This window comes from Hydrogenivirga okinawensis (assembly GCF_055385515.1).
The window spans coordinates 383,016-489,949 of the sequence record NZ_AP042386.1 but is presented as its reverse complement, the minus strand read 5'-3'; the positions used below and the strand labels follow the sequence as shown (position 1 = coordinate 489,949).

Genomic DNA, 106,934 nt, shown 5'->3' with positions numbered 1-106,934 from the left:
GCTAAGGGTATTGATGCGAAGGTCGAGAAGGTCCTTGACGTAAAAGAGGTGGTAAAGTTCGGTGTTATGACCACGCCCCTGCTCGTCGTGGACGGAGAGCTCAAGCACGCCGGGACTCCCCTGCCTTCTCCTCAGGAGATTGAGGAAATGATAGGTGGATAAGAGATGTTCTGGATTTACGAAAGGCTCGCCGACCTTATTGTCCACGATCTCCTGAACCTTCGGCAGGGTGAAAGGCTTGCAAAGGCTCTTCACTTCTTCATATACGACACCCTGAAGATATTTACCCTTCTCTTTCTCGTGATATTCTTTATGTCCCTTGTAAGGAGCTACTTCCCTTTAGAAAGGACGAGGAGGATAATCTCCCGGCATAAGAAGCTCGCCCTTCCCCTTTCGGCTTTCCTCGGTGTCCTGACGCCCTTCTGTTCATGCTCAGCCGTCCCAATGTTCATAGGCTTCGTGGAGGCGGGCATCCCCTTAGAGGCGACCTTCACCTTTCTCGTAGCCTCCCCGACGGTGAACGAGATGGCTTTGGGACTCCTGCTCTCCCTCTTCGGTTTTAAGGTGGCTCTCCTCTACGTGGGTCTGGGTATAACGGTCGCTATGGTCTCCGGATACCTCATAGGGAAGGCAAATCCGAGGAGCCTTATAGAGGACTATGTCTTTCAGGTTCAGATGGGTGAGAGCGAGGTAAAGGAGATAAGCTTTAAGGATAGACTCAGACTCTCCCTTGAGAGCGTTAGGGAGATAGTGGGTAAGGTCTGGATATACATACTCATAGCTATAGGGATAGGTGGGTTTATCCACGGATACGTTCCCCAGGACCTGATTGAGAAGGTGGCTAAGGCTTCGGGTATATTCGGAGTCCCCCTCGCGGTGGTTATGGGAATTCCTCTTTACTCCAACGCTGCAGGCGTCCTTCCGGTAGTCCAGCCCCTCATAGATAAAGGAGTTCCCATAGGGACAGCCTTAGCTTTCATGATGTCGGTTACCGCCCTCTCCCTGCCTGAGTTCCTGATATTGAAGCAGATAATGAAGGTAAAGCTTATAGCTATATTCGCAGGTGTCGTCGGAACGTCCATAATCGTAGCCGGCTACATATTCAATCTCGTTCTCTAATATACTCTTCTCTATGAAGGTTAAGTTTCTGAGGTCCACCGTAAGGGACTTCCCCCCTGCGGACAAGCCGGAGGTCGTCTTCGTGGGTCGCTCCAACGTGGGGAAGTCCTCCCTTATAAATATGATCACGGGAAAGAATATAGCCCGCGTGAGCAAAGAGCCGGGAAGGACGAGGATGATCAACTACTTCCTCCTTGAGGACAAAGTCTATCTCGTGGACGTTCCCGGCTACGGCTTTGCGAGGGTTCCCAAGGAGGAGCAGGAAAAGTGGAAGAGGATGATGGAAAACTACTTCCAGGAGAGGAAGGATAACATAAAGATGGTCTTCGTTCTGATAGATGCGGTTGTCGGAGTCCAGAGGCTTGACGAGCAGATGTTAGAGTGGCTCCAGTATTTAGGAATACCCTTTACCGTCGTTCTCACAAAGACAGACAAGGCTAAGCAGAGGGAGCTATCAAGGACTCTAAAGGAGGTAAGAAGATTCGTGGGAGAGGGAGCCATAGTTTTGAGCTCGGCGAAGGAGGGGAAGGGTAGGAAGGAGATCCTTTCCCGTATTCTCTGAGGGTTTATAATAAAATACTTACGTTTCTCTGGAGGAAGAGGAATTGGCAAAGGTCAGAGGTCTCAAGTGTAGAGAGTGCGGAAGGGATTATCCCGTTGAACCTATACACGTCTGTGAGTTCTGCTTCGGTCCCTTAGAGGTGGTTTACGACTACGATGAGATAAAGAAGAATATATCAAGGGAGAAGATAGAGAAGGGTCCTAAAAGTCTGTGGAGGTACGTTGACCTCCTCCCGGTTGAAAATCCCACCGTAGGACTCACCGCGGGCTTCACACCCCTGAAGAAGGCGGAGAAGTTGGGAGAAGTCTTGGGACTCAGGAACCTCTACATAAAGGACGACTCGGTGAACCATCCCACCCTCTCCTTTAAAGACAGAGTTGTGTCCGTTGCCATCTCAAAAGCTAAGGAGTTCGGCTTTGACACCGCAGCCTGTGCCTCAACGGGAAACTTGGCAAACTCGGTGGCGGCGCACTGTGCTCAAGCTGGACTTAACTGCTACGTCTTCATACCGGCGAACTTGGAGACCCAGAAGATCTTCGGCAGTCTCGTCTTCAACCCCACCGTCGTTGCGGTGGAGGGAACCTACGACGATGTGAACAGGCTCTGTTCGGAGATAGCCAACGATCAGGGATGGGCTTTTGTAAACATAAACATAAGACCCTACTACGCGGAAGGTTCAAAGACCCTCGCCTTTGAGGTGGTGGAACAGCTCGGTTGGAGGGCTCCCGATGCGGTCGTGGCTCCCGCAGCCTCCGGATCCCTTTACACGAAGATATGGAAGGGACTTAAGGAGATGAAGGAGGTGGGGCTCATAGACTCGGTAAACACGAGGATGTACGGAGCGCAGGCGGAAGGGTGCTCTCCCATAGCTCAGGCCTGGAAGGAAGGGAGGGACTTTATAAAACCTGTCAGACCCAACACCATAGCCAAATCCATAGCTATCGGAAACCCCGCGGACGGGATCTACGCCCTCCAGACCACCAGGGAGAGCGGAGGAGACTGGGAGACCGCTACCGACGAGGAGATAGTAGAGGGTATGAAGCTCCTCGCCGAGACGGAAGGTATATTCACCGAAACGGCGGGCGGGACGACCGTAGTGGTTCTCAAAAAGCTCGCCCAGAGGGGCGCCTTCGATCCCGACGAGGTGGTGGTAGCCTACATAACGGGCAACGGATACAAGACCCTTGAGGTTCTCGACGGGCATCTTTCCGAGCCTGTGAGGATACAGGCGACGTTGAAGGACTTCAAGGAGAAGGTTCTCGCAAGAGTTTAGGAGGTAGGAAGATGGCTATAATAGTCAGAGTTCCCACTCCCCTCAGGAGGCTCACCGACGGACAGGGAGAGGTGGAGGTAGAGGCAAGGACTATTAAGGAGGCTATCGAGAAGCTTGAGGAGCAGTATCCCGGCTTTAGGGAGCGTCTCCTTGACGAAAACGGAGAACTGAGGAGGTTCGTGAACCTATACCTGAACGACGAGGACATAAGGTTTTTGAAGGGTGTAGATACGGAGCTCAAGGACGGGGACGTTCTCTCCATAGTTCCGGCGATTGCGGGAGGAAGATAGAGCTTACTTCTTAGGGTGCTCCGGCTACTTCTACTGGGGCTGGAAGGGAAAGTTTTACCCGAAAGATCTCCAGCCCGAGGGTTGGCTCTCATACTACTCCAAGTTCTTCAACACGGTCGAAATAAACTCCACCTTCTACAACTTCCCTAAGGTGTCCAATCTGAGGAGGTTTTACAGGGAGACACCTGAGAACTTCCTTATCTCTGTCAAGGTGAACAGATCCATAACCCACATGAAGAAATTCAGGGATACGGAAGGTATGGTAAAGGACTTCTACGAAGTGGTGAAGGAAGGACTGAGGGAAAAGCTCGGATGTATCCTCTTTCAGCTTCCCCCCTCCTTCAGATACTCGGAGGAGAACCTTGAGAGGGTTTTATCCCATATGGATAAGGGTTTTAAGAACGTTATTGAGTTCAGGCATAAAAGCTGGTGGAGAAAAGAGGTTTACGAAAGGCTGAAAGAGGAAGGGGTGATTTTCTGCTCCGTCAGTTCTCCCAACCTACCAGAGGATCTTGTAGAGACCTCAGATGTGGTTTACATTCGCTTCCACGGAAAGGAGGGCTGGTACAGGTACAACTACTCGGAAGGAGAGCTGAGGGAATGGGCAGAGAGAATAAAAGGCTCTTCGGCTAAGGAGGTCTTCGCTTACTTCAACAACGACTATAACGCTTACGCCCCTTACAACTGCCTTAAATTGATGGAACTCTTGAACGTTAAACCATACCGGGAGGTATCTTGAAGGGAACGTTCATGAGGGGGTTTTCCTCTTCCTCCTGAGGAAAGACCGCGTAAACTCCGAAGCAGTACTTACCGATTTCCACGACCCTTCCCACCCGAACGCCTGAGTCGTCAAGGATAAGTCCCACTTCCCACTCGGATAGGACCTCCTCCGGAGGAGGTCCCTTGTCCCTCTCCTCCTTCTTCCAGTCTATTACCGCGAGGTAGGCGAAGGGCTTTGCAACTCTCTTCAGCTCTTCTACAAAGGCTTTCGGATCCTCAAGCTCGTGGAAGGTGAACGCCATAAATACGAAGTCCACCGAGTTATCTGGTAGAGGTATCCTGTTCTCCTCCGACTTCAGAACCTCAACGTTCTTGAGACCTTCCCTTTCGACCTTCTCCTTAGCTCTCCTTACCATCTCCTCCTGAACGTCTATCGCGTAAACTTTCCCCTTCTCACCGACAAGTTTGGAGAGGTAGGGAAGATAAAAGCCCGGTCCAGTGCCCACATCAAGAACCACCATCCCCTCCCTTATACCGAACTCTCTCAGGGTCTTCTCCGGATCGAAGAGCTCAAGTCTTGAAGGGTCTTCGAGCTTGTGGACATCTTCGGGATTGAACTTGTGAGCCATCTTTACCTCCTACGGGAGGAGATAATACACCAATTATCCCTTCGCTTCTCTGACCTCGACCAGTATATCTCCGTAGGGCTCCTCCTGATGGAGATCAACCTTCCCCTCGTAGTACAGGTACATCAGAGCCATAAATTGGGGGACGAAGTTCACCCTGTCGAGGAAGGTAAAGAACTCTATCCTCTTCCCTACGTCCATGTTTTTGAAGAACTCCCACATCTCCTTAAGGACGTCCTCGAACCTCGATATGTGAAGGGGGATAACCTTGCCCCTTTTCCTTCTCCTTCCTCTTCCATTCCCGTTCCTCTTAAAAACCTTCCTGACCTTCTCGAGGTTGTCGGCGAGATTTTCCTCTACCTCCTTGCTCTCCTCTTCAAACATCTCCACGATCTCTTCGAGGGTGTAGTCCCTCCTCTCCCTTGGCTTTCTCTCCGGCTTAGGAAAGATCACCTCTACCTTCTTCCTCAGTAGAAATGAGGCGGCGACGACCGCTCTTGCAGGAACCCTGAGATCGAGGGTTTCCCTCCTCCTGAGCTCTTCGATGTACAGGTTTGCGAGCTCGACGATGTCCACCTTCCAGGGGTCGAGCTTTCCCTCCTCTATGAGAGGAACAACGAGGGCGAAGGGATGGTCTTCTTCGAAAACGAAGCTCTTCATCATCACCTCCCCTTAATTTCTTCGGCTCTTTTTGAGTACTTTAAAGTTCTCAGCTCCATGGCAGCCTCCTCGGGGGCTACGCTGACTATCACGTTCTCGGTCTCGAGCTCAAAACCTCCGAAGACGGACACCCTCGGGAGGATCCTTATGTAGTAGTGGTAGTCCATATCCCAGGGCGGAGCGGACTGTAGGGTGATGTTGTAGGGCATGTGATCTCCAAGGTAAGATTTCAACGTCTCCACCGACCTCCTCAGAACCTCCGCGAGTTCCTCGAAGCGGGTCTCGAATATAAAGGAACTGATCTTCTCCTTCGGAACTATCCAGAGCTCGTAGGGAACGATCGGGGCGAAGGCGAGAATTACGACGAAGTTCTTTGAAACCTCAAGAACCCTCTCCTGTAAGTTCAGCTCCTGTTCCAGGAAGTCCCCGAGGACATCCCTGTTCTCCTTCTCGTACCTCTCCTTTTCTTTGAGGAACCTTCGGGGATAGAAGGGGAGGGCGAGAACCTGTGAGTGAGGGTGGGGTATGGAGGCTCCTGCGGAACTCCCCCTGTTGCGAAAAACGGCAACGTACTTTATCCCATCCTGGTTGTAGTAGTGGACGAGCCTCTCCTTGTAGGTCCAGAGGACTTTGTCTAAATGGGGTATCCGTTCGAGATCGTCCCCGTGGTTGGGCGAGTCTACTATAACGTCGTGCATGTGGGGTATGGCGGGGAACTTGTTTGGAATCACCCTGACTATCCATCCGGAATCTCCCTCCACCCTAAGGTCCTCTCTCGGAGTGAGAGCCTCGTTCCCGGGACAGAAGGGACACTGAAAGGGCTCCTCCTCCACCACCTCCTTTATAAAATGGGGTCTCCTGCTTCTGACCGACGCTATTATGCATCTCTCACCTGTTAGGGGATCCTCGCGGATAAAGAAACCCATGGCTATATTTTATATTCGGAGAGAAGCCAGTAGAGTACAGGTGAGGCAAAGAGTAGGGCGTCGAATCTGTCCACAAACCCCCCGTGCTCCCCTAAGATGTTGGAGAAATCCTTAATCCCCAGTTGTCTTTTTATAAAGCTCTTGAAGTAGTCCCCGAAGACGCCAGCCAATAGGAAGAAGAGGGCTACCAGAAAGGAGGGAGCAAGGGGAAGGGGTGAGAGGAGAGAAAAGACCATAACCCCGGCAAACATACCGCCGAGAAACCCCTCAACCGTCTTCTTGGGCGAGAGCTTAGGAAATAAGGGAGTCCTCCCGAAGTTTTTCCCTACGTAGTAGGCAAAGATGTCGTTGGCCCAGACGGAGAGGAGGAGTATCAGGAGAACATAGGTGCTCTTTTCCTTCAGGTATATAAGGAAAGAGGTAAAGAATCCTGTGTAGAAGAGGATGAAGAGGGACCTCAAAAAGGAGTCGAGATCCCACTTCCTGTAGCCGTAAGCTAAAGAGATCAGAGATACGTATATTCCGCCAAGGGGAGGACTTAAGTAGAAGAGGAGCGGGGAGAAAAGGGCTGCGGGGAACACATCTTTAACTCCAAGGTGCTCGGATAGTTCCCATGCCATCAGTAGAGAGAGAAGAGCTATAACGAGAACAAAGAGAGGGAGCGGAAGCAATAGGGAAAGGAGGGATACCCCTCCTATCAGTATTCCGTAGAGCTCTCTACTCATCGAGGACTCTTCCGAACTTCCTCTTCCTCCTCGAGAAGTCCTCTATCGCCTTTATAAGCTCCTCCTTAGTGAACTCCGGCCAGCAGAGATCGGTGAAGTATAGCTCTGTATACGCCAGGTGCCATAGGAGGAAGTTCGATATCCTCTTCTCTCCGGCAGTTCTTATCAGGAGATCGGGGTCGGGAACGTCTCTTAAATCGAGGAAGTAGGAGAAGGTGTCCTCATCAACGTTGTCCACCTCTAACTTGATGAGCTTGTTCACAGCCCTCAGGATGTCGTCCCTTCCGCCGTAGTCGATAGCTAAGATAACGGTTATACTTTCGTTGCCTTCCGTATACCTCTCGAGCTCGTCCATCAGGCGTCTTAGATCCTTGCCAACCCTATCTCTTCTTCCTATAAACCTGAGCCTGACACCGAGATCCATAAGATCCTGCTTCTTGTTCGAGAGGTAGTCTCTCACCAGGTCGAAGAGCATACTTACCTCTTCCCGTGGTCTATTCCAGTTCTCTGTAGAGAAGGCGAATAGGGTGAGGTACTTAACCCCGAGTTCCGTGCAGGCTTTAACGATCTCCTCCGCCACCTCCGCACCCCTGTAATGCCCCATTATCCTCGGCATACCCTGGCGACGCGCCCAGCGCCCGTTCCCGTCCATTATTATCGCTATATGCTTCGGTATCTTAAGGTCTTCCATCACTCTCCCATCAGAAGCTTCTGCTCGCGAGCTCTCACCGCGGCGTCGGAAGTTGGAAACTTCTCCAATAGTATGGAGTAGTATTTATTAGCCTCCTCTAGGTTTCCCCTGTCCATGTAGATCTTCATCAGCTGTAGGTAAGCGTCGGGAAGCTTATTGCAGTCCGGGAGCCTGCCGCTCTCACACTTATCCACGAGGCTCTTGTAAACCGATTCTGCCCTCTGACTGTCTCCAAGCTCCTGATATATCCTCCCTATCCAGAAGAAGGCGTTGTCGGTGTACTTGTTCTCCGGAAAACGTTTTATGAAATCGAGGAAGGCGTCCCTTGCCTCGTAGAGCTTCTTGAGACTGTACAGCTCTATCGCCTTCTTGTAGGCGGTTTCGGCGTCCTCTTCGGGCTTGGGCTCCTCAATCGGTTTTTCCTCAGGCTTCAGCTCTGCCCCCGGAACGGGGATCCTTTCGGGAGTGTAGATTCTTGCTTCTTTCTTACTCCCTTTAACGGGAGTCTCGGCGGAAGGAGTAGCTCTACCCATCCCAAGCTTTAACTTCTCAAGCTCGAGCCTAAGCTCCGATATTAGCTCTGTGAGCCTGTCTATCCTTTGGTTTGTCTTCTCTATATCCTTCTCAAGATCGTTCTGCTTCTGCTCGAGTCTCGTTAGCTTTATCTCGACCTCGGAAACCCTTTCAGACACCCTCTCCTGGGCTACAGGGGCGCAGGCTAAGAGAGGGAGTGCGAAAATAAGCGGGAGAAGAACTCTCATTCCTCCTCTTCCTCCTTATAAAAATAATACTCTCTGTAAGGTATCCTATGCTTGAAGTAATAGAAGTAGTAGAGTCTTCCGGTCTCCTTATCTCTCGCTACCCTAACCAGTATCCCGTAGTTATCTGTGACCTGCTGGAGGTAGGTAAACTCTTGATCGGTCTTCTTAAAGTGTTCCTTTACCTTGTCCTTTATCTCCTCCTTTATATCTTTGACGAGCCTGTAGAGGTTCACGTCTTTCCTTAACTCCTCCTCGGTAAAGAACTTTCCCTTTATCTTCTCTATCTGATGCTCATGTATCATGCTTCCCTCCCTGTCAATACGAACTACTATTATATACATGATGAAGGACTTTACGATAATAGCCGGTCCCTGCGCAATCGAGAGTGAGGACCTCCTTCTAAGGGTAGGGGAGAAGATAAAAGAACTCTCAGAGAGGTTTCCTAACGTGGACTTCATCTTCAAATCTTCCTTCGATAAGGCTAACAGATCCTCCATAAACTCCTTCCGCGGGCACGGGATAGATTACGGTCTGAGAGCGCTCAGCAGGGTTAAGGAGGAGTTCGGTCTTAAGATTACTACCGATATACACGAGAGCTGGCAGGCGGAACCCGTCGGAGAAGTTGTGGATCTCATTCAGATACCCGCATTCCTGTGCAGACAGACAGATCTCTTAATCGCAGCTGCAAAAACTGGAAAGCCGGTGAACGTGAAAAAAGGGCAGTTCCTCGCCCCATGGGATACGAAGAACATAGTGGAGAAGCTCAAAGCGGGAGGAGCCGAGGATATATACCTGACCGAGAGGGGTGTTTCCTTCGGATACAACAACCTCGTGGTGGATTTCAGAAGTCTTCCCATAATGTCCCAGTATGCAAAGGTTATATTCGACGCTACCCACAGCGTTCAGCTCCCGGGAGGTATGGGAAACAGGTCAGGGGGACAGAGGGAGTTCGCCTTTCCCCTTATGAGAGCTGCCGTTGCCGTTGGGTGCGACGGTGTATTCATGGAGACCCATCCTGATCCCGACAGGGCACTCTCCGACGGACCAAACCAGATACCCCTGAAGTATCTGGACTTCATAGTCAAGGCGATCTTAGAGATAAGAGAGGTTGCGGAGAAGTATAGAAGGGTGCCTGTAGTATGACTCGATATATATTCAATCCTTGAGATGAATAGCTTTCACCTGTCGGTAAACTTCGTGGATGTGGTCGATCCGATTCAGATAAGCAGGGAAGGGTGGGAGAGGCTCCTTTCGAGTCCGAGGGAGTTCAAGATATACCTCGACAAGTACCTGTGGCTCGCCGGTCAAACGAGGAGGGAGAGACTCATCCTTTCAGGTATAAGGCTTATGCCCTTCGGTCTCGGCAGGGAGCCCATCCTGATATCCCTGTGGAAAAGCGAGTATATAGGCTTCTACGAGATAGAAGATCTTCTAAGGAAAGAAGGACCCAGAGCACTCCTTAAGGTCGTGGGTAATATACCCGAAAGAGTCGAGTTTGGTCAGAGGGAGTTCAGATATCTTTTGGTTCCTCCAGCGGAGGAGTTTACGAGGCTAACTTCGTGGGTTTTCAAACTGGGTAGGAAAGCTCCGGAGATCTTTGGGTGGCCCCAGATAGAACACCCTCCTCCAGAACAGGTGGAGAGGATAGTAAAGAAGATGGAGCTCGAAGGGATACGTCAACCCGAGAAGTACAAGCCCCACCCCAGCTACAGACCCACCAAACTCTCCTTCTTTCTGAAACTCTTTATCGTTGTATGGAGAAACGCCCTTCTGAAGGCTTACGGACTTAGCATAAAGAGGGAAGGAGAGAGACTCGTTTACTATGCAAGTCCGGAGACTGCGGAGGATCTTCCTCTTCCTGAACCCCAGAAGGTCATAGAGGGTATAGAGTTCGGGAGCATAGGTAGCGGGGGGGTGGACAGGACCTTGGAGGAAGAGTGCGTCGAGCTCCTCTTTAATCTCGGGGTATGGTGACTATATTTTATGGGAAGGAGGGTTTTATCATGGAAGAGAAGCCCAAGATAGAGCCTGCAGTTCCCGTTGAGCCTGTTGATCCCGATGTTCACCCCGAGTGGGAGCCGAGACGTCTCTGCCCCGATCAGAAGATAGATCATACAGTTCCCGACGAACCCACTGAGCCCTGATGGATTAAAATAGAACACATGTACTCCCTGCGGATGGCTGAGTCCGTTACCGAGGGTCACCCCGACAAGGTGGCGGACCAGATAGCCGATGCCCTCTTAGACGAGTTCCTCAGGAAAGACAGGTTCAGCAAGGTCTCCCTGGAGATCCTCGTCACCACCGGTCTCGTTATGGTAGGGGGAGAGCTATCTACCGAGAGCTACGTGGATATTCCCAAAGTTGTTAGAGGTGTGGTTAAGGACATAGGATACACCAAGCCGGAGCTTGGCTTCGACGCAGATACCTGCGCCGTGGTAACCTCCATAGACGAGCAGAGTCCTGAGATAGCCCTCGGAGTTTCCTCCGAAGGTGCGGGAGACACGGCGATAGTGGTCGGCTACGCGGTAAAGGAAGCTCCCAATCTCATGCCCTGGCCGATAACCATAGCTCACAGGATAACGAGAAGGATAGCGGATCTTAGAAAGACCGGTAGGTTCCCCTTTCTGAGACCCGATGGAAAGGTTCTCGTCAGCATGATATACGAGGACGGAAAACCCCAGTTCGTAAAGGATATAGTGGCTTACGTCCACCACGATCCGGATATATCCCTTCAGAACCTTAGGGAGCTCGTCGTTGAGGAGGTGATAAGGAAGGAAGTTCCCCAAGAGCTCCTGAAAGAAGAGACCAACATAAAGGTGAACCCGACGGGTAGGTTCGTCATAGGGGGTCCCGTGGCGGATACCGGACTCACGGGAAGGAAGATAGTCTCCGACGCTTACGGAGATATAGGTTTTTCCGGGGGGAGCGCCTTTTCAGGGAAGGATCCCACAAAGACCGACAGGTCGGGATCCTATATGGCGAGGATGATAGCAAAGCACATAGTCGCCGCAGGGCTTGCCGAGAGATGTGTCGTTCAGATAGGCTACGCCTTCGGTCTGACGGAGCCCGTTGCCTTCGATATAGAAACCTTCGGCACAGAGAAGATAGAGAAGGAAAGGATAGAGGAAATAGTCCTAAAGGTATTCCCCATAAGACCCTCGGACATAATAGAATTTTTGGATCTTAGGAGACCCATATACAGGGATACCGCCTGTTACGGGCACTTCGGAAGGGAGAGGTTTCCCTGGGAGAGGCTCGATTACTTAGAGAAGCTCCAGGAACTCCTTTAGGGTCGTCAGGTTGTAGTCTGTGGCAGTTGTAAAAACCCTGACGTCCTCCTCATCAAAAATGACCACCACCTTTTTGTAGCCCTCGGAAAAGGCGTAGTCTATCGAGTGCTTGTAGGCTCTCCTGACTATGTCCCTCCCGACCTTGTAGCCTTTAGACCTCAGTAGGGAAGCTATCTTGAAGCCATACTTCTTCCCCTCAGTCAGATCGACTACGAAGTAGTCCTTTTTCTCTTTTTCGGATTTGAGGAATCCGAGGAGTTGATCTACGTATATACCACCTCCCGTTGCGGGGAAACTTTCCCCGTAGAGTTCCGAAAGGGAATCGTACCTTCCACCTCCCGCTATCGGAAATCCGAGGTCGGGATGGAATACCTCAAAGACAACGCCGGTGTAGTAGGGAAACTCCCTAACCTCTGAAAGATCGTAAGTGTAGCACACACCCGCTTCCTCGAGTAGTTCTCCAAGCCTGAGGAGTTCCTCCTTCTCCCTTTTCAAACCTAAATCTTCGAGCGCGTTCAGAACCTCCCTACCCCCCTGAAGGAGAGGGAGCTCGGAAAATTTATCCCTTCCCAAGAGCTCTCCGATTACCGTTAGGTTCTTCTCCCTGAAGGCTTCCCTCAGAACTTCTCTCTGTTCTTCCGCGACCTTTGAAAGGAGATGCTTGACTATCCCTACGTGCCCTATACTGACGGTTGTATTTTTGATACCTAAGGATCTCAGGTATTCATGGATCGCCGATATAACCTCCGCATCACCCTCTATCTCCCTGACCCCTATGAGCTCCACACCTACCTGAAACCTCTCGTAGGTGTCCCCCTCGGTCGAGAAGAGGGTTCCAAAGTAGTAAACCCTCAAAGGGTAGTGCCATACCTTGAAGAAGCTCACGCTCCTTACCACCTGAGCGGTGAAGTCTGCCCTCAGAGCTATTAGGTTCTCACCCTCCTTAAAGGTGATGACCTCCCTGACCCTCTCTCCGAGAGCCTCCCTGTGAACCTCGTAGTGATCGAAGGCGGGAAGCTTCAGGTAGTTGTATCCCCACCTCTCGAAGATCTCGACAGCTTTATTAATGAAGCTCTTTAGGAGATTAGACTCTTCGAAGGTGAGTATCCTCTCGAAGGGGAGTATGGACTTTTTCATTCCTTGTCACCCACGACGTACCAGACCCGAACGCCGATAGAAACGTGAGCGTTTCTCTGCCAGAGAGTCTCAACGTTTATGACCTTTACTTTATTTAATTTTATCCACTGGTTTACCTGCTCCTCTAAGAGCTGTTCCATGCTCTCGTCTCTGAAAGGGGCGAGCTTCCTGTGAAAGTCCTTGAACCTTATCTCCATCAGGTTATCTCCTCTTCGGAAACAGAGACCACTACACGAGCGGGTCTTATCACCTTATCGTGGAGTCTGTATCCCTTCTGAACTACTCTAACCACGGTATTGGGTGGATGCTCCGAGCTGGGTATGGTCTCCACAGCCTCGGCGAGGTAGGGATCGAACTCCTTCCCCTCTATCTCTATCTCCCTTATCTCGTACTTCTCTAAGATCCTTCTCAGCTCGGAGGCTATCATCTCAACTCCCTTTAGGAGTGAGTCGAAGTCCCTTGTAGCGGTTGCAGCCTCCAGAGCCCTCTCAAAGTTGTCAAGAACGTTCAGAAGATCCAGAGCCAACTTCTCGTAGCCGTACTTTCTCTGTTCCTCGAGATCCCTCCTGTAGCGCTCCTTCATGTACTCGAGCTCTCTCTGGAGGTCGGCAGCTCTGACGTTGGCGCTCTTGGCGACGTTTTCAAGCTTTCTGACCTTCTCCTCGAGCTCTTTCACTCTGTTCTGAAGCTCCTCTACTTCCTTCTCCTCCTTCTGGAGTTCTTCCTTGACCTCCTCGAGCTCTTCCTTTATCTCCTCTTTCTTCTCCATCTTCAACCTCCAGTATTTAAAATTATAAGATCTATGGAGTACCTCGGGCTCTGTACCGATCTTTACGAACTCACGATGGCCCAGAGTTATCTCGAGCACGGGAAGACGGGCGATGCCGTCTTTAGCTTGTTCGTGAGAAAACTGCCCGAAGAGAGGAACTTCCTCATCTCCTGCGGACTGGAGACTCTCGTAGAGTACATAGAGAGGTTCAGATTTTCCGACGAAGAGCTCAGGTATCTTAAGAGCCTCGGAAGGTTCTCCGACAGCTTCCTCGATTATCTCAGGGAGTACGAGTTCAGGGGTAAGATCTACGCCATACCCGAAGGTAGGGTGGTCTTCCAGAACGAGCCGATAGTTCAGGTTGAGGGATCCCTCCCTGAGGTTCAGATATTGGAGACGCTCGTGATAAACGTTATCCACTTCCAGACGGTCATAGCCTCGAAGGCTATAAGGAGCCATCTCGTCTCGAAGGGTGCGAGCCTTGTGGATTTTGGCTTCAGGAGAGCCCACGGCCTTGAGGCAGGTATATACGCGGCGAGAGCCTCTTACATAGCCGGCTTTGCGGGAACTTCCAACCTCGAAGCGGGAAGGAGGTTCGACATACCTGCCTTCGGAACGGTAGCCCACTCTTACATCATGGTCTTCGACAGAGAGGAAGACGCCTTCAGAGCCTTTGCCGAGAGCTTTCCCAAGAACGCCGTCTTACTGCTGGACACCTATGACACCATAGAGGCGGCTAAGAAGACCGTCCAGCTCGCAAAGGAAGGCGTTCCCGTTATTGGGGTGAGGCTCGACAGCGGAGACATAGAGAAGCTATCCAAAGAGGTAAGGAAAATCCTTGACGAGGGAGGACTCAAGAACGTGAGGATAATAGTGAGCGGGGGTGTGGACGAGTACAGGATAGAGGAGTGGATGTCCAAGGGGTGTCCGATAGACGCCTTCGGCGTGGGAACGAAGTTTATAACCTCCGCCGACGCTCCTTACTTAGACATGGCTTACAAGCTCGTTGAGTACGAAGGGAAGCCAAAACACAAGACGAGCCCTGGAAAGGTAACCTTTCCTTACAAGAGACAGGTCTACAGATTTTACAAGGACAGGAAGATGGATCACGACAGGGTGGTCAGATACGGAGAGGAGAGGGAAGGGGAAAATCTCGTTAGACTGGTCGTAGAGAGAGGAAGCCTCAAGGAGAAGCTACCCCCTCTCAAGGAGATAAGGGACAGGTTGATGGAGGACATTGAAAGACTACCCGACAGGCTCAAGTCTTTAGAAAAGGGGGAGTATGAGGTTATCATAGAATAGTAGTGCCCGTAGCTCAGATGGATAGAGCACGGGGCTCCGGACCCCGGGGTCGCGGGTTCAAGTCCCGCCGGGCACGCGAAAGAGAGATGTTACTGCTTGAGGAGATCGAGAGAAGGCTTCTTGAGGAATTAAACCCGAAAGTCCGCCTCGTCTTAGAGGCAGGAAGGTATCTGATAGAGGGGGGAGGCAAGAGGCTCAGACCCCTACTCACGATGCTCTCCTGCGGGATGTGCGGTGAGGATCCGGAGAGAGCGCTACCCTTGGGGGTTGGTCTCGAATATATCCACGCCGCTTCCCTCCTCCACGACGACGTTGTGGACGGAGCCGGTAAGAGGAGGGGAAGGGAAACTGCCAACCTTGTCTTCGGGAACGAGGTAGCCGTCCTTACGGGAGACTACATGTACGCCAAAGCCCTACACCTGTTTTCGACTTACGGAAACATGGAAATGATAAGGCTCGTAAGCGGTGTGGTTATGGATATGGCTGAAGCTCAGGTTCTTGAGCTCAGTAAGGTGGGGGAACTTATCTCCGAGGAGGAGTATTTCCAGATAATAGATGGGAAGACGGGTGTTCTGTTCGGTGCCTGCACTGCCGTAGGCGGTATGGCAGGGGGCTGTTTAGATAAGGAAAAGCTCTACGAGGCGGGTCTAAGGCTCGGTAGAGCCTTTCAGCTGATAGACGATCTCCTGGACTATGCGGGAGATCCCCAAAAGACAGGAAAGCCCGTGGGGAACGATCTGAGGGAAGGTAAGGCTACCTACCCCCTTCTGTCCGTACTTTCTACGCTCGAAAGGAGAGAGGTGGAGGAGATTCTCAGAAAACCAGATCCCGATCTTGAGGAGATAGAGAGTTTGAGGAGAAAGGTCCTTGAGCTCGGAGGAGGGGAAAGAACAAAAGAGAGAGCCTTAGAGGAGTTAAAGAGAGCTAAGGAAATCATCTCAGAATTTCCCGAGAACGACTACAGGGAAGAGATACTCAGGATAATGGATTTCGTCATAGAGAGAGAACTCTGATAAGGATAAAGCTCACGTTGTCATTTCCGCCCCTGAGGGCTTTGGAGAGAAGGCATCTTCCCACCTCATCGACCTCGAGACGTAGGCAATCTTCTATTTCCAAAGAGGAGAGCTCGTCCCACAGTCCGTCGGAGCAGAGAAGGTAGGTATCCCCTTCGGAGAGCTCCTCTGTTCGAATGAAAATATCGAAGTCCTCAGAGATGCCGCCGAGTATTGCTGAGGTCAGGACATTCCTCATAGGGTGGAACCTTATCTCCTCCTCGTCTATGTACCCGCTCTCGTAGAGTTCGTAGGCTTCGGTGTGATCCCTCGTTAGCCTCTCGAGGCTCTCTCTGAATCTGTAAACCCTGCAGTCTCCGACGTTGAATATAAGCGCATTTCCTTCAAAAAGGGAGATACCGGCGATTGCGGTTCCCATGCTGTAGCATCTTCCTTTCTCGAGCACGTACCTGTCGAGATGTTTCTTGGCTCCTTGGAGTAGTTCTCTCAACTCACCTTCCGAGCGGGGACACTTATTCCTCAAATACTCTAAGGCCAAACGGCTCGCCACCTCTCCGCAGGGCATCCCTCCCATTCCGTCGGCTACGGCGAAGAGGAAACAAACCTTCTCTACTGATAGGGTCTGGGGAATATTCATGGATACTTCTGAGGTCACGCTGTCATCAACAAGAAGGGCGTCCTCGTTCTTATCCCTTACCCTCCCTATGTTGGTGGCGTAGCTTACTTCTAACCTCACCTCTGTAGCTCAAAGAGTCTGACTACGATTATGTTTTTAAGTTTCTCAAACTGCTCGGGTGTAAGAGTGTTCTTCAGAAAGCTCACCGTTTTCGCGTTGATCATGGACATCTCCATCTTCACCAAGGCTATGTCGGAGAGTACCTCTTTTATCTCCTTCTCCTCAGCTCCCTCTAACATCATCATCTTCGCCTTTCTCATGAGGTAATCGAGTATCTTTTTATTCCTTTCTATCTCCCTTTCGTTCTCCTTCACGAACTCCTTTATGCTCTCCATCTGTTTGTCATCTATACCTAAGTCGTCGGCGTACTTGAATACGAAGGGCAGTAGGAAGACCCTCTCCACGAGGAAGTACCTGTTGTAGGAGATATCTTCGGCAAGTAAAGGTAAGCTCAGGAGAAGCAAAAGAAGAAATCTTCTTATCATGCTCGTAGAATATTATAGGTCATGAATATCACCGAGTTCTTAATTCCCGCGATAGATATAAAAGAGGGAAAGGTCGTGAGACTCTACAGGGGCGAGTTCGAGAGTGTCAAGATCTATCCCTTTACACCGGAGGAAATAGCTGAAAAGTTAGGTGAGAAGGGTTTTAAAAGGATCCACATCGTAGATCTGGATGGAGCGGAGGTAGGCAAGCCGAAGAACCTTGAACATATCAGGAGGATCAGGAAGTCCTTCGAAGGGGAGATAGAGGTCGGAGGCGGTGTAAGGAGCTACGAGGTGGCCAAGACCCTCTTGGAGGAAGGTATAGACTACATCGTGGTTGGAACTCTTGCCATAAAGAGACCCGAAGAGCTTGAAAGGATACTCAAGGACTACCCTGGCAGGGTGATACTATCCATAGATTCCAAGAGGGGCAGGGTGGCGATAGGAGGATGGAAGGAGGACAGCAGTTTAACACCAGAGACGCTCGCCAGGATATACGATGAGAAACCAATATGGGGATACCTCTACACGATAATAGAGAGGGATGGAAGCCTCGAGGGTGTGGATCCCAGACCCTACAAGAGGATAGTTGAGGTTACGAAGAAGCCCGTTTTGGCTTCGGGAGGTGTCTCCTCCTTGGAAGACCTTAAAAAACTCTATGGGATAGTTAGTGGTGTAGTTGTGGGGAAAGCTATCTACGAAGGGAAGATACCCATCCTTGACTTTCAAACCTCTTAATCATAAATTAGAAATTATGAATATTCTAAAACTCTTATCCGCTTTCGTTGTCCTGTTCGCCTTTACCTTTGGAGACGAGATAGATCCAAAGGTTCTAAAGAAAGGATACGAGGTTTATAAGAACAACTGCTCTATCTGCCACATGGAGAACGCTTCCCTTTTGGAGTTCCTAAAGGCGAGATTGAACGTCCTTTCGGGGAAGAGGCCGGAGAACATAGACGCCCCCCCGATGAACCTCGTATCGGCGAGGATAAAGGAGTTCTACCCTTCGGAGATCGAGTTCGTAGAGTTCGTCAAGGAGTACATCACCCATCCCTCTAAGGATAAGGGTGTTTGCAAGCCGGCAGCTTACATATTCTTTGGAACCATGCCTCCGATAGGTCAGGGGCTGAGCGAGGATGAGAAGGAGGCCGTGGCAGTGTGGCTCTATTACAGATACAGCGATGACTGGCAGGAGCTTTTCAAAAAGGTAAAGGATCTCGAAAAGAAGAAAAAGGCAGAACTAAAAGAGGGAGGCCATTCCTGAGCTCCCGTAGAGCCTTATCCTCCTCTTTACTATCTCTTTGACCTCTTCCATAGCGGGTTTAAGGAACTTCCTCGGATCGATGTTTCCTCTCTCCTCTGCAATCAACCTTCTGAGAGTGGCGGTGAAGGCTAACCTGAGATCTGTGTCGGTGTTTATCTTGTTTATTCCGAAGCTCACGGCTTTCCTTATATCCTCGTCGGGAACTCCCTTCGCACCTTTTATCTCTCCGCCGTACCTGTTTATCTCCGCTACGTACTCGTAGTAAACACCAGAAGCCCCGTGGAGGACTAAAGGAAGGTTCGTCAGCTCCTTTACCTCCTTCAACCTCTCGAAATCGAGCTTAGCCTCTCCCTTGAACTTGAAGGCTCCGTGAGCGGTTCCTATCGCCGGAGCGAGGGCATCTATACCAGTTCGAAGGGAAAACTCCTTTGCCTGATCAGGATCTACGAGAACCTCTTCCACACTTTCGATCCCGTCCTCGACGCCGACGAGCTTTCCCAACTCCGCTTCAACTGAAATGCCTAAAGGCGCACACAGGGAGACGACTCTTTTCGTTACTTCAAGGTTCTCCTCGTAAGGTCTGTCCGAGTAATCGATCATCACGGAGGTGTAGCCGTGCCTTATAGCCTTCAGGATAGTTTCTACGTGTTTTCCGTGGTCGAGGTGAAGGGCGAAGGGTATCCTGTAGGAGTCTTTGACGGCGTAAACCATACCGGCTAAATACTCTATCCCCGCATACCTGATGGCGCTCTCCGTTGTCTGGACGAAGACGGGAGCCTCCTCTTCCTCCGCAGCCTCGAGTATGGCTTTGAGAAACTCCATGTTGTTGAAGTTGAAGGCTCCTATGGCGAAGGAGTGCTCGTTCGCCTTTTCGAAGAGGAGCTTTCCCGATACGAGGGGCATGTTCTTATTTTAACTTCGTTTATCCTAAGAACTATGAAGAGGGCCGTTGTCATCTTCGGTCTCTCAGGATCGGGGAAGTCGTTCCTCGCAAGAATACTGAATGAAGAGTTTGGCTATGCATGGGTCAGGAGCGATGTGGTGAGAAAGGAGCTCGCAGGGCTGAGACCGGAGCAGGTGGCTAAGTCTGAGTTCGGGAAGGGAATCTACACGGAGGAGATGACGAGGAGGGTTTACGAGGAGATGGTTAAGAGAGCCGAGGAACTTGTGAGAAAAGGTAAGAGGGTCGTTTTGGACGCTACCTTCTTAAAAAGGTGGCAGAGGGAACTCGTCAAGAGCAGGCTAAGGGAAGCCCTCTTTATACTTGCAACCGCATCGGAAGAGGAGATAAGGAGAAGGTTGTCGAAGAGGAAGGACGTGTCCGATGCAGACTTCGCCATATACCTGAAGCAGAGGGAAGTCTTTGAACCCCCAAAAGAGGTCGATTATGTTGAGGTAAACACCGAAAGGAGCGAAGAGGAGCTGAGGTCAATCCTGAAGGATCTCGTCGATAATTAGATCCGCCGCCTTCGGGCTGGCAAACTTTCCTATCCCCACTGCCATGCTATCTGTGCTTTGGAGAGCTTTATCTATCAGGGCAAGAACCTTTTGAGGACTCGTATCCTCCTGTCGGAGGACAAAGGCTCCCCCGAGATCCTCTATCTCCTTGGCGTTGTAGTACTGGTGATCACCCGCCGCGTAGGGGTAGGGTATGAATATAGCAGGTATACGGAATATAGAGAGCTCGGAGATGGTACCAGCCCCAGAACGGCATACGGCAACGTCGGAAGCTGAGTATATGAGCCCCATGTCCGTTCTGAAGGGAAAGACTTTAAGGTTCTCGATACCTCTGGACATTTCCAGAACTCTCTCGTGATCCCTTTCGCCAGAGAGAAGAAGTATCTGAAGTTCGGAAGCCTTAGCTACCTCAACGGCGAGGCTGTTCAAGAACTTAGCTCCCTGACTACCTCCCATGAAGAGTACAAGGGGCTTATCGGGATCTGCCCCGATGGCCTCCTTTGCGTTTCCCCTTTCCATCCTAAAGTTCAGGAGATCCCTCCTTACGGGAAGTCCTGTCTTTACAACCTTTTTTCCTTTAAAGAACCTTCTCGTGTACTCAAAGGTTATGAAGGCCTTTTTTGAAAAGGCGAAGAGAGTCCTGTTGGTCATGCTCGGAACGGAGTTCTGTTCGTGAATATATAGAGGTTCCCTCCTTATCAGAGTGAAGACTCCGACCGGAACGCTCACGTAGCCACCGAAGATCAGAGACCTGAAATCCCCCTCAACACTTCTCCTCAACTCCGATATGCCCCCGAAGAAGCTTCTTAAAGCCCTCAATCTTTCCTTCAAAGTTACCCCTCTGAGAGGGTAGGTCTCTAAGAAAAGCTTTTCCCCGGGGATCTCCCCCTCGAGCTTTCTCTCTATACCTCTGGTGGCTCCAACGTAGAGGGTCTCAACCTTCCTCTCCTTCGCCTTCTTCAATATCTCGAGGGCGGGGAAGAAGTGTCCGCCCGTCCCGCCCCCCGACACGATGAGTCTCATCGCATAAATTCTAATGGAGGAGGTAAGGAAGATGATGAGGCTGTTTTACGCCCTTCTCATACACATTTCTCTCTCCTTAGCTACTCCGGAGGGTAAGATCCTTTTCGAGAACAACTGCCTCAGATGTCATAGGGAAGGAAGCCTGAAACCTGTGAGCTTCCTCAAGAAAAAATTTAAGGGTAATCCCGAAGGTATAGTCGAGATGGCGAAGAGATGTCCCTGGGGTAAAGGGTTGTCGAACATGGAGATAAAACTCATAGCGGAATGGCTCTCGAAGTAGATCAAGCTTCTCTGCGGGGAAAGAGGATCTTCCTCTCACCCAGGCGATATAAGTTCCTGTGAGCAGGCTCAATTTTCTCGGGAATTCCCTCCACACCGAGCATCGAGAAAGCTTCCTTCATCTTGTTGGGCATGAAGGGATAGAGGAGGTAGGTCAGAACGAAGAGCCCGTCCACCAGAGTGTAGAGGACATCATTAAGGCTCTCGTCTCCCTTCTTATGGAGCTCCCATGGTGCCTTCTCATCAACGAACTTGTTCAGGAAGGAGCTTAGCCTGAGAACCTCCTCTAAAGCCCTGTAGAAGTTCACCTCCTTCATGAAGCTCTCGTAATTCCTTATCACGTCCGATGCTAAGTTTACGTAAGCCCCTTCCGCCTTTCCGCTCACCTCTCCTTTGAGATACTTCTGGCTCATGGAGATAACTCTGCTGTAAAGGTTTCCTATCTCGTTGGCAAGCTCTCCGTTTATCCTGTTGAGTACGGCTTCCTTTGAGAAGTCCCCGTCCTGACCGAAGGGAACCTCCCTCAGGAGGAAGTATCTGACCTCGTCGAGTCCATACTCCTCTACCACCTGATAGGGATCTATCACGTTTCCGAGGGACTTGGACATCTTCTTCCCCTCAACTGTCCACCATCCGTGAGCGAAGATACTCTCCGGAATGTCGTAGCCGACGGACATCAGGAATGCGGGCCAATAGACCGCGTGGAATCTAAGGATGTCCTTACCCACTATATGAAGGTCAGCGGGCCAGTAGTAGTCCCTCTTCCTGCCTAAGGCGGAGAGGTAGTTGAAAAGGGCGTCGAACCAGACGTATATGGTGTGTTCGGGATCGAAGGGAACCTCTATCCCCCACCTTACCCTGCTCCTCGGTCTCGTAACCGAGAGGTCCTTAAGGCCCTGCTTCACGAAGGAGAGGATCTCGTTCCTCCTGTAGTCGGGCTTTATAAAGCTGGAATAGCTCTCGTAAAGCTTTAAGAGCTTATCCTGATAGGCGCTCAGTCTGAAGAAGTAGGAGGGTTCCCTTATGTACTCGCAGGGCTTCAGATGGATGGGGCATGCATTTCCCTCCGCGAGCTCCGCCTCCGTTTTAAACTCCTCACAACCCACACAGTACCATCCTTCATACTCGCCGAGGTATATGTCCCCGTTCTCGTAGCTCTTCTGAAAGACCTCCTTAACGAACTCTACGTGCTCTGGATCCGTGGTCCTTATGAACTTGGTGTACTCTATTCCGAGGAACTCCCATAGCCTCTTGAAGTTCTCGGAGTTTCTGTCGGCAAGCTCCTTAGGGGATACACCCTTCTCCTCCGCCGACTTCTGGATCTTGAGTCCGTGCTCGTCCGTCCCGGTGAGGAAGAAGACGTCGTAATCCCTGATCCTGTAGAACCTCGCTATTGTATCCGCCGCTACGGTTGTGTAGGCATGACCTATGTGGGGAACGTCGTTCACGTAGTATATGGGAGTCGTTACGTAGAACTTGCTCATGGGTATAGATTATATAGGATGGCGGATCTGATAATGATGTGGGGGGAGCTTGGCGGTGAGTCCTTCCTCCCCGAAAAGGTCTTCTGGCTCCTCAGCAAACCCCACCCCCACTGGGTAGAGACCACGAGGGACAATCTCAAGCTCGACTTCAAGGAGAGCGGCTTCCGGCAGTTCGTGGACACCTCTTCGAGGTACATAGTCACCGATGCCATGCTCATGTTCGGACTTCAGTTCTCGAGGAACACGGAGAAGCTAATCGAGACCCTCAACCCAGTACGCCTTATGGTGAGGATGAAGCCGGGGAGTTACCTTGGGATGAGCCACCACTTCTTAGGAGCACCCTTCGAAATAGAGCAGGACGACGTTCTGAGGGAATTCCTCAACTCGGCGAGGAGCATCTTAGAGGAGGAAGGCTTCGGGAGGGACGTTGTTGTAATATCCTTTAACCCCTTCCTTGAAGACGTTATAGTGGATAACCTTTCGAGGATAAAGGATCTCAACTACAAGTTCATGAGCTCCCTCTAAAAGGTGTCCGCTATGTCGAGTATTATCCTGTCATAGAACCTGACCACCGACTCCGGAGCAAGGCATTTGAGGGGTATAACCTGAACCATGGCTATCCCATCGAGCATCATACCGAGTCTGTAAGCGGCCGCCTGGGATAGGTCTATTATCCTCCCGTCCACGTAAGGTCCTCTGTCGTTTATCCTGACAATAACCACCCTTCCGTTCTCCTCGTTCCTGACGAGGACGTAGGTTCCGAGGGGAAGGGTCCTCGAGGCTGCGGTCAACTTAAATAGATCGTATATCTCGCCGTTGGCGGTCTTCCTTCCGTGGAACCTTCCACCGTACCAGGAGGCTACACCCCTCTCTACCCTGCACCTTTTCTTTACCTTTATACCGGGCGCCACCTCCCTGTACTCCTCATTAAGAAGCTCGGAGAGCATCCTCCTAAACTCCTTGAACTCGATGGGAGTTCTCCCCTCACCCTTTATCCTGAATTCGAACCTGAAATTTTCGCTCGAGAGAGCCAAACCTGCCACAAGAAGCATTAATAGTATTGTTCTACTCATGCCTCCAAGGGATAGTGGTAGGGTCTTATCTCCACCTCGCCCTGAGGTAGCTTAACAGGTCCCTTAACGAGCCTGTCCATAAGCTCTAACTTTCCCTCCAAGGTAGAGGTGTCTACACCGTATATCTTCCCAAGATCCTCTAAGTCGGGCGCTTCTCCTATCTTCTTGGCTATCTCCCTCGAGATCACGTAAGCCCTGCTGTCCACCTCGGGGAAGAGATCCTTTATGTAGGTGAGAACCTCGCTCGAGTAGACGACCACCCTCCTGTACCTCATCATCCTCTGGATCATCTCCTCCAAGTGGAGTTGATCGTGCTTGGAGATCCCTTCCTCCGTCTTTATCCCCGCTATGAGCTTCCCATCCTCGAACTGTGCGTGGTAAATTACGTAGGACTCTGGAACTGGCTCCCAACCCGTCTCCATCGCCGCCGTCAGGAAGGCTCCTACAGCTTCCTCTTTGGAAGGGAATATCGAGGTGAGCTTTTCGAACTCCTCATCGGGAACCTCTAAGAAAATTATGTACTCACCCTCATTCACCTTTTCCGAGCTGAGCTTTACGGGTAGCTCTCCCCAGTTCTCTATGAGGGAGTACTTCTCCGGGTAAGCCTCCTTCAAGAATTTATTTAAGTCCTTAATAGGTTTCTCCGAATGAACGAGCGTTTGAAGTTTCATCCTTTCCTCCAGATTTAAAATATATCCGAATATGATACAGAAATTCTTAGGGGAAACCCTCACCTCCTTGAGGCTCTTCCTCGTGGACGTTGGGGAGAACCTTAGGGAGGAGATCCTTTACCTCTCGATATTCAGCCTATCCTACCTGGCCATTGTAGCCCTCCTGAAGATGCTGCTTCACGGTAGGGACAAACGCATCCTGCTAATAACTAAGCTGGGAATCCTCCTGTTAGGCTACGCTCTAATCCATTTCATGTCCTTAAGGAAAACCGACGTAGACCTGCTACAGGTTTTCTTAGTAATCATCTACATGGACGTACTGCTCACTCTCTTTAAAGCCCTCGGTATGTTCTTAAGGTTGGGCAGATTCTCCTCAGCCTTGGGAAGGTTGTTGATCGTTTTGAGCGGTGTATTCCTTTTTTTTCAGAACCTATCACCTCCCCGGACGCTACCAGTGTATATCGTCGGTTTTAAACTGACCGTTGCCCTGCTTCTAACTGTTATTCTGATGAAGCTCTATTCGGCCTTAATCGACAGGACAGAGAAGCCCATAGTAAAGCGATTCCTTAGACGTGCCAGACCTTTCCTTCTGGTGCTTTACCTCGCTTTGACCCTTGCCTGGGTCTTCGGAGCGGTGAAGCTCTCCCAGACCTTCCTTATAAAGCTCTCCGCCCTGATAGGTACTCTCATAGCCTTCATAATGGTGCAGGTTTACACTCTTTCTAAACTCGAGGCTCTGCTGGGTGAAGACTTTAAACCTCTCAGAGAAGATCTGAGAAGGTTCCTGAGCCTGATACTCCTCTTCGTCCTCTACAGGGGTCTCGACATCCTCTTTAACCTTGATCCTATCCTGAACCTATTGAGGGAAATCCATCTGATAAATACGGAGCTCGTTAAGATCTCCGCCCTATCCATATTAGAGAGCCTATACGTCTTCTTCTTACTTTGGTATCTGACCGCCATCGTGAAGGATGGAGTGTATACCTACTACATAAAGGGGAATAGGGAAATAGAGGCGGGTTCCTTCAGGGCTCTGGTCTCCAACCTCGGTATCCTCCTCGCGGTGATCGTTGCGCTGATGAACTTGGGGCTCACTTGGAAGGTCATGGTTCCCGTTGCAGGAGCTCTGGGTATAGGTCTCGGCTTCGGTCTTCAGACTATATTCAACAACTATATCAGCGGATTTATTCTCTTGCTTAGCAAGAACATAAAGGTGGGAGATCTCGTGGAGATAGAGGGGAGCGTCGGGGAGACCCTCGGGAGGACGGCGGGGACCATATTCGGGAAGGTGGTGAACATAAACGTCCTGACGACCGTGATAAGAACCAACGACAACTTCGAGATAGCGATCCCCAACTCCGAGTTTATATCGGGGAGGATAGTGAACTACTCCCTGTCCGATCCCTACATAAGGGTGAGGATCCCCTTCGGAGTCTCCTATTCCTCCGATCCCAAGAAGGTGAAGGAGGTTCTCCTGAGGGTCGCTAAGGAGTCCGATCTCGTTCTTAAAGAGCCCCCTCCGAACGTCTGGTTCTACGAGATGGGGGACAGTGCTCTTATTTTCTACCTTCTCGTGTGGGTAGATATAAGGAAGTTCTGGAGGATGAAGGCTCTCAGGAGTGAGCTTTACTTTAGAGCTTGGGAGGAACTGAAGAAGGAGGGTATAGAGGTACCATTCCCTCAAAGAGACGTCTGGTTCAAGAACAAGCTTAGGATAGAGATCGATGAGAGAGGATTTCCTGAAAGAAGCCCTGGAGGAGGCAAGGAGAGCCCTTGAGCTTGGTGAAGTTCCCGTTGGGTGCGTTGTGGTTAAAGGAGATAGAATAATCTCGAGAGCCCACAACCTCGTTGAGACCTTGAAGGATCCTACTGCTCACGCCGAGATACTGGCCATCAGGGGGGCTTCCAAGGAACTGGGAGACTGGAGATTGAGAGACTGCTCCGTTTACGTAACCTTAGAGCCCTGTGTGATGTGCTCTTACGCCCTCGTCCTTGCGAGGGTTAAGGAGGTCGTCTTCGGTGCCCTCGATGAAAAACACGGCGGGGTCATGAGCCTTTACAACCTCCTTGACGATCCAAGGTTCAACCACAGGGTGAGGTGGATCTATCACCCCTTGGAGGAGTGCGGTAAATTATTAAGGGACTTCTTCAGAGAGAGAAGATGGTAGTGGGCGTCCTTCTTGTAGAGCTCTACTTTCCAGGTGCCAACTCCCTGAAGAGCAAGAGAAGGGAGCTGAGATCCATAAGGGACAGGATAAGGAGCAACTTCAACGTCTCCGTTTCAGAGGTGGACAATCAGGATCTCTGGCAGAGAGGGAGCTTAGGTATAGCGGTTGCCGGGAGTGACGTGGTTCCGGTTCAGGAACTCCTGGACAAGATAGGAGACTTCCTACAGAGAAACTGGGCTCATCTGCTCTTAGACCTCAGAAGTGAGATAATCAAGGTCTTATAATTTCTCTATGGGAATGGTGCTTGAGGTTCTGCCCGTCGGTCCCCTCTCGGTGAATTGCTCCGTGGTTGCGGATGAAAGAACAGGAAAGGCGATAATCGTCGATCCGGGAGCGGAGGCGGAGAAGATAATAGAGGTAGCAGAAAACTTCGAGGTGATCGCCATCGTAAACACCCACGGGCACATAGATCACGTGGGACAGGTGAGGAGGGTGAAGGAGCACTTTGGAGTCCCCTTTTACCTTCATCCCGAGGATGTTTATCTGATAGAGGACGAGATATGGGAAGGGTTTGCGAGCTACATAAAGGCTGAGCCCTGCCCACCTCCCGATAAGTACCTCGAGGACAATATGGAGATCTCAGTCGGAGACCTGAAGGTCAAGGTTATCCACACGCCGGGGCACACTCCAGGACTCTGCTGTCTTTACATAGAGGAGGAGAGAGTTCTCATAGCTGGGGATCTTCTGTTCAAGGGAAGCGTGGGGAGATGGGATCTGCCCGGCGGAGATCCCCAGAAGCTGAAGGAGTCCCTCAGGAAGGTGTTTACCGGGCTTCCCGATGATACCATAGTTGTCTGCGGGCACTACGAGGAGACTACAATAGGTCACGAGAGGCAGTTCAACCCCTACCTCCACGGGGGACTGCTATGAAGGAGGTGGTGAGGGTAGAGAACCTGTCCAAAGAGATAGAGGGAAGGAAGATCCTGAAGAACGTTTCCTTCGACGTGAGGGAGAAGGAGATCTTTTCCATAATAGGCGGGAGCGGGAGCGGGAAGACCTCCATCACGAAACATATAGTGGGTCTGTGGAAGCCTACATCGGGCAGGGTTAGGGTATTCGGTAAGGACGTGGCGAGCCTATCCCAAGCGGAACTTGACGAACTTAGAAAGGACATAGGCTACGTATTTCAGGAGGGGGCTCTCTTCGACAGCTTGAGGGTCTGGGAGAACGTGGGGTTTTACTTCTTAGAACACACCAACATGAGCAGGCGAGAAATAAGGGAGATAGCCCTGGAGAAGCTCAGACTTGTGGATCTCGACGAGGACGTTCTCGACCTTATGCCTTCGGAGCTTTCGGGAGGTATGAGGAAGAGGGTTTCCATAGCGAGGGCGATAGCCACAAATCCGAAGCTCATAATCTACGATGAGCCCACCTCGGGACTGGACCCTATCACGAGTAGGGTTATAGATAGGCTTATTCTACAGCTCAGGGAGAGAACGGGAACCACGGCGATAGTCGTAACCCACGATATGGTCTCGGCCTTTACGATCTCCGATAGGCTCCTTGTGCTCAAAAAAGGTGAGGTGGTTGCTATCGGCGGACCCGAGGAGGTCATAAACTCACCCGATCCCTTCATTCAGGAGTTCATAGGTAGCATGAAGGAGTGTTTAGTCCACCAGAACCCTAAATTTGCTGAGAGCTAATAGACCTGACTATACCGCAATTACTCCTCCAGCCTGTAAACAACAGGAATAACGACCACCACATCCTTAGAGGGCCTGGGGAAGTCCTTCGAGGCAAGCTTTATAACTTCCAGAGCGTTTTTATCCAGTACTTCAAATCCTGAACTCTTCTCTACGTCCGCCTCCCTTACCTCGCCCTCATGAGTCAGAACGAACCTCACCACAACGGTTCCCTCCCATCCCATCCTCCTCGCGATTACGGGATACGACAGATAGCTCTGAACTATCTCCCTTATCTTGTCGAGATTTTCCTCTTTATACTCCTCTCCGTAGCTCTCTTCCTCTTCAACATCTTCGTCTCCAATTCTTACAGGGAAGCCCTCTGGAAGGGAGTGAGATGGCAATGACTCTGATTTCTTGGCAACGGGCTCCGCCGGCTTTTCCAAAGTTCCCTTAGTCTCTGAGGATGTATCCCGGATATTTTCTTTTTCAATCTTTCTCTCCTCCTTCTTTGCTATATACTCAGCTTTTCCCTTCTGAGCAACAACCTTCTTCACAGGATCCTTTCTACTCACAGGCTTTTTGGACTTCTTTATAAGCTTTCTCTTAGCTCTTTTGAGCTTTCGAACGTTCTTTGCCTTAGTTGTTTTCTTAACCTTTTGTCTAACCTCCTTTTTCTTTATCTTTACAAAAGATATATCTATCCTGATATGCTCGCCCTTATAACTCCTCACCACCGGTTGAAACTCCACAAAGGCAAATATTAACAACGAGTGAAGCAAAATAGAGAGAATGAAAGCACGCACAAAACTCATTCCTTCCTCACCAGCATGCTCACGTTTTTAAAACCAAGTCCGTTCAGAACATCCATAACCTGAACGAAGCTCTCTATGCGAGCTCCTTTATCCGCTCTGAGATTAACAGGTGTGTTTCTGCCAACGGATCTGAGTTCCTCCCTGAGCTGTGCCAAGTGGACCTCCCTGCTTTCCAAGAAAATTCTTCCGTTCTCTTTTATGGTTATATCGATCGCGTGGTAAGTCTTCCTCTCCTCACCGCTCTTAGCGGAGGGAAGGTTCACGGGAATCTCTCCTTGAACAATGAAGGTCGCGGTCGTTAGAACTATCGTCAGCAGGACGAGCATTATGTCTACAAGTGGTATGACGTTGATATAATCAAACTCTCTCTCTTCCATTCTCCGCCTCCCAAAGAGCTAAGAGAACCTTCACCTTTCTCAGGAGCAGATTGTAAAAGACCACCGAGGGGATGGCGACTAAGAGACCCACAGCGGTAGCCTTAAGAGCGAGAGCAAGACCGACCATTATCTCCTTCGTATTTACGAAACCCTGAGAGCCTATCGTGTAAAAGGTGAGCATAATTCCCAGAACGGTTCCGAGGAGTCCGACGTAGGGAGCATTGGAGCCTATCGTGGCTATTACGTGGAGTCCTCTCGTGAGCTGAACTTCAAGCTCCTGCTTTGTCGCAAACTCCTGTAGCTTGACGCTTCTGAAGAACCACCATCTCTCGATAGCGATAGCCACCGAGACAACGCTCATGAGCAAAAGCATGCCTATAACACCGTAATCAACGAGCTCCTTTATACCCTCCATATTGTTAATTTTATGATAAATTTCACGTTAATTTCATGTTATAATTAACACAAATTTAACAGGGAGGTAGAGATATGAGAAAGACCCTCGTGCTGCTGACAGCTCCCCTGTCAATTTCCTTTGCTCAGGAACTCGTCCTTGAAAAGGTAGAGGTGAAGGCAAAGAAGGAGGTTCTAACCCAGCAGGAGGTTCGTGAAAGCTTTGCCAAGGACCCGGGAGAGGCTCTGTCCAAGATGGAAGGCGTATGGAAGCTCAGGAAGGGAGGTATAGCCAACGACGTGATAATAAGGGGATTTTCGGGAAGGAATCTGAACGTTCTCTTTGACGGAGCAAGGATCTACAACGCCTGCCCTAACAGGATGGATCCGCCCATATTCCACATAGACTTCGCCGAGGTGGAGAGCATAGAGGTCATAAAGGGAGCCTTTGATGTTAGGAACTACGGAAGCCTTGGAGGAACGGTAAACGTTAGGACTATGAAGCCCAAGAGGGGATTCCACGGAAAGTTCAACGTGGGTGTAGGTTCCTTCTCTTACTTCAATCCCTCCTTTAACCTATCCTACGCCACGGATAAGGTTTACGGGCTTGCAGGATACTCATACAGATACTCAAAACCCTACAAGACAGGAGAGGGGAAGAGGTTTACGGAGTATCCTACGGGGATGAACGCTTACAAGGACTCCGAGAAGAATTCGACCGCCTTCAGCATAAACACCGCCTGGGCAAAGTTTGGCTTTAAGCTCTCCAAGGATTCAGCGATAGAACTCTCCTACACAGCTCAGAGGGCAAGAGACGTTCTATATCCATATCTGATGATGGACTCGCCTAAGGACGACGCAGACAGACTCAACCTAAAACTTAAGTGGGCTTCACTCAAGGTTACGGCCTATTACTCCAACGTTGACCATCTCATGAACAACTCGAAGAGAGTCAATTCCACCTTTATGGAGACCGACGCCAAGTCTAAAATTTATGGAACGAGGGTGGAGTATGAGCTTAAGAACTTTACGGTCGGGCTGGAAGCATTCGTATGGAACTGGAAAGCTAAGACGAAGATGGGTATGATGGCACCCCAGAACACCATACCAGATGTGGATACCACAGACCTTGGAGTGTTCGGAGAGTATAGAAAGAAGGTAGGTGAGAATCTAAAGTTCGTTGCGGGACTAAGGATAGACACGACTGAAACCAAAGCAGATAAAAGTAAAGCAAACACCGATCTTTACTACGCTTACCACGACACACGCGACACCTCCGAAAGGGATACCTACCCCTCTGGAAACGCCCAGCTCTTTTACTCTTTGAACAAAGAAGTGGAACTATTCGCTGGTGTCGGCTACTCCGTCAGGGTTCCCGACGCTCAGGAGAGATACTTTGCCCTTGACAGAATGATGAGTCAGCCCGACTGGGTTGGAAATCCAAAGCTCAAACCCTCAAAGAACACGGAGATAGACGTAGGAGTTAAAGTAAAGAGTCCGAAACTGAACCTTCGCGTCACGCTCTTTTACAGCTTCGTTAAAGACTACATAACTGTTTACGACCAAAGAGAGATACACGATATAGTCTCCGGGGACAGAGCCCGTTCCTACACTAACGTTGACGCCCAGCTTTACGGCGGTGAAGCGAAGGCCACCCTCGCTATTACGGAAACCCTCTTCCTCGACGGAGGATTATCTTATGTGAGAGGCAAAAAGGATACCGATCCGGCTAAGGGAATAACCGACGAAGACATAGCCGAGATACCTCCTCTCAAAGGAAGGCTCGCCCTTAGATACGACACGGGAGTTTACTTTGGCGAGATTGAAACCGTGGCTCAGGCTACTCAGGATAAGGTTGACAGCGACCTCGGAGAAACCAAAACCTCGGGATGGGCTATCGTGAATCTGAAAGCAGGAGGCGAGTACAAGAACCTCCGCTTAACCGCAGGAGTGGAAAATCTATTCGATAAGTTCTACTACGAGCACCTCTCCTACCTGAGGGATCCTTTCTCTACAGGAACCAAAGTTCCCGAGCCGGGAAGGAGCTTCTATCTGAACGTGAGCTATCGGTTTTAGATCGATGTTAAAAATACCGCCCCTTGGGCGGTCCCCTTCTATATTAGAACTGTAAGATTTACCCTTAGCTAACTTACCGAATATAGGGAAGCCCGGTGAGTGTAAAATTTCCCTTCAAGATCGGGAAGAATGGGAAAGGTAGCTCTGATAACGGGAACAAGGAGGATAGGTCAGAGGATAGCCCTTGAGCTTCTTGAAAACGGCTACGACCTGTCCGTTGTTTATAGAAGCTCAGAGAGTTCTGTTAAGGTGATCTCAGAGGAAGGAAAGAAGAGAGGAAGAAAGGTTCTGCTTATAAGGGAGGATCTGAGCGATCCGGAGAGCTACAAAAGGATAATAGAGGAAACGGTGGAAGTTCTGGAAAGGATAGACGCCTTCCTCCATCTCGCCTCTCCCTACAACAGAACTCCAATAGAGGGATTGAATAGAGAAGAGCTCTACGAACACTTTATTCCGATCGCAGAAGCCTTCCTGTTTCTTTCCAAGCTCTCTTACAGGGAGATGATGAAAAACAAAGGAGAGGTCAAGGGCAGGATAGTAGCCTTCGGAGACTGGGCGGTCGAGCACACACCCTACAGGGGGTACTCCGCCTACTTCATAGCCAAGGGAGCTCTGCACACCGCCGTGAAGGTTCTCGCAAAGGAGTTCGCTCCTCATGTCCTCGTGAACTGCGTAGCACCGGGACCTGTTATTAGACCGGAGGACATGGATCCAGACTCCTGGAGGAGAATACTTAGCAGAACTCCCCTGAAGAGGGAGGTTTCTTTAGAGGACATAGCCTCTCTTACTCTCTTCTTCTTGAAAACTGAGAGCGTAACGGGAGAGATAGTTAAGGTAGATTCGGGAAGACACATAGCGGGATCCGGGCTCGGGAGCGTGGAAGGGTGAGAAGGATAGCCGTTCTATACAGCTCCGGCGTGGAGAGCGCCTCTCTGACGGTTTACTACTTGGAGAGGGGTTTTCTCATCTATCCTCTCTACGTCCGCTCAGGGCTTCCGTGGGAAAAGGTGGAAAGAAAGTGGGCTATGAGGCTCTGGTCCTATCTGAGGAGGAAGTACAGGAGGATAGCTCCTTTTAAAACTCTCTTCGTCAGAGGACTCAGACCGGGGGGAGGTATAGAGATACCCCTGCGCAACCTCGTCCTCGGAACCGTAACCGCCTTAGAGTCTTTCAGGAAGGATATAAGAGCCTTGGCGGTAGGGAGTCTCGGCATATACCCTTTCCCCGACAACAACAGGGAGTACTTCGACAAACTTGAAGAGCTCATAAGGAAGGGGGCGAAGGGAGAGTTCAGGATAGAAACTCCCTTCATGGGTTTGGAGAAGTGGGAGGTGATAAAAAAGTTTTACGGAAGGCTTAGGTACGATCTTACCTTCTCCTGCGTAAGACCTGTAGGGGAACTCCACTGCGGGAGGTGCGAGAAGTGTCTCGAAAGAAAGGAAGGTTTTAAACTCGCCGGTGTAGAAGATCCTACTGCTTACTACTTTTGAGAGCCTCCTGTATCTTCCTCTCCATTAGATCCTTGTAGTAAAGCTTTTCCTTCTTCAACTTCTCTATCTCAAGCTCGAGGTCGTGGGTCATCGGATGGTGCCTCTCTAACTTTGCTATATCCTTATCGAGCTCATCGTGCTTGTCCTTCCACTCCCTGAACTGAGGATCTTCCTCGTAGAGCCTCTTTATAACCTCTTCTCTGTTCATATCACGTCTCCCTTCCTCGGTCTGAATAATATTAAACCACATAAGGATATTAGGTAGCCGAGGGTGAGAACGGAGAGGTTGCCGGCGAAGATGTAGAAGAGAAAGCCTATCCCGAAGGGTATGCAGATAAGAACGTAGCTCCAGAAGTACCGCCTGACGGCGGTGTAACTCCAGTACTCCTCCGACATCCTGACGGGAAGCATCTTCTTTCTCACCAAGAAAGATACGAGGTAGGCGATCGCTCCGGTGGTTATCTGGATCGTGTAGGTGTAAAGAACGAGCTTGGGTGAGACCGGAAGGGAAAAGAACTTATAAAGCAGAAGACTGACCAGGAAAAGGACGGTAATGGATATTACGAAGGCTAAGTTAAACTGCTTCGCTCTCTTTATAAAGAGCTCACCTTTATCCTGTGGGGTTCTCTGAGCCATACAAACTCTTCCCTTCTGGGACCGGTGGAGAGCATTATAACAGGCACTCCGACGAACTCCTCAACGAACCTGATGTAAGCTATCGCGTTGGGAGGAAGATCCTTTATATCCTTCGCTCCCTTGGTGTCCTTGAGCCATCCCTTCAGAGTTCTGTATATAGGCCTGCAGTTTTCTAAAACTTTCAGGGAGGCGGGGAAGTGCTCTATCTTCTCTCCCTCGTACTCGTAGGCCACACAGACCTTTATCTCCTCAAAGCTATCGAGGACGTCCAACTTGGTCAGTATAAGTCCGTCGAATCCGTTCACGTCCACCGCGTACTTCAGAGCCACAAGATCGAGCCATCCGCACCTTCTCGGTCTTCCTGTTGTGGAGCCGTACTCTCCGCCTAAATCCCTCAGACGATCGCCCTCCTCGCCCCTAAGCTCCGTCGGGAAGGGACCTCCCCCCACACGTGTAGTGTAAGCCTTAGCCACTCCCAAGAGGTAAGCGTCGGAGAAGAACTTAGGCGATAGCCCCGTCCCGTTGGAGAGTCCGAGCGCGGAGGAGTTGGATGAGGTAACGTAGGGGTAGGTTCCCATATCGACGTCAAGCATAGTTCCCTGAGCACCTTCGAAAAGCATGCTCTTATCGAACCTCAAAAGTAGCTGGGAAACGTCGGTAATATGTTCTTTATACTTCTCGTAGAGTCTCAACGTTTCCTCAAAGATCTGATCCACGTCGAGGTCGTGGTTTTCACAGAAGACCTTCTCACAGATATCCTTAACGAAGGCTACGTTCTCCTCTATCAGAGAGTAGAGTCTCCTCTCGTCGTCGAGGTCAGCGAGCCTGACCCCTTTTCTTCCGAACTTGAACATATAAGCGGGTCCTATCCCCCTCAGTGTCGTCCCTATTCCCCTCTGTCTTTCAAAGAGCCTGTCAAGGAGCTTGTGGTAAGGCATGACAAGATGGGCTCTGTCGCTTATGAAGAGCCGCCCCTCGTAGGGTATTCCCCTATCCCTTAGATTTTCGAGTTCTTCGTCGAGAACCTCGAGATCTACTACCATACCTTGGGCTATCACACCTATGACGTGGGTGTGGAGTATCCCCGTAGGGAGGAGGTGAAGGATGAACTTCTCGCCGTTCACTATAACCGTGTGTCCTGCGTTACTGCCTCCCTGATACCTTACGGTGACCTCGTAGTTTTCTGACAGGAGATCTACTATCTTACCCTTTCCTTCGTCACCCCACTGGGCACCGAGGATAACCAGCTTTCTGTCCATAGAAGTGCTCCGAACTTCTAATTGTATAATATGGAGCGGAAAGATGCACAGGGATAAGAGCTTCTATCTAATCCAAAGCGTTGACTACGCCCTAAAGATCCTCTTCATGGTTGAGAAGGAGCCAAGGAGTGTTCAGGAGATAGTAAAGGAGACGGGTCTAAAACCCGAGAGGGTGGAAAGGATCCTGGAAATATTCGTCGATAGAGAATGGCTCAGCTACCACGAGGAGTCGGGAAAGTACATGCTCGGCGTAAAGTGTTTCGAGCTCGAGAGAGCTTACTTCCACCACCTCGATATAAGAAACCTCGCCAGACCTATCCTTAGAGACGTGGTGGAGAGGATAAGGGAAAACGCCTACCTGACTACGAGGATAGGCTACGAGGTCCTTTACATAGAGAAGCAGGAGGTAGAGAAGGAGGTAGGTATACTCTCGAGGTTCGGCAGGGTTCTCCCTATGTACGCCTCAGCCTCAGGAAAGATATTTTTGGCTTACTTCGACGAGAGGGAGGTTGAGGATTACTTCAAGAAGGTGAGGTGGATAAGGTACACGGAGAGGACGAAAACCCCCGAGGAGGTTAAGGAGGAGCTACCGCTCATAAAGGAGAGGGGGTTTTCCGTGAACCTTGGAGAGTACGAGGAGGATGTGGTGAGTATTGCCGCTCCTGTGTTCGACTACGCTGGAAAGGTAAACTACACGATAAGCGTGGTCGCTCCGGCTTACAGAGTTCCCAAAGAGCTTCTGGTGAGCAAGTTTAAGGATACGATAGTGGAGGCGGCTAAAGAGCTTTCCAAAAGGCTTGGCAAGATCTAATCCCAGTATCCGAGTTTCAGAGATATATCTAAGGCTGCATCTTCGAGGATCGGTTTTACTTCCTTGTCTATAACACCTACGGGCATCCTGTAGAGAGGTGCGAGGACTTCCACGGCACCTATCGGTCTTCCCTTGTAATCCCTTATTACGCAGGCACCTCCAGATATCCCTATCTTCTCATCGTGCTCATGGTCGAAGACGAATCCTGCCTCTCCCCTGAGGGCTCTCTTAATAGCCTTGGCAGAGGAGACGGAACTGTTTATGCCATATCTCCTCCCAAGTCTCGTCTTCACCTTAACTGGCTTTATGGTTTCCTCCGAAGCGACGTATATAACGAACTGCTGCTTCTCATCGAGCATGGCGAGATTAACGGTCTCCCCCAACCTGAACCTTATGTTCTTGAGAACCGGTGTCGATAGCTTTGTGAGCGGATGCTTGTGAATAAAGCCGTATCCGAGGATAACACAACCGGTCGAGAGCTTGTACTTATCCGTTTCATCCTCCTTCTCCACAAGCCTATGCTCCTCAAGGGCGACGAGTATTCTGAAGACGTTGTTCTTGTTAAGGTTGAGATCATTGCTTATTTCCGTAACTCCCGCAGCTCCCTTTTCCATCATGTAGTCGAGAACGTCGAGGGTCTTATGGAGTGCCTTCATGGAACCTCTATTTTACCACTCTAACAGACCTAAAACATCGTTTTAAAAAATCTTGACATAGGAAAGGAAGCCACATAAAATTTTTACACCTTTTCAGGAGGAAAGCATGCAGGTGATAAGAGAGGAGAACGTCTACCCATGGGAAGGAAAGGCGAGGATTCCCGAGGACGGAGAGTTCATAAAGCTCAATCCTGATAAGACCATAAGCGTTCCCGACAAACCCATAATCCCGTATATCGAAGGAGACGGAATAGGACCTGAGATAACGCCCGCCATGATACGTGTGGTGAACGCCGCCGTTGAGAAAACTTACGGCGGAAGCAGAAAAATAATGTGGGTAGAGGCTCTTGCCGGGGATAAAGCGGAGGAGAAAACGGGTGAGAGACTTCCTAAAGAAACCCTCGACGTTTTAAAGGAAGCTGTTGTAAGCATAAAGGGACCCCTCGGAACTCCCGTGGGTAAAGGAGTCAGATCTATAAACTCCGCTCTGAGGCGTGCCTTTGACTTCTACTCCGCGGTACGTCCCGTTTACTGGATGGGACAGCCCACTCCTATACCCGAACCTGAAAGGGTTGACGTGGTCGTCTTCAGAGAGAACACCGACGACGTTTACGCAGGCATTGAGTTCTTTTCGGGAACCGAAGAGGCTAAGAAAGCAAGAGAGTTCCTTATAAAAGAGATGGGAGCGAAGGAGGAAGGCTTTCCCGAAGATGTGGGTATAACGGTAAAGCCCATGAGCGAGTTCAAGACCAAGAGACACGTGAGGAAGGCTCTCAGATACGCTCTCGAGAACGGAAGGAAGAACGTCGCCGTGATAGGAAAGGGGAACATAATGAAGGCTACCGAAGGAGCTTTTATAAACTGGGCGTTCGAGGTTGCTGAAGAACCGGAGTTTAAGGACAGGGTGGTAACGGATCAGGAAGCAGAGCCGGGAGAGGGACAGGTCAAGCTCACAAAGGTCATAACCGACCAGATGCTCATGCAACTCGTCCTTAGACCAGATGCCTGGGACGTGGTAATAGCTCAGAACCTGAATGGAGACTATGTTTCCGATCTTGCTGCAGCGCTGATAGGAGGTCCTGGCTTTGTTCCCTCCGGAAACATAGGGGACGGATACGCGCTCTTCGAGAGCACCCATGGGACCGCCTGGGACATCGCCGGTAAGGGAATAGCCAACCCTCTCTCCATAACCCTCTCCGGTGCCATGATGTTAGAGTACCTCGGCTGGAAGGAAGCTGCCCAGAAGATCTATGATGCGGTGAGGAGAACCTTCGAGGACAGAGTGGGAACCCCCGATATAGCGGCAGGTTTCAGAAAGAGGGGGGAGGAGGCAAAAGAGGTTTCCACCACAGAGTACGCCGAGGAGATAATTAAGAGGATGTAAATTATGGTTATGGGTGTGGCTACTCCTAAGAAGCTATCTCCGGAGGAGAGGAAGAGGCTTTTGAAAGTCTTAGTCTATGAGAGGACTAAGTCGGGGAAGGTTATCTATTACAGAGACTATAAAAAAGTCCTTAAGGGGGAGAAGTCACCGGAGGAGGTTATGGGAAGCGGTGAACTGCAGTCTATACTCCTTGCGCTGTTGATTTCTTTCCTGAAGCTTAACCTCGGAAAGGACTTCATAATTTCTGGTGGAGAACTCGGTTTCTTCATCGGTCCTAAGAGATACAGAAGCTTGGATATAGCTATATTTAAAAAGAGCGACCTGACTCAACCTTCGGATAAGTACACACGGATACCACCTTTAGTGGTTATAGAGATAGACACTAAGGCGGATCTATCAAAATATGGAAGCTTTGAAGAGTATATGCTTGAAAAAACGCAGGAACTTCTGGACGCAGGAGTGGAGAAGGTCATCTGGTTCATAACGAGGGTTAAAAAGGTAATGGTCGCTGAAAAGGGTAAAGACTGGATAACTAAGGACTGGGACTCTGATATAGAGGTTCTAAAAGGTGTGAAGTTGAACCTTTATAAACTCCTCAAAGAGGAAGGAATAAAAATCTGAAGGAGGTCTTGGATGAAAATTAAGGTCAAGCAGAAGGAAGACTTTCACTTCGTAGGTGTAGGTCCTGCAGGGAGAGAGGTTCCCATCGATGCAGCCGATTACGTCGGCGGGAAAGGAAGAGGTATAAGACCGCCGGAACTCCTCTTCCACTCAATAGCGGGGTGTGTGGGAATTCATCTCTACGAGGCTCTACACAAGGAAGGAAAGCACGTTGAAGATATTGAGATAGAGACTGACGCCGACAGGAAGACGGAAGGCTATCCGAAGGTCTTCCTTAAGATATATCTGAACGTGAAGGTAAAGGGAAACGTAAGCGAGGAGGACGTTAAGAAGGCTTTAGATAAAACTATCTACGATCCGGGAACTTGTTCCATAGCTTACATGATCAATAAGGTTGCGCCTATTGAATATAAGATAGAGCTTGTTTAAGGTGGAGCTATGGTAAAGACGGCGGAGAAGAGGAAGCTTTCTAAGGAGGAGAGAAGGAACCTCCTGAAGATACTAACCTACGAAAAGGTAAACGGAAAACCTATCTACTACAGAGGCTACGAAAAGGTTCTAAAAGGTGAACTCCCGCCTAAGGCTGTCATGGGAAGTAGTGATCTACGGGCTTACATAGTTGCGGTTTTGGTAGCCTATCTCTTCTCAAAGCTTGATGAGAGCAAGTACATAGTTACAACCAACGAGATAGGCTTTTTCACATCGGAAGATAGCTTCAGGCTTTTAGATATTGCGGTATTTGAAAGGAAAAACTTTAAGTCCAGTGGAAGTTACACGAAAATACCTCCGAAGGTAGTTATAGAGATTGACACAAAGGCGGACTTAGGAAACTACGCCTCCGCAGAAGATTACGCCCTTGAAAAGACGCAGGATCTACTAAATGCAGGGGTTGAGAAGGTTGTATGGATCTTTACCAAACCTAAGAAAGTAATGGTTGCGGAAAAGGGGAAGAGGCAGTGGATAGTTCAGAACTGGGACGATGAGGTTGAAATTATGAAGGGAATAAAGTTGAATATTGAAGAACTTCTGAGCAAACACTCTACGGAGGTATCTGATGTTTAAAAAGCTCCTTGTAGCCAACAGAGGAGAGATAGCCTGCAGGATAATCAGAGCTGCCAAAGAGCTTGGAATACAGACGGTAGCCATATACAACGAGATAGAGTCAACGGCACGCCACGTGAAGATGGCGGACGAAGCCTACATGATAGGGGTGGATCCGCTGGACACTTACCTCAACAAGCAGAGGATAATAGACCTCGCTTTGGAGGTTGGTGCCGACGCCATACACCCCGGATACGGGTTCTTAGCTGAAAACGCCGAGTTTGCAAGGATGTGTGAGGAAGCGGGGATAACCTTTGTGGGTCCTCCGTGGCAGGTCATAGAGCTGATGGGTGATAAGGCGCGTTCCAAGGAGGTTATGAAGAAGGCGGGAGTCCCGGTAGTCCCCGGTTCGGACGGAGTCCTTAAAGACGTGGAAGAGGCTAAGGCTCTTGCGAAGGAGATAGGTTATCCTGTTCTTTTAAAGGCTACCGCAGGCGGTGGGGGAAGGGGAATAAGGATATGTAGGAACGAGGAGGAGCTGGTAAAGAACTACGAGAGCGCTCAGAGCGAAGCTCAGAAAGCCTTCGGATGCGGAGACCTTCTCTTAGAGAAATTTATAGAGAACCCTAAGCACATAGAGTTTCAGGTTCTCGGGGACAAGTACGGAAACGTCATACACCTCGGAGAGAGGGACTGCTCCATCCAGAGGAGGAACCAGAAGCTGGTTGAGATAGCTCCCTCTCTACTTCTGACTCCCGAAAAGAGGGAGTACTACGGGAACATCGTGGCGAAGGCTGCCAAAGAGATAGGCTACTACAACGCCGGAACGATGGAGTTTATAGCCGACCAGGAAGGTAACCTTTACTTCATAGAGATGAATACCCGTATCCAGGTAGAGCACCCCGTTACCGAGATGGTTACGGGAATTGACATCGTAAAGTGGCAACTAAGGATTGCCGCCGGAGAAAAGCTGAAGTACAAGCAGGAGGACGTTGAGTTCAAGGGGTACTCCATAGAATGCAGGATAAACGCCGAAGATCCCAAAAACAACTTCGCTCCTTCTGTGGGTATGATAGAGAGGTACTACGTCCCCGGCGGGTTCGGCATAAGGGTGGAGCACGCTGCATCGCGAGGATTTGAGGTAACGCCCTACTACGACTCCATGATAGCCAAGCTTATAGTCTGGGCGCCCGAATGGGAGATAGCGGTGGACAGGATGAAGGCGGCCTTAGAGACATACGAAATAACGGGTGTAAAAACAACCATACCTCTCCTAATAGAGATAATGAAGGAGCCTGACTTCAGAGCTGGAAAGTTCACCACGAAGTATTTAGAGGAGCATCCTCAGGTCTTCGATTACAAGGAGCACAGGGATAAGGAGGACTTCGTTGCCTTCCTCTCGGCTGTAATAGCCTCTTACCATGGACTTTAAAAATTTAAGGAGGTGGTTTGATGATTGAGGTTGTAGAGGAAATCAGAGAGAAGATGAAGGAATTCGAGAAGAAGGGGGTTAAGAAGAAAATACATATATCCGACCTAACACCGAGGGACGGACAGCAGTGTAAGCTTGCAACGAGAGTGAGAACGGACGACCTGCTGCCCCTCTGTGAGAAACTCGACAAATGCGGTTTCTACGCCGTTGAGGTCTGGGGAGGAGCAACCTACGACGTCTGCCTCAGATACCTGAAGGAAGATCCGTGGGAGAGGCTCAGAAGGATAAAGGAGGTGATGCCCAACACCAAGCTCCAGATGCTCTTCAGGGGACAGAATATAGTGGGATACAGACCCCGTTCCGACAAGACCGTTAAGAAGTTCGTTGAGAAGGCTATAAAGAACGGGATAACCGTATTTAGGGTCTTCGACTCCCTGAACGACAACAGGAACATAGAGGTGGCGGTCAAAGCCATTAAGGAGTTCGGCGGTGAGGTTCACGCAGAGATAAGCTATACCCGTTCCCCTGTCCACACCTACGAGAGGTGGATGGAGTATGCGAGGGAGCTCGCCGAGATGGAACCCGACTGGATATCCTTCAAGGACGCTACGGGAATAATGCCTCCCTTCGAGTGCTACCAGATCATAAAGGGAATAAAGGAGGCCACCGAAGGTAAGATACCTGTTCTCCTCCACAACCATGACATGAGCGGTATGGCTACCATCAACCACATGATGGCGGTTCTTGCGGGTGTGGATATGCTCGACACCGTTCTCTCCCCCTTAGCCTTCGGATCCTCCCACCCCGCTACAGAGACCATAGTTGCCGCCCTTCAGGATACACCCTTTGACACGGGGCTCGACCTTGCCAAGATAGCGGAAGCGGCAGAAGAAGCCAAGAAGATAAAGAAGAAGTACAAGAAGTACGAGACCGAGTACGCGGGCGTGAACGCTCAGGTTCTTATCCACAAGATACCCGGCGGAATGATATCCAACATGGTCGCCCAGCTCATGGAGGCGAACGCTCTGGACAAAATAGAGGAGGCTCTCGCCGAGGTTCCCAACGTCGAAAAGGATCTCGGCTATCCTCCGCTCCTCACACCTTCCTCTCAGATCGTCGGAGTTCAGGCGGTTCTCAACGTCATAACGGGAGAGAGGTATAAGACCATAACCAAAGAGGTCAGGGACTACGTAGAAGGAAAGTACGGAAAGCCACCGGGACCCCTCTCCAAGGAGCTCGTAGAGAAGATCTTAGGACCCGGAAAGGAGCCCGACTTCTCCATAAGACCGGGAGACCTCGCCGACCAGCAGGAGTGGGATAAGGCGGAGGAAGAGCTCAGGAAACTCCTCGGCAGAGATCCGACGGACGAGGAGATACTCCTCTACATCCTCTTCCCCATGCAGGCTAAGGAGTTTCTCACCCTAAGGGAGAAGGGAGAGCTTCACCCCGAACCCGTGGAGGAGCTTCCTGAAATCGCGGAAACGGAAGCAGGAAAGGTCGTCGGTGCCGCACCGGTGGAGTTCGAAGTTGTTTATCACGGTGATAAGTTTAAGGTAAAGGTTGAAGGAGTATCCCTCGAGGAAGAGCCCGGAAAGCCGAGGAAGTACTACGTCAGAGTTGATGGAAGACTCGAAGAGATTCAGCTCTTCCCTCAAAAGGAAGCTATCCCAGCTCAGGGTGGAACCGCAACCACAACCGCCGCCGTAGCTGAAGGTGGTATCCCGAAAGCAACGGAACCCGGGGACGTTACACCTCCCATGCCCGGAAAGGTGGCGAAGATCCTCGTTGAGGAGGGTCAACCCGTTGAGCAGGGTCAGACTGTGGCAATAGTGGAAGCTATGAAGATGGAGAACGAGATCCACGCACCAATAGACGGGATAGTTAAGCAGATCTTCGCCAAGGTGGGCGATCAGGTAAACCCCGACGAAGCTATACTAAGAATAGTTCCCCACAAAGAAGACAACAGCTATCAGTAATTTGGAGGAGTACATAGTTAGAAGCCCCGAGGAGATGGAAGACCTCGGGGTGTCCCTTGCAAAAAGGCTCAGAGGTAAGGAGGTTATCTGCCTCAAAGGTGAGCTGGGAGCTGGCAAAACAACCTTTGTAAAGGGACTCGCAAGAGGTTTGGGTATAAAGGAAGGATTTCAAGTAAGGAGTCCAACCTTCACTATAGTGAATGAATATCCCACTGAAAAGGGGAGGTTGATACATATTGACCTTTACCGAGCGAGAGACTTTGACTGGAGTGAGTTTGTAGGTGAAGGCGTGGTGGTGGTGGAATGGGGTAATGGAGAGAATTGTGATCTCTTGGTAAACATAGAGATAACAGGAGAATACGAAAGGGTGGTAAAGATATTCAAGAGGACATCCAGCCCCTGAAGCGCTCTATCATACCCTCCTTCCTTTCGACTCCTTCCTCTCCCAGCTCTCTGGCGAGTTTTTCTATCAACTTCCTTTGCTTTCCGCTCAGGTTTTTAGGAACTTCTATCCTGAAGTTTATTATTAGGTTACCCCTACTCCCGTTATGAGGGAAGCCTTTTCCCGGAATAGTCTTGGTTGAACCACACTCTGTTCCTGGTTGGACAAAGATCTCCATCTCCTCACCTTCCAAGGTTGGCACCTTTGTCGTTCCTCCGAGAACGGCGAGAGGGTAGCTTATGAGTTTCTCCATTATGAGATCGTTGTTCACCTTTTTAAATATCGGGTGTTCTTTGAGAAAGACTCTGAGGTAGAGATCTCCGGGTTTTCCGCCATTTATCCCGAAGTGTCCCTTTTCGGGAACTTTTAGGACATCTCCCTCATCGGTCTCAGGGGGAACGTTAACCTTTATCTTCGCGTGGGTCGTTACCCTTCCTCTTCCGAAACAGGTAGGACACGGATTCTTAATTATGAATCCTTTTCCTCTGCACACGGAACAGGGTCTTGGAAAGCTAAATATACCGCTTACCCTCCTTCCCTTTCCCTCACAGGCGTGGCACACCACTGTCTCCGCCTTCCCCCTTACACCCTTCCCTTCGCAGTCCGGACAATCTATCCACCTTTCGTATTCAATCTCTTTCTCTGTTCCGAAGGCAGCTTCTTCTAAGGATAAGTAAAGCTTGAGCCTTATGTCCTGTCCCTTCTTAGGTCTTTTGGCTTTCTCCCTCTCTCCCTTGATTATGCTCTCTATAAACTCCTGAATGTACTCCATAAAGTCTCTGAACTTGCTCTCATCCCCGCTCCTGAGTATCCTGTCGTACTCTTCCCTCTTCTCATCGTCCGAGAGAACATGGTAAGCCTCGTTTATTTCCTTGAATTTATCTTCAGCCTCTGGGTCTGGATTTCTGTCCGGGTGGTAAAGACGGGCAAGCCTTCGGTATGCCTTCTTTATCTCCTCCTTGGAGGCATTCTTTTCAACGCCGAGGATCTTGTAGTAATCCTTTATAGCCGATCTCATTTTCTATATCTTAAGACAAAAGATACCTGCTGTCAGTTGGGAAAGGCGGACTTCTCTCTTTCCTTAGGGCATTGCAAGAGGTCCGATTGAAATCCTTGATTTTCAAGGGGGACAAAGTGAGAATTGTTCTCAATTAAACTTGACGTCGGGATTTTGCAGAAATATCAATGAGTTTCTGATTTAGACTGTCCCCAAGGGTTTGAGCTAATTTTTTTTGCCTATTCCCTTGCCAAGGAGCCGTGAGGGCTATCTCGACCCCACCCTTACTTACACAAGAATTTAAGCAGATATACCGAAAATTCAAATATGATCTTCGTCAGTCTGAAAAATTTTGAAGAAGTATCAAAGATTTACATGCTTACAACTTTTAGCATGGCTCTGTGGAGGATGAGGGGATCATAAACTCCAAAGTCATTGAAGAACTTACCCTCTCCGCCGGTGATGTAAACAGGAAGTTCTTTCTTAAACTCCTCAGACCATCTCTTTGTGGTTTGCTCTATAAAGGTTCTGCTCTCCAAGTAGGGTCCAGCTAAAAGGCATTCTTTTGTGCTCCTGCCGATAAGCCTGTCTATGGGTTCAGGCTCTAAACTTGGAAGCCCCTCTGCTCTTTCCGAAAGGACCCTTAACTTCAGTCCGAGTCCGGCGGTTATGAACCCTCCTTTAAAAACTCCACTTATAAGGAGATCTACCACGAGAGCGGTTCCAGCCATCACAAGCACAGCATTTCGGGAGTGAAATTCTTTCACTCCGTAAGCGAAGAGAACCCTGTCCACACCGAGACTTTCCGGAGTATCGTAATCTACCTCTATCGGTATGTCTTTGATTTCCAAAAATCTGATTTTATTTCTAAAAAGACTCCTTAATTTGTCATTCAGACTCTTTCTTACGGAGGACACGAGAACGAGGTCATAGTCTCCAGGGAGCTTTTCTATCTCCGAGTGAGGGAATCTTCCTAAATGTCTTATTTCCTTTCCTTCAAAGAGGCATGCATCAACAGTTGTGTTCCCAACGTCGAGAGTAAGAACTCTCATACCCAGTGCACACCCTTATCTTCCGCTCTCAAGAGAAGAACTTTAGCCTCGACTCCTTCCCGCGCAAAGGCATTTTTCATAGCCTCTCCCACTTTTTCCTTTCCATCCACTGAGGATACCGCACATACCGTTGGTCCCGCACCGCTCAGGAAAACGGCGTAAGCTCCGGAGGAGTAACCTGCCTCAAGGGCTTTATCGAAACCCCTTATCAACTTCGCTCTGTGAGGCTGATGAAGCCTATCCTCTACTGCAACCTTAAGGAGTTCGTATCTTCCCGTGAGAAGGGCGGAAACTAAAAGACTCGCTCTCTGAATGTTGAAGACCGCATCCTTCAAAGAAATTTCTCTCTTTATCACCCTTCTCGCTTTCTCGGTAGATAGCTCAAAGTCGGGAACCGCGAAAACGAGGGAGAGACCTTCCGGGAACACCATCTTGTTGTAAACGAGACCCCCGTTCTGGACGCAGATCACGAACCCGCCCACAAAGGCAGGAAGGAGGTTATCGGGATGGGGCTCAAACTCAAAGGCTACCCTGAGCTTATCCTCAAGGCTCACCTTAAGGCTGTGAATTCTTACGCACGCCTCTATCCCACCCACTATTGCTGTGGCGGAGGAGCCGAGACCCCTCGCCGTCGGAACCCTGTTGATCTGCCTGAGTTTAAAGGGCTTTACGGGAACCCCGAAAACCTCACAGGCTCTTTTATAGACTCTTATCACGAGGTTGTTTTCGTCCTTTGGTAGATCCTTTCCTTCTCCTTCTATCTCCACGCCGAAGGCGTCGCCCTCCTGAAACTCAAAGGTGTTGTATAAGTTGAGGGCTAAGCCGAAGGTGTCAAAACCCGATCCGAAGTTGGTGGTGGTAGCGGGAACGAGGAGCTTCATGGGAATATTATGACCTAATCCATAGAGGGCTTGCATATCCGCCGATATCTTATAGATTGAATAACCTGAAGGAGGTTAAGGAATGGGAATGCCTACGAGGGAAGAGATTGAAAAGGTTCTGGACGAGATAAGACCCGCTCTGAGGTTTGACGGCGGGGACGTTGAGCTGGTGGACGTTCAGGAGGACGGAACGGTTCTGGTCAGACTGGTGGGAGCCTGCTCCGGATGTGGTATGTCCGTCCTCACACTCAAAGCCGGGATTGAGAGGGCTCTGAAGCAAAAGTTCCCCGAGATAAAGGAAGTGAAGGACGTCAATATGGACGTCCCGATGTCCTTCGGGCTCTGAAGCTCTTTTCGTAAACTACACGGACTCCGAGATCCTTCAGGAAGTCTATAAACTCCCTGTATCTCCAGATCCTGTTATCGCATATAACTATCGTTCCGGAGTCCGTCTTCTGCCTCATAAGCCTTCCAACCCCCTGACGGAACTTTATAAAAGCTTTCCTTCTCTGATACTCAAAGGGATCCTCCCCGATGCTTTTTAAATACCTTATCCTGTGATAGGTTACGGGATCCTCGGGACTATCGAAGGGTAGCTTTGACATGAGTATTCCCTTCTCTCCCCTCACGTCTATCCCCGTCCAGAGGCTATCAAGACCGATGAGAACCCTTATCCTCCCATCTCTGAGAGACTCTACAAGTCTGTTCAGGCTGTCCTCCCCTTGTTTTGCCACCTCCCCGTTGGAGCTAAAGAGCTTCAGATGAGACCTGTTGGTCAGGAGGACGAGAACCTTGTCGTGGACGCTCCTTATGTCCTCGAAGCTCTCCTTTAACCTCTCCTCCCAATTCTCCCTCTTGGGGTTGGTGTTTTGGATCAGGAAGGTTACCCTGCTGTAGTCAAAGTTCTTACTGAGCCTGTGGAAGTCCCCCTCTATACCCGTTGTGAACCTCAGATCTTCCGGATCTACGGTGGCGGAGGTGAGTATGACACCCCTGTAAGCTTCCGTATCCACGACTCCCTTCGGGAACACGGGAAAGATCTCAAGTCTGTAGTTGAAGGTCTGGAGCTTCTTGCTCCACTTCCTCGACACCTTGTATCCGAACTCCGAGTCCTCACTCTGAGCTACCCTGAGGAAGGTGCTTAGCTTCTGGAGTTTTCTCTCCAAGTATTCAACCTTCTTCACCCTCTCGATCAGCCTCTTCTCTTCCTCTTCCGGCTCATCGTATCCAGCCTTGAACCTCTCAAGATCCTCTGGAGGTAAAAGAAAAGTCCTCTCAAGGTAAGCCTTCAGGCGGAAGCTGATCATCAACCTGTTCTCTAAGAAATCAAGAACCTCCTCTCTTAGCTTCTCCCTTATCTCTTTGTAAGAGTTCCTCAGAGGTTCGGCGATACTCTCCTTTAACTCTTCCGCATAGGGTGCCAAACTTTCAAGGGGGATCTCTTCGGACTCTTCCTTGAAGAGCTTTTCAAAGTTCCTCCTGAAGAACTCTTCGGGTTCAATCCTTATCTCCTTTTCCAAGAGCTTCTCCATAGATCCCACGACTTCCCTTACCCAGTAGAGAGATAAACCTCCGGTGGTGGCTAAGGTGAGGTAGCGGTCAAGCTCGTGAGCTTCGTCTATGACGAGAATCCTGCCCTCCGTCTCCTCAAACTCTTTGAGTGCCAGAAGAGCATGGTTCACAACGAGGATGTCGGCGCTCCTTTCCCTCCTCTTTACCTTTTCCCAGTAGTAGCACTCCGATCTGTAGGGGCAGACCTCCCTGTAGGCAGAGGTGCAGTAGTCCTCGTCCACGTTGATCTTTCCGAGAACCTCTGGACTCACGGAAGTGAGTGTTAAATCTCCCTCCCACTCCGTTTCCATAAGCTCGGGGATATCTCCCTTCTCCTCCTCGGAGAGATTTTCTTTTCTGAATCTATCGAGGCAGAGGTAGTTGGCTTTTCCTTTCAGGACTGCGTAGTTCACGTCTTTGCCCGTGAGAGTCTTGCAATGTCCCGTAAGGAACTCTATATCTCTCTTGAGCTGATCCTGAAGTATCTTTGTCCCTGTAGAGATTATTGCTCTCCGACCGGAGGTTATAAGAGGTATAAGGTAGGCGAAGGTCTTACCCGTTCCCGTAGGTGCTTCTATAAGTCTAACGCCCCCCTCCTCCACCACCTCCTGAACAAGCCTTATCATCTCCTCCTGAGACTCTCTCCTCTCGAAACCCCTGTTGAGGAGATAGCTATAAAATGAAAAGGCGTCCATCAGAGAACTTTAATGTAACCGAAGCCTTTCTGTTGGAGTCTCCCTATTGAAGCGACACCCGAAGGTACTATCTTAACGAAATCAAAGAAATTCTCGTATTTCAACTTCAATCCTTTAATCGTGAAGTCACATATGTAGTATTCAACCTCGAACTGGGCAAGGTAAGCAAGTCGCTCTTCCGCACGTTTCAGATCTACCTTCTCCTTTTCCCACTTCGTTCCCTTGTGAGTCTTCATGAAGAACTTTACCCCCACCCCGTTTGCTACGAGGATTATCTTCACTCTGAAGGGATCAAAGTCGTTCGCCGCGAGGTGATTTCTTATGTTGGTGAGCATCGCGTGGAATCTGCTCTCCTGTGGAAAGTCACAGTGATAAATAACCGCATCTTCCGTTTCCTTCTCAGGAAGGTCATCGAGATTTAGCCTTGGCAACTGGATCTTCTTCTCTTGAGCAAAGACCTGCCTCCCCAACAGAGGCACAGATACAGCAAAGGTGGCTCCCAGTTTGAAAAAGTCCCTTCTGTCCATGACACACCCCCTTCTTACCTAATAATTTATAGTTTTGATGATACCTAAAAAAGTTCTTTAATCATAATTCTTATTTATAGGGTTTTCGCAGTAGAGCGGAGGTTCCAGGGCTCCGGAGTCGTGGTTTACAACTTGCCAACACCTTCGATAATAAAGCGGTCAGGAGAGGAAGATATAAGACTGACCGCTCGTTAGCTCTTAAAAGAAAAAAAGAGGGAGGGCGAGCCGGAGAGGGGAGCTTCAGCAGCTTTCGCAGCCGGCGAACTTCTTCTTAGCCTCTATAGCTTTCTTTGCAGTTTCTGGATCGTAGGCTTTACCCTGCCAGAGCATCGTGTAGGCTATCTCCTCGTTCCCGTTTTCGCAGAGCTCTAAGACCCTCTCAAAGAGCCTCTGGAACTCAGGGCTCTGGTGGGACTTCTCGTGCTGCTCGAAGGATGTCCAGAAGGTAACTATGAGAGCCTCCTTGTCTTTGAGAGGGGATACCTCCTTGTCCTCTACCGTGGAACCCTCTTTGGAAATCATCCCTGCGTTCATGAGGACAAAGCCACCTATGAAGCCGTCTATGGAGTGGAAGGTCTTAACGTGCTCACAGAGCTCGGCGACTCGCTCTTCCAAATCCTCAACGGTATACTCGGGCTTTAAGATCACCCTGTTTATGGTAACCACCCCGTCGGGTGGAAATTCCCTTATCAGCGCCATGACTACTCACCTCCTCGGTTCATAAGGGTATTCTAATATTCTTATATTTCTATGACCTCTGTCAGCAGGCGGGAACTGATATAATTAAACCTATGAGCTTCCTCGTCTTTGTTAGTATGACGCCTTTAGGAAAGGGCGAGAGTGTTAGCAAGTACGTTGCTAAGGTAGTTGACATTATAGATCGTTCTGGTCTTCCCTACGTACTCACCCCCATGGGAACGATAGTTGAAGGGGAGGACTGGGATGAGGTTATGAGCGTTTTAAAGCAAGGCTTCGAGGAGTTAAAGAAGGAGTGCCCAAGGATATCGATAACGATGAAGATAGACTATCGGGAAGGGAAGTCGGGAAGGATAAAGAGCAAGGTAGAGTCGGTTCAAGAGAAGATAGGCAGGGATATAAAGACGCTCAAAGGCTAACCTTCAGTCCAAATATAAGTAGCTGGTGCAGGACTATGCCTAAGGCTATCAAATAGTAGGCTTGAGTGTGTGTTTTACAAAACCTTAAAGTTCCAAAGAAGGAAAGCAGGAAGAGGGGAAGTATGCTCAGACTGTTGGCAAGGTTCAGGATCCTCTCCTTTTCTATCTTCTTTTTGCGTAGCTCCTCGGAGAAAAACTCTTCCGTATCGAGCCAGTACTTCTCAAACTCCATCAAGAAGTACTTCCCTTTTTCCTTAGTTAAAAGGGATCCGTTGGAGAAGACGAACCTACCCCTACCCTCGTACTTCGCACTGTGGGCTATTATGTTTGTGTTCCTGTATTTGAGGAAGAGATTCCTCAGTTCTTCCCCCCTCCTGTCATCCACGTACACGACCACCCCGCCCGTATCTAAAAAGGTCTTCTCCGGCAAGTTTTCAAATATCCTGTCCTTGTACTGAATCAAGAGTCCCCTCCTTGCGAAGGAGATGTGTTCCTCGAACATAAAGAAGGACAGTCCAAAGGAGAGTAGCAGGAAGATAACAACTGGCAAGAGGAATATTCTGAAGAGTTCGGAAGGCGATCTTTGAAAGGAGTAGAGAACATGGAGGAGTTTCTTCTCTTTTAGCTCATAAACGGCGAGCACCGTAGCAACGATGAGACCGTCCGGAATAAAGAAGAAGCCATAGTAAGCAAACCATATCAGGAAGAAGGGAAGGGAGCTCGAAGGAGGAAGTCCGAAGAGAATGAAACCGAACCTGAATATCTGGATCATCAGGAGTATAAAGGCTAAAAGTAGGGCGGTCAGGTAGGTCGTCTTGGTGATCCTCCAGAGTATTAATGTCTTTAGCATCCAATTAATATCGTATAATACTCTCCGTGAAAGTCCTTGTGATAGGAAACGGAGGAAGGGAGCACGCCTTAGTTTGGAAGTTGAGCCAGAGTCCCCTTGTAAAGGAGATCTACGCTGCGAAAGGTAATGCAGGTATATGGAAGTTAGCTAAGAAGGTGGATATATCTCCGACCGCCGTGGAGGAGCTGGCAGAGTTTGCAGAGAAAGAAGGTATAGACTTTACGGTCGTTGGACCGGAGGCTCCCCTTGTAGAGGGGATAGTAGACGAGTTTGAAAAGAGAGGGCTGAAAATATTCGGTCCTTCAAAGGTAGCTTCCCAGTTGGAAGGTAGCAAGGCTTTTGCAAAGCGTTTTATGGAAAAGTACGAGGTTCCAACCGCGCACTACGAGGTGTTTGAGGACTTCGACAGAGCTGTCAGGTACGTGAAGGATGTCGGGGCTCCGATAGTTATAAAAGCGGACGGGCTTGCTGCGGGGAAGGGTGCAGTCGTCTGCTTCTCAGAAGATCATGCCATTCAAACGTTAGAGAACTTTATGAAGAAGGAGGCTCTCGGCGGTGCAGGGAAAAGGGTGGTTGTAGAGGAGTTCCTCGAAGGCGAGGAGGCTTCTTACATAGTTATGGTAAACGGAAACAGGTATGTTCCCTTACCCACCTCTCAGGATCACAAGAGGCTCTTGGACGGGGATAAGGGACCCAACACGGGTGGTATGGGGGCTTACTCCCCCACACCGGTTATAAACGAAGAGATGGAGGAGAGGATTAAAAGGGAGGTCATAGAGAGAACGCTCAAGGGGCTAAAGGAGGAAAGTATCTACTTCAGAGGCTTTCTCTACGCTGGTCTTATGATCACATCCGATGGTCCGAAGGTTTTAGAGTTCAACGTTAGGCTCGGAGATCCAGAGGCACAACCCATACTCATGAGGGTGAAGGGGGACTTTTTGAAAACCCTTCTTGACTTTTGCGAGGATAAAGAGGTTAGTGTTGAGGAGGATCCCCGTTGGGCTCTCGACGTGGTCATAGCCTCGAGAGGATATCCGGAGAATCCGGAAAAAGGGAAGGTTATAGAAGGACTTGAGGAGGCGGAGAGGATGGAGGACGTAGTGATTTTCCACGCGGGAACGACCCTTAAAGACGGGAAGGTTGTAACTAACGGGGGTAGGGTTCTCAACATTTGCGCCTACGGAAAGGATCTCAGTGAGGCTAAGGAGAGAGCTTACGAAGCGGTTTCGAAGATACACTTCGAGGGTATGCACTACAGGGAAGACATAGGAGATAAAGCCTTCAAGTATCTTGATTGAGTATCCTTCTTTCGTAGATCTTAAACAGAGAAAAGAGTGTGGTGAATATTATCGGACCGAGGAAGAGACCTATAAAACCAAACTTGAGTAGGCCTCCTATGGTGGCGAAGAAAAGGACCACGTAAGGCATCTGGATACCCTGCTTTATTATCAGAGGTCTGATGAAGTTATCCATGCTTGAGATGAGCAACATTCCCCAAAAACCCAAGAACACCGCCTCTCCGAGACCTATGTTGAAGAATGTGTAAACAGCGAGGGGAAACCAGACCGCCGAGGCTCCGAAGGGTGGTATGAAAGCTGCAAAGAAGGTCAGGACGCTCCAAAGTAAGGCGAACTTCAGACCCACTATCGAGTAAGCTATGAAGCCGAGGAAAGCCTGGATCGCAGCGGTTCCCACAGAACCGTAAACTACAGCAAGGACCGTTTTATATATAGTCCCCAGCACGCTCTCGAGATCTTCATGATCCATAGGAATGAGCCTCTCAATTCTTCTAAGTATTCCCGGTCCGTCCTTCAGGATGAAGAAGAAGGTTATCAGGAAGACGAATATGTAGAAGACGTTCTTGCCCGCAAGGAAGGCGAACTGACCGAGCTTATCTCCGAGGAACTTCAGCAGTCTGTTCAAAGACTCTGCAAGAATCTTCCTGACTTCCTCTCTCTGAAGGAACTCCATCACGGGAGTTAGCCTTTCTCCGTATTCTTTTACCAGCGGAATCCCCCTTAAAGAATGCATTATCTCCGTGTAGCTATGTCCCTGTATATATACAAGGACTCTTTGGGTGAGATCTACCATCTGCTGTATAACGAGAACACTTATTACACTGAGGGGAACTATTATAAGGAGGAGGACTAAGAAGGTCATTAAAAAGGCAGAGATCGTCCTGCTCTTCAGAAGTTTCACAACATAGTTATACGGAGGATAGAGAACTATACCTATTACGATAGCCCAGAGGATAGGAATACTAAAGGGTAGTAGTATCATAAGGGAGGTGAATATGAAGAAAAGAACGAGGGCTATAAAGAAGTAGAAGTAAATTTTTTCCCTATCCATAATCTTATTAATCTTTTATTATTTTAAGGGTAACCGGGAGGTAACCGAGAGAGAGTATCTTTACATAGAAATGGTTACGTTGCTGGCTACACTGCTTACAGCTTTAGCGCTTACCGCCTTTGGACAGAACCATGAGGTAGAGATACTTAGGCTTATAGAAGAGGTAAAGAAGGCTCCCCCATCGGAGAGGTACAAGATAATGAACGAACTAAAGATCAAACTCAGGGAGATGAGCAGAAGGGAAAGAGAAGAGATGATAAGAGAGGTGTACGAGAAACTTAAGGGAGGGGAGATGTTCGAGAAAGGAGAGCACTTTGAGGAAAAATACGAAGAGCATGAGAAGTACGAACAAAAGGAAAAGTATGAGCAGGAATTTGAAGATAAATTTGAGAGGGATGTTGAAAAGGAAGAGCACAAGTTCGAAAGCAGGGAAGGAAAGGAGCATATGGAGGAAAAAGAAGATTAGGATAGAGTAGCGGGGTATGAAAAGAGCTTTCTTACTCGCAGTGCTCGTTCTTCAGGGGGTGGTTTTTGCCTTTAAGGATTCGGATCTCGACGGTGTGGAGGACAGTGTAGACAGGTGCCCCAACACCCCTATTCTCGAGCTTGTGGACAGTACGGGTTGTCCACTAAGGAAGGGAAGGTTTTACCTGAAGATCGGTGGCGGTTTTCTAAAGGAAGGTTCGCGAGAAACCCTTTACTCGACCGCTTCGGTAGCTTATTCCTATAAGTCCGTGTATCTTTCACTAACAGGTAGATACTACATATACGACAGCAGGAGAGATCCCGATCTTGGGGACACGACCCTCTTTGCAGGCTACTCAAAATTCTTAGGAGAAAGGCTACACCTCTTCCCGGGTCTAAGGATAAGCCTACCAACTGGCAGCAAGAGCTATAGCTCTGACGGTGTAGATCTCACGCCTTCTGTAGTTGTCGATCTGTTCTTTGACAGGTTCGACCTCTTTCTTTACTCAGGATACACCTTTAGAGGTAACTCTAACTTTAAAGACACCTTCTCTCTTTCGCTGGGTGGGGGCTACAACTTAACCGAAGATCTGTACACGAGCCTATCTTACGATGTTTACGAGTCCCCTGTGCGCTCCGGAACAAACCGCTACATATCTCTATTTACACTGTATGACATTTCTTACTACTACTATCTGACATTGACCTACAGCAGAGGTATAAATAAGGAGGCTACCGACCATACCGTTACTATAAGGCTCGGTATTAGATTTTAGGTATGGGATACAGGGTTTTGCTCGTAGAGGACGACAGGCTCTTGGCGGAGAGTCTGAAGAAGTACTTAGAGCTCAACGGTTTTGAGGTAGAGCTCGCCCACAGTTTCTCCGAAGCGACTGACGTTCTTGAAAGAAAACGCTTTGATATTTACGTTCTCGATGTAAATCTTGGAGACGGTGATGGGATAGAACTTTTGGAAGACCTGCGCAATTTCAAAGACGATACTCCTACGATCTTTATAAGTGCATTGAGGGATATAAGAACCTTAACGAGGGGATTTAATGCCGGCGCGGAAGACTACCTTAAAAAGCCCTTCGACCCTGAGGAGCTCGTGGTCCGCATAAAAGCACGACTAAGAAGAAACGAAGAAGAGCTGAAATACGGGGACATCGTATATCGGGAGGGAAGGTTTTTCAAAAACGGAAAGGAGATAGAGCTCGGGGAAGTTCAGAGGAACATACTCCACAAGCTTTTGAGAAACAGGGGGAGGGTAGTAACTAAGGAGGAGCTCTACGATTACATGATAAATCCCTCTCCTCTCGCTCTGAGGGTTACCATAAACAAACTGAAGAAGAAAACCGGCATAGATATAAAGTCCGTAAGAGGTCTGGGGTACACCGTTGATTAAGAATTTATTGCCTAAGACCTCCTACGAAAGGGAATCCCTGGTAAAAGCTTTTCTGCTCTTCTTTTTGACAATTGAGTTATTCTTAGGAGCAATTTTCCTCTTACTCTACAGGATAGAGACCATAGGTCTTAAGGAAAAGATATTCTTGGAGATGAAGAACTACAGTTACACCTTTCAGGGAGAGAAGTTTGATATAAAGGTTGTATCAGCAAAGATCTACGATAACAGGTTCTATGAACTTATCGAGACCGTCTACGGTCCCAGCATAATGATCCCCGTTCCAGGCTCCAAGGAAGATGCCCTACTTATCTATTATCCGTGGGACAAATTCAAAGCTGACAGGAATGCCATTATTACTAAAACCCTGCTTATGTTTTCCCTATCCTCCTTGTTTGCCATTTTTACATCTTTTGCCTTTGCTCTTTACTCACTCAATCCCCTTCGAAAAGCTCTTACCATGCTGGAAGAGGTTACCAGGGACATTATCCACGACCTAAACACCCCCATAATGACCTTAAAGGTGAACCTGAAGCTCCTGAAGAAGGGAACAGCCTCGGAAGAAGTAGAGAGGGCTGAGTTAGCCCTTAAACAGCTTGAGAACCTGAAAGACAACCTGTCTCCTCTCCTGAAAAGAGCTGAGCTAAAAACGGAGGAAGTGGATTTAGGGAGGATAGTTGAGGAAGAAATCGATCAAATACTGAGGGTATTCCCTGATATAAAGGTTGAGAAGAAAATAAATAGCATCAAGATAAAAGCCGACCCTGAGGCGGTGAGACGTATAGTAGGAAACTTAATAGTGAACGCCTTCAAGCACAACAGAGGGAACTGGGTGAGGATAGAGCTAAGCGACAAATATTTAAAAGTAGAAAATCCTTCTAAGGAGATAAAGGAGCCTAAAAGGCTCTTCGAAAGATATTACAGGGAGTCAAATAGAGGTCTCGGGCTGGGACTATCGATAGTGAAAAAGCTCTCCGATGAGCTCGGCTGGAAGGTAAATCTTGGATATCAGGACGGTATTTTTAAAGTAGAGGTAACCTTTAAGTAACCTTCCGGTATTATCCTACACCCCCAATTTTGGCTCAGGAGGTAGTTAGCATGAATAGAAGGGAGTTTCTAAGGTTCGCCGGACTCGGTGTCGGCGTGTTATACACCGGTGCGTGGCTCAGCTCTTGTGGAGGAGGCGGTATGGGCGGTAATCCCATAACTGTCTCAAAGAGTCTGCTATATATACCAAACGACAACACTAACCTTCTGGGATACATGTATCTTTCGGACAATGATCCCTTTACACTGACCGCGAGAACAATCGGCTACGAGTTCCTTTCGGGAAAGTCCACTTCTGTTTTTGCTTATGAGGTCAATTACAACAACAGAACGTATTACAACCCCATCATAGTTCTCAGGAAAGAACAGAGTATGAACGTAAGCTTCTCTAACCAGATAGGTGAGGACTCCATAATCCACTGGCACGGTTTCAGGGCGGACTGGCTCAAGGACGGACACCCTTACTATGCGGTTGGAAATGGAGAATCTTATGACTACGGTTCTATATCCATAATAGACCGTTCCGGGACTTACTTCTACCATCCCCACCCTCACGGGAGAACAGGATATCAGGTCTATAAGGGTCTGGCGGGAATGATAGTAATAGAGGACACCGACGAGGACAACTTAAAGCAGGCTCTTGATCTTCAATACGGAATAACCGATATCCCCCTCATAATACAGGATAAGACCTTTGACTCAAACGGAAACCTCGTTTACAACCCTATGGGAATGAACGGACACACGGGCTTTTGGGGCGAGAACGTCCTCGTGAACTGGACCTTGAACCCATACATGGAGGTGGAGAGGAGGATCTACAGGTTCAGAATTCTGAACGGCTCCAACGCAAGACCTTACAGGCTCGTCCTCCTTAGAGGCAGTCAGAGGATGCGCTTCTGGGTTATAGGCGTAGAGGGCGGTCTCTTAGATAAACCTTACGAAGTTTATGAGATACTCATAGCTCCCGGCGAGAGGATAGACATTCTCGTTGACTTCAGAGACGCGAATGAGGGGGACGTCCTCAGACTCTATAGCCTTCAGCACAACCTCGTAGGCATGAACGGTGGAGGAGGGGGAATGATGGGCGGAATGATGAACCTTATAAACAGGGAGTTTGAGGTGCTTGAGTTCAGGGTGGTTAGGGATTCTACTTACGATAAAGGTATTCCTTCCGAGCTTTCTGCTTTGGGTTCAGTTCCCGCAGCTACGAAGTCCGAGAACATAACCCTCGACATGTCTGGAGGGGTGTTTACCATAAACGGACTTACGTGGGTAAATCAGGGCAATGTAAGTAATCCTTACAATTACGGCTTCAACTACTCAAACGGAGACGTCGTAGAGTTCACCATTACCAACAACACGGGCATGTATCACCCGATGCACTTCCACGGCTTTCAGTTCAGAGTAACCTACAGGAGTTCAGGAGGTCTGAGAGCCACAGATATGGGATGGAAGGATACGGTAATAGTCGGACCCGGTGAAACGGTTAAAGTGGTAATAGATATGTCCCATACCTTCTCCCAAACCCAGTGGTATCTCCTCCACTGCCACATCCTTGAGCACCACGATGCGGGCATGATGGTTCAGTATTCCGTTGGTGCTTGAAAGGTAACGGAAAGGTAACCTGCAGGTGTTAAGTTAATCCCATAAATTGATAAAGGAGGTGATAGCTATGAAAAAGGTAATGCTCTTAGGAGCCTTATTCGGAGCGGGAGCGGTGTTTTACAGCTGTGGTGGAGGAGGCGGAACCACTTCTCAAACGGATTCTTCAACTGTAGCTCTGTACTTCACCGACGACGCCAGCATGTACCCTGTCGTGGAGGTTACAGTTCATGAAGTTAATCTATGTAAAGACCCTAAATGTTCTAACAAGGTTAACCTGTTTGCGGACGGGCAGGGTATAACGATCAACCTTAGTGAACTAAGTGGAGTCCTCCAGTACATAGACAGTGCCAACATCCCGCAGGGTGAATATTCCAGACTGGAAATAATCCTTTCCAAGAATGCAGTAATATGCGACTCATCGGGACAATGCCACAGCGCGGTATTTGCAGAAATGGATGAAAATCCTTCAAAGCCGAACGTAGTCAACTGTCCTCAAGATCTCACAGATCAGGAAGGCAATCAGCTTTGTTACATAAGATACAACGGAACTATAAATCCTGAAGCTCAGAACAAGTTGGTTGTGGACTTTGATCTGAAGGAGTTTGATGTTGACACCTCAACAACACCTTGGCGGATTACGGAGGTTAAGGTTTATCCAGTCACTCCTGAACCAACTTCAACCTACGAGATGTATGCGATAGTTGAGAGCGTGGACGGAAATAGCATAAACGTATCGTGGGCTGGCTCTACGTACACTGTAACACCTGCAGACAATTTTGTGTGCGAGATGGGAGATATAGAGTATCAAGGTCAAAGCTGTATGGAAAACCTCATGCAGGGAATGTGCGTAGAGTTGAAAGTTATCCAAGATCCTTCTACAACCGCGGAGCTTACTGTGGTAGAGCTTGAGACTGAAGATATGAAGGACTGCGGAAACGGTGGAAAGGAAATGGATGGACATGAAGAGGAGGGTAAGAAAAAATATCGAGAGAGAAAGGGTATCGTTGAAATCTTGGAAAATAACCAGATAACTGTCGGAGACGAAACTTTCACAATAACCGATGACACCATATGTGAGATAAACGAAGTTTACTATCGCGGGCAAGACTGCATAAACAACTTACAAAACGGAATGTTCGTGGAGGTAGAAGTGGATGCCAACGGCAATGTGTTAGAGCTTGAGGTTGAAGAGTACATGGATATGGACGATGATAGCAGACACGAAGATGAAGAATAAATAACTCCCCGCTACCTACCCCTCCCTGCTCTCTTTCTCTTTTTCTTCTTTTATAATCTCTAACATGCTGAGGATAAGAAAGAGGGCTTTAGATAAGATACTTGCTCAGGCGGAAAAGGACTATCCCTATGAAACGTGTGGTTTGCTCTTGGGGAAGATAGAAAGGGATGTTAGAACGGTCTTCGGAGCTTACGAGACACCCAACGCAAATCCGGACAGGAAAAACGATCGCTACGAGATAGACCCAAAGGACTACATGAAAGCTGAGGACAAGGCAAGGGAGTTCGGTTTGGAGATAGTCGGAGTTTACCACTCTCACCCCGATCACCCCGATAGACCTTCCCAGTTCGACGAAGAGAGAGCCTTCGAAGGCTTTTCATACATAATCGTTTCAGTCCAGAAAGGAAAGGCGGTATCCTACAGGAGCTGGGAACTTGTAGATGGTAAGTTCAGGGAGGAACCCGTAGAGGTGTTCGGAGTTTGATGGAAGAAGGGTTTTACATAGTGAGGTTTGGTCTTTGCATACACTAAGGATAAAGTTATCCAGTAAACCTGCATAATGGGTATAAAGGAAACCGCAAAGGCTTTAGCGAGTTTGGGCTTCGGTGAGATATACTTGAGGGAGAGTGTAAGAAAAGGGTCCGAGGAGAAGAAAGATTTGGACAAAGGAAAACTGCTCGAAGAGCATTTCAACTCTTTCAAGAACTGCACCAAGTGTCCTTTACACAAGAGCAGAACCCAGGTAGTCTTTGGAGATGGCAATCCTGACTCACCGGTAGTATTCGTAGGTGAGGCTCCGGGGGAGGATGAGGACAGACAGGGAAGACCTTTCGTAGGGAGGGCAGGGAAGTATTTGAACACAAAGATAGAGGAAGTTCTCGGTTTAAAAAGGGAAGAGGTTTACATTACCAACGTCTGCAAGTGCAGACCTCCCGGAAACAGGAAGCCTACATCCTCCGAAATATCCGCCTGCTTTCCATATTTGAAGAAGGAGATAGAGATAATAAGACCGAAGGTTATATGCTGTCTCGGAGCTACGGCGGGAGAAGGGATACTTGGGAAGAAGCTTTCTATAACTAAGGTGAGAGGAAACGTCTATCCTTATCCCTATAACCCAAAGATAAAGGTTTTGCTTACCTACCACCCCGCCTACATACTCAGGAACCCCTCCGCCGACGTAGAATTTGTGGAAGATTTAGAGAAATTAAAAGAACTTATCGGGCTGTGAGGAGTTCGTTCATTATTATCCTTCTTATAAGCGTTTGACTTCCCAGCCTCTTCCTGAGCGCATTCTCCAAGTGTTTTATAGGGAGGAGGTTGTGAGGTGCTCTGTTCTCTGCAAACTCGGTGGAAGCGAACTTGGGGATGAGCCACGCCGTCAGGTCTGCAAGCTCCTTAGCCTTTTTTACACCTATACCTATGGGAACCTCGAGCCGTGCTATCCCGCTTATACCTTCATGTTCGCTTATCTTCACGTACCAGGTAAGCTTGTCGAAGCTCTTCACCCCGCTTCCCTCCATGGTGGGCTGGGAGTGGATCAGAACGAGGGGGGTCCTCTGGCCAAGCCGAAGCTCTCTAAGTATACCCATCCTCTCATGTGGAATATAAAGACGCTTGTGCTTTTTAATGTAACCTATAAAAGGGAGCTCCTTTACCTTCGCGCTGTAGTGAACCGTTCCATCGGTAAGCATAAGGGTGGGCTTTACCTTTCTATAAACAGATTCCGCCACGTCAGATTCCATCTTAGCCATCACTTCGTTAACGAAGGGTGATATCTCCTTATCGGTACTTTCAACGAAGAACTCTAACTTGCTTTCTCCGAAACTAAAGGATATCGAACCGCTGAGATCTATGCCCTTTCTGATGAAAAAGAACCTTCTTATCCTAAAATCCAAGTAGGATTCGGAAGCAGGATTGGTCTTTCCGTAATTCATCAAAAGGGCGCCCGCACCTATGGAGACGAAAGCCCCCTCAGAAATACCTATCTCCTCATCCTCGATGTATACAAGGTTTTCCGTTCTTCTTACTCCATCTACAAAAATGACGCTTATATTCCTTTTCCCCTTCCCATCGATTGGTCTCCAGTTCCCCGTCTCTATATCGGGATTCCCTATTTCCTCAGACTCCTCGATAGGTTGATCGTCCACTTCCAAAATCTTCCATGTATCGAAAGAGAACCTATACTTTCCCAAGAGCGGCATTCTCTACCTCTCTGTACTTCTTCCAGAGAGCTTTCTTTAACTCCTCAAGACCCTCACCCGTCACGGCGGATACGGCGTAAAACTCGTAGCCCCGGCTTTCGAAGTAGCTCCTCAGTTTATCGAGGAGGCTTTTATCCGAGAGAACGTCTATCTTGTTGGCCACAACTATCTGAGGTTTCTTGGCAAGCTCCTGGGAGTAAAGTTCGAGCTCCCTGTTCACGAGCTCAAAAGCCTCAACCGGATCCCTCTCCCTGCCGTCGGAAACGTCTATAAGGTGGAGAAGCAGCTTGGTTCTCTCAATGTGCCTTAGGAACTCGTGTCCGAGCCCCGCCCCTCTGTGGGCATTCTCTATGAGTCCGGGTATGTCGGCTAAGACGAGTCTCCTCTCCTCATCCAGCTCCATCACCCCCAAGTTGGGAGTTATTGTGGTGAAAGGATAGTCCGCTATCTTGGGCCTTGCCTTCGTGAGCTTAGAAAGGAGAGTAGATTTTCCGGCATTGGGAAGACCTACGATACCTACATCCGCTATGAGCTTTAGCTCAAGGATTATCCATCTCTCCTCTCCCTCCTCTCCGGGTTCCGCATACCTCGGAGCCTGATTCGTCGGTGTAGCGAAGTGGGCGTTGCCCCTTCCTCCCCTTCCTCCTTTAGCCACGACGCACCTCTGACCCTCCTCGACAAGATCACAGAGTATCTCTCCTGTTTCAGCATCCCTGACGACGGTCCCCACGGGAACGTAGACTACCAGATCCTCTCCATCCTTCCCCTTCTGGTTCTTTCCCTTGCCGTGTTCCCCATTCTGAGCCTTAAAGTGCTTCTTGTACTTAAAATCAAGTAGGGTATGCTTGCTCTTGGTTGCCACAAGGATAACGCCTCCGCCTTTACCTCCGTCACCTCCTGCGGGACCGCCTCTCGGTCTGTACTTCTCCCTCAAAAAGGCTACCGCTCCGTTTCCTCCCCTTCCGCCTTTAACGTAAATCTTGACCCTATCTAAAAATAAATTACGCATCCTTCTATTGGAAGATAGTAACCTATTGTTCGTTATCAAGCTGACGATAAAGAAAACTTCACCGAAATACTCTATAGGCTCGTACATAACCGATAAGAAAAAGACGGTTTAGGGTAAGAACAGCGAGGCAAAGGGTAGGAAGGAAATCTATGTGGTCAACCTTTACTAACGGCTTGAGAAGGATAGTAGTGAAACGCTCCCAAACTCGAAGCTGTCGTATAAAACCTCCACAGCTTCCTCTGGATATAGAGAACCTAAAAAGTAAAAGAGAGGTACCAAATGTTCCTCAGTAGGGTGGGCAAGCCTACCGAGCTCGTCCCTGTAGTTTAGAAGTGAGTTTATGTCTTTCTTTAGGACCCACTTCTTTAAAAACCCCTTGAACCTCACAGCCCATTCGGGCGGCTCCCCCGGATTTAGAATAGCGTCCCTTAAGTTATGAACCGCTCCTCCGCTTGATATTATCAGAACCCTGTCCCTGAACTTTCTCAGCCTTTCCCCGACCTCAAAGTGCTCTTTTAGAGACCTTCCCACGTCCAAGCTCATCTGGGTTACAGAGATGTCAGCCTTGGGGAATAGGTGCCAGAGAAGGGTCCACGCTCCGTGGTCAAGACCCCTACCCTTTACACATCTACCTCCTACTTCCTGGGCTATCTCGCCGGCGAGTTTTGGATTTCCTGACGCAGGATACTCCAGATCGTAAAGTTCCTTTGAAAAGCCATAAAAGTCATGGATAGTTTTCATCTTTTCTGAACACTCTAAGTAAATGCCCTTTGTTAGCCAGTGGGCGGATACGACGACAATGAGCTCAGGTTTGAGCTCCTTTAACCTCTGACCTATATCTCCCAAGGTGGTAGCCCACGCTCCCTTATCCAGAACAAGAGCAGGGGATCCGTGAGAGAAGAAGAAAGAGGGAAGCCTCACGGAAAGATCTCTACTCTTCCGTTCTCGCCGTAGATATAGAGTTTGCCGTCTTCCTCGTCCCGCGTCCTTTTATGGGAACCATCGCAGAAGGGTTGATCCTTAGAGAGCCCACACCTGCATATCCAGAAGGTCTCACCCCCCGTCTCAAGCTTGTAAGGTTCCTTCTCAGTACATTTGATAAGTCTTGCCATGGCTCACCTCCTTGCCCTTTTTAGGGAAATCTTAGGGATATACAGAATTTCTGTCAAGAACTGAATTTTTTGTAATATACTATCCTTATGGAAACTAAAGGTTCTCCGGTGAAACTTAACGGTAAGGAGTACCACTGTCCCGTTGAGCTCGTTATAGACCTGATAAGCGGGAAGTGGAAGCTCCTGATACTGAGAGAACTTATGTTCGGCACGAGGAGATTCTCCCAGCTCCAGAGGGCAATACCCGGAATTACTCAAAAGATGCTTACCAAGCAATTGAGGGAGCTCGAGAGGGCGGGTTTGGTTAGCAGAAGAGTTTATCCGGAAGTTCCGCCCAGAGTGGAGTACAACCTTACTGAGCTTGGAAAAAGCCTAAAGGAGATATTCGATGCTATGCACAGGTGGGGCGAGAGGTATATGGAGAAACTTACCTCATCTTCAGAACAGCTCTGAACTTAGGCTTGCCTTCCCTGACCATATCGAGCACCTCGTTAACACGTTCGAAGGGATAGACCTCGACCATGGGCTTTATCCCAAAATCCGCGGAAAACCGTAGGGTCTCCCTCAGGAGCTTCCTTCCTCCAACCGCCGAACCTGTTACAACTATCCTCTTGGTTATGAGGTCGAAAGGCATAACCTGTATAGGTTCCTGGGCTGCCCCAACCACCGAGAGTCTTCCCCTCGGTGCAAGCCCGCCAAGCAGGGGCTGGATAGCCTTCACGTCGAAGACCGTTGTGAGTATGACGTTAGCTCCTCCGAGTTTGCTTAGCTCCTCCGCAGGATCCTGGTTCCTGGTTGAGATGAAGTGGTCAGCGCCGAGCTCCTTTGCGAGAGCTTCCTTATCTGGACTATGGCTTATAGCAACCACCCTCGCCCCCATAGCCTTTGCGTACTGAACTGCCAGATGTCCGAGACCACCCAAACCCTGGACGGCAACGAGTTCATCGGGTTTTATATTCAGATGCTTAAGAGCTGCGTAAACGGTGACCCCCGCGCAGAATAGTGGTGCGGCGTGGACGAGGTCGAGTTCGTCGGGTATCTTGGTAACGAACCTTCCGGGTGCTTTCATATACTCGGCGTATCCGCCCTGACGTGTTATGCCGGTTATCTCATGGTCGGGGCAGAGGGGCTCATCACCCTCGACACAGTAGTCACAAACCTCGCAAGATCTATATATCCAGGGCATACCTACCTTGTCGCCCTCCTTTACCCAAGTTACGTTCTTTCCGACTTTTACAGCTACGCCAGCCACTTCATGTCCCGGAACTGTTGGGTAATTGACCCAGTCTGCCCAGTCCCCATCAACTATATGGATATCGCTGTGGCAGACTCCGCAGTAATGAATCTCTATGAGAACCTCATCATCACCTATCTCCGGAATCTCACAATCTTCAAATACGAGAGGTTTTTTGGGCTCTTTACATACAGCTACCTTCACCCTTTACCTCCCCGAGCATTATAAATTGAACTTCTCTTCGATCTCTCTAACCTTTCTTTCTAAAAGTTCTGAAAGCCCCCTAAGCTCGTTCAGAAGAGCTCTGTATTCCCTCTTCTTTTTAAAGAGTTCCCTCTCAAGCTCCTGCTCCTTTTGATAGAGCTCGAACTCCTCAGCCTTAACCTTGTCGTACTCCTCCCTCAGGCTGTATATTTCATCGCTCAGCTCAAAGGCTCTTTTGGAGAGCTTCTCCCTCTCTTCAATCAGTCTCTCGTACTCCCTCGGTGAGTCGGCTTTCCTGAGATACTTGTCCTGATAGAAGAGCTTTTGCTTCAGTTCCGTAAACTCGTGCTCTTTGCGCCTTATTTGATGAGCTATCTTGAGAGCCTCCATCTCCCTCTCCGATAGCTCGCTCCTCACCTTTTGAAGCTCCGTTTCGATCCTCGTTATCTCCTTAGGTATATCCTTCAGAACCTCCTCGACCTTCGCTATCCTCTCCCTCAACTTCTCTATCTCTCCCGAGATCACCTTTAACTCCTCCATAGGGAATATTTTATCAGTGATGGTATTCCTTCTAATAGTGGTGCTCGTGGGGATCTCCTCCGGGATCGAGGTAAAGCTTGTAGAAGCCTTCCCCGGTCTGAGGTTTGAGAAGCCCATCTTCCTGCTGGAGTCTCCTCTTCAAGAGGGCAGGTTTTACATACTCGAACAGAGAGGCGTCGTAAAGACCGTGAAGGGAAAGGAGGTGGAGATCTTTCTCGATCTGAGGGACAGGGTGGTGGACGGCGGTGAGATGGGACTCCTCGGCATGGTGTTCGATCCCAAGAGAAAGGACCTTTTCTACGTCTATTATACGGACAGGGAGATGAACTCTGTGGTCTCGAGGTTCAGAATGAAGAACACGATAAGAGCGGAGAGAAACTCCGAGATGGTGATCCTGAAGGTAAAGCAACCCTTTTCCAACCACAACGGAGGTATGATAGCCTTCGGTCCTGACGGATACCTCTACATAGCACTCGGAGACGGTGGTTCAGCCGGAGATCCTTATAACAACGCTCAGAACACCAACACCCTCCTCGGCTCTATCCTTAGGATAGACGTAAGCAAAGAACCTTACGGGATACCTCCCGATAATCCCTTCGTAAAGGGAGGCGGGCAGAAGGAGATATACGCCTGGGGCTTCAGAAATCCGTGGAGGTTTAGCTTCGACAGAGAAACCGGAGAGCTCTGGGTCGGCGATGTGGGACAGAACAGGTGGGAAGAGATAAACGTGGTAGAGAGAGGGGGTAACTACGGATGGAGGTGTTACGAGGGCTTTGCTCCCTTCAATTTAGAAGGTTGTGGTCCCAAGGAGAATTACAGGTTCCCCGTGCACGTATATCCTTTAGAAGATGGGAACTGCGCCGTAATAGGCGGATACGCTTACAGAGGGCAGGTAGAAGCTTTGAAAGGCTGGTACATCTTCGGGGACTACTGCTCTGGAAGGATCTGGGCTTTGAGGGAAAAGAAGGTCAGGCTTCTATTGGATACAGAACTGAATATCTCCTCTTTTGCCGAGGACAACGAAGGAAACCTGTACGTGATAGATCATGGAGGTAAAATCTACCTTCTCTCCGACTGAATTATAAGGACAGGATGGGGCTGTAGGGTCCCGTTAACGTAGCTTCCCTCGGGAAGGAGAACCTTCTTTACCCTTCCGTTTATCGGAGACCTTATCTCGGTGTAGGAGATGAGGGTTTCAACTCTCATGAGCTCCCCTTCCACCTGCTCGATCTGAGCCTTCAACGATTCGTATTCAGACTTCTTTACCTCAAGCCTACTCTCGGCGAGTAAGTCCCTGTTGAAGAGCTCCTCAAGTCTCCTGTAGTCCTTCTCTACCTTCCAGAGTCTCGCCCATATCTCCTTCTTTCTGCCTAAAAGCCTTTTCCTCTCCGCTTCGTAGAGGGAGGGATCTATCTTCATCAGAAGATCTCCCTTCTTTACCCTCTGACCTTCTCTCACGTAAACCTTCTCCACCTTTCCCTTGACTATAGCGTAAACCTTCACTTCCACTCCGAAAGCGCTAAGAACAAGTCCAAGGAGAACTATCAGATACTTCATAACTCTTCCACCTTTTCGATAAAGAAGGGTATTTTTTCCTTCAGAACGAGGAGAGGATCCTTCCCCATGAGATCATACAGCCTCATCAGAAAGAGAATTATATTGAACTTGGCTCTCATTACCCTCCTCTCAGCCTCCGTTTTTGTGGACATGGCGTATCCCAAATCGAAGGCGAGCTCGAGCTCGTAGTTGGAACGGGAGAGATCGAGGTTTTCCTGAGCCCATCTGTCGTAAGCCACCGCGTCCTGATACTCAGATACGAGCTTCTCCCACTCGTAGGGAGCGCTCAGTATGTCCCTCCTGATTTGCTCCTCTATGTCCTTCCTCTCTATCTCCACAGCCCTTTTGAGATCGAGAAAGCTCATCTCCCTGAAAAAGGAAGCCCTTCCATCGAAGAGGGGAACCCTCAAAACTACATTGCCCTCGCTCCTGAACTTATCGAAGTGTTCGTATCTGTTCTTTACATCCAAGTAGGCGTAAAGTTCAGGATAGAGTATCCTCTTCTGCTCCTTCGCCTTCTGTTCGAAGTAAGCTATCTCCAAACTCTTAGTCCTCAGAAGGTAGTTATTTCTGTAATTCTTGAGTAGATACTCCACGTCTATCGTTTTATCTTCTGGAACTTCAAACTCTAAGAGGGATTGGTAGTTTACCTCAAGGGGCTTGTCCACGGGAACACCGATGAACCTCTTTATCTCGTAGAGTGTCCTGTTGTAGTCCCTCTGGGCACGCATGAGCTCGGCTCTGAACCTCCTGTATGTGGACTCCCACTCGGCAACCCTTACGCGATCAGAGAGTCCTTCGTTCAACCGCTCCCTCTCCCTGTCAAACCTCACGTAGGCCACAGCCATCTCCTCCCTCCTCACCTCTGCGAGCTTCTCTGCGAGGGCAAGATCCATAAACAGCTCTGCGACCTTTATCTTCACCTGCCTCTCGAACTCTTTAAGCAGTTCCCTCTTTATCTGAGTGCTTATCTCGGCAGACCTTATCCTCGCGAGCCTGTTCCCGAAGTCAAGGAGTAAGACCTGACCGAAGAAGTTGAATCCGTCCTTGTCTATAAAGAGGTCTATTTTCGGAGAGAACCTTTCCCACTTCTCAGCTCTGTAGATGTCCTCGAGGGAAGCTATCTCCTTCTTTATCCTCCCTAGCTCTCTATTCTTCTCGAGAGCGACCTTTACCGCCTTCTCTACGTCCAAGACCTCAACGGAGAAGGAGAACGAAATTATGAGGAGAAGGATGAAGAGCCTCATTTCTTCATCTTCTTCCTCTCTTCCCTAATGAACCTGTAAAGACTCTTGTTCTTGTAATGCCCCTCCACTATGTACCTCCCTATAAGGAGCCAGTCCTCTGGGGGTATGTATCCCACCATCTTAACTATCTGCTTCCCGTTGTGATCTACGAAGAGGAAGACGGGCGTTGCCCTCACCCTGTGCTTGTGAGCGAACTCCTTTTCAGTCATCTCCTTCCCGTCGAAGTCCACTACGGGATTAGCTCCTTTTATATCTATCAAGACCATGTAGAAGTGCTTTGTGAAGTACTCCTTAACTCTCGGATCCTGAAAAGTTACCCTGTACATCTTGTCGCAGAAGGGGCAACCCTCCTGATGGAACATGATAAAGAGGTATTTACCTTCCTCCTTAGCTTCCTCTAAATCCTCTTTAAGGTTCAGAAAAGAGAGCTTTACGAAGGGAACCTCAACGTTGGGAAGGGAAAATACAAAGGTGAAGAGGAAGAGAACGATCGTTAGGTATTTGAGTTTCATGGCAATAAATTTACCCCAGCCATCTTTTAAGTGCAAGTGTGGTAATATTTTTAAAACACCGTTTCTGGAGAGGTAGGAGATGGCGGAGAAGAAGTGGAGAACGGCTATAACCCAACACGTGGACCACGAGACCTACATAAGGGGTTACAGGCTCCTCGATCTCGTCGGTAACCTCAGCTTCGCTCAGGCTATATACCTTCTGCTCAAGGGAGAGCTTCCAAACGAAGCGGAGTCCAAGATGATGGAAGCGATCTTCGTCTCTGTCATAGACCACGGAATAGCTCCCCCCTCTGTCATAGCAGCAAGGGCTGTGGCGAGCGGAGGAAACTCCCTGAACGTCGGTGTTGCGGCGGGAGTTATGGCTTTCGGTTCGGCTCACGGCGGAGCTTTAGAAGATGCGATGAAGTTCATGCAGGAAGGAGTTGCGAGCGGAAGATCCGTTGAGGAGATAGTCTCCGAATACCTCTCCCAGAAGAAACCTATTCCCGGCTTCGGACACAGGTACTACAAGGAGTTCGATCCAAGAACGAAGAGGCTCATGGAACTTGCCAAGCTCTACGGCTTTTACGGGAAACACTGCGAGTTCGCCGAGAAGGTAGAGGAGGAGATATTCAAGCAGAAGGGGAAGAGGATAGTTTTAAATGTTGATGGGGCGATCGCGGCTGTCGTTTCCGAGATGGGCTTCGACTGGAGGCTTGGCAAGGGCTTCTTTATAATAGGAAGGGTCCCAGGGCTCGTCGCTCACGTTTACGAGGAACTCACCACCGAAAGACCCTTTTCCAAAAGGCTCAACGAAGCTGAGGAGACCGAGTACACAGGGGTTCCTCCGAGAGAACTCCCACCGGAGCTTAAGAAGGTATGAGCAAGAACATAGCCTACGGTCTGGGAATACTCCTTGTCGCTCTAATGCTCTACCTTACCCTCTTTACAAGCCCGGAGCACACGACTTCAGGTCTTTCTAAGGGTAAACCGGCACCCGACTTTACATTAAGGACCTTAGACGGCAAAAAGGTGAGCCTCTCCGAACTGAAAGGGAAAGTTGTCCTCGTTAACTTTTGGGCTACGTGGTGCCCTCCCTGTAGAGAGGAGATGCCCCTGTTCGAAAAGGTTTACAAGAAGTATAAGGACAAGGGATTTGAAATACTCGCGGTTAGCACGGACAGCTCGGTGGAACCCGTAAAGAAGTTCGTTGAAGAGTTCAACGTTTCTTTCCCTGTGCTTCTCGACGACGGAAAGGTATCCAGCCTCTACTCCATTCAGGGGCTTCCCACCTCCTTCCTCATAGATAGGGAGGGTAAGGTAGTCAAAGTCAGGCTGGGTAAGTATAAGGAGATCGAAAGGGATCTTAAGGAAATTTTATAGAAGATTTACTATCTGCTTATAGTTCTCGAATAATTTTGTGTGTAAAATAAGGTTTTAAAAAAATAGGAGGTTCTGGAATGGCTCATGAGGTTGCTCACCACCACGGAGAGCATGAGGTAAGCGTCTGGCCTCTACCGGTAGGTGTCGCCATCCTCCTGGCACCCATATCCATCACCGCTTACTTTGCGTGGCACAATCCCATGCTCGCACTCGTTCTTGGGGGGATAGCTGTAGTCCTCGCTGTAATAGGTATGGCGGGATGGGCTAACGAGTTCTTCACCGTGGGACACGACGAGGGATACGGAACCCTCGCCATCTACCTTTTCATAATTTCGGAGATCATAATCTTCGGAACGGTATTTGCCGCCTTCTGGACCGCAAGGGCAATTCACTCCGAGCAGTGGGTGAGCCAGTGGATACCTGAGGCTATGAACCTTAAGATGCCCATTATCTTAACCCTAATCCTGTGGGCGTCGAGCTTTACCATATGGAAGGCTGAAGAGTCGATGCACCACAACGAGAGGAACAAAGCGGTTGGCTTCATACTCGCAACGATGTTCTTAGGTCTCCTGTTTACCGTTCTGCACGTTATGGAGTGGAGACATCTCTGGCACGAGGGCTTTACCATAAGCTCCAACATGTACGGAACCGGCTTCTACACCCTTACAGGAATACACACCTCCCACGTTATAGTCGGTCTTATAATGCAGGCTTACGTCCTCATGTTCACTCTTGCCGGTAAGATAACTCCTGATAAGATGACCATATTTAGGACGACGAGCGCATACTGGCACTTCGTTGACGTTATGTGGCTATTGGTTGCAAGCACCGCTTACGTTGTCGGCGGTCTGAAGATATAAGACAGGAGGTGCTCAAGGATGAAGAAGCTCTTAGGACTTCTCTTAATAAGCAGTCTTTCCTTTGCTGAAGAGGTTTCCGCTCAGGTCTTGGCGAGACCTTACGATCTGTGGGACATCATGTACAAGATATGGCTCGTCATAACGGTGGTAATATACGCTGTTGTTGCTATACCTGCCGTTTACTTCATGATCAAGTACAGGTTTAAGCCCGGTGAGAGAGAGGTCGGAGATCAGGAGCACGAGGGCCACTGGGGACTGGAAGCTCTTTGGACTATAGTTCCTCTGATAATTGTTCTCTACCTTGCAACCCATGGCTTCGCCCTCTTTACCCAGATGAGGAAACCACCGGAGAACGCGATGGAACTCAAGGTTACCGCCTTCGCCTGGGGTTGGATGTTCCAGTATCCCAACGGCAAGATGGTTGTTGCCTCCGCCATAAGGGACACTGAAGACAAGAAGTGCAAGCCTGAGGAGTGTTATGGTGTAGATGGAGCCCTCCAGCAGTACGTTTATATACCGGCTGGTGTTCCTATAAAAGCTGTTCTCACCTCCCAGGACGTCATACACTCCTTCTACGTTCAGCCTGCCGGTGTTACACAGGACATGGTTCCCGGAAGAACAACCTACACCTGGTTCCAGATCAACAAGCCCGGAGAGTACTGGGTATTCTGCAGGGAGTACTGCGGACAGTGGCACTCGAGGATGTTCGCAAAGCTGAAGGTTGTTCCTAAGGAAGAGTTTGAAAAGTGGCTCAAGGGAGAAGTCGCTGACCTCAATCATAATAAAGGAGAGTTAGAAGTTGCTAACATCGAAGAGAAGAAGGCTCAGGAGGTAGTGAGATGAGAGAGGCTCTGCCTGCACACAAACCTTGGTTCGCCGCTTCCCTCTGGGAGTGGATCTTTACAACGGACCACAAGAAGATAGGGATAATGTACGGGGTCACCTCTACGGTGTTCTTCATAGTCGCGGGTCTTATGGCTCTCGGAATGAGACTCGAGCTCTACAACCCCGGAGGTCAGTACATAAAGCCTGAGACCTACAACTGGTTTCTGACTGTTCACGGGGCTGTAATACTCCTCTGGTGGGCGATAGGTGTGTGGGCTTCTTTCGCCAACTTCCTTATACCTCTCATGATCGGAGCGAGGGACGTCGCCTTCCCGAGATTGAACGCCTTAGGTTACTGGATGTTCTTCGCCGCAAGCGTTATAGCCCTGCTCACCTTCATCCCCGGAAACCAGATAATGACGATGTGGACTGGATACCCTCCCCTCGCTACCATGGAAGGTATAGGCTTCGCAGGAACGACCGCTCTCTTCGTTTTCATCTGGCACCTGACTGGATTCGCCTCTATAGCCGGTGCGGTCAACTTCATAACTACCGTTATAAGGATGAGACAGCCCGGTATAGGCTTCTTTAATCTCAACCTCTTCATCCACGGAATAATGGCCGCAAACGTCATACAGCTACTCGGTGTTCCTTCAGTAGCCGGTGCTGTTACCATGCTCTTCCTCGACACCTATCTGAAAACGAGCTTCTTCGATCCGTCGAGGGGTGGTGATCCAGTTCTATATCAGAACCTCTTCTGGTTCTACTCCCACCCGGCAGTTTACGTTATGGTTCTCCCCGCCTTTGGAATAATCTCTGAGGTGGTGTCCACCTTTGCGAGGAAGCCGATCTTCGGATACAGATCGATGGCGATTGCTATCTGGGCAATTGCCCTCGTTGGTTTCATGGTTTGGACCCACCACATGTTCGTATCCGGTATACCCGACTGGGTCAAGATCCTCATGTCCTATACGACACTGCTTATAGCCGTTCCCACCGGTATTAAGATATTCAACTGGGTAGCTACCCTCTACAGGGCGGCTATTGTTTATAAGACTCCCATGCTCTACGCCCTCGGAGCAATACTTATGTTCCTCATCGGTGGTCTCACCGGTATCCCCCTTGGGATCCCCGCCTTCGATATAGCGGTTCATGACTCCTACTTCGTCGTCGGACACTTCCACTACGTCCTCGGAATGGCGGTTACACTCTCAGCCTTTGCAGGGTTCTTCTACTGGTGGCCCAAGGTTACGGGTAAGATGTATCCCGAAGGTCTTGGGAAGCTCTCCTTCTGGGTTGTCCTCATAGGCTCTAACCTCCTCTACTTCCCTCAGCTCATCATAGGTCTCATGGGAATGCCCAGAAGGTACTTCGACTACCCCGCCATACCAGAATGGATAACACTCCACCACCTCCAGACCTACGGAGCCTTTATCTTAGCCTTCGGAATACTCCTCGCCATCGTTGCCCTTGTAAAGGGCGCTCTGAGCGGTGAGAAGGCTCCGGCCAATCCCTGGATGAGCAACTCCCTCGAGTGGAGACTCCCTTCACCACCTCCCCCTCACAACTTCGACGAACCCCCTAAGGTGGAAGAGGACTACTGTCCCCACGGCTACTGCAAGTTCTGAGCATCTGGGGGAGCCCCTGCTCCCCCTTTCCGTTTATAATACTTCCCTATGGAAGAAGCCAAGAAAGATTGGGGTAAGATACTTGTAGGCCTTGCCGTAGCAGGAATAGCTCTCCTCTCTTTCCTGTTCACCGTCTATCAGTACGTAAAACACCCTGAAAACAGAGCCCATTTCATAAAGAAGCTGGAGAACATAAGGAACGAACCGCCTTTCCCAGTACCGAAAAAGAAAGGAGAGTGAAGATGGGAAGAACGTTCCTACTTCTCGCCCTTATCTTTACTTACATCCTAATGGTCTTCGGAGGCATAGTTACCTCCACGGGATCGGGGCTCGGATGCCCGGACTGGCCCCTCTGCCACGGACAACTTCTTCCTTTCCAGCTTAAGGAGGAAATCCCAACCCCTCCCGCTCCGATGGTGGTGGAGACAAAGCTCCAGCCGTGGATCGAGCAGACCCACAGGATATTAGGAGGCATAGCGGGGCTTCTCATGCTCGCTTCCCTTGTGGCTATATGGAGAAACTACGTAGGATTCCCGCGGAAGGCGATGGTCTGGATATTCGTGTTTCTCATTCTCGAAGCCCTTCTCGGAATGAGAGTCGTCCTCACGGAGGCACCTCTCCTGAAAGAGTTCCTCCACTACGTTTACACCACGTCCCACCTCATCCTTTCGGTTCTCATCCTTTCGGGACTCACCTTCGCTTATTACTCCATCAAGGAAGGTAGAAGGGAAATGTCACCGATCCCCTTCTCGGAAGCTCTATACCTACTCGTGATGTTCCAGATCTTAGTTGGTATACTCGTCAGATACGTAAAAGCAGCGGATTACAACATCTTCATATACTTCTTTCACATAACCTACGCGATGGGGCTGATAATCTTCTCCCTTTATCTACTTCTCAAGCAACTCGACCGCTACACCCTAACCACCTTCGTTCTCATAACTGCTCAGGTAATCGCTGGTGTGGCTACCGTAATATCCAAGCTCTACCTTCCCATACTCTTCTTCCATATAGCCATAGGCTTCCTGCTTGTTATATGGGTTTCTTACATGGTGGCTCCTGAGATTTTAAAGGGTAAAATGGTAAGGAGACTTTCGGAGAGTGCGGAAGAGGTAAAGGCATGGTAGAGAAAACTATGTCCTACACGTCCACTCTAAAAGAATACCTGATTCTCACCAAGCCCGGGATAGTTACCCTCGTTTTGATAACTACGCTCGGAGGGTTCTACATAGGCTCTAAAGGGGTTCTCGACCCGTGGATAGTCTTCTGGACACTCTTGGGAACTGGTCTTGCGGCGGCTGGTTCTGCCGTTCTCAACATGGTTCTCGACAGGGACATAGACAGCCTGATGGAAAGAACGTCGGAAAGACCCCTCCCCCGCGGAGCGGTAAATCCAAAGACAGCTCTCGTCTTCGGTCTTAGTCTCGTGATAATTTCCTTCCTCATCCTTTACTACTTTGTCAGTCTGACGACGGCTATCCTTGCGATGGTTGCCTCATTCTCTTACGTGGTCCTCTACACCGTTCTCCTAAAGAGGAGGACGCCGATAGCGACGGAGATAGGTGGTATATCGGGAGCCCTTCCACCCGTGATAGGCTACGTTGCAGGAGCTGGAGAGCTCGATCTTAAGGCTATGGTCCTATTCCTCATAATGTTCATGTGGCAACCCCCCCACTTCTGGGTTCTCGCTCTCAAATATAGGGACGATTACGCCAAAGCCGGCATTCCTACGCTTCCCGTCTCGAGAGGGGTCTTCATAACTAAGATCAAGACCCTCGTTTACACCGTCTCACTCCTGCCCCTCAGCCTTATACCTTACGCCATAGGTATGACGGGAAAGATCTACTTTATGACAGCCCTTGTAATGAGCGCCCTTTACACAGTTTACACTCTTAAGTTCCTCTTCTCTAAGAAAGAGGAGAGTATGAAGCTATTTTTCTTCTCAATCATCTACCTCGCGGTCCTCTTCACGGTCATGATAGTGGATCTGGTCAAGACCTAATGAGAGCCTGGTTTTACCTCTTTATAGTCTCCATCGGTTCAGGGGGGTTCTTCGCTCTGCTCGTCGCTCTCGCCAGAACTCCCGGAATATCCGACCTTTTACCTCCCAACTTCTTCTATCATTGGCTCATAGGACACGTCGATCTCGCCCTGATATTCGGCTTCCTCTCTTTCCTAATATTTCTCTGGCACAGGATCTTTTCAGAGGAAGGAAAGCTCCACGAAGCTATCTTTTCTTACGTGGGAGCCTTTCTAATTTTCATATCAGCCCTCCTCGGACTCGGAAAACCTGTTCACAACAACTACATACCTACAGTGGTTCATCCCCTTTTCTTTACAGGTGTAGCTTTCTTCTTCTTCGGCTTCTTCCTGACATCTTTAAGGTTTTTAAAGATAGCCCTGAGTAAACTTATGTCCGAAGACCCGGTCGAAGGCTTCCTCTCCGTCTCCGTGATTCTATCCTCTCTCCTTCCTGTAACCTTAGTAGTCTCCTACCTGAAGACGCCCCACCTCGAGGAGATATACCTCTACTTCGAAAGGCTCTACTGGCTACCTGGGCACATTCACCAGTTCATAAACGCCACCCTTCTTCTCTCCTCATGGTCCCTTATAGCCAAGCTCTCTTCCGGCAAAAGCCCGATATCTTTCAGGCTGATCAACCTCTGGCTCCTCCTATTTCCTATTAGCTACTTCATTCTCCAGGTATTCGTCGATAACAGCATATCGGAGGGAATCAAAAGGGTTACCACTCTCGGCTACGCTGTGGGGATAGGACTCCCAACTCTCCTCTACGCAGGATACCTACTCCTAAGGTTTTCCTTCAGGAAGGATTTCCTTTCCAACGTCCTTGGTCTCAGCATACTTATATACGTTCTCGGTGCCCTGATGGGTTACCTGATAGCAGGCTCGGACCTCAGGATCCCTGCTCACTACCATGGTGTAATAGCAAGCATACTCATATCTTTGATGGTTTTGACCTATCACTTTTTAAAGGAGATGGGCTTTGTAAAGGAGCTACCTAAGGTAGTGAAGATCCAGCCCTTCCTCTACGGGACAGGCATGCTCCTGTTCGTCTTAGGGCTCTTCTGGGCCGGAGTTTACGGAGCTCCAAGGAAGACCTACGGGACGGGTTACATAGAGAACTTAGAGGTTTACCTTTTTATGCTCATCATGGGTCTTGGCTCGATACTGTCCGTCCTCGGGGGTATAATTTTCGTCGGGTATATTTTATACTCTATAGTCGGGAGCCATGGGTCTTCAGGAGAGAAGGAAGCACAGCAGGAGGGTTAATCTGGTAATAGCTATAATGCTTGCTGTTTTCGCTCTCCTTACATACATAATGACCTTTGTTATAGTTCACCTCTGGAGGAATCAATGAGCTATGAACTGCTTACAGCCCTGAGCCTTTTAACTATAGGGGCGAGCGGGCTTCTCATAGTGACAGGGCTCTTTCTTATAAAGACCGGTAGGAGAGAGCTTCACAAGAGAGCTATGCTCTCCGCCTCCTTTCTCGCCCTTCTTTTCCTTATCTTTTATCTTATAAAGTACTTCTCCTATCCTCCCAAGCCTTACGAGGGTCCCTACAAGGGCCTTTACCTATTTGTCGTTATATCCCACTCTATCCTCGCCACAATTAACCTCCCCTTGGCAGTAGTTACGGTCTATATGGGACTCAGAGGGAAGTTTGATAAGCACAGGAAGATAGCACCGATAACCGCCGCGGTCTGGATATACGTTGCCGTGACGGGTTGGCTCGTTTTCGCCTTTCTCAAGATAGGAGGACAAGCTTAAACTGTTATCATAGAAATCTAAAAGGAGGTTAAGATGATCGGAAAGTTCATGGCTCTGACACTTATAGCCTTTATATCCATCACCCTTGCTCAGGTGAAGTTCGCCTGTGTGGACACCAACAGGATACTCCAGGAGTCTAAGCTGGTAGCTCAGGCTCAAAGCGAGTTGAGGGGAAAGTTGATAGAGTATCAGACACAGCTCAGCGAGAAAGAGAAGAAGCTCGAGGAACTTAAGAAGCAGATAGAAAGCAAGGCTGTTTCCCAAAAGGTCAAGGAGGAAAAGATAAAGGAGTATCAGAAGATAGAGTCAGAGGCAAGGCAGGTTCAGGAGAAGGCTCAGAAGGAGCTGGGTGAGATGAAGCAGAGATTGGAGACGATGGTCTTCAACAGGGTGAAGGAGGCTGCCGAGAAGCTCGCCAAGGAGAAGGGTTACACGGGGGTTATGGACTGCGGAGTGTTCATATATAAAGATCCTGATATCGACATAACCACGGAGGTCATCCAGCTCGTGGACAAGAGCGTTCAGAAGAAATGAGACTGGGGGAACTCGCTCGGCTCGTCGGAGGGGCTCTAAAGGGCGATCCTGATCTCGAAATCGTAGGGATCTCCTCCTCCCAGAATCCCAGAGAGAAAACCGTCGTCTTTTGTCAATCGGAGAGAGACGTTGAGCTGGCGAAGAAGGGTAATCCCTCAGTCCTCGTGGTGAGCTCAGAGGTGGACTTCCCCAATTACGTGAGAGTCGAGAACGTCCGCTACGCCCTTGCCCTCTTCTTAGAGAACTACTATCCCGAAGAACATCCCTCGGGAATCTCAGATAAGGCAGTTGTTGGAAAGAACGTGAAGATCGGTAAGGAGGTTTACGTAGCTCCCTTTGCCGTTATAGGAGATGATGTCGTTCTCGAGGACGGAGTGAAGGTTTATCCCTTCTCTTACGTGGGACAGGGCTCCTTTGTCGGAGAAGGGAGCGTGATCTTCAGCGGAGTCCATATCTATCCGAGGACCGTAATAGGAAAGGGTGTAAGGATCCACAGCGGGGCGGTTATAGGGGCGGACGGCTTCGGCTACTACGTAGGTAAGGAGGGGATAAAGAAGCTCAACCACATCGGGAACGTGATAGTAGAAGACTTTGTTGAGATAGGGGCAAACACGACGATAGACAGGGCACTGATAGACAGCACGAGGGTGGGGAGGTTTACGAAGGTTGATAATCTCGTTATGATCGCCCATAATTGTGATATAGGAGAGGGGAACATAATAGTGAGTCAGGTGGGGATCTCGGGAAGTGTGAAAACGGGAAGGAACGTCATCCTCGCGGGTCAGGTGGGGGTGGCGGATCACATAACCATAGGGGATAACGTGACCGTTACCGCAAAGTCGGGTGTGTCTAAGGATTTAGAGTCCGGCAAGGTTTACGGTGCAAACCTTCCTGCGATAGAGTGGAGCAGGTGGAAGAGGATCTACGCCACTCTCCTGAAACTCCCTGAGCTTATCAAGAAGCTGAGATGAAGGCTTACATAGAGAAGCTCGTCGTAGAGGGCTTTAAGTCCTACGGAAAGGAGAGGAGGGAGATACCCTTAGGTCCGGGCTTCATTTCCATAGTAGGACCCAACGGTGCGGGGAAGTCCAACATAGGGGACGCCGTATCCTTCGCCTTAGGGATAGCCACGACCAAAACTCTGAGGGCTAAGAACCTCTCCTATCTTATCTTCTCGAGGGACGGAGAGAAAGCTCCCCACGCCTACGTTGAGGTTCACTTCAAGAACGAGGGAGCCTTTCCGACGGAGGAGGAGAGGATAGTAGTCTCGAGGAGGGTTACACAGGACGGGCGGAGTGTTTTCAAGGTGAACGGAACTACGGTTAGGGAGAGGGATCTTAAGGACTTCCTCTCCAAGGCGGGTATATACGAGAACGGCTACAACGTGGTTCTTCAGGGGGACATCATCAAGTTCCTCAAGATGACTCCCGTTGAGAGGAGGAAGGTAATAGAGGACATCGCCGGGATAAGCGAGTACGAGACCAAGAAGCAGAAGGCTATAAACGACCTCATGGAGGTGGACATAAAGATAAGGGAGCTCAAGCTCCTCTTGGAGGAGATAAGAATTCAGCTCGACCGCCTGAAGGAGGAGAAGGAGAAGTTAGAGAAGTTCAGGGAACTCCAGAGGAGGAAGAGGGAGACGGAGATAGCGATACTCTCTAAGGAGATAAAGAAGTATAGATCGGAGGAGGAAAAGCTCGCAGGCGAGCTCAGCATACTGAGAGACAAACTTGAGGAGGTTAAGAGGGCTATCGCGGAGAGGGAGGAGGAACTCTCTAAGAAGGAAGAACGCCACAGGGAACTGAGCGAGAAGCTCCTTCCCTACAGGGAGAGGATAGGTAAGATCTCCTCCGACATAGAGCACGTAGAGAAGGAGATAGACTCCAAGGAGAGAAGGAAAAAGGACATACTCTTGGAACAGGAGAAGGAGGAGAAGGCTTTAGAGTACCTTCTCAAAGACCTTGAAAATCTTAAGGAGGAGCTTGAAACTCTCAGGGCGGAGCTTGAGCTAAAGGAGAGGGAGTTTGAAGAAGTCAAAGCTCTTGAGGGGAAGGTCTATGAGGAACTCAGGAAGCTCGACGACCAGCTCAAGGTTTCCATAGAGGAGGCTCAGAAAACCGAAGAGAGGGAGAGACAGCTAAAGGAGCTCATAGAGAAGAAGAAGGAGGAGGAGAACTCCCTCAGAGTTAAGTTGAGGGAGCTTGAGGTCAAGATAGAGAGAACCTTGGAGGACATAAAGAGACTTGAGGAAGAGAAAGAGGAGACCAAGAAGAGGATAGAGGAGTCCTTCTCGGAGGTGGAGAAGTACAGGAGGATGAGGGCGGTAGAGCAGGAGACACTCAGACAGGAAAAGGAGTATCTGAAAAAGACCGAGGAGGAACTTAAAGAGATAAGGAAGAAGATAGAGGAGGTTATAAAGGCTAAGGCTTACGTGGAGGGAAAGCTCGCAAGCGTGGAGCCTGCGGAGGTGCTCTTTGAGGGGATAGAGGGAGTTTACGGGACGGTGGGGGATCTCATAAGCGTAAAGGATCCGGAGCACATAAGGGCGGTTGAGGTCGCAGGAGGGGCGAGGCTCAGATACGTGGTGGTTGAGAACGAGGACGTCGCCAAGAGGTGCATAGATTACCTCAGGGAAAAGAACCTCGGAAGGATGAGCTTTATACCTTTAAACAGGATCAGGGCGGACGGGAACCTCCCTCCCTATCCCAGAACGAGAGGAGCGGTGGACTTCGCCATAAACCTCGTGGAGTACGATAAGAAGTTTGAGAGGGCGATAAGGTTCGCCTTCGGGGACACGCTCATAGTAGAGGACTTCGAGTCCGCAAAGAGGATAGGGATAGACTCTTACAGGATGGTTACTTTGGAGGGAGAGCTCTTTGAAAAGAGCGGGGTCATAACGGGAGGTAGCCAGCGGAGCGGTGGAGAGCTCGGAAGGAAGTTCTACGAGGAGGAGAGAAGGAAGTTGGACTTGGAGGAGCAGGAGCTCAGAGAGAGAGAGCAGGACATTATCATAAAACTGAGGGCTCTCAGGAGCGAGATAGCGGAGAAGGAGGGGGTTCTGAAGGTTCTTGAGAAAAAACTCTCCGAGTTTGAAGAGCTCTCAAAGGAGGGGGATAAGAAGATCCAGGAGTTTGACGAGAAGATAAGGAAGGCTCAGGAGTACGTGGAGATACTGAAGGAGGAGCAAACCAAGGCGGAGGAGCAGATCAGAAAGCTCAGGGAGGACATAGAGTACAGCGAGGAGAAGCTAAGGAACTTGAGCCTCAAAAGACAGGACATAATCAACTACTACCGTTCTTCGGGCATAGAGGAGAAGCGTCAGGAGTACGAGAAGATAAAGAGGAGGGCGGAGATAAAGAGAGAGGAGCTCGAAAAAGCCAAGATCCTCTTCAAGGACAAGGAGTCGGAGATAAGATCCATAGAGGAGGAGATAAGGAGGAAGCAGGGACACATAGAGAGTCTCAAAGAGGAGAAGGAAAGCCTCGAGAGAGAAATCGAGGAACTCAAGGGGAGGAGAGATGAGCTCGAGAACAGGGTGAAGGACATCGAGGCTCAGGTCTATCAGCTTTACAAGGAGAAGGACAGGCTCGAGGAGGAGATAAGAGATCTTCAGGCTCAGCTCGGAAGGCTCAGGTTCGAGGAGGACGATCTGAGATCTAAAACGGAAGATTTGAGCACGAATCTGAGCAGGGTTCAGCAGAAGCTTGCAGACCTTGAGCAGAGACTATCGGAGATAGGCTTTGAAGGGGAGCTCCCGGAGGTGAAGGAGGGGATAACCAAGCTCAAGGAGACCCTCTTTAGACTTGAAAGGGAACTCCAGCACCTCGGGAACGTGAACCTGAGAGCGGACGAGGACTACGAGGAGGAGCTCAATCGCTATAAAGATTACGAAGAGAAGCACAGGAAGCTACAGGAGGAAAGAAAGGCAATCAAGGAGATGATAGAAGAGATAGAGACAAAGAAGCTAAAAGCTTTCATGGAAGCCTTTGAGAACATAAATAAGAACTTAAGAAGGATCTTCTCCTTCCTCTCTCCCGGCGGTAAGGCTCAGATGATCATTGAGAACGAGATAGATCCCTTCAGCGGAGGGGTGAACCTTGTGGTGAAGCCGAGGGGTAAGGACGTCCAGTACCTTGAAGCCATGTCGGGCGGAGAGAAGACCTTGGCGGCGCTCTCGCTCATATTCGCCATTCAGGAGTACAAACCCTCACCCTTCTACTACTTCGATGAGGTAGATGCTCACTTGGACGAGGCTAACGCGAGGAAGGTCGGTGAACTCATAAAGGAGAAATCTAAGGAGGCTCAGTTTATCGTGGTAACGCTGAGAGAGGTTCTGGCAAGCTTTGCGGACAAACTGATCGGTGTATCCGCGAGGGGAGGTATATCGAGGGTCTTTCCGGTTGAGAACCTCTCGAGCGTCCTGAGGGAGGAAAAGGAGGTCTCCTGAACTTATATTTAAGTAGATGCACAAAAAGAACAAGGAACTGGCACGGATCTTCGAGAAGATTGCTGATATCCTTGAGTTTCTCGGGGACAACCCCTACAGGATAGGATCTTACAGGAGGGCAGCTAACCTCATATCCGAACTTCCTGAGGATATAGAGGAACTCTACCGAACCGGCAAGCTCGCGAGACTGCCCGGAATAGGCTCTTCAACCATGCTCAAGATAGAGGAGTTTCTGAGAACGGGAACGGTAAAGAAGTACGAGGATCTCAGGAAGAGGGTTCCCGAAGATCTCCTTGAACTGATGGACGTTCCGGGAGTGGGTCCGAGGACTCTCAGGGTCGCTTACGACAAGCTCGGTGTTAGGACGAAGGAGGACTTCATAAAGGTTCTCAGGGACGGGTCCCTTGCTAAACTCCCTGGCTTCGGGCCTAAGAAGGTGGAGAACATCCTCAAAGGCATAGAGCTTTGGAAGAGCGCTCAGGAGAGGATCTCCCTGATAGAGGCATACCCCATGGCGGAGGACGTCATCGAGTATCTGAAGAGGGAGAAGAGCATAAGGGAGATATCGGTGGCGGGTAGTGTAAGGAGGATGAAGGAGACTATCGGGGATATAGACATACTTGTTGCGGCAGAGAGAAATAATTGGAGAAAGATCCACGATCACTTTGTTAAGTATCCTGACGTGGAAAAGGTGCTCGCTAAGGGTGAGACCAAGTCGAGCATAGTTCTTAAGAACGGTAGGCAGGTAGACTTGAGAACAGTGGAGCCCATAAGCTGGGGTGCTGCCCTTCAGTATTTTACGGGGTCGAAGGAACACAACATAAGGGTGAGGGACATAGCGAAGGAGAAAGGTCTTAAAGTGAACGAGTACGGCGTGTTCAGAGCTGACACGGACGAGAGGCTCGGAGGAGAGACGGAAGAAGAAGTCTATAGTCTAGTGGGTATGCAGTGGATTCCTCCCGAGCTAAGGGAGAACTGGGGTGAGATAGAGCTCGCCTTGGAGAATAGGTTGCCTAAGCTCGTGGAGCTTAAAGATATAAAGGGAGACTTCCACATGCACACCAACTGGAGCGACGGTATCAGTCCTATAGAGGAGGTGGTCGAGAGTGCCTACAGGCTCGGATATCAGTACATAGTCATCGGAGATCACTCCCAGAGCGCAAGGGTAGCCAACGGACTCACACCGGAGAGGTACAGGGAGCAGTGGAGGATAATAGAGAAGCTCAACGAGATATACAACCCGAAGGGACTTTACATACTGAAGGGGTGCGAGGTGGACATACTCCCCAACGGATCCCTCGACCTTCCCGATGACCTCTTAGAGGGGTTTGACTTCGTCGTCGCCTCGATTCACTCGAGGTTCAATCAGGACAACACCTACCGGATACTCAAAGCGATGGAGAATCCCTACGTTAACCTGATCGGACATCCAACTGGAAGGGCTTACGGTCAGAGGGAGGGCTACCCTCTGGATATGGATAAGGTTATAGAGCAGGCGAAGGAGACCGGAACCGCTCTCGAGATAAACACCTTCAGGATAGACCTATCTCCGGACAACATAAGGAGGTGTGTGGAGGAGGGGGTAATGATGGCTATAGTGACCGACGCTCACTCGGCAGCACATCTGTCATACATAAAGATAGGTGTAGGTATAGCGAGGAGGGGATGGGCTACACCGGAGTTTATACTGAACACGAGGGATCTGAATGGTGTGAGGGAGTTCGTAAGAGCGAAGAGGAAAAAGATGGCAAGAACCTAATGGCTTGTGCAGACGGAGCAGACGTCAAAGCTTCTGAGAACTACATGAGCCTTAAGTTCCGAGTCCAATCCAACTATAGCCTTCTCGGCAACTCCGAGGTTTTTGTGATCCCGGGGTCCGAGGTTCCATACGGTCGGGGTTATTATGTCGTACTTTCTTATCCTTCCTCTCTCCACCTCGATCCTGTGTATCAAGGTTCCCCTCGCCGCCTCCACTATACCAATACCTTCCCCACTCAGATCAGAGATTTCCTCGGAAGGTTTTATCCAGGATGGCTCTCCGAGATCTATCTCCTTCAGGATCTCTTTCATACCGAGTAGCAGGCGGTAAGCTTCCTCCATCCTCGCTATAACCCTGACCATAGCCGAATCTTTGTAGCTCCTGTATAGCTCCCTTATTACCCCATTTCCCGATACCAGCTGTCTTCCTAAGGGACCAGTTTCGTAGGGAAGTCCGTTATACCTGACCGCTTTAGCCCATGTATAGCCCTTTCCGGAAAAAAAGGAGAAGTCTTCCAGCTCCCTAACCTTTGACGGATTGAATCTGCATATCCTCCTCGAGTAAGTTCCCCCCGTGAAACAGGGTTCTACCCTTCCGCCGGCGACGAACCTGCCGTAACTCCTTCCCTCCCTGTCCAAGCCCAGGGATAAAGATAGTTCTACGAACCTTCCGATATCCCCTCCGACGTTCTTGATGTAAGCCTTAGGATCAGTCCTTCCCGGAAAAGAGAAGACCTCCTTCTCGAAGAACTCGATCAACCTATCCACCAAGCTTAAAGAGGTGTTTATCTCGTACCCTGTGGGATCGGAGGTAACCCCTCCAGGTATGGCGTAGGAGGTGTGGGGCCACTGACCTCCGAAGAGGGCTATTATCTTTACCGCAAGGTTGCTCATCGAGAGGGCTTCCCGCCATCTTTTACCCCTCAACGGCTCGTAGAGCTCCTTCAGCGAAGGTTCGACTACGAGGAAGTCCGGCATAAGGTAAAGATAGAACCACTTTATATGGTTCTGGACGATCTCTGAAAACAGGGTTAGAGTTCTGAGCTTCTCCGCTTTGTCGCTCAACTTAATCTCAATTCCAGATCGTCTATAAATGTCCTCTATAGCTCTCACGGCTGCCATCAGATGGGCGTGACCGCATATCCCGCAGACCCTGGGAGCTATTACAAGTGCGTCCATTACTGGCTTTCCCTCAAGTACCCGCTCGAACCCTCTGTAATGAGGAGCTACAACGTAGGCATCCGCTATAACTCCATCCTTCCAGTGGAGTCTGAGCTCCACCTCACCTTCAACCCTGTTCAGAACCTTTCTCGTTATCCTCATCGATCAATTTTCCCTTCAATCTCTCGGGAGCGAAGGTCTTGGCTATACCGGATAGGAGTATGTAACCTCTATTCGAAACACCTATGGGGAGTTCCTCCGGCACACCCATGGCGTGCTTGGTCTCGAAGAGGTTTTCCCTCGGAAAGTCGTACTCGGTACACCCAAAACAGGGAACCCCGGCTCTCGTTTTGGAACTTACCCAGTTCCAGAGTATCCTGTTGCAGGAGGAGTGGGTCATGGGTCCCCTGCATCCCAAGTAGTAAAAGAGGCAACCTTCCTTCCTACCGAACTCTTCGGCTTCCACCTTCCACTCGAAGTATTCGTTTCTTATACATCCATGATGGGTCAGGTAAGAGTAGAGCTCCTTAGGTCTGCCGAAATCGTCGAGAGGCATATCCCTGCCGTTCTTTATGGACAGGAGAACGTAAGCTATCCAGGAAGGATGGGTAGGACACCCCGATAGATTTATTACAGGATAGCCAGATCTGCTCCTGAAGCTCTCCCCGAGGAGGCCTCCCCTATTCTTAAATCTGTATTGAAGACCGGTTATTTTCGAATCATAAAGGGCTGGGATGTTCCCGAAAACGGCACAGTTACCTACAGCCACCACAAACTCGGCTCTCGAAGCGAGCTCTCTAACCGTTCCCGACATATCCGGTCCTACGGCACCTTCGAAGATAAAGACGTCGAGTTTTTCACCCTCTAAAACCCTCCTCACCACCTCCTCCCTGCCCGCCTCCCGGCTGAGGACAGGATGAAAAAGGACGTTGAAGCCCTTGAGTATTTCCTCCACCGGAGGATCCTCCGCGCATAGAAAGGACTGGGTGTTTCCGCTGCAGGCGAGACCTTGGAGCCACAGGAGGTTCATGATACCTTAAATATTATGTCCTGCCTCGTAAATTACAAAACCGCTGAGAAGCCCCTTCCCTTCGATGATCTTCTCGTTGAGGTAGGTTTTGGGAGGGGAGACTTCATAGTTAGACTGGCGAAGGAAAACCCGGACAGAACGATCTTCGGAATAGAGATCTCCGGAATATCGGTTGAGAAGCTGGTCAGGAGAGTCAAGAGAGAGAATCTGAAGAACGTTTACTGCACCAGGATAGACGCCTACTGGGGCTTTTACCTACTCTTCAGAGACGGTTCCGTCGAGCGGGTCTACATGAACTATCCTGATCCCTGGTTCAAAAAGAGGCACGTGAAGAGAAGGCTCACACGAAGGGAGAACCTATACGTGTTTGCAAAGAAGCTTAAGGAAGGAGGGGAGATCGTTATAAGAACCGACCACTATCCCTTCGTTGAGTACACATTGGAGGAGGCGGAGTATCTTCAGTCCTTCAGCTCGGGGCTGAGGAGCTTGAAGGTGGACGAGCCCTTGACCAAGTATGAGAGGAAGTGGCTCTCGATGGGAAAGGAGTTATACGAGCTGACTCTCAAAAAGGTAAGGGATCCTAAACCGCTAAGGATACCGGAGATAAAGGAGGTGAAGGAGTTGTTTCCTGTAAAGATAAAGGATAAGCCAGATTTGGAGAAGTTGAGAAACCTTGAGGTCAGGCTCGCTGAGGAGGTTTATCTTAAGCTCTTTGATGCTTACGAGGGCGATAAGGGTATCCTCCTGGAAGTTCTTCTCTCCGAGGAGGGCTTCGTCCAAAAGTTCTACCTTATTTTCCGCGAGAAGGGAGGTGGATGGATCTTGGATGTGTCACCCTTCAGTCAGGTTCTCAGGACAGAGAACTTACAGAAGGTTATAGAGTTCGTGGCTAAGGAGTGTGTCAAACGATAATCTCGCTTATCCCCTCGCACTTCATCATCTTGGAGAAGACTGTGCTAATTATGTAATCTGCGAGTTTAATTATTTCTGTTTGAAGCTTATGGGCTACGAAGAGCCCATCCTTCGGAACCTTCTTCAATACGTAATCCTCAAGATTCTCACCGTTTATGTCTATAGTTTCCTTCTTGGATATCCACCCCTTCTTATATCTGAATTGAGCGTTGTAGTTCACTCTATGGGCGCCTCCGAGGGGTATATTCCATAGTATGACGGGGTAAACGGTAAGGTTTAGCTGTATACCGAGAATATTTATATATCTGTATACCTTGACCCAATTTACCATACACCTGTCTTTTTCACATTCTTCTATCAAATGGTAGTGTTGATCGAAGGCAAAGTGGTGTTCGAGGATACACATAAACCTCTTCTCGTTCCTGCCGAGCCACCTCTTCAATCTCTCTACATCTTCGTTTTGAATTGGTTTAAGGTTGGACATGAACTGACTTATTTTGAAAGAGAATTCCTCTATCTGCTCCATAGAACCGCCCCTATTTAATTATCTTTCAGCTGTTTAAAAAATACAACCCCTTCCCCTTTATACCTTTATAACATTTAAATATATCAATATATTCTAATAACCGAGAGTCTTTCTCGTAAGGATTTCCCGTACCGTCTTCTCTATACCTTCAGCGTCTATACCCACCATGTTCCTTAGTAAGTTCTGGTTTCCGTGCTCTACGAACCTGTCGGGGACACCGAGATTCACCACACTCTTCGTTACTCCCTTCCTTGAGAGGAATTCCAACACACCGGAGCCGAAGCCACCCGTAACCACGTTGTCCTCAACGGTAACTATAACCTCGTATTTGGAGGAAATTCTAAGAAGCATATCCTCGTCCATAGGCTTCACGAACCTCGCGTTCACCACACCTATTCTTATCCCGTCCTTGTAGAGCCTTTCCGCAGCCTTGAGTGCCTGATATACAGGGTATCCAACGGCGAGAACGACCACCTCCTCACCCTCTAAGAGTTCCTCCCAGCTACCTATCTTGATCTCCTCGAAGCCCTCCGTTGGAACTCCGTAGGCGGCACCCCGCGGGTATCTGAGGGCGAAGGGTCTTCCACTCCTTATGGCAGTGTAAAGGAGGTTCCTGAGCTCCTGCTCGTCCTTTGGAGCGGAAACAATCATGTTGGGAACGCATCTTAGGTAGGAAAGATCGAAAACTCCGTGATGGGTAGGTCCGTCGTCTCCTACGAGACCACCTCTGTCTATCGCAAAGGTGACAGGAAGGTTCTGGAGGGCTATATCGTGGATCACCTGATCGTAGGCTCTTTGGAGAAAGGTAGAGTAATAGGCGGCGACCGGCTTAAGACCTTCACAGGCGAGTCCTGCGGCGAAGGTGGCGGCGTGTTGCTCCGCTATACCAACGTCGAAGAAGCGTTCGGGGAATCTCTTGGAGAACTCCAAGAGACCCGAGCCCTCTCTCATGGCAGGCGTGATCACCACTATGCTTTCGTCCTCCTCGGCGAGCTCCACTATAGCCTTTCCAAAGACGGAGGTCCAAGTCGGAGGCGAGGGCTTCTTTATTATCTCTCCGGACTCTACCTTATAGGGGGCTACCCCGTGCCACTTTACGGGATCCTCTTCAGCAGGTCTGTAACCCTTCCCTTTCTTCGTGACGATGTGGAGAAGTACGGGACCCTCTATCTCCTTCACGTTTTCGAGGGTCTTCTCCAAAGCGGGTAAATTGTGCCCGTCTATAACGCCTATGTAGTTGAACCCGAGTTCCTCGAATATCACCCCGGGCGAGATGAGACCCTTTAGGAACTCCTCGGTAAGCTTCATGAATCTGAGGGGCCTCTCTCCGAGGTGTTTGAGCAGTCTTTTTATCTTCTGCCTCGATTCCTGAACGAAGTGCCCGCTAATTATCCTGTTGAGGTAGGTGGAGATCGCTCCCACATTGGGAGATATGGACATCTCGTTGTCGTTGAGTATTACAATGAACCTGTTCGGTCTCAGATGTCCGGCGTTATTGAGGGCTTCAAAAGCCATGCCTGCGGTCATCGCCCCGTCGCCTATCACCGTAACCACAAAGCTGTCGTCTCCTTTCAGATCCTTCGCTATCCTGAAGCCAAGGGCTGCCGAGATGGAGGTCGAGCTGTGCCCCGCTCCGAAGGCATCGTAGGGACTTTCCTCCCTTCTGAGGAAGCCCGCTATCCCACCGTACTGTCTCAGTGTTGGAAACTCCTCCTTCCTGTCGGTCAGTATCTTCCAGGGGTAGCCCTGATGCCCTATGTCCCAGACTACCGTATCCTTAGGGGGGTCGAATACCCTCAGGAGGGCGATGGTCAGTTCCACGACGCCGAGACCGGGACCGACGTGTCCTCCGTTCTTGGAGGTTACCTGAATTATGTAATCCCTGACCTCGGAGGCGAGCTTCTCGAGATCTTCGTAGGATAGATCCTTAAGATCCTGCGGACCGTCGTAGTCCTTGAGTATCTCGTACTTCTCGAGCATAAGCTAAATTTTATTTCCCCTCAGAAGAAAATCAATCTGAGGAGCCATCCGAATATGAGAACTGCCACCGAGAGACCGAGTCCTATTACGGAGAAGGCTATCCCTATCTTTCTGCTAAGCTCCCTCTGCTTTATCCAGAGGAAGAGGAAGGTAACTAAGGTGTAGACGGCTACCGATATGCCGAGCCACTTGTGAGGGAAGAGGAATATGAAGGGAGCCTTCTGCTGAACGTACTGGGTTCCCGCCACAGTAAGACCCGTCAGAACCGCTAAGATCGAAAATATGGAGGATATGGCGTGGTTCGTAAGGGCATAGTAAAAAACAAAGCTTGATCTGTTCAGGACGGTGAAGTATAGCAGATAGGCAAGATAGGATGATATCAGAGCTCCTACGGTGAAGTATATGACAAGGGGATGATAGTTCATATTTACTACCTCCTCACGCTCGCCTCAAACTCTATTATATCCTCGTATAGGATCTTTAGAATATCCTTATAATCCTCCTTACCCTCCTCCACGCTGTCCATCAGGCTCTCGAGCCTACGCGTGAACTCCTCCGAGAGGAAGGGCATGATCTTCTCCTGTCTCTGGAGGAACTCGTAAACCTCCTTCCCAAGCTTGGTGGGTATCAGGTAGCCGTTCCTCTCTATCACGTAACCTCTCTCTAAAAGCTTTTCTACTGTTGAGGCGTAGGTGGAGGGTCTCCCTATGCCCCTTCTCTTCATCTCCTGAACGAGGCTGCCCTGGGTGAAGAGGTAGGCGGAGGGGACCTCTCTGAGCTCCTTCCTCTTCGCAACATCTACGGATCCCTCTAAATCGGGATGGAACTCTATGGGATAAAGGAGTGTGAAGCCCTCCTCGACCACCTCAGTCCTGAGTTCGAGCTCTGAGTGTATCTCAAGAACCTTTACTTTAACTCTCTTCACCTTCACTTTGGCGGGCTTCATCTGGGAAGCTATGAAGCGTCTGAAGATAAGGTCGTATAGGGAGACATGATCCCTGCCTATATCCTGAACCTGCCCGGAGAGGGCTATTGAACGCAACTCTTCTGAGTCAACGGGTTTTGTAGGCCTTATACACTCGTGGGCTCCCTCGCTTCCCCACCTCCTTCCCTGAAATAGATCCCTCGAAAACTCCTCACCTATAAACTCCCTTGCAAGGGAGATGCCCGCATCGGAAACCCTCGTGGAGTCCGTTCTGTGATACGTTATAAAACCTTTCTCAAAGAGATCCTGGGCGAGATCCATCGTCTTCTTGACACCGAACCTGAACCTGTCGGAAGCTTCCTTTAGGAGCGTGTCGGTCGTGAAGGGAGGTAAGGGATTGATCTCCTCCTCCCTTTCCTCTAAAGTTTCAACCTCTATACTATCGAGCCTATCGTAAAACTCCTTAGCTTCCTTCTTCGAGGGAAACTCAAACTCTAACCTGAGCCACCTTCCGTTCTCCTTAAAGGTTATGTAAACGACCTGCCTCTTTTTCCTGTACTCCTTCTCCCTCTCTATTATCCATCCCAGAACGGGTATCTGAACCCTGCCCCCGGAGAGCCAAGACTTCTGAAAGGTGGACTGGAGTATCCTTGAGACCTCAAAGCCGATCCACCTGTCGGAAACCCTCCTCACCACCTGAGCCTTAACAAGGTTCTCGCTGATATCCCTCGGATTCTCCAGAGCGCTGTTTATAGCCCTCTTTGTGACCTCGTGGAACTCTATCCTGCTTATGTCCCTGACGAAGGGTTTGAGGATCGCCTCGACGTCCCATCCTATCTTTTCCCCCTCCGTGTCGGGATCGGTGGCTATGTAAGCCCTGTCTACCTCCTGAGCTATCTCCCTAAGACCCTTAATCGTGGAAATCTTGCTCTCGAGAGGTTCGTAAACAGGAACGAAGTCCCCGTTATTTATGAAAACACCGTGGAAACCTCCTTCCTTAGCGAGGTCGAGAATGTGTCCCAGGGTGGAGGTAATCATGAGGTATAAATCTCCCGCCGTTATTTCCAAAACCTCGAACTCCCCGAACCTCCTTGTGACAGGTTTCCCGAAGAAGTTGGCTATCGTCCTCGCCTTGTTGGGGGATTCCACCACTATGAGGACTGGTCTTATATGTTCCTTCCTCTTTATCCTTGCCCTGCCCTCCATTATCTCCCTTACCCTCTTCCTGTCCTCATCTATCTCCCTAAGGAGATCCTTCAGATCGAGTCTATCCGCCCTGTGGAACTTAACGTCCTCGTCGAACCATCTCACCTTTCTGAGAAGGTTGTTGAAGGCTCTCCTGTCATCGACGAGGATGTAACTGAGTCCTTTCGTTATCCCCCCCGCGTACATCCTCGAGGTTCTTCCCGAAGCCTGAAGGTATCCCGTGACGTCCGCCACGACTATGGTGTACCCCTGCTCTGACTTCCTCAGTGTTATCTCCTCCGATCTCTCAATAAGATCCCTAACCTTCTCAGAGGTCAGGAACTCCCCTATCCTCTCCCTGAGTTCTCCTACCCTTCTCTTAAGATCGGGCGTCCTCTCTATGAACTCCTCGCTTACGAAGGAATACCTGCGAAGGGTCTGGATCCAACCGTCCACCTCCCTTATCTTCTCTCTTAGCTCCTTAGCCACCGCAGGTCTGAGAGAGAGAAGCGCCCAGAGAAGGTGGGATACGCTCGTCTCCACGTTTAAGGAGACGGTTATCTTCGGGACTCCGTAGAAGAGAGCGTACCTGACCACGTGGGGAAGATCCAAGCCCCTCACGAGGGGGTTCCTGTAGGAGGAGATACCGACGAGAACGTCCACCTCTCCCTTCTCGAACTCCGAGAAGTCCTTTATCTCCTCGTAGGACTTTGCCCTTATGCCTCCCTTCCTCAAGGTTTCGACTACCCTGTCCACCTCCTCCTTACCGAGGTCGGAGGAGACGAATACGAGACCGCCCTTTCCGAGCTCCCTCACCCTTTCAAAAAGGAGCTTAGAAGGATCTCCCTCCTCGTAAACGTCCGTTACGTTTCTGAGATAGACCGTCGGTCTGCCCACCTCGAAGCCTAAGAGTTCTCTGAAGAGCTTTATCCTGCTCGATCTCGGATTTCCCGTAGCCGACGAGACGACTATAACCCCCCTTGCCTTCGACTGAAGGGAAGATACCTCCTGTGAAAGCTTTCTTATGTCTTCCCAGTCCTCCTTACTCTTGTTCCTCTTCTCCTTCAGTTTTATGAGCTCGTAAGCCCTTTCCACATCCTCTTCCGAGAAGCCGAGGAGGTAGAGGACCTTGTCTATGTTCTTAGCAGTCTTCAGGAAGGAGTCCACGTCGTCAACGAAGATAAAGTCGATCTCACGGGGAACTATCTCGTAGTTCTTGTAGAGAAACATAGAGGTGGTAACGAGAACCTTAAAGTCTCCATCCCTCAATCTCTCTTTTACCCTCTTCCTCCCCTTCTCCGTTGTCTCTCCCGCGACGAGGAGGTCCTCTTCTGGAACGCCGACCTCGAGCAACCTCTCCCTCACCTGGTTAAGGAGAAGCTTTGTGGGAAGGATTATATAGCTCCTCTTCCCCTCTCGAGCCAAAAAGGATGCGGTTATTATCCCGAAGGTTGTCTTACCTACCCCCGTGGGGGCGAGGAGGGCGAAGCTCCTTCCCAAGAATACCTTCTTTGCCCAGGATCTCTGAAGGCTCCAGGGATCGCTCCCTATCTTCTCTTTGAAGAGCCTCTCCCACTGCTTTACCTCTTCTTCGACGTCGCAGATCTTCCTTAAGTTCCCTTCCTCTATAACGGAGCAGAGCCTCTTCCTATCGACCTCTTCCGGCAGGCAGACCTCGCAGGGGAGACCGCTGTATAGCCTCTCGGAACTTATCTCTCCCCCGCAGTTAGGGCACAGACCTTCAAACAGTGCAGGGATCATAGCCTATTAATTTTAGCGGTAATTCCTTCGAGCTTTTCAAGAAAGGGGATAATTGATTTATCATTATATTCTTATAGAGTTCCGGAGGTGCAGGATGGAAACCGATCTCGTCATAATCGGAGCAGGGAGCGGCGGATACGAAGCAGGTATATACGCCTACAGGAGGGGAATGAGGACGGTTCTCGTGGAACTCACGCCTGAGACCGTGGGTGGGAACTGCCTCAACAAGGGATGTATCCCCTCCAAGTATATGAGGCACGGGGCTTACCTTCTGGATAAGTTCGAGAAGATGGAGCGCTGGGGAATTGTGCCCAAAGGTTACGATCTTGATTACAGAAAGCTGATGGAGGGCAGAACGGACGTCGTTGTTACCATAAGGGAGAACTTCAAGAAGTTTGCTCAGCAGATAAACCTGCCGATAATTTATGGAAAGGGTGTTATAAAGGACGCCAACACAGTCTTCGTCGAAGGGGCTGAGGAGGAGATAAAGACCAAGTTCATACTCGTGGCTACAGGTTCGAGGCCGGTGGGAGTTGGAGATCTCATTCCCGACGGAAGATACGTGGTGGACACAGACCAGATCTGGAACATAGACTTTATACCCAAGAAACTGCTTATAGTGGGGGGAGGAGCGGTAGGCGTCGAGTTCGCTTACATATTCAACAAGTACGGCTCTGAGGTTATCCTCGTCGAGCTTCAGAGGAGGATACTTCCCGTCGATGACATACCCGAGGACTCGGCGAGGTACTTAGGAAGGAAACTCAAGCAACTGGGAGTTGATATAAGAACCAAAACTACGGTGGAGAGCTGGGAAAAAACTTCTGAAGGAATTAAAGCTAAGCTCTCCGACGGAACTGAGGTAGAGGCTGACTTCATTCTCCTCGCGGTCGGCAGGAGACCCAACACGGAAGGGATAGGCTTGGAAGAAATAGGCGTGGAAAAGGACGAGAAAGGCTTTATAAAGGTGAACGAGTTCTCCCAGACGAGCGTCCCCAACATCTACGCCTGCGGCGACGTGACCTCTCCCCTGATGCTCGCCCACAAGGCTATGTACGAAGGGAAGATAGCGGTGAACCACATGTTCGGTGGAATGGACTGGAAGAGAGACGACAGGATAGTCCCGAAGATCATCTACTCCGCCTTTGAGGTGGCGAGTGTGGGTCTCACGGAGGATCAGGCGGAGGACGAGGGTTACGAAGTTAAGGTGGGCGTTACCTCCTTTGTCACGAACCCGAAGGCTATGGACGATGGGGAGAACGAGGGCTTTGTAAGGGTGGTTGCGGACGAGGAGAGCGGTGAAATCTTAGGATGCCACATAGTGGGTCCGAACGCGGGAGAGCTTATCCATCAGGTAGTTCACATGATGAGAGATCATAAGACTGTGGAGTTTGCCTCCAAGACTATGTACTCCCACCCCTCACTTTCGGAAGCGATAGGACAGAGCTCTTCCGAGATACACTACGGACCTATAACCTGGGTAAAAAGGTAATTCCTTACAAAATCAATCAGCCCGTTCACCTTCAAATCAAAGTCGAGGGCGTAGAGGTTCTCCGATGGTGGGAGCTTGACCATATCCTTAGGAGTTGTAATGTAAAGTTCCCCCCTCCTCAGACTAAAATCTTTGTAGTCGTAGTGATCCGGAAAGTTGTGTCTTTCCTTAAGCTTAAAACCTAACTTCTCAAGAACCTTAAAGAACTGCTCATTGCTACCGAGGCCCGCAAAGGCTATGATCTCTTTACCCCTTAACTCTTCAACAGGGATCCTTTCGAAGTTGTTGTTTAAAAGATACCTGAACTCCCTGAACATCTTAAAGACAGGCTTTCCTTCAAAGGAAAACTCGAAAGGCTCCACCTCCTGATAAGAGAGAACTATAGCGTCTGCTCTCCTCAAGTTCTCAATGGGTTCCCTCAAAAGACCTGCCGGGAGCAGTTTGTCGGCAAGATCTCTCTTCCTGATCAGAACTATGTCCAAATCCCTGTGTAGCTTCCTGTGCTGGAAGCCATCGTCGAGGACAATAAGCTCCGCTCCGAGATCTTTCACCGCAAAGAGGCCACCCCTGTACCTATCCTCAGAGGCGATAACGGAGACCCCCGGTAGCAACTTAGCGAGAAGGTAAGCCTCGTCTCCCGCAGACCAGACATCGGTCTTTAGTTCTCCCCACTCTGAAACCACGAGGAGACCTTTGCTTTTTCTCTTGTATCCCCTCAGAAGAATTACTACACGAAGGGTCCTTCCAAGCTCCTGAGCTAAAAGCCTGACAAGGGAGGTCTTCCCCGAACCCCCCGCGGACACGTTTCCCACAGATACGACGGGAACCGGGAGTTTCTTAGGCTTGAGAATTCTTCTGTCGTATAGAGAGTTCCTGAGAGAAACAGCTGTGCCGTAGATAAGGGAGAGAAGGTAGAGCATTAACACCTTAAAATATTAGCACCATGGAAAGGGACAAACTCAAGAGGATGATCAGAGAGCGTTCCCTCAAGGTAGCCGACGAACCGATTTTCAAGCTCTCATCTGGAAAGATGAGCAGGTATTACGTGGACCTAAAGCAGATAACATTTGATCCGGAGGGTGCGTATTTAGTGGGAAAGCTGATGTACGAGCTTGTAAGGGAATTCAATCCCGATGGTGTTGGGGGTCTAACCCTCGGAGCTGACCCGATAGCCTACGCTGTCTCCTTCGTCTCTTACATGGACGGAAATCCCATAAAGCCCTTCGTGGTGAGGAAGGAGCCCAAGGGGCACGGCATGGGAAGGCAGATAGAGGGGCTCGTTAAAGATGGTGATAGGGTAGCGGTTGTGGAGGACGTGGTAACGACCGCAGGTTCTTCCTTAAAGGCTGTCAGAGCCTGCAGGGAAGCTGGGCTTGAGGTTATAGGCGTCTTTACCATAGTGGACAGGGAGGAGGGAGGTAAGGAAAACATAGAAGCTGAAGGGCTTGCCCTTTACTCGCTCTTCAAGCTTTCGGAATTGCTTTAAGTCATCCAAGCAGAAGGTATTATTGCCTTACCTTATACTACTCCCATGACCGGCATACTCCTTGCCCTCCTCTCAGCCTTCTTCTGGGCAACCAACGACATATTCAACAAAAAGAGCATACTCAGGGGATACAACGAGAACTTCGTCCTTTGGATACGCTTTCCCGTAGGAACTTTCCTCCTGTTTCCACTTGGGATTTACTTCTGGGACATGAACTTTACCGTTCTCTGGACAACCTTTATCTGGCTTCCTTCGGAGGTGGTCGCCTCAGTCCTCTTCATAAAGGGGATAAAACACGCACCGCTCTCGGTAGGTATGCCTTTCTTCGCCTTCATGCCTCTCTTCTCCGCCCTCTTTGGCTTCCTGTTTTTAGGGGAGAGGATAAGTGCCCTGGGCTTCTTAGGAATTCTCCTAATACTCAGCGGTTCCTTCATTATAACTGGAGGTTCGGTCCTCAGCTTCCTGCGCCTGAACAGGGGAAGCCTTTACATGCTCGGCTCCGCCCTGCTCTTCGGTTTTAACATTGTGATAGGAAAGTTTGCTATAATCCACAGCAATCCTTACTTTTTCGCCTGGTATTACTGTCTCATTATGAGCCTCGGACTCGTGCCCTTCACAGGTTTTAGGGAAGTCCTCTCCTTGAAGAATTACAGAAATTCTCTAAACATCCCCATGGGAGTTTTCTTCTCCCTCGGTATGGTAACTTACACCGCCGCCCTAACCTTCACCTACACTTCCTACGTAGCCTCAATAGAGAGGCTCGCTATAATTCTGGACGTGATATACGGAAAGCTTTTCTTTGGAGAGGAGATAAAGAGGAGCTTCTGGGGAGCTCTTTTGATGGTATTAGGAGCTATGCTCCTGAGTTTTTAGATACTCGTTCTTATACCTCACGTAGTTCTCAGCCGACTCTTCTATAAGCTTTATCTCTTCCTCCTTTAAATCCCTAATTATCTTTGCCGGAACGCCCGCTACGAGAACACCAGAAGGGATCTTTTTGTTGGGAGTTATCAAAGCCCCCGCTCCCACAAGGACGTAGTCCTCTATCTCCACCCCGTCCATTACTATCGCCCCCATCCCAACGAGTATGTTGTTTCCGAGAGTACACCCGTGCAGTATTACCCTGTGCCCGACGGTAACGTTGTCCCCGATTATCGTGGGATAGGTGTCATGAGTAACGTGAACCACCGAGTTGTCCTGAATGTTCGTCCTCTTGCCTATCCTTATGTAGTTCACATCTCCCCTTACAACGCTCCCGAACCAGACACTGGAGTCTTCACCTATCTCAACGTCCCCTATTACGTAAACATTCTCGGAGAGGTAAACGGAGGGGTGGATCTTTGGAAATACACCTTTGTAAGGCTGTACAATAGCCATCGGATTAAATTATAACCATGCCTGCGGTTGAACATCTGTGGCTCGAGGCTATCTTTGACGCTCGAAAGGCTGAGGAGTTAAAGAAAGAAAACCTTCAGGAGTTTATAAGAGCGGCGTCTTGGTATAAAACCTTCAAGAACGAGATCTCTATCTACGGGATAAAGAACGAAGTGCTTGAGAATTTCTTAAAATCCTGTGGGAGGGATCTAAGGGTGAATAAGGAGGATTTGAAGAGAAATCTGAGAAAATACAGGGAAGCCCTTTACTATGAGGCAAATATACGAAAAGCTCGCTGAAGAGCTGTCCCGCAGGGGTCTAAAGGCGAGGATAATAGCAGTTGGTAGAAGTGCCTTGGAACTATACGGTATCGAGTCCGAATATACGCAAGACATAGACTTTGAACTTGTGGCGGACGAAAGAACATGGGAAGAGATAGACGAGATTATTGGAGAACTCGGCATTAGGGCAGACTACGGTGAGGATTTCGACCGCTGGAGTGTTGTCCCTATGCCTGAGGGCTACCGAAAGAGGGTAAATTGTGTTATAAAGCGGGGAGAGGTGGAGGTTTGTGTGCTCGATCCTGTAGACTACGTGATCGCAAAGATGCGAAGGGGAACAGAGGAAGATGAAAGAGACGCGATTGCTGTGATAAGAAAGTTCAATTTAAAAAGGGAGGAGATAGAAAAAAGTCTTGAACTAATCAGACCGATTAGAGATGTTGAGTTTTTCCTTTTTAAGAAACGGATGGAGAGGTTCTTCTCACGTGTTTTCTTATCCAGAGAATAGCACTTATCCCCATGGCTATTAGGGTGAGGAAAGCGGCTAAGGGAAGAGCCAATTTCTCGTTGACCCTTATAAGAGTGTCCCAGAAGAAGAGGAAGAGAAGATAAAATCCGTATAAGACAAATATAAAGGAAACAACCTGCCAGAGCTTCCTGAGAAACTGCATGAGAGTATTATACTACCTGCTCAACTCCCTTCTGTAAAAGAGTCTGTAGACGTTGTATACGCCGACCATAACCCCGAGCAGTATGAAGGTAATGGTCCAAGATACGCTCCCCCCTCTATACTTCCCGTCGAGCCACCATCCGATGTAGGCTCCGAGGACAACAGGAAGGAGGAACACAACTCCCACGCTTCCCACGTAGGCGAGGGTCTGCCATATATTTCTCTCCTCCTTTTCTTCGAGCTTCCTGATTTTCTCCTTTATTTCCCTGAAAAAGTCCATTAAACCCTCTCCACCTCCACTATCTTCTTCAGGATCATCCTCTCCAAGTTTTCTATACTCCTCCTGAACTCCTTTTCCTTTACGTCTATGCTCTCTGCCTTTCTCTCGAGCTCTTTTCTGAGATCCTCAAGGGTCTTTCCAGAAACGATTATTCTCGACAGGAGAACCACCCTCTTTCCATCTACTCTTAAAAAGCCGTGATCGTAGGCGAAGTGCTTCTTCTCACCTCTTTCGTTGAGGAAGTAACCCACAGACCTTGGGAGAGTGGTCAGGAATCCCCCGTGACCCGGGTATATACTGAGGCTGCCGAGCGTATCCTCGAGAGAGAGAAAGCTCACCCTGTAAGATTCCCTCAGTTCCGGAGTTACGAGTTCAAGCTCCAAGAGCCTCATCTATTCCCCCTATCATGTAGAACCTTGCCTCGTCCACCTCGTCGTACCTGCCTTCAATTATCTCCCTGCATCCCCTTATCGTTTCCCTCAGGGGAACATGACTTCCCCTCTTTCCCGTGAAGGCTTCTGTAGTGTAAAAGGGCTGGGTCAAAAATCTCTCGAGCTTTCTCGCCCTCTGGACTATGAGCCTGTCCTCCTTCGAGAGCTCCTCTATACCGAGCATGTTTATTATGTCCTCGAGATCCCTGTATCTTTGAAGGTGATACCTAACCTCGTTTGCCACATCGTAGTGTTCCTTGCCTACAATCGAAGGATCCAAAACCTTGGTCCTCGACTCGAGGGGATCGATCGCAGGGTAAAAGCCCTTGGAAGCCCTCTCTCTCGAAAGGATCACTATGCTATCCAGATGAGGAAAGGTGCTCGAAGGAGCTGGATCGGTGATGTCGTCCGCGGGGACGTAAATCGCCTGAACGGAGGTAATAGAACCCCTCTTGGTGGAAGTTATCCTCTCCTCCACCATAGCTATCTCTTCCTTAAGTGTAGGCTGGTAGCCTGCCCGCGCAGGAAGATTGCCTAAGAGTGTGGAGACCTCCATGCCCGCCTGAGCGTACCTGAATATGTTGTCTATAAGTAGTAAGACGTCCATGCCTTTCTGGTCCCTAAAGAACTCCGCTATCGTGAGAGCGGGAAATATGGTCCTTGCCCTTATTCCGGGAGGTTCGTTCATCTGCCCCAAGACTATAGCGGTTCTGTCCAGAACCCCCATCCTACTTAGCTCGTGCCAGAGCTCATGAGCCTCCCTGATCCTCTCGCCCACCCCCGCAAAGACGGAAATTCCCCTGTGAACCTTTATCACCTTGTATATGAACTCTGTCAAAAGAACTGTCTTTCCTACACCCGCGCCTCCGAATAGTCCAACCTTACCGCCCTTCACGAAGGGAACGAGGAGATCGACTATCTTTATACCAGTCTCCATTATCTCTCTCTTTTCACTCTCTTCAGTAACCCTCGGAGAGGGTCTGTAAACTTCGAGCTCCTTTTCCGCCTCTATATCCCCCAGCCCGTCTATAGGCTCTCCGAAGGCGTTCAGTGTTCTTCCAAGGACTCCCTCTCCCACCTTTACCGTCAGAAATCTTCCCGTTCTCCTCACCCTCATCTCCTTTGAGATCCCTATCGTCTTCCCCAAGACGAGACAGGAGACCACGCCACCTTCTTTAATCTTCTCCACTTCGAGCCTCGTCCCCGTCTCCTCTATCAGTAGTATCTCCTTCAGGGAGGGTATATCCCCGTCCTCGAAGAGGACATCGACCACGCTCTCCTTAATAGAGAGGATCTTTCCGCTCATCCCTCGCTCAGCTCCCTGTAGGCTGTGAGTATCTCCTCTATCTCGGAGGTTATCTCCTCCTGTCTGAGGTAGTTTCTCTCTATCTGGAGTTCGCCTATCGTTTTATCTATGGATCGGGAGGCGTTGTTCATATTCATCAGCCTGACACCGTTCTCGGACAGGAAGGACTCCAAGTAAGCTCTGTAAAGGTTGGAGTAGAGGTACTCCACAACAAGTCCTGAGAGTATCTCCTCAGGAGGCATATCCGTTATGGGCGGGAAGGTGTAGATTTCCTCCCTCTTCACCTCGAAGGGTATGACTTTCCTAAGTCTCGGAGTGTAACTCCCTATCCCCCTGAACTCGTTGTAGGCGAGGTAGATCTCCCCTATGCTTCCACCAAGGTACATATCAGCTATCAGCTCTATGAGCTCGCTGGCCTGGGTGTATATGGATTCGTAGCTCACCGGAGCGGAGAGAACCTTGAGAACCCTCTCTTGAATAACGTCCCCGAGCTTCTTACCTACGAGGACGAGGTGTACCCCGTCGTCCCCTTCGAACCTCTCTTTAATGAAATCCCCTATCCTCTCGTTGAAGAGACCGCACAGCCCCTGATCCGAGCCATAAACGACTATCAACTTCTCCTCACCTTCAAAGGAGAACCTCACCTCGGGGAAGTGGGAAAGGATAGTTTTTATGCTGAGGGTTATCTCCCCCTCATACTCTCTAAGGTTGTCTATCAGTAGATGTGACCTCTGAACGTTCATCGAGGCGATAGACTTCATCGAGAGAACTATCTTTCCTATCTCCTGAAACTTCCTTATCCTCTCCTCTATCTCCTTTGTCGATTTCATTCCCCGAAGCTCCTTATCCTACTCCTTATATCATCTGTCAGGATCTTCGTCTTCCTTATAGCCTCCAGCAGATCGGGATCTTCCCTTCTCATCCTCTCAAGAATTCTGTCAGCCACCTCGTTCACCTCCTTCTCTGGAGTCTCGTCGAAGAAGCCCTCGTTCAGGAGGAAGAAGATGACCACCAGTTCCTCCATCTGGTAGTGCCTGTGCTTTTCCTGTTTGAGGAGTTCCCTTAGCCTCTTCCCCCTCCTTATTATCCGCGCCGTCTCTCCAAAGACCTTTACCCCCAACTTTGTAAATATCTCTACCTCCAAGAACTGAGCGTAGTAAAGCCTCAGGGACTCGGAGACCTCCTTCAGAGCGGGAACCTGTGCCTTACCACCTATTCGCGAGACAGACTTCCCCACGTCCACCGCCGGTCTCTGGTTCACGTTGAAGAGGGCGCTGTCTAAATATATCTGACCGTCGGTTATGGATATGAGATTGGTAGGTATGTAGGAGGCTATCCTCCCCGCCTGGGTCTCCACTATGGGAAGAGCTGTGAGAGATCCTCCCTCCTTCAGCTTACAGGCTCTCTCTAAGAGTCTCGAGTGGATGTAGAAGATGTCTCCCGGGAAGGCTTCCCTGCCGGGGGGTCTCTTGAGCAGAAGGGATAGGGACTGATAGGCGTAGGCGTGCTTAGTAAGGTCGTCGTAAACTATGAGGACGTCCTTTCCCTTATCTAAGAAGTACTCGGCAATAGCCGTTCCCGCATAGGGAGCGAGGAACTGAAGACCCGCAAACTCGTCGGAGGTCGCCGCAACTATAACTGTGTAGTCCATAGCCCTGTGATCCTTTAGAGTTGTTATGACATCTATTAGGGACTGCTTCCTCTGGCCGACAGAGACGTAAACGCAGATAACCTCTTTGTTCCTCTGGTTGATTATCGTATCCACAGCGATGGAAGTTTTACCGGTAGAAGGGTCTCCGAGGATCAATTCCCTCTGACCTTTACCTATGGGGAACATGGTGTCTATGACCTTTATGCCCGTGTAGAGCTGTTCTCTCACGAAGTCCCTCTCGAAGAGGGAAGGTGCATCCCTTTCCAGCGGATACTCTGCCTTCTCCCTGATCCGACCTCCTCCGTCTAAGGGTCTTCCGAGGGGATCTATAACCCTACCCAAAACCTCATCGGACACGGGAACTGAGGCGACCACCTGCGTCCTGTAGACAGGAATCCCCGTTTCTAAGCGCTCCCTGTCGAGGAGCATGGCGGTAAGTCCCTCCCCATCTATGTCTATTACTATGCCCCTCAGATCGTTGGCGAACCTGAGAACCTCGTAAAACATTGCCCCCGGCAAACCGGATATCCTCGCGAGACCCTCCTCAACGGAGAGGACAATTCCCTGCTCAAGGATAAGAGGTTTTAGCTCGAAACCCTCGACGCTCTCCTTTAGAGCCTTCTTGAAGCCCTCCAATTCCTTCCTAAGACTCAAGGCTTCTCAACCTCTCCTCCAAAACCTGAAGCTGTCCTTCCAGGGAGGAATCTATGAACTTCGAGGCTAAGTGAAGCCTCACCCCGGCTATAAGATCCTTCCGGACGGCGGTCCTTATATCCACCTCAACGCCGAAGTTCTCCTTTATCAAACCCCTCACCTTCTCCAGATCCTCGGCGGAAAGGGGATAGGCGCTCTCAATCAAAACGCTTCTCTGACGGACGATTTCCTCCTTAAGCCCCTCCTCCTTTATCTCCTTCAGAGTTTCTAAGGCGATTTCGAGGAGTTTCCTGTGGAGATGTTCGTCAGCCATCTGAGAGAGTATCTTCGAGGAGAAAGAGAGGGAGAGCTTTATAGCCTCTTCCTTCAGTTCCCTGAGAACCTGTCTCCTCTCCTCCTCCAAGCTCTCCAAAAACTTCTTTCTCTCAGCGTCGAGCTCCTCCCTCATACGACTGTAAAGCTTTTCCTTCTCCTCCTCAACCTCCTTGGCTATCTCCGCGAGCTTCTGTTTCTTCCTTTCTTCAAGCTCCTGTGAGAGCCTCTCGTACTCCCTTCTTATCTCCTCAGCCCTTTTCTCCGCCTCCTCCGCCTCCCTTATCCTGCTGTCTATGAACTCCTTCCTCTTCTTCAGGACAGAAATGACTGGGTTGTAGAGGAGCTTTTTGAGTATCCAGAGAAGGACGAAGAAGTTTATTATCTCGAAGATGTAAGTAAGAAAGTTGAACTTCATTTTGTAAAGAGATGAATGAAAGGATTGGCGAAGAGGATTATAAGGGCTATGACGAGGGAGTATATGGCGACCGACTCGACTATCGCCGCACCTATAAAGAAGAGCCTTATGATGGTGTTAGCCTGCTCGGGCTGGCGCGCCACCGACTCTATAGCCTTCGTGAGAGCCTCTCCCTCTCCCCTCGAGGGCATCATTCCTCCTATCGCTATGGTTAAACCCGCGGTGAAGATCGAAACCGCTGCCACGAGTGCGAGAGGATCCATACCCTACCTCCTTCTACTATTTTAAAGCTCGTACCAGTCCTCCTTAACGGGAGGGAGTCTTTTCCTTATCTCTTCAACCTCCAAGCCGGCGACTATGTAAGCCAATGTCAGGATCCCGAAGAGGTAAGCCTGTATCACGTCCCCCAAGACGTTGAAGAGCATCATGGGAACGGGAACGAGGAGCCCCGTGAGCAGGACGAGGATAGCTATTATCAGATCCCAGCCGAGCATATTCCCGAAGAGCCTGAAGGTCAGAGAGAGTATTCTGCCGAACTCACCGAGGACGTTGAGAGGGAAGAGGATGAAGAAGGGCTCGAAGTACCTTTTGAAGTAAGCTGTGCCGTGAAATTTAACGCCGTAAAAGAATATGGAGAAGAAGGTTATGGTCGAGAGCCCCGCTACCGCCGAGATGTCCCTCGTGGGAGTGTGAAAGGGAGGGATCATACCTATTAGGTTGGAGAAGGCGACGAAGATCCATATAGTAGCTATGAAGCTGAAGAAGGGAGAAACAGGCATCCTCGTGAAGTCCCTTATCTGCTTAGCCATAGCTATCAGAAGGTTCTCTATCAGTACCTGCCTGTAAGAAGGATTTTTGACCTTCAGGTTCCTCGTCAGTATAAGGGAGAGGAGGATAACCATCCCCATAGCAACCCAGGTGGTGAGGAGAACGTCGGTCACTACGAGGTGGATCTGATAGCTTCCTACCTTTATGTATCCGAGGTCAAAGACCTCCCTCGTGAATACCTCCTCAACTCCCATCCCTTGAGCCAATTCTAAGTAGGATGAGGGAGTAAGTCAAGCGGGATAGGTAAAAGCCGGGCAGAAACAGGATGGAAGCCTTCCCGAAGGTTAGCACGGTGAATAAGGCTATCAGAGAGAGGAAGAGGAACCTGAAGCGGAAGCGGAGATCCCTCTCCCTTTTAAGGATCGCTCTTCTCGCGCTCAGAAAGAGATGGTGGAAGAAGAGGAGTCCTGAGAAGAAGCCTATGAGGAAGGAGAGGACAAAGGCATTCATTTCACCTTTATCTCACCGGCCTTCTCCAAGGCGAACTTCGAGAAGACAGGACCTATAAACTCGTGTATTGCGGTGGCTCCTATCACGACGTTCACGAGAAGGCTTCCCATGTCCCTGAACTCCGGGCTCTGGTAGGTCAGGAGGGCAAGACCTATCACTATACCTCCTTGAGGGAAGAGGGCGAAGGCTAAGTACTTCTTGACCTGTTTCGGAGCGCCGGATAGATGCCCTCCTACGTAAACTCCCGCGAACTTCCCCGCGAACCTGCTGAGGATGTAGAGGACAACCACGGGGAAGTGTTGAATGAGAACCTTCAGATCCAAGAAGGCGGAACCTATCACGAAGAAGGCGGTAAAGATCACGTCCTCTATGTAGTTCTCCAGAGGCTCTTTGAACTTGTCGTTCTCCCTGTCAACGTTCACCAAGGTTATCCCCGCGGTCATGGTAGAGAGGAGTTCGTCAAAGCCGAAGACCTTAGCCAATGCGAAGGTGGTGAATAGAACACCGATGGTTACGGTAACTATCTCCTTCCTCTCAAGGGCGAACTTCCCCAAGAGGTGCATGCCGTAACCCGCAAGAAAACCTAAGAAGAGGGCTCCGAGGATCTCCTTGCCTATCTCCGCTCCGATCGCGGTGAGGCTAAGATCCCCTCCCATGAGGGCTAAGCTCAGGGAGAAGCCGAGGACAAAGTTTATTATTCCCGTGGCGTCGTCCAAGGCGGCAACTCCCAGAACCGAGGTCGTTAGAACTCCCTTCGCTCTGTACTCGTGGATCACCGCGAGGGTCGCGGCGGGATCGGTGGGTGAGCCTAAGGCACCGAAGAGGAGGGCAAGAGCCAAGGCGGTCGGAAGAGTAAGATCCTGAGTAAGAAGAGTGTAGGAGAGCATGGCTACCACGACGAAGAGGAAGGCGAGTTCCGCCTCACCGAGGGTTATCAGGAGGATAGCCTTTCCGAGCTTCTTCAGTTTCTCAAGGGCGAGGCTCGAACCTATCAGGAAGGTTATGACCGATAGGCTCGCGTGGGTAACTATATCGGAACGCTCAAGGAAGTTCCTGTCTATAATCCCTAAGAGGGAAGGGCTCATCACTATTCCCGCCACTATGTATCCGCTTACGCGAGGGAGTTTTAGAAGGTTGGCGAGATTCCCGAAGAGGTAGCCGACGATGAGGATTACTCCTATCTCTAAGAGGGCTCCTCCCCTCTGGATTATCTCCTCCACGAGAGAGATTATATCAGTTCACCGAGAGGAGCCTCTTGAGCTGGTTTTCCACCACAAAGGAGAAGGCGGATGGTAACTTAGAGATGTCCTCAACGCTTATTCCTGTCCTGTCGAAGTACTCCTTCACCATCCTCGTAGCCTCCCCCACTCCCACGCCGACTATAGGAAACTTCTGCTTCATCTGAAGGATAAAGCTCTTTAAGTTCTCTCCCCTCAGTCCTCTCGTCGGCTCTCCGTCGGTAAAGAGTATAAGTATCCCCTTCCTGTGGCTCTTTTTGACGAAGATCTCAAGACTTTCCAAGCCTATGCTCACCGCTTTTCCGAGATCCGTTCCTCCTCCCACCTGAGCTGGTAGCTCCATTATCTTGGACTTGGCGGATCTGTAATCCTCTTCATAACCTTTGAGTTCATAGACGTTCTCGTTGAAGACCTTTATAGAGAAGGGCATACCGAGTCTGTCCAGAACCTCCGAA

Annotated in this window: 126 protein-coding genes and 1 tRNA gene (2 of these 127 cut by a window edge); 67 read left to right on the top strand and 60 right to left on the bottom strand. The window is 49.7% G+C overall.

The window, feature by feature from the left end:
• The 6 genes in view from ACZ483_RS02880 to ACZ483_RS02855 are tightly spaced (at most 43 nt apart) and all read left to right on the top strand, a layout consistent with a single transcriptional unit that may run on beyond the window.
• A protein-coding gene (locus tag ACZ483_RS02880) for a thioredoxin family protein (RefSeq protein WP_464324673.1) crosses the window boundary here: on the top strand, positions 1-162 show its 3' portion. 81 nt of this gene lie to the left of the window's left edge; the window shows 162 of its 243 coding nt (coding positions 82-243); the start codon falls outside the window, past its left edge; its stop codon occupies positions 160-162.
• Between the two features lie 3 nt (positions 163-165).
• Positions 166-1,119, top strand: a complete 954-nt coding sequence (locus ACZ483_RS02875; protein WP_464324672.1) for a permease — start codon at positions 166-168, stop codon at positions 1,117-1,119.
• Positions 1,120-1,132: 13 nt separating this feature from the next.
• Complete coding sequence (yihA, locus tag ACZ483_RS02870; RefSeq protein WP_464324671.1) at positions 1,133-1,681, top strand: ribosome biogenesis GTP-binding protein YihA/YsxC; 549 nt, start codon at positions 1,133-1,135, stop codon at positions 1,679-1,681.
• A 43-nt stretch (positions 1,682-1,724) separates the two neighbouring features.
• Positions 1,725-2,954, top strand: coding sequence for a threonine synthase (gene thrC, locus ACZ483_RS02865; RefSeq protein ID WP_464324670.1), 1,230 nt, complete (start codon positions 1,725-1,727; stop codon positions 2,952-2,954).
• A gap of 11 nt (positions 2,955-2,965) precedes the next feature.
• Positions 2,966-3,244 carry a ubiquitin-like small modifier protein 1 gene (locus ACZ483_RS02860; protein ID WP_464324669.1) on the top strand — a complete coding sequence of 93 codons (279 nt, stop codon included), beginning with the start codon at positions 2,966-2,968 and terminating at the stop codon, positions 3,242-3,244.
• A complete protein-coding gene (locus ACZ483_RS02855; RefSeq protein ID WP_464324668.1) occupies positions 3,228-3,983 on the top strand; it encodes a DUF72 domain-containing protein in 756 nt (251 codons plus the stop codon). The genes ACZ483_RS02860 and ACZ483_RS02855 overlap by 17 nt, the downstream gene beginning before the upstream one ends.
• Here the strand turns inward: ACZ483_RS02855 and ACZ483_RS02850 are convergent.
• From ACZ483_RS02850 to ACZ483_RS02820, 7 genes are read right to left on the bottom strand one after another with little or no spacing between them, the layout of a single operon-like run.
• Complete coding sequence (locus ACZ483_RS02850; RefSeq protein ID WP_464324667.1) at positions 3,958-4,593, bottom strand: class I SAM-dependent methyltransferase; 636 nt, start codon at positions 4,591-4,593, stop codon at positions 3,958-3,960. The genes ACZ483_RS02855 and ACZ483_RS02850 overlap by 26 nt on opposite strands.
• Before the next feature lie 33 nt (positions 4,594-4,626).
• Positions 4,627-5,253, bottom strand: coding sequence for a segregation/condensation protein A (locus ACZ483_RS02845; protein WP_464324666.1), 627 nt, complete (start codon positions 5,251-5,253; stop codon positions 4,627-4,629).
• Positions 5,253-6,176 carry a galactose-1-phosphate uridylyltransferase gene (locus tag ACZ483_RS02840; RefSeq protein WP_464324665.1) on the bottom strand — a complete coding sequence of 308 codons (924 nt, stop codon included), beginning with the start codon at positions 6,174-6,176 and terminating at the stop codon, positions 5,253-5,255. The genes ACZ483_RS02845 and ACZ483_RS02840 overlap by 1 nt, the downstream gene beginning before the upstream one ends.
• Positions 6,177-6,178: 2 nt before the next feature.
• Positions 6,179-6,901: a phosphatidate cytidylyltransferase gene (locus tag ACZ483_RS02835; protein WP_464324664.1), complete on the bottom strand. Its 723-nt coding sequence runs from the start codon at positions 6,899-6,901 to the stop codon at positions 6,179-6,181.
• Positions 6,894-7,592, bottom strand: a complete 699-nt coding sequence (gene uppS, locus ACZ483_RS02830) for a polyprenyl diphosphate synthase (RefSeq protein WP_464324663.1) — start codon at positions 7,590-7,592, stop codon at positions 6,894-6,896. The genes ACZ483_RS02835 and uppS overlap by 8 nt, the downstream gene beginning before the upstream one ends.
• Entirely contained in the window at positions 7,592-8,353 is a 762-nt protein-coding gene (locus tag ACZ483_RS02825; RefSeq protein WP_464324662.1) for a tetratricopeptide repeat protein, read from the bottom strand. The genes uppS and ACZ483_RS02825 overlap by 1 nt, the downstream gene beginning before the upstream one ends.
• The gene (locus ACZ483_RS02820; RefSeq protein ID WP_464324661.1) at positions 8,350-8,694 is read right to left on the bottom strand and encodes a hypothetical protein; all 345 of its coding nucleotides are present in this window, start codon (positions 8,692-8,694) and stop codon (positions 8,350-8,352) included. Before ACZ483_RS02820 ends, ACZ483_RS02825 begins: the two co-directional genes overlap by 4 nt.
• Before the next feature lies 1 nt (position 8,695).
• On the opposite strand from ACZ483_RS02820, the gene kdsA reads away from it, so the two are divergent.
• Genes kdsA through metK form a run of 4 tightly spaced genes read left to right on the top strand, consistent with a single transcriptional unit; the run spans position 8,696 to position 11,643 of the window.
• Positions 8,696-9,496, top strand: coding sequence for a 3-deoxy-8-phosphooctulonate synthase (gene kdsA / locus ACZ483_RS02815; RefSeq protein ID WP_464324660.1), 801 nt, complete (start codon positions 8,696-8,698; stop codon positions 9,494-9,496).
• Positions 9,497-9,520: 24 nt separating this feature from the next.
• Positions 9,521-10,327, top strand: coding sequence for a hypothetical protein (locus ACZ483_RS02810; RefSeq protein WP_464324659.1), 807 nt, complete (start codon positions 9,521-9,523; stop codon positions 10,325-10,327).
• A 29-nt stretch (positions 10,328-10,356) separates the two neighbouring features.
• Positions 10,357-10,497, top strand: coding sequence for a hypothetical protein (locus ACZ483_RS02805; RefSeq protein WP_464324658.1), 141 nt, complete (start codon positions 10,357-10,359; stop codon positions 10,495-10,497).
• An 18-nt stretch (positions 10,498-10,515) separates the two neighbouring features.
• Positions 10,516-11,643, top strand: coding sequence for a methionine adenosyltransferase (gene metK, locus ACZ483_RS02800; RefSeq protein ID WP_464324657.1), 1,128 nt, complete (start codon positions 10,516-10,518; stop codon positions 11,641-11,643).
• Here metK and ACZ483_RS02795 read toward each other — a convergent pair.
• The 3 genes from ACZ483_RS02795 to ACZ483_RS02785 are packed head-to-tail and all read right to left on the bottom strand — an operon-like array spanning position 11,617 to position 13,549.
• Entirely contained in the window at positions 11,617-12,780 is a 1,164-nt protein-coding gene (locus ACZ483_RS02795; RefSeq protein WP_464324656.1) for an ATP phosphoribosyltransferase regulatory subunit, read from the bottom strand. The two genes, metK and ACZ483_RS02795, sit on opposite strands and share 27 nt — an antisense overlap.
• Entirely contained in the window at positions 12,777-12,977 is a 201-nt protein-coding gene (locus tag ACZ483_RS02790; RefSeq protein ID WP_464324655.1) for a hypothetical protein, read from the bottom strand. Before ACZ483_RS02790 ends, ACZ483_RS02795 begins: the two co-directional genes overlap by 4 nt.
• Positions 12,977-13,549: a nucleotide exchange factor GrpE gene (locus ACZ483_RS02785; RefSeq protein WP_464324654.1), complete on the bottom strand. Its 573-nt coding sequence runs from the start codon at positions 13,547-13,549 to the stop codon at positions 12,977-12,979. The genes ACZ483_RS02790 and ACZ483_RS02785 overlap by 1 nt, the downstream gene beginning before the upstream one ends.
• Before the next feature lie 33 nt (positions 13,550-13,582).
• Here ACZ483_RS02785 and ACZ483_RS02780 point away from each other — a divergent pair, with 33 nt between their 5' ends.
• The 3 genes from ACZ483_RS02780 (at position 13,583) to ACZ483_RS02770 (ending at position 15,864) form a co-directional block, all read left to right on the top strand.
• Complete coding sequence (locus tag ACZ483_RS02780; RefSeq protein ID WP_464324653.1) at positions 13,583-14,851, top strand: nicotinate phosphoribosyltransferase; 1,269 nt, start codon at positions 13,583-13,585, stop codon at positions 14,849-14,851.
• 2 nt (positions 14,852-14,853) lie between these two features.
• A tRNA-Arg gene (locus ACZ483_RS02775) sits at positions 14,854-14,927 on the top strand.
• A 10-nt stretch (positions 14,928-14,937) separates the two neighbouring features.
• Positions 14,938-15,864 (top strand): polyprenyl synthetase family protein, encoded by a 927-nt coding sequence (locus ACZ483_RS02770; RefSeq protein ID WP_464324652.1) that lies wholly within the window; start codon positions 14,938-14,940, stop codon positions 15,862-15,864.
• Here the strand turns inward: ACZ483_RS02770 and ACZ483_RS02765 are convergent.
• Positions 15,845-16,600 carry a PP2C family protein-serine/threonine phosphatase gene (locus tag ACZ483_RS02765; protein ID WP_464324651.1) on the bottom strand — a complete coding sequence of 252 codons (756 nt, stop codon included), beginning with the start codon at positions 16,598-16,600 and terminating at the stop codon, positions 15,845-15,847. The genes ACZ483_RS02770 and ACZ483_RS02765 overlap by 20 nt on opposite strands.
• The gene (locus ACZ483_RS02760; protein WP_464324650.1) at positions 16,597-17,025 is read right to left on the bottom strand and encodes a hypothetical protein; all 429 of its coding nucleotides are present in this window, start codon (positions 17,023-17,025) and stop codon (positions 16,597-16,599) included. The genes ACZ483_RS02765 and ACZ483_RS02760 overlap by 4 nt, the downstream gene beginning before the upstream one ends.
• A 21-nt stretch (positions 17,026-17,046) precedes the next feature.
• Here ACZ483_RS02760 and hisA point away from each other — a divergent pair, with 21 nt between their 5' ends.
• Together hisA and ACZ483_RS02750 are read left to right on the top strand one after the other, a co-directional pair.
• A complete protein-coding gene (gene hisA, locus ACZ483_RS02755; protein ID WP_464324649.1) occupies positions 17,047-17,763 on the top strand; it encodes a 1-(5-phosphoribosyl)-5-[(5-phosphoribosylamino)methylideneamino]imidazole-4-carboxamide isomerase in 717 nt (238 codons plus the stop codon).
• Between the two features lie 16 nt (positions 17,764-17,779).
• Positions 17,780-18,289 (top strand): c-type cytochrome, encoded by a 510-nt coding sequence (locus ACZ483_RS02750; RefSeq protein WP_464324648.1) that lies wholly within the window; start codon positions 17,780-17,782, stop codon positions 18,287-18,289.
• Here ACZ483_RS02750 and fba read toward each other — a convergent pair.
• Entirely contained in the window at positions 18,266-19,192 is a 927-nt protein-coding gene (fba, locus tag ACZ483_RS02745) for a class II fructose-1,6-bisphosphate aldolase (RefSeq protein WP_464324647.1), read from the bottom strand. The genes ACZ483_RS02750 and fba overlap by 24 nt on opposite strands.
• A gap of 33 nt (positions 19,193-19,225) precedes the next feature.
• On the opposite strand from fba, the gene ACZ483_RS02740 reads away from it, so the two are divergent.
• Positions 19,226-19,747 carry a P-loop nucleotide/nucleoside kinase family protein gene (locus tag ACZ483_RS02740; protein WP_464324646.1) on the top strand — a complete coding sequence of 174 codons (522 nt, stop codon included), beginning with the start codon at positions 19,226-19,228 and terminating at the stop codon, positions 19,745-19,747.
• On the opposite strand, the gene murG is transcribed toward ACZ483_RS02740, so the two are convergent.
• Positions 19,718-20,770: an undecaprenyldiphospho-muramoylpentapeptide beta-N-acetylglucosaminyltransferase gene (gene murG / locus ACZ483_RS02735; protein WP_464324645.1), complete on the bottom strand. Its 1,053-nt coding sequence runs from the start codon at positions 20,768-20,770 to the stop codon at positions 19,718-19,720. The genes ACZ483_RS02740 and murG overlap by 30 nt on opposite strands.
• A 31-nt stretch (positions 20,771-20,801) precedes the next feature.
• Between murG and ACZ483_RS02730 the strand changes: the two genes are divergently transcribed.
• Positions 20,802-21,050 carry a c-type cytochrome gene (locus ACZ483_RS02730; RefSeq protein ID WP_464324644.1) on the top strand — a complete coding sequence of 83 codons (249 nt, stop codon included), beginning with the start codon at positions 20,802-20,804 and terminating at the stop codon, positions 21,048-21,050.
• Position 21,051: 1 nt separating this feature from the next.
• Here the strand turns inward: ACZ483_RS02730 and metG are convergent, their stop codons facing one another.
• A complete protein-coding gene (metG, locus tag ACZ483_RS02725) occupies positions 21,052-22,533 on the bottom strand; it encodes a methionine--tRNA ligase (RefSeq protein WP_464324643.1) in 1,482 nt (493 codons plus the stop codon).
• Positions 22,534-22,551: 18 nt separating this feature from the next.
• Between metG and ACZ483_RS02720 the strand changes: the two genes are divergently transcribed.
• Complete coding sequence (locus ACZ483_RS02720; RefSeq protein ID WP_464324642.1) at positions 22,552-23,058, top strand: hypothetical protein; 507 nt, start codon at positions 22,552-22,554, stop codon at positions 23,056-23,058.
• Here ACZ483_RS02720 and ACZ483_RS02715 read toward each other — a convergent pair.
• Both ACZ483_RS02715 and ACZ483_RS02710 read right to left on the bottom strand, forming a co-directional pair.
• Positions 23,055-23,606, bottom strand: a complete 552-nt coding sequence (locus ACZ483_RS02715) for a septal ring lytic transglycosylase RlpA family protein (protein WP_464324641.1) — start codon at positions 23,604-23,606, stop codon at positions 23,055-23,057. The genes ACZ483_RS02720 and ACZ483_RS02715 overlap by 4 nt on opposite strands.
• Positions 23,603-24,277, bottom strand: coding sequence for a hypothetical protein (locus tag ACZ483_RS02710; RefSeq protein ID WP_464324640.1), 675 nt, complete (start codon positions 24,275-24,277; stop codon positions 23,603-23,605). Before ACZ483_RS02710 ends, ACZ483_RS02715 begins: the two co-directional genes overlap by 4 nt.
• A 31-nt stretch (positions 24,278-24,308) precedes the next feature.
• On the opposite strand from ACZ483_RS02710, the gene ACZ483_RS02705 reads away from it, so the two are divergent.
• The 5 genes from ACZ483_RS02705 to ACZ483_RS02685 are packed head-to-tail and all read left to right on the top strand — an operon-like array spanning position 24,309 to position 28,148.
• Positions 24,309-26,054 carry a mechanosensitive ion channel family protein gene (locus ACZ483_RS02705; RefSeq protein ID WP_464324639.1) on the top strand — a complete coding sequence of 582 codons (1,746 nt, stop codon included), beginning with the start codon at positions 24,309-24,311 and terminating at the stop codon, positions 26,052-26,054.
• On the top strand, positions 26,002-26,445 hold the full coding sequence (locus ACZ483_RS02700) for a nucleoside deaminase (RefSeq protein WP_464324638.1): 444 nt from the start codon (positions 26,002-26,004) through the stop codon (positions 26,443-26,445). The genes ACZ483_RS02705 and ACZ483_RS02700 overlap by 53 nt, the downstream gene beginning before the upstream one ends.
• The gene (locus tag ACZ483_RS02695) at positions 26,439-26,729 is read left to right on the top strand and encodes a DUF503 domain-containing protein (protein WP_464324637.1); all 291 of its coding nucleotides are present in this window, start codon (positions 26,439-26,441) and stop codon (positions 26,727-26,729) included. The genes ACZ483_RS02700 and ACZ483_RS02695 overlap by 7 nt, the downstream gene beginning before the upstream one ends.
• 7 nt (positions 26,730-26,736) lie before the next feature.
• On the top strand, positions 26,737-27,375 hold the full coding sequence (locus tag ACZ483_RS02690) for an MBL fold metallo-hydrolase (RefSeq protein WP_464324636.1): 639 nt from the start codon (positions 26,737-26,739) through the stop codon (positions 27,373-27,375).
• Positions 27,372-28,148, top strand: a complete 777-nt coding sequence (locus tag ACZ483_RS02685; protein WP_464324635.1) for an ABC transporter ATP-binding protein — start codon at positions 27,372-27,374, stop codon at positions 28,146-28,148. The genes ACZ483_RS02690 and ACZ483_RS02685 overlap by 4 nt, the downstream gene beginning before the upstream one ends.
• A gap of 20 nt (positions 28,149-28,168) precedes the next feature.
• Here ACZ483_RS02685 and ACZ483_RS02680 read toward each other — a convergent pair whose 3' ends face one another.
• From ACZ483_RS02680 to exbB, 3 genes are read right to left on the bottom strand one after another with little or no spacing between them, the layout of a single operon-like run.
• Positions 28,169-28,879 (bottom strand): energy transducer TonB, encoded by a 711-nt coding sequence (locus tag ACZ483_RS02680; RefSeq protein ID WP_464324634.1) that lies wholly within the window; start codon positions 28,877-28,879, stop codon positions 28,169-28,171.
• A 59-nt stretch (positions 28,880-28,938) separates the two neighbouring features.
• Positions 28,939-29,319, bottom strand: a complete 381-nt coding sequence (locus ACZ483_RS02675; RefSeq protein ID WP_464324633.1) for an ExbD/TolR family protein — start codon at positions 29,317-29,319, stop codon at positions 28,939-28,941.
• Positions 29,300-29,734 carry a TonB-system energizer ExbB gene (gene exbB / locus ACZ483_RS02670; protein ID WP_464324632.1) on the bottom strand — a complete coding sequence of 145 codons (435 nt, stop codon included), beginning with the start codon at positions 29,732-29,734 and terminating at the stop codon, positions 29,300-29,302. The genes ACZ483_RS02675 and exbB overlap by 20 nt, the downstream gene beginning before the upstream one ends.
• A gap of 74 nt (positions 29,735-29,808) precedes the next feature.
• On the opposite strand from exbB, the gene ACZ483_RS02665 reads away from it, so the two are divergent.
• The 3 genes from ACZ483_RS02665 to ACZ483_RS02655 all read left to right on the top strand — a co-directional run bounded on the left by ACZ483_RS02665 (position 29,809) and on the right by ACZ483_RS02655 (position 33,278).
• Positions 29,809-31,788: a TonB-dependent receptor gene (locus ACZ483_RS02665; protein WP_464324631.1), complete on the top strand. Its 1,980-nt coding sequence runs from the start codon at positions 29,809-29,811 to the stop codon at positions 31,786-31,788.
• Positions 31,789-31,917: 129 nt separating this feature from the next.
• The gene (locus tag ACZ483_RS02660; protein WP_464324630.1) at positions 31,918-32,676 is read left to right on the top strand and encodes an SDR family oxidoreductase; all 759 of its coding nucleotides are present in this window, start codon (positions 31,918-31,920) and stop codon (positions 32,674-32,676) included.
• Positions 32,673-33,278, top strand: a complete 606-nt coding sequence (locus tag ACZ483_RS02655; protein ID WP_464324629.1) for a 7-cyano-7-deazaguanine synthase — start codon at positions 32,673-32,675, stop codon at positions 33,276-33,278. Before ACZ483_RS02660 ends, ACZ483_RS02655 begins: the two co-directional genes overlap by 4 nt.
• Here the strand turns inward: ACZ483_RS02655 and ACZ483_RS02650 are convergent.
• Genes ACZ483_RS02650 through ACZ483_RS02640 form a run of 3 tightly spaced genes read right to left on the bottom strand, consistent with a single transcriptional unit; the run spans position 33,259 to position 35,173 of the window.
• A complete protein-coding gene (locus tag ACZ483_RS02650; RefSeq protein ID WP_464324628.1) occupies positions 33,259-33,486 on the bottom strand; it encodes a DUF465 domain-containing protein in 228 nt (75 codons plus the stop codon). The two genes, ACZ483_RS02655 and ACZ483_RS02650, sit on opposite strands and share 20 nt — an antisense overlap.
• A complete protein-coding gene (locus tag ACZ483_RS02645; protein WP_464324627.1) occupies positions 33,483-33,914 on the bottom strand; it encodes a hypothetical protein in 432 nt (143 codons plus the stop codon). The genes ACZ483_RS02650 and ACZ483_RS02645 overlap by 4 nt, the downstream gene beginning before the upstream one ends.
• Positions 33,872-35,173 carry an adenylosuccinate synthase gene (locus ACZ483_RS02640; protein ID WP_464324626.1) on the bottom strand — a complete coding sequence of 434 codons (1,302 nt, stop codon included), beginning with the start codon at positions 35,171-35,173 and terminating at the stop codon, positions 33,872-33,874. Before ACZ483_RS02640 ends, ACZ483_RS02645 begins: the two co-directional genes overlap by 43 nt.
• A 43-nt stretch (positions 35,174-35,216) precedes the next feature.
• Between ACZ483_RS02640 and ACZ483_RS02635 the strand changes: the two genes are divergently transcribed.
• Positions 35,217-35,984: an IclR family transcriptional regulator gene (locus tag ACZ483_RS02635; RefSeq protein ID WP_464324625.1), complete on the top strand. Its 768-nt coding sequence runs from the start codon at positions 35,217-35,219 to the stop codon at positions 35,982-35,984.
• Here the strand turns inward: ACZ483_RS02635 and ACZ483_RS02630 are convergent.
• A complete protein-coding gene (locus tag ACZ483_RS02630) occupies positions 35,981-36,640 on the bottom strand; it encodes an IclR family transcriptional regulator (RefSeq protein WP_464324624.1) in 660 nt (219 codons plus the stop codon). The genes ACZ483_RS02635 and ACZ483_RS02630 overlap by 4 nt on opposite strands.
• Positions 36,641-36,746: 106 nt before the next feature.
• On the opposite strand from ACZ483_RS02630, the gene ACZ483_RS02625 reads away from it, so the two are divergent.
• From ACZ483_RS02625 to tsaE, 7 genes are read left to right on the top strand one after another with little or no spacing between them, the layout of a single operon-like run.
• Positions 36,747-38,024, top strand: a complete 1,278-nt coding sequence (locus tag ACZ483_RS02625) for an NADP-dependent isocitrate dehydrogenase (RefSeq protein ID WP_464324623.1) — start codon at positions 36,747-36,749, stop codon at positions 38,022-38,024.
• Positions 38,025-38,027: 3 nt separating this feature from the next.
• Positions 38,028-38,645 (top strand): PDDEXK family nuclease, encoded by a 618-nt coding sequence (locus ACZ483_RS02620; RefSeq protein ID WP_464324622.1) that lies wholly within the window; start codon positions 38,028-38,030, stop codon positions 38,643-38,645.
• A 12-nt stretch (positions 38,646-38,657) separates the two neighbouring features.
• Positions 38,658-39,074, top strand: coding sequence for an OsmC family protein (locus ACZ483_RS02615; RefSeq protein ID WP_464324621.1), 417 nt, complete (start codon positions 38,658-38,660; stop codon positions 39,072-39,074).
• A gap of 9 nt (positions 39,075-39,083) precedes the next feature.
• Entirely contained in the window at positions 39,084-39,707 is a 624-nt protein-coding gene (locus ACZ483_RS02610) for a PDDEXK family nuclease (protein WP_464324620.1), read from the top strand.
• Positions 39,700-41,118, top strand: coding sequence for an acetyl-CoA carboxylase biotin carboxylase subunit (accC, locus tag ACZ483_RS02605; RefSeq protein ID WP_464324619.1), 1,419 nt, complete (start codon positions 39,700-39,702; stop codon positions 41,116-41,118). The genes ACZ483_RS02610 and accC overlap by 8 nt, the downstream gene beginning before the upstream one ends.
• A 20-nt stretch (positions 41,119-41,138) precedes the next feature.
• Entirely contained in the window at positions 41,139-43,094 is a 1,956-nt protein-coding gene (locus ACZ483_RS02600) for a pyruvate/oxaloacetate carboxyltransferase (protein ID WP_464324618.1), read from the top strand.
• Position 43,095: 1 nt separating this feature from the next.
• Positions 43,096-43,497: a tRNA (adenosine(37)-N6)-threonylcarbamoyltransferase complex ATPase subunit type 1 TsaE gene (gene tsaE / locus ACZ483_RS02595; protein WP_464324617.1), complete on the top strand. Its 402-nt coding sequence runs from the start codon at positions 43,096-43,098 to the stop codon at positions 43,495-43,497.
• Here the strand turns inward: tsaE and ACZ483_RS02590 are convergent.
• From ACZ483_RS02590 to thrB, 3 genes are all read right to left on the bottom strand, one after another.
• Positions 43,475-44,554: a J domain-containing protein gene (locus ACZ483_RS02590; protein ID WP_464324616.1), complete on the bottom strand. Its 1,080-nt coding sequence runs from the start codon at positions 44,552-44,554 to the stop codon at positions 43,475-43,477. The two genes, tsaE and ACZ483_RS02590, sit on opposite strands and share 23 nt — an antisense overlap.
• Positions 44,555-44,904: 350 nt before the next feature.
• On the bottom strand, positions 44,905-45,585 hold the full coding sequence (locus tag ACZ483_RS02585) for a type III pantothenate kinase (protein ID WP_464324615.1): 681 nt from the start codon (positions 45,583-45,585) through the stop codon (positions 44,905-44,907).
• Positions 45,582-46,466 carry a homoserine kinase gene (thrB, locus tag ACZ483_RS02580; protein ID WP_464324614.1) on the bottom strand — a complete coding sequence of 295 codons (885 nt, stop codon included), beginning with the start codon at positions 46,464-46,466 and terminating at the stop codon, positions 45,582-45,584. Before thrB ends, ACZ483_RS02585 begins: the two co-directional genes overlap by 4 nt.
• 82 nt (positions 46,467-46,548) lie before the next feature.
• Between thrB and ACZ483_RS02575 the strand changes: the two genes are divergently transcribed.
• On the top strand, positions 46,549-46,812 hold the full coding sequence (locus ACZ483_RS02575) for a NifU family protein (protein ID WP_464324613.1): 264 nt from the start codon (positions 46,549-46,551) through the stop codon (positions 46,810-46,812).
• Here the strand turns inward: ACZ483_RS02575 and ACZ483_RS02570 are convergent.
• The 3 genes from ACZ483_RS02570 to ACZ483_RS02560 form a co-directional block, all read right to left on the bottom strand.
• Positions 46,778-48,712, bottom strand: a complete 1,935-nt coding sequence (locus ACZ483_RS02570) for an ATP-dependent DNA helicase (RefSeq protein WP_464324612.1) — start codon at positions 48,710-48,712, stop codon at positions 46,778-46,780. The genes ACZ483_RS02575 and ACZ483_RS02570 overlap by 35 nt on opposite strands.
• Positions 48,712-49,239 (bottom strand): DsrE family protein, encoded by a 528-nt coding sequence (locus ACZ483_RS02565; protein WP_464324611.1) that lies wholly within the window; start codon positions 49,237-49,239, stop codon positions 48,712-48,714. Before ACZ483_RS02565 ends, ACZ483_RS02570 begins: the two co-directional genes overlap by 1 nt.
• A 240-nt stretch (positions 49,240-49,479) precedes the next feature.
• Positions 49,480-49,938: an antibiotic biosynthesis monooxygenase family protein gene (locus tag ACZ483_RS02560; RefSeq protein WP_464324610.1), complete on the bottom strand. Its 459-nt coding sequence runs from the start codon at positions 49,936-49,938 to the stop codon at positions 49,480-49,482.
• Positions 49,939-50,030: 92 nt separating this feature from the next.
• Here ACZ483_RS02560 and ACZ483_RS02555 point away from each other — a divergent pair, with 92 nt between their 5' ends.
• Complete coding sequence (locus ACZ483_RS02555) at positions 50,031-50,354, top strand: MTH1187 family thiamine-binding protein (protein WP_464324609.1); 324 nt, start codon at positions 50,031-50,033, stop codon at positions 50,352-50,354.
• Here ACZ483_RS02555 and ACZ483_RS02550 read toward each other — a convergent pair.
• A complete protein-coding gene (locus ACZ483_RS02550) occupies positions 50,344-51,204 on the bottom strand; it encodes an LptF/LptG family permease (protein ID WP_464324608.1) in 861 nt (286 codons plus the stop codon). The two genes, ACZ483_RS02555 and ACZ483_RS02550, sit on opposite strands and share 11 nt — an antisense overlap.
• A 26-nt stretch (positions 51,205-51,230) precedes the next feature.
• Between ACZ483_RS02550 and purD the strand changes: the two genes are divergently transcribed.
• A complete protein-coding gene (gene purD / locus ACZ483_RS02545; protein WP_464324607.1) occupies positions 51,231-52,502 on the top strand; it encodes a phosphoribosylamine--glycine ligase in 1,272 nt (423 codons plus the stop codon).
• Here purD and ACZ483_RS02540 read toward each other — a convergent pair.
• Positions 52,486-53,553: an AI-2E family transporter gene (locus tag ACZ483_RS02540; protein ID WP_464324606.1), complete on the bottom strand. Its 1,068-nt coding sequence runs from the start codon at positions 53,551-53,553 to the stop codon at positions 52,486-52,488. The two genes, purD and ACZ483_RS02540, sit on opposite strands and share 17 nt — an antisense overlap.
• Before the next feature lie 70 nt (positions 53,554-53,623).
• On the opposite strand from ACZ483_RS02540, the gene ACZ483_RS02535 reads away from it, so the two are divergent.
• From ACZ483_RS02535 to ACZ483_RS02500, 8 genes are all read left to right on the top strand, one after another.
• Positions 53,624-54,019: a hypothetical protein gene (locus ACZ483_RS02535; RefSeq protein WP_464324605.1), complete on the top strand. Its 396-nt coding sequence runs from the start codon at positions 53,624-53,626 to the stop codon at positions 54,017-54,019.
• Positions 54,020-54,035: 16 nt separating this feature from the next.
• Positions 54,036-54,794: a thrombospondin type 3 repeat-containing protein gene (locus ACZ483_RS02530; protein ID WP_464324604.1), complete on the top strand. Its 759-nt coding sequence runs from the start codon at positions 54,036-54,038 to the stop codon at positions 54,792-54,794.
• A gap of 2 nt (positions 54,795-54,796) precedes the next feature.
• The gene (locus ACZ483_RS02525) at positions 54,797-55,423 is read left to right on the top strand and encodes a response regulator transcription factor (protein ID WP_464324603.1); all 627 of its coding nucleotides are present in this window, start codon (positions 54,797-54,799) and stop codon (positions 55,421-55,423) included.
• Between the two features lie 7 nt (positions 55,424-55,430).
• Positions 55,431-56,468, top strand: coding sequence for a sensor histidine kinase (locus tag ACZ483_RS02520; protein ID WP_464324602.1), 1,038 nt, complete (start codon positions 55,431-55,433; stop codon positions 56,466-56,468).
• Between the two features lie 50 nt (positions 56,469-56,518).
• Positions 56,519-58,072 carry a multicopper oxidase family protein gene (locus tag ACZ483_RS02515; RefSeq protein ID WP_464324601.1) on the top strand — a complete coding sequence of 518 codons (1,554 nt, stop codon included), beginning with the start codon at positions 56,519-56,521 and terminating at the stop codon, positions 58,070-58,072.
• Between the two features lie 67 nt (positions 58,073-58,139).
• Positions 58,140-59,309, top strand: a complete 1,170-nt coding sequence (locus ACZ483_RS02510; protein ID WP_464324600.1) for a DUF4382 domain-containing protein — start codon at positions 58,140-58,142, stop codon at positions 59,307-59,309.
• A gap of 64 nt (positions 59,310-59,373) precedes the next feature.
• Positions 59,374-59,793 carry a M67 family metallopeptidase gene (locus ACZ483_RS02505; RefSeq protein WP_464324599.1) on the top strand — a complete coding sequence of 140 codons (420 nt, stop codon included), beginning with the start codon at positions 59,374-59,376 and terminating at the stop codon, positions 59,791-59,793.
• A gap of 75 nt (positions 59,794-59,868) precedes the next feature.
• Positions 59,869-60,537 (top strand): uracil-DNA glycosylase, encoded by a 669-nt coding sequence (locus ACZ483_RS02500; protein ID WP_464324598.1) that lies wholly within the window; start codon positions 59,869-59,871, stop codon positions 60,535-60,537.
• Here ACZ483_RS02500 and ACZ483_RS02495 read toward each other — a convergent pair.
• From ACZ483_RS02495 to ACZ483_RS02480, 4 genes are all read right to left on the bottom strand, one after another.
• Entirely contained in the window at positions 60,524-61,510 is a 987-nt protein-coding gene (locus tag ACZ483_RS02495; protein WP_464324597.1) for a DNA double-strand break repair nuclease NurA, read from the bottom strand. The two genes, ACZ483_RS02500 and ACZ483_RS02495, sit on opposite strands and share 14 nt — an antisense overlap.
• A complete protein-coding gene (gene obgE, locus ACZ483_RS02490) occupies positions 61,488-62,519 on the bottom strand; it encodes a GTPase ObgE (protein ID WP_464324596.1) in 1,032 nt (343 codons plus the stop codon). The genes ACZ483_RS02495 and obgE overlap by 23 nt, the downstream gene beginning before the upstream one ends.
• A 165-nt stretch (positions 62,520-62,684) precedes the next feature.
• Entirely contained in the window at positions 62,685-63,440 is a 756-nt protein-coding gene (locus ACZ483_RS02485) for a dioxygenase family protein (protein ID WP_464324595.1), read from the bottom strand.
• Positions 63,437-63,631 carry a CDGSH iron-sulfur domain-containing protein gene (locus ACZ483_RS02480; protein ID WP_464324594.1) on the bottom strand — a complete coding sequence of 65 codons (195 nt, stop codon included), beginning with the start codon at positions 63,629-63,631 and terminating at the stop codon, positions 63,437-63,439. Before ACZ483_RS02480 ends, ACZ483_RS02485 begins: the two co-directional genes overlap by 4 nt.
• 87 nt (positions 63,632-63,718) lie before the next feature.
• Between ACZ483_RS02480 and ACZ483_RS02475 the strand changes: the two genes are divergently transcribed.
• Positions 63,719-64,084: a winged helix-turn-helix transcriptional regulator gene (locus ACZ483_RS02475; RefSeq protein ID WP_464324593.1), complete on the top strand. Its 366-nt coding sequence runs from the start codon at positions 63,719-63,721 to the stop codon at positions 64,082-64,084.
• On the opposite strand, the gene ACZ483_RS02470 is transcribed toward ACZ483_RS02475, so the two are convergent.
• Positions 64,059-65,069 carry an alcohol dehydrogenase catalytic domain-containing protein gene (locus ACZ483_RS02470; RefSeq protein WP_464324592.1) on the bottom strand — a complete coding sequence of 337 codons (1,011 nt, stop codon included), beginning with the start codon at positions 65,067-65,069 and terminating at the stop codon, positions 64,059-64,061. The two genes, ACZ483_RS02475 and ACZ483_RS02470, sit on opposite strands and share 26 nt — an antisense overlap.
• Before the next feature lie 18 nt (positions 65,070-65,087).
• The gene (locus ACZ483_RS02465) at positions 65,088-65,609 is read right to left on the bottom strand and encodes a zinc ribbon domain-containing protein (RefSeq protein ID WP_464324591.1); all 522 of its coding nucleotides are present in this window, start codon (positions 65,607-65,609) and stop codon (positions 65,088-65,090) included.
• Positions 65,610-65,628: 19 nt separating this feature from the next.
• On the opposite strand from ACZ483_RS02465, the gene ACZ483_RS02460 reads away from it, so the two are divergent.
• A complete protein-coding gene (locus ACZ483_RS02460; RefSeq protein ID WP_464324590.1) occupies positions 65,629-66,687 on the top strand; it encodes a PQQ-dependent sugar dehydrogenase in 1,059 nt (352 codons plus the stop codon).
• Here the strand turns inward: ACZ483_RS02460 and ACZ483_RS02455 are convergent.
• Genes ACZ483_RS02455 through ACZ483_RS02445 form a run of 3 tightly spaced genes read right to left on the bottom strand, consistent with a single transcriptional unit; the run spans position 66,669 to position 68,925 of the window.
• The gene (locus ACZ483_RS02455; RefSeq protein ID WP_464324589.1) at positions 66,669-67,166 is read right to left on the bottom strand and encodes an efflux RND transporter periplasmic adaptor subunit; all 498 of its coding nucleotides are present in this window, start codon (positions 67,164-67,166) and stop codon (positions 66,669-66,671) included. The two genes, ACZ483_RS02460 and ACZ483_RS02455, sit on opposite strands and share 19 nt — an antisense overlap.
• On the bottom strand, positions 67,163-68,413 hold the full coding sequence (locus ACZ483_RS02450; protein ID WP_464324588.1) for a TolC family protein: 1,251 nt from the start codon (positions 68,411-68,413) through the stop codon (positions 67,163-67,165). Before ACZ483_RS02450 ends, ACZ483_RS02455 begins: the two co-directional genes overlap by 4 nt.
• Positions 68,410-68,925 carry a thioredoxin family protein gene (locus tag ACZ483_RS02445; RefSeq protein WP_464324587.1) on the bottom strand — a complete coding sequence of 172 codons (516 nt, stop codon included), beginning with the start codon at positions 68,923-68,925 and terminating at the stop codon, positions 68,410-68,412. Before ACZ483_RS02445 ends, ACZ483_RS02450 begins: the two co-directional genes overlap by 4 nt.
• A gap of 79 nt (positions 68,926-69,004) precedes the next feature.
• On the opposite strand from ACZ483_RS02445, the gene ACZ483_RS02440 reads away from it, so the two are divergent.
• The 14 genes from ACZ483_RS02440 to polX all read left to right on the top strand — a co-directional run bounded on the left by ACZ483_RS02440 (position 69,005) and on the right by polX (position 84,132).
• Positions 69,005-69,787, top strand: coding sequence for a citryl-CoA lyase (locus tag ACZ483_RS02440; protein WP_464324586.1), 783 nt, complete (start codon positions 69,005-69,007; stop codon positions 69,785-69,787).
• A complete protein-coding gene (locus ACZ483_RS02435) occupies positions 69,784-70,287 on the top strand; it encodes a peroxiredoxin family protein (protein WP_464324585.1) in 504 nt (167 codons plus the stop codon). Before ACZ483_RS02440 ends, ACZ483_RS02435 begins: the two co-directional genes overlap by 4 nt.
• 77 nt (positions 70,288-70,364) lie before the next feature.
• Positions 70,365-71,147: a cytochrome c oxidase subunit 3 gene (locus tag ACZ483_RS02430; protein WP_464324584.1), complete on the top strand. Its 783-nt coding sequence runs from the start codon at positions 70,365-70,367 to the stop codon at positions 71,145-71,147.
• Between the two features lie 18 nt (positions 71,148-71,165).
• On the top strand, positions 71,166-71,990 hold the full coding sequence (gene coxB / locus ACZ483_RS02425) for a cytochrome c oxidase subunit II (RefSeq protein ID WP_464324583.1): 825 nt from the start codon (positions 71,166-71,168) through the stop codon (positions 71,988-71,990).
• On the top strand, positions 71,987-73,600 hold the full coding sequence (locus ACZ483_RS02420) for a cytochrome c oxidase subunit I (RefSeq protein WP_464324582.1): 1,614 nt from the start codon (positions 71,987-71,989) through the stop codon (positions 73,598-73,600). Before coxB ends, ACZ483_RS02420 begins: the two co-directional genes overlap by 4 nt.
• Before the next feature lie 48 nt (positions 73,601-73,648).
• A complete protein-coding gene (locus tag ACZ483_RS02415) occupies positions 73,649-73,840 on the top strand; it encodes a hypothetical protein (RefSeq protein WP_464324581.1) in 192 nt (63 codons plus the stop codon).
• Positions 73,841-73,842: 2 nt separating this feature from the next.
• On the top strand, positions 73,843-74,727 hold the full coding sequence (locus tag ACZ483_RS02410) for a COX15/CtaA family protein (protein WP_464324580.1): 885 nt from the start codon (positions 73,843-73,845) through the stop codon (positions 74,725-74,727).
• Complete coding sequence (cyoE, locus tag ACZ483_RS02405) at positions 74,721-75,602, top strand: heme o synthase (protein ID WP_464324579.1); 882 nt, start codon at positions 74,721-74,723, stop codon at positions 75,600-75,602. Before ACZ483_RS02410 ends, cyoE begins: the two co-directional genes overlap by 7 nt.
• On the top strand, positions 75,602-76,891 hold the full coding sequence (locus ACZ483_RS02400; protein ID WP_464324578.1) for a cbb3-type cytochrome c oxidase subunit I: 1,290 nt from the start codon (positions 75,602-75,604) through the stop codon (positions 76,889-76,891). The genes cyoE and ACZ483_RS02400 overlap by 1 nt, the downstream gene beginning before the upstream one ends.
• 84 nt (positions 76,892-76,975) lie before the next feature.
• Complete coding sequence (locus ACZ483_RS02395; RefSeq protein WP_464324577.1) at positions 76,976-77,392, top strand: DUF420 domain-containing protein; 417 nt, start codon at positions 76,976-76,978, stop codon at positions 77,390-77,392.
• 33 nt (positions 77,393-77,425) lie between these two features.
• Positions 77,426-77,926 (top strand): OmpH/Skp family outer membrane protein, encoded by a 501-nt coding sequence (locus ACZ483_RS02390; RefSeq protein ID WP_464324576.1) that lies wholly within the window; start codon positions 77,426-77,428, stop codon positions 77,924-77,926.
• On the top strand, positions 77,923-78,897 hold the full coding sequence (lpxD, locus tag ACZ483_RS02385) for a UDP-3-O-(3-hydroxymyristoyl)glucosamine N-acyltransferase (RefSeq protein ID WP_464324575.1): 975 nt from the start codon (positions 77,923-77,925) through the stop codon (positions 78,895-78,897). Before ACZ483_RS02390 ends, lpxD begins: the two co-directional genes overlap by 4 nt.
• A complete protein-coding gene (gene smc / locus ACZ483_RS02380; protein ID WP_464324574.1) occupies positions 78,894-82,373 on the top strand; it encodes a chromosome segregation protein SMC in 3,480 nt (1,159 codons plus the stop codon). Before lpxD ends, smc begins: the two co-directional genes overlap by 4 nt.
• A 16-nt stretch (positions 82,374-82,389) precedes the next feature.
• A complete protein-coding gene (polX, locus tag ACZ483_RS02375; protein ID WP_464324573.1) occupies positions 82,390-84,132 on the top strand; it encodes a DNA polymerase/3'-5' exonuclease PolX in 1,743 nt (580 codons plus the stop codon).
• On the opposite strand, the gene ACZ483_RS02370 is transcribed toward polX, so the two are convergent.
• A complete protein-coding gene (locus tag ACZ483_RS02370; protein ID WP_464324572.1) occupies positions 84,129-85,454 on the bottom strand; it encodes a nickel-dependent hydrogenase large subunit in 1,326 nt (441 codons plus the stop codon). The genes polX and ACZ483_RS02370 overlap by 4 nt on opposite strands.
• The gene (locus ACZ483_RS02365) at positions 85,420-86,322 is read right to left on the bottom strand and encodes an NADH-quinone oxidoreductase subunit B family protein (RefSeq protein WP_464324571.1); all 903 of its coding nucleotides are present in this window, start codon (positions 86,320-86,322) and stop codon (positions 85,420-85,422) included. The genes ACZ483_RS02370 and ACZ483_RS02365 overlap by 35 nt, the downstream gene beginning before the upstream one ends.
• Before the next feature lie 15 nt (positions 86,323-86,337).
• Here ACZ483_RS02365 and trmB point away from each other — a divergent pair, with 15 nt between their 5' ends.
• Entirely contained in the window at positions 86,338-87,234 is an 897-nt protein-coding gene (trmB, locus tag ACZ483_RS02360) for a tRNA (guanosine(46)-N7)-methyltransferase TrmB (RefSeq protein WP_464324570.1), read from the top strand.
• Here the strand turns inward: trmB and ACZ483_RS02355 are convergent.
• The 4 genes from ACZ483_RS02355 to rgy all read right to left on the bottom strand — a co-directional run bounded on the left by ACZ483_RS02355 (position 87,224) and on the right by rgy (position 93,611).
• Positions 87,224-87,760: a hypothetical protein gene (locus ACZ483_RS02355; RefSeq protein WP_464324569.1), complete on the bottom strand. Its 537-nt coding sequence runs from the start codon at positions 87,758-87,760 to the stop codon at positions 87,224-87,226. The two genes, trmB and ACZ483_RS02355, sit on opposite strands and share 11 nt — an antisense overlap.
• Before the next feature lie 93 nt (positions 87,761-87,853).
• Positions 87,854-89,740, bottom strand: a complete 1,887-nt coding sequence (gene dxs / locus ACZ483_RS02350; RefSeq protein WP_464324568.1) for a 1-deoxy-D-xylulose-5-phosphate synthase — start codon at positions 89,738-89,740, stop codon at positions 87,854-87,856.
• A 20-nt stretch (positions 89,741-89,760) separates the two neighbouring features.
• Positions 89,761-90,165 carry a DUF2231 domain-containing protein gene (locus ACZ483_RS02345; protein WP_464324567.1) on the bottom strand — a complete coding sequence of 135 codons (405 nt, stop codon included), beginning with the start codon at positions 90,163-90,165 and terminating at the stop codon, positions 89,761-89,763.
• A gap of 5 nt (positions 90,166-90,170) precedes the next feature.
• The gene (gene rgy / locus ACZ483_RS02340; RefSeq protein WP_464324566.1) at positions 90,171-93,611 is read right to left on the bottom strand and encodes a reverse gyrase; all 3,441 of its coding nucleotides are present in this window, start codon (positions 93,609-93,611) and stop codon (positions 90,171-90,173) included.
• 94 nt (positions 93,612-93,705) lie between these two features.
• Here rgy and lpdA point away from each other — a divergent pair, with 94 nt between their 5' ends.
• Complete coding sequence (gene lpdA, locus ACZ483_RS02335) at positions 93,706-95,100, top strand: dihydrolipoyl dehydrogenase (protein ID WP_464324565.1); 1,395 nt, start codon at positions 93,706-93,708, stop codon at positions 95,098-95,100.
• On the opposite strand, the gene lpxK is transcribed toward lpdA, so the two are convergent.
• On the bottom strand, positions 95,070-96,020 hold the full coding sequence (lpxK, locus tag ACZ483_RS02330) for a tetraacyldisaccharide 4'-kinase (protein ID WP_464324564.1): 951 nt from the start codon (positions 96,018-96,020) through the stop codon (positions 95,070-95,072). The genes lpdA and lpxK overlap by 31 nt on opposite strands.
• Before the next feature lie 23 nt (positions 96,021-96,043).
• Between lpxK and pyrE the strand changes: the two genes are divergently transcribed.
• Together pyrE and ACZ483_RS02320 are read left to right on the top strand one after the other, a co-directional pair.
• Positions 96,044-96,586, top strand: a complete 543-nt coding sequence (gene pyrE / locus ACZ483_RS02325) for an orotate phosphoribosyltransferase (RefSeq protein ID WP_464324563.1) — start codon at positions 96,044-96,046, stop codon at positions 96,584-96,586.
• A gap of 45 nt (positions 96,587-96,631) precedes the next feature.
• Entirely contained in the window at positions 96,632-97,459 is an 828-nt protein-coding gene (locus tag ACZ483_RS02320; RefSeq protein WP_464324562.1) for a DMT family transporter, read from the top strand.
• Here the strand turns inward: ACZ483_RS02320 and ACZ483_RS02315 are convergent.
• Positions 97,433-97,963: a gamma carbonic anhydrase family protein gene (locus ACZ483_RS02315; protein ID WP_464324561.1), complete on the bottom strand. Its 531-nt coding sequence runs from the start codon at positions 97,961-97,963 to the stop codon at positions 97,433-97,435. The genes ACZ483_RS02320 and ACZ483_RS02315 overlap by 27 nt on opposite strands.
• Before the next feature lie 17 nt (positions 97,964-97,980).
• Between ACZ483_RS02315 and ACZ483_RS02310 the strand changes: the two genes are divergently transcribed.
• Together ACZ483_RS02310 and ACZ483_RS02305 are read left to right on the top strand one after the other, a co-directional pair.
• Positions 97,981-98,259, top strand: a complete 279-nt coding sequence (locus tag ACZ483_RS02310; protein ID WP_464324560.1) for a hypothetical protein — start codon at positions 97,981-97,983, stop codon at positions 98,257-98,259.
• Entirely contained in the window at positions 98,231-98,749 is a 519-nt protein-coding gene (locus ACZ483_RS02305; protein WP_464324559.1) for a DUF6036 family nucleotidyltransferase, read from the top strand. The genes ACZ483_RS02310 and ACZ483_RS02305 overlap by 29 nt, the downstream gene beginning before the upstream one ends.
• A gap of 175 nt (positions 98,750-98,924) precedes the next feature.
• On the opposite strand, the gene ACZ483_RS02300 is transcribed toward ACZ483_RS02305, so the two are convergent.
• The 11 genes in view from ACZ483_RS02300 to ACZ483_RS02250 are tightly spaced (at most 21 nt apart) and all read right to left on the bottom strand, a layout consistent with a single transcriptional unit that may run on beyond the window.
• Positions 98,925-99,191: an AtpZ/AtpI family protein gene (locus ACZ483_RS02300; RefSeq protein ID WP_464324558.1), complete on the bottom strand. Its 267-nt coding sequence runs from the start codon at positions 99,189-99,191 to the stop codon at positions 98,925-98,927.
• A complete protein-coding gene (locus tag ACZ483_RS02295) occupies positions 99,191-99,583 on the bottom strand; it encodes a F0F1 ATP synthase subunit delta/epsilon (RefSeq protein ID WP_464324557.1) in 393 nt (130 codons plus the stop codon). Before ACZ483_RS02295 ends, ACZ483_RS02300 begins: the two co-directional genes overlap by 1 nt.
• Positions 99,564-100,928: a F0F1 ATP synthase subunit beta gene (atpD, locus tag ACZ483_RS02290; protein WP_464324556.1), complete on the bottom strand. Its 1,365-nt coding sequence runs from the start codon at positions 100,926-100,928 to the stop codon at positions 99,564-99,566. The genes ACZ483_RS02295 and atpD overlap by 20 nt, the downstream gene beginning before the upstream one ends.
• The gene (locus ACZ483_RS02285) at positions 100,925-101,758 is read right to left on the bottom strand and encodes a F0F1 ATP synthase subunit gamma (protein WP_464324555.1); all 834 of its coding nucleotides are present in this window, start codon (positions 101,756-101,758) and stop codon (positions 100,925-100,927) included. Before ACZ483_RS02285 ends, atpD begins: the two co-directional genes overlap by 4 nt.
• The gene (locus tag ACZ483_RS02280) at positions 101,755-103,233 is read right to left on the bottom strand and encodes a F0F1 ATP synthase subunit alpha (RefSeq protein ID WP_464324554.1); all 1,479 of its coding nucleotides are present in this window, start codon (positions 103,231-103,233) and stop codon (positions 101,755-101,757) included. Before ACZ483_RS02280 ends, ACZ483_RS02285 begins: the two co-directional genes overlap by 4 nt.
• Complete coding sequence (locus ACZ483_RS02275) at positions 103,223-103,963, bottom strand: F0F1 ATP synthase subunit delta (protein ID WP_464324553.1); 741 nt, start codon at positions 103,961-103,963, stop codon at positions 103,223-103,225. The genes ACZ483_RS02280 and ACZ483_RS02275 overlap by 11 nt, the downstream gene beginning before the upstream one ends.
• On the bottom strand, positions 103,960-104,226 hold the full coding sequence (atpE, locus tag ACZ483_RS02270; RefSeq protein WP_464324552.1) for an ATP synthase F0 subunit C: 267 nt from the start codon (positions 104,224-104,226) through the stop codon (positions 103,960-103,962). Before atpE ends, ACZ483_RS02275 begins: the two co-directional genes overlap by 4 nt.
• Before the next feature lie 21 nt (positions 104,227-104,247).
• Positions 104,248-104,985: a F0F1 ATP synthase subunit A gene (locus ACZ483_RS02265; protein WP_464324551.1), complete on the bottom strand. Its 738-nt coding sequence runs from the start codon at positions 104,983-104,985 to the stop codon at positions 104,248-104,250.
• Positions 104,975-105,241 carry a hypothetical protein gene (locus ACZ483_RS02260; protein WP_464324550.1) on the bottom strand — a complete coding sequence of 89 codons (267 nt, stop codon included), beginning with the start codon at positions 105,239-105,241 and terminating at the stop codon, positions 104,975-104,977. Before ACZ483_RS02260 ends, ACZ483_RS02265 begins: the two co-directional genes overlap by 11 nt.
• On the bottom strand, positions 105,238-106,461 hold the full coding sequence (locus ACZ483_RS02255; protein ID WP_464324549.1) for a cation:proton antiporter: 1,224 nt from the start codon (positions 106,459-106,461) through the stop codon (positions 105,238-105,240). The genes ACZ483_RS02260 and ACZ483_RS02255 overlap by 4 nt, the downstream gene beginning before the upstream one ends.
• Before the next feature lie 13 nt (positions 106,462-106,474).
• Positions 106,475-106,934 carry the 3' end of a vWA domain-containing protein gene (locus tag ACZ483_RS02250; RefSeq protein WP_464324548.1) on the bottom strand. Its footprint extends 1,415 nt past the window's final position, so 460 of the gene's 1,875 nt are visible here — the last part of the coding sequence; its start codon lies beyond the right edge, outside the window — the gene reads right to left on this strand; it ends in the stop codon at positions 106,475-106,477.

Coding starts and splice junctions, on each gene's coding strand:
- ACZ483_RS02875 (WP_464324672.1), top strand. CDS start 166: ATGTTCTGGATTTACGAAAGGCTCGCCGACCTTATTGTCCACGATCTC.
- yihA (WP_464324671.1), top strand. CDS start 1,133: ATGAAGGTTAAGTTTCTGAGGTCCACCGTAAGGGACTTCCCCCCTGCG.
- ACZ483_RS02860 (WP_464324669.1), top strand. CDS start 2,966: ATGGCTATAATAGTCAGAGTTCCCACTCCCCTCAGGAGGCTCACCGAC.
- ACZ483_RS02850 (WP_464324667.1), bottom strand. CDS start 4,593: ATGGCTCACAAGTTCAATCCCGAAGATGTCCACAAGCTCGAAGACCCT.
- ACZ483_RS02845 (WP_464324666.1), bottom strand. CDS start 5,253: ATGATGAAGAGCTTCGTTTTCGAAGAAGACCATCCCTTCGCCCTCGTT.
- ACZ483_RS02840 (WP_464324665.1), bottom strand. CDS start 6,176: ATGGGTTTCTTTATCCGCGAGGATCCCCTAACAGGTGAGAGATGCATA.
- ACZ483_RS02835 (WP_464324664.1), bottom strand. CDS start 6,901: ATGAGTAGAGAGCTCTACGGAATACTGATAGGAGGGGTATCCCTCCTT.
- uppS (WP_464324663.1), bottom strand. CDS start 7,592: ATGGAAGACCTTAAGATACCGAAGCATATAGCGATAATAATGGACGGG.
- ACZ483_RS02825 (WP_464324662.1), bottom strand. CDS start 8,353: ATGAGAGTTCTTCTCCCGCTTATTTTCGCACTCCCTCTCTTAGCCTGC.
- ACZ483_RS02820 (WP_464324661.1), bottom strand. CDS start 8,694: ATGTATATAATAGTAGTTCGTATTGACAGGGAGGGAAGCATGATACAT.
- kdsA (WP_464324660.1), top strand. CDS start 8,696: ATGAAGGACTTTACGATAATAGCCGGTCCCTGCGCAATCGAGAGTGAG.
- ACZ483_RS02810 (WP_464324659.1), top strand. CDS start 9,521: ATGAATAGCTTTCACCTGTCGGTAAACTTCGTGGATGTGGTCGATCCG.
- ACZ483_RS02805 (WP_464324658.1), top strand. CDS start 10,357: ATGGAAGAGAAGCCCAAGATAGAGCCTGCAGTTCCCGTTGAGCCTGTT.
- metK (WP_464324657.1), top strand. CDS start 10,516: ATGTACTCCCTGCGGATGGCTGAGTCCGTTACCGAGGGTCACCCCGAC.
- ACZ483_RS02795 (WP_464324656.1), bottom strand. CDS start 12,780: ATGAAAAAGTCCATACTCCCCTTCGAGAGGATACTCACCTTCGAAGAG.
- ACZ483_RS02790 (WP_464324655.1), bottom strand. CDS start 12,977: ATGGAGATAAGGTTCAAGGACTTTCACAGGAAGCTCGCCCCTTTCAGA.
- ACZ483_RS02785 (WP_464324654.1), bottom strand. CDS start 13,549: ATGGAGAAGAAAGAGGAGATAAAGGAAGAGCTCGAGGAGGTCAAGGAA.
- ACZ483_RS02780 (WP_464324653.1), top strand. CDS start 13,583: ATGGAGTACCTCGGGCTCTGTACCGATCTTTACGAACTCACGATGGCC.
- ACZ483_RS02770 (WP_464324652.1), top strand. CDS start 14,938: ATGTTACTGCTTGAGGAGATCGAGAGAAGGCTTCTTGAGGAATTAAAC.
- ACZ483_RS02760 (WP_464324650.1), bottom strand. CDS start 17,025: ATGATAAGAAGATTTCTTCTTTTGCTTCTCCTGAGCTTACCTTTACTT.
- hisA (WP_464324649.1), top strand. CDS start 17,047: ATGAATATCACCGAGTTCTTAATTCCCGCGATAGATATAAAAGAGGGA.
- ACZ483_RS02750 (WP_464324648.1), top strand. CDS start 17,780: ATGAATATTCTAAAACTCTTATCCGCTTTCGTTGTCCTGTTCGCCTTT.
- fba (WP_464324647.1), bottom strand. CDS start 19,192: ATGCCCCTCGTATCGGGAAAGCTCCTCTTCGAAAAGGCGAACGAGCAC.
- ACZ483_RS02740 (WP_464324646.1), top strand. CDS start 19,226: ATGAAGAGGGCCGTTGTCATCTTCGGTCTCTCAGGATCGGGGAAGTCG.
- murG (WP_464324645.1), bottom strand. CDS start 20,770: ATGAGACTCATCGTGTCGGGGGGCGGGACGGGCGGACACTTCTTCCCC.
- ACZ483_RS02730 (WP_464324644.1), top strand. CDS start 20,802: ATGATGAGGCTGTTTTACGCCCTTCTCATACACATTTCTCTCTCCTTA.
- metG (WP_464324643.1), bottom strand. CDS start 22,533: ATGAGCAAGTTCTACGTAACGACTCCCATATACTACGTGAACGACGTT.
- ACZ483_RS02720 (WP_464324642.1), top strand. CDS start 22,552: ATGGCGGATCTGATAATGATGTGGGGGGAGCTTGGCGGTGAGTCCTTC.
- ACZ483_RS02715 (WP_464324641.1), bottom strand. CDS start 23,606: ATGAGTAGAACAATACTATTAATGCTTCTTGTGGCAGGTTTGGCTCTC.
- ACZ483_RS02710 (WP_464324640.1), bottom strand. CDS start 24,277: ATGAAACTTCAAACGCTCGTTCATTCGGAGAAACCTATTAAGGACTTA.
- ACZ483_RS02705 (WP_464324639.1), top strand. CDS start 24,309: ATGATACAGAAATTCTTAGGGGAAACCCTCACCTCCTTGAGGCTCTTC.
- ACZ483_RS02700 (WP_464324638.1), top strand. CDS start 26,002: ATGAGAGAGGATTTCCTGAAAGAAGCCCTGGAGGAGGCAAGGAGAGCC.
- ACZ483_RS02695 (WP_464324637.1), top strand. CDS start 26,439: ATGGTAGTGGGCGTCCTTCTTGTAGAGCTCTACTTTCCAGGTGCCAAC.
- ACZ483_RS02690 (WP_464324636.1), top strand. CDS start 26,737: ATGGGAATGGTGCTTGAGGTTCTGCCCGTCGGTCCCCTCTCGGTGAAT.
- ACZ483_RS02685 (WP_464324635.1), top strand. CDS start 27,372: ATGAAGGAGGTGGTGAGGGTAGAGAACCTGTCCAAAGAGATAGAGGGA.
- ACZ483_RS02675 (WP_464324633.1), bottom strand. CDS start 29,319: ATGGAAGAGAGAGAGTTTGATTATATCAACGTCATACCACTTGTAGAC.
- exbB (WP_464324632.1), bottom strand. CDS start 29,734: ATGGAGGGTATAAAGGAGCTCGTTGATTACGGTGTTATAGGCATGCTT.
- ACZ483_RS02665 (WP_464324631.1), top strand. CDS start 29,809: ATGAGAAAGACCCTCGTGCTGCTGACAGCTCCCCTGTCAATTTCCTTT.
- ACZ483_RS02660 (WP_464324630.1), top strand. CDS start 31,918: ATGGGAAAGGTAGCTCTGATAACGGGAACAAGGAGGATAGGTCAGAGG.
- ACZ483_RS02650 (WP_464324628.1), bottom strand. CDS start 33,486: ATGAACAGAGAAGAGGTTATAAAGAGGCTCTACGAGGAAGATCCTCAG.
- ACZ483_RS02645 (WP_464324627.1), bottom strand. CDS start 33,914: ATGGCTCAGAGAACCCCACAGGATAAAGGTGAGCTCTTTATAAAGAGA.
- ACZ483_RS02640 (WP_464324626.1), bottom strand. CDS start 35,173: ATGGACAGAAAGCTGGTTATCCTCGGTGCCCAGTGGGGTGACGAAGGA.
- ACZ483_RS02635 (WP_464324625.1), top strand. CDS start 35,217: ATGCACAGGGATAAGAGCTTCTATCTAATCCAAAGCGTTGACTACGCC.
- ACZ483_RS02630 (WP_464324624.1), bottom strand. CDS start 36,640: ATGAAGGCACTCCATAAGACCCTCGACGTTCTCGACTACATGATGGAA.
- ACZ483_RS02625 (WP_464324623.1), top strand. CDS start 36,747: ATGCAGGTGATAAGAGAGGAGAACGTCTACCCATGGGAAGGAAAGGCG.
- ACZ483_RS02620 (WP_464324622.1), top strand. CDS start 38,028: ATGGTTATGGGTGTGGCTACTCCTAAGAAGCTATCTCCGGAGGAGAGG.
- ACZ483_RS02615 (WP_464324621.1), top strand. CDS start 38,658: ATGAAAATTAAGGTCAAGCAGAAGGAAGACTTTCACTTCGTAGGTGTA.
- ACZ483_RS02610 (WP_464324620.1), top strand. CDS start 39,084: ATGGTAAAGACGGCGGAGAAGAGGAAGCTTTCTAAGGAGGAGAGAAGG.
- accC (WP_464324619.1), top strand. CDS start 39,700: ATGTTTAAAAAGCTCCTTGTAGCCAACAGAGGAGAGATAGCCTGCAGG.
- ACZ483_RS02600 (WP_464324618.1), top strand. CDS start 41,139: ATGATTGAGGTTGTAGAGGAAATCAGAGAGAAGATGAAGGAATTCGAG.
- ACZ483_RS02590 (WP_464324616.1), bottom strand. CDS start 44,554: ATGAGATCGGCTATAAAGGATTACTACAAGATCCTCGGCGTTGAAAAG.
- ACZ483_RS02585 (WP_464324615.1), bottom strand. CDS start 45,585: ATGAGAGTTCTTACTCTCGACGTTGGGAACACAACTGTTGATGCATGC.
- thrB (WP_464324614.1), bottom strand. CDS start 46,466: ATGAAGCTCCTCGTTCCCGCTACCACCACCAACTTCGGATCGGGTTTT.
- ACZ483_RS02575 (WP_464324613.1), top strand. CDS start 46,549: ATGGGAATGCCTACGAGGGAAGAGATTGAAAAGGTTCTGGACGAGATA.
- ACZ483_RS02570 (WP_464324612.1), bottom strand. CDS start 48,712: ATGGACGCCTTTTCATTTTATAGCTATCTCCTCAACAGGGGTTTCGAG.
- ACZ483_RS02565 (WP_464324611.1), bottom strand. CDS start 49,239: ATGGACAGAAGGGACTTTTTCAAACTGGGAGCCACCTTTGCTGTATCT.
- ACZ483_RS02560 (WP_464324610.1), bottom strand. CDS start 49,938: ATGGCGCTGATAAGGGAATTTCCACCCGACGGGGTGGTTACCATAAAC.
- ACZ483_RS02555 (WP_464324609.1), top strand. CDS start 50,031: ATGAGCTTCCTCGTCTTTGTTAGTATGACGCCTTTAGGAAAGGGCGAG.
- ACZ483_RS02550 (WP_464324608.1), bottom strand. CDS start 51,204: ATGCTAAAGACATTAATACTCTGGAGGATCACCAAGACGACCTACCTG.
- ACZ483_RS02540 (WP_464324606.1), bottom strand. CDS start 53,553: ATGGATAGGGAAAAAATTTACTTCTACTTCTTTATAGCCCTCGTTCTT.
- ACZ483_RS02535 (WP_464324605.1), top strand. CDS start 53,624: ATGGTTACGTTGCTGGCTACACTGCTTACAGCTTTAGCGCTTACCGCC.
- ACZ483_RS02530 (WP_464324604.1), top strand. CDS start 54,036: ATGAAAAGAGCTTTCTTACTCGCAGTGCTCGTTCTTCAGGGGGTGGTT.
- ACZ483_RS02525 (WP_464324603.1), top strand. CDS start 54,797: ATGGGATACAGGGTTTTGCTCGTAGAGGACGACAGGCTCTTGGCGGAG.
- ACZ483_RS02515 (WP_464324601.1), top strand. CDS start 56,519: ATGAATAGAAGGGAGTTTCTAAGGTTCGCCGGACTCGGTGTCGGCGTG.
- ACZ483_RS02510 (WP_464324600.1), top strand. CDS start 58,140: ATGAAAAAGGTAATGCTCTTAGGAGCCTTATTCGGAGCGGGAGCGGTG.
- ACZ483_RS02505 (WP_464324599.1), top strand. CDS start 59,374: ATGCTGAGGATAAGAAAGAGGGCTTTAGATAAGATACTTGCTCAGGCG.
- ACZ483_RS02500 (WP_464324598.1), top strand. CDS start 59,869: ATGGGTATAAAGGAAACCGCAAAGGCTTTAGCGAGTTTGGGCTTCGGT.
- ACZ483_RS02495 (WP_464324597.1), bottom strand. CDS start 61,510: ATGCCGCTCTTGGGAAAGTATAGGTTCTCTTTCGATACATGGAAGATT.
- obgE (WP_464324596.1), bottom strand. CDS start 62,519: ATGCGTAATTTATTTTTAGATAGGGTCAAGATTTACGTTAAAGGCGGA.
- ACZ483_RS02480 (WP_464324594.1), bottom strand. CDS start 63,631: ATGGCAAGACTTATCAAATGTACTGAGAAGGAACCTTACAAGCTTGAG.
- ACZ483_RS02475 (WP_464324593.1), top strand. CDS start 63,719: ATGGAAACTAAAGGTTCTCCGGTGAAACTTAACGGTAAGGAGTACCAC.
- ACZ483_RS02465 (WP_464324591.1), bottom strand. CDS start 65,609: ATGGAGGAGTTAAAGGTGATCTCGGGAGAGATAGAGAAGTTGAGGGAG.
- ACZ483_RS02460 (WP_464324590.1), top strand. CDS start 65,629: ATGGTATTCCTTCTAATAGTGGTGCTCGTGGGGATCTCCTCCGGGATC.
- ACZ483_RS02455 (WP_464324589.1), bottom strand. CDS start 67,166: ATGAAGTATCTGATAGTTCTCCTTGGACTTGTTCTTAGCGCTTTCGGA.
- ACZ483_RS02450 (WP_464324588.1), bottom strand. CDS start 68,413: ATGAGGCTCTTCATCCTTCTCCTCATAATTTCGTTCTCCTTCTCCGTT.
- ACZ483_RS02445 (WP_464324587.1), bottom strand. CDS start 68,925: ATGAAACTCAAATACCTAACGATCGTTCTCTTCCTCTTCACCTTTGTA.
- ACZ483_RS02440 (WP_464324586.1), top strand. CDS start 69,005: ATGGCGGAGAAGAAGTGGAGAACGGCTATAACCCAACACGTGGACCAC.
- ACZ483_RS02435 (WP_464324585.1), top strand. CDS start 69,784: ATGAGCAAGAACATAGCCTACGGTCTGGGAATACTCCTTGTCGCTCTA.
- ACZ483_RS02430 (WP_464324584.1), top strand. CDS start 70,365: ATGGCTCATGAGGTTGCTCACCACCACGGAGAGCATGAGGTAAGCGTC.
- coxB (WP_464324583.1), top strand. CDS start 71,166: ATGAAGAAGCTCTTAGGACTTCTCTTAATAAGCAGTCTTTCCTTTGCT.
- ACZ483_RS02420 (WP_464324582.1), top strand. CDS start 71,987: ATGAGAGAGGCTCTGCCTGCACACAAACCTTGGTTCGCCGCTTCCCTC.
- ACZ483_RS02415 (WP_464324581.1), top strand. CDS start 73,649: ATGGAAGAAGCCAAGAAAGATTGGGGTAAGATACTTGTAGGCCTTGCC.
- ACZ483_RS02410 (WP_464324580.1), top strand. CDS start 73,843: ATGGGAAGAACGTTCCTACTTCTCGCCCTTATCTTTACTTACATCCTA.
- cyoE (WP_464324579.1), top strand. CDS start 74,721: ATGGTAGAGAAAACTATGTCCTACACGTCCACTCTAAAAGAATACCTG.
- ACZ483_RS02400 (WP_464324578.1), top strand. CDS start 75,602: ATGAGAGCCTGGTTTTACCTCTTTATAGTCTCCATCGGTTCAGGGGGG.
- ACZ483_RS02395 (WP_464324577.1), top strand. CDS start 76,976: ATGAGCTATGAACTGCTTACAGCCCTGAGCCTTTTAACTATAGGGGCG.
- ACZ483_RS02390 (WP_464324576.1), top strand. CDS start 77,426: ATGATCGGAAAGTTCATGGCTCTGACACTTATAGCCTTTATATCCATC.
- lpxD (WP_464324575.1), top strand. CDS start 77,923: ATGAGACTGGGGGAACTCGCTCGGCTCGTCGGAGGGGCTCTAAAGGGC.
- smc (WP_464324574.1), top strand. CDS start 78,894: ATGAAGGCTTACATAGAGAAGCTCGTCGTAGAGGGCTTTAAGTCCTAC.
- polX (WP_464324573.1), top strand. CDS start 82,390: ATGCACAAAAAGAACAAGGAACTGGCACGGATCTTCGAGAAGATTGCT.
- ACZ483_RS02370 (WP_464324572.1), bottom strand. CDS start 85,454: ATGAGGATAACGAGAAAGGTTCTGAACAGGGTTGAAGGTGAGGTGGAG.
- ACZ483_RS02365 (WP_464324571.1), bottom strand. CDS start 86,322: ATGAACCTCCTGTGGCTCCAAGGTCTCGCCTGCAGCGGAAACACCCAG.
- trmB (WP_464324570.1), top strand. CDS start 86,338: ATGTCCTGCCTCGTAAATTACAAAACCGCTGAGAAGCCCCTTCCCTTC.
- ACZ483_RS02355 (WP_464324569.1), bottom strand. CDS start 87,760: ATGGAGCAGATAGAGGAATTCTCTTTCAAAATAAGTCAGTTCATGTCC.
- dxs (WP_464324568.1), bottom strand. CDS start 89,740: ATGCTCGAGAAGTACGAGATACTCAAGGACTACGACGGTCCGCAGGAT.
- ACZ483_RS02345 (WP_464324567.1), bottom strand. CDS start 90,165: ATGAACTATCATCCCCTTGTCATATACTTCACCGTAGGAGCTCTGATA.
- rgy (WP_464324566.1), bottom strand. CDS start 93,611: ATGATCCCTGCACTGTTTGAAGGTCTGTGCCCTAACTGCGGGGGAGAG.
- lpdA (WP_464324565.1), top strand. CDS start 93,706: ATGGAAACCGATCTCGTCATAATCGGAGCAGGGAGCGGCGGATACGAA.
- lpxK (WP_464324564.1), bottom strand. CDS start 96,020: ATGCTCTACCTTCTCTCCCTTATCTACGGCACAGCTGTTTCTCTCAGG.
- pyrE (WP_464324563.1), top strand. CDS start 96,044: ATGGAAAGGGACAAACTCAAGAGGATGATCAGAGAGCGTTCCCTCAAG.
- ACZ483_RS02320 (WP_464324562.1), top strand. CDS start 96,632: ATGACCGGCATACTCCTTGCCCTCCTCTCAGCCTTCTTCTGGGCAACC.
- ACZ483_RS02315 (WP_464324561.1), bottom strand. CDS start 97,963: ATGGCTATTGTACAGCCTTACAAAGGTGTATTTCCAAAGATCCACCCC.
- ACZ483_RS02310 (WP_464324560.1), top strand. CDS start 97,981: ATGCCTGCGGTTGAACATCTGTGGCTCGAGGCTATCTTTGACGCTCGA.
- ACZ483_RS02305 (WP_464324559.1), top strand. CDS start 98,231: ATGAGGCAAATATACGAAAAGCTCGCTGAAGAGCTGTCCCGCAGGGGT.
- ACZ483_RS02300 (WP_464324558.1), bottom strand. CDS start 99,191: ATGGACTTTTTCAGGGAAATAAAGGAGAAAATCAGGAAGCTCGAAGAA.
- ACZ483_RS02295 (WP_464324557.1), bottom strand. CDS start 99,583: ATGAGGCTCTTGGAGCTTGAACTCGTAACTCCGGAACTGAGGGAATCT.
- atpD (WP_464324556.1), bottom strand. CDS start 100,928: ATGAGCGGAAAGATCCTCTCTATTAAGGAGAGCGTGGTCGATGTCCTC.
- ACZ483_RS02285 (WP_464324555.1), bottom strand. CDS start 101,758: ATGAAATCGACAAAGGAGATAGAGGAGAGGATAAGGAAGTTTCAGGAG.
- ACZ483_RS02275 (WP_464324553.1), bottom strand. CDS start 103,963: ATGAAGTTCAACTTTCTTACTTACATCTTCGAGATAATAAACTTCTTC.
- atpE (WP_464324552.1), bottom strand. CDS start 104,226: ATGGATCCTCTCGCACTCGTGGCAGCGGTTTCGATCTTCACCGCGGGT.
- ACZ483_RS02265 (WP_464324551.1), bottom strand. CDS start 104,985: ATGGGAGTTGAGGAGGTATTCACGAGGGAGGTCTTTGACCTCGGATAC.
- ACZ483_RS02260 (WP_464324550.1), bottom strand. CDS start 105,241: ATGAATGCCTTTGTCCTCTCCTTCCTCATAGGCTTCTTCTCAGGACTC.